The following is a 112409-nucleotide window of genomic DNA, read 5'->3' as shown; positions in this document are numbered from 1 at the left end:
ATCACCTTGCCGTAGGCGTCGAGCACGCTCTCGTGCATCATCTCGCTGAGCGTCGGGTGCGGGAACACCGTGTGCATCAGCTCCTCCTCGGTGCTCTCCAGGTTCATCGCCACCACGTAGCCCTGGATCAGCTCGGTCACCTCGGCGCCGACCATGTGGGCGCCGAGCAGCTGGCCGGTCTTGGCGTCGAACACGGTCTTGATCAGCCCGTCCGGCTCGCCGAGCGCGATCGCCTTGCCGTTGCCCGCGAAGGGGAAGCGGCCGACCTTCACCGCAAAACCCTGCTCCTTGGCCTTGGCCTCGGTCAGGCCGACGCTGGCGATCTGCGGCTGGCAATAGGTGCAGCCCGGGATCTTGGCCTTGTCCATCGGGTGGGTGTGCAGGCCCTTGATCGTCTCGATGCAGATGACGCCCTCGTGCTCCGCCTTGTGGGCGAGCATCGGCGGGCCGGCGACGTCGCCGATCGCGTAGAGACCGGGCACGTTGGTGCGGCCGAGCCCGTCCGTCACCACGATCCCGCGGTCGATCTTCACCCCGAGCTTTTCCAGGCCGATCTTCTCGATGTTGCCGACGACGCCCACCGCCGAGATCAGTTTTTCAGCCGTGATCGTTTGTGACTTCCCGTCGCCGCCCTCGATGGTCGCCGTGATGGAATCGGCGCCCTTCTCGACCTTCGTGACCTTGGCGCCGGTGAGGATCTTGATCCCCTGCTTCTCGAAGCGCTTGCGGGCGAGGCCTGCGATCTCGGCATCCTCCACGGGGAGGATCTGCGGCAGCAGCTCCACCACGGTCACCTCGGCGCCCATGGTGCGGTAGAACGAGGCGAACTCGATGCCGATGGCGCCCGAGCCCATCACCAGCAGGCTCTTGGGCATCGTCTCGGGGACCATGGCCTCATAGTAAGTCCAGATCAGCTTCTTGTCGGGCTCAATCCCGGGGATCGCCCGGGGCCGGGCGCCGGTCGCCACGATGATGTGCTTGGCTTTGTAGGTGCCGGCCCCCTTGGCGCCCTTCGGCGCCTCGGCGCGCTTGGTCTCCGTCACGGTGACCTGGCCGGGCTGGTTGCCCTGTGCGGCGCTGTCGACCGCGGCCTCGCCCCAGATCACGTCGACCTTGTTCTTCTTGAGCAGCATGCCGACGCCGCCGTTGAGCCGGCCCGAGACGCCGCGGGAGCGCTTCACGATGGCCGCGGTGTCGAACCCGACCTTTTCCGCCGTCAGCCCGTAATCACCGGCGTGCTGGAAGTAGTGGTAGATCTCGGCCGAGCGCAGCAGCGCCTTGGTGGGGATGCAGCCCCAGTTCAGGCAGATGCCGCCGAGATGCTCGCGGTCGACCACGGCGGTCTTGAACCCGAGCTGCGCCGCACGGATCGCCGTGACGTAGCCGCCGGGCCCGGCGCCGATGATGAGGACGTCGTAGGTGTCGGACATCGTGTGCTCCGGCTCAGACCAGCATGCCCATCGGGTTCTCGATCAGCCCCTTGAAGGCCGAGACCAGCTCCGCGCCGAGCGCGCCGTCGAGGACGCGGTGGTCGCAGGACAGGGTGCAGGTCATGACCTGGACCACGGCCGGCGCCCCGTCCTTCACGACGACGCGCTTCTCGCCGGCGCCCACCGCCAGGATGCTCGATTGCGGCGGGTTGATCACCGCGGTGAAGTGCTTGATGCCGAACATGCCGAGGTTCGACACCGAGGTGACGCCGCCCTGGTACTCCTCGGGCTTCAGCTTCTTGGCGCGGGCGCGGGCGGCGAAGTCCTTCATCTCGTTGGAGATGGTCGAGAGCGTCTTCTCGTCCGCCCGGCGGATCACCGGGGTGAACAGCCCGCCGTCGATGGCGACCGCGACGCCGACCTCGGCGTGCTTGAAGCGCAGGATCCGGTCCTCGGCCCAGACCGCGTTGGCGGCCGGCACGCGGGTGAGCGCGAGGCCCATCGCCTTGATGACGAAGTCGTTCACCGAGAGCTTGAAGGCGGGCTTGCCGTCCTTGTCCTTGCCGGCGGAGCCGTTCAGCGTCTCGCGCAGCTTCATCAGCGCGTCGAGCTCGCAATCCACCGTCAGGTAGAAGTGCGGGGCGACCTGCATCGCCTCGGTGAGGCGCTTGGCGATGGTCTTGCGCATGCCGTCGAGGGGCACCTCCTCGTAGGCATCCTTGGCGTAGAAGCCCTTGACCTGATCGGTCGTGAGGCCGGCCGGCGCGCCGCCCGCGGCGGCGGCCTTCGGGGCCGGGGTGGCCGCCTTCGGCGCTTCGGCGGCCTGGGGGGCGGCGGCGGGTGCCTGAGTGGCGCCGGAGGCCTTCGCGGCCTGGACGTCCCGGGCGATGATGCGGCCGTGCGGGCCGCTGCCCTGGACGGCGCCGAGATCGACACCCTCCTGCTTGGCGATCCGCCGGGCGAGCGGTGAAGCGAAGACCCGTCCGCCCGTGCTGGCCTGCGGCGCCCCGCCGGGCTGCGCGCCTTCCGGCGCCGCGTTCACCCGCTCGTACCCCATGTGGCCGCCGCCGGGCGTGGTGTTCTGGTTGGCCGCCGAGGCGTCGGCCTTCGGCTCAGGCTTGGCGTCAGGCATGGCGTCAGGCTTGGCCGCTCCGTTGGAGGCTGCCTTCGGCGCACCGCCGGCGGCGGCCGCCGACACGTCCTCGCCCTCGGCGGCGATGATGGCGATCAGGTCGTTGACCGGAACGTCCGCGGTGCCCTCGGGCACGAGGATCTTGGCGAGCACGCCCTCGTCGATGGCCTCGACCTCCATGGTGGCCTTGTCGGTCTCGATCTCGGCCAGCACGTCGCCGGACTTGACCGCGTCGCCCTCCTTCTTGAGCCACTTGGCGAGGTTGCCCTTCTCCATGGTCGGGGAGAGCGCGGGCATCAGCACGTTGATCGGCATGGCATCAGGTCTCGGGCAAGGCCGGGGCGGCCGGATCGTCGAAGGGAAAGAGGTCGTCGAGGGGGAACGGGACGGCGTCGAAGGGCGGAAGGGCCACGGCCTCGCCGCGCTGGACCGTGGCGAGGAGCACCCAGCGCCCGTCCGCGAGGGCGAAGCCTTCGAGCACGCCCGCGGCTGGATCGAGCAGCCAGAGGTGACCGATCTTGGCCTCCGCATAGATGCGGCGCTTGCGCCCGCGGTCGAGGCGGACCGTGGAGGGCGAGAGGATCTCGCAGACCCAGTCCGGCGCGATCTCGATGTGGGCCGCTTCCAAGTCGGTCGGCACCCGCTCCCGGCGCCAAGCCGCCAGATCCGGCACCACGACATGGGCACCCAGGTGGAGTTCCGGTTCAATCATGAAAATCCAGCCGCCGGGTCCGCCGCGTCCATAACGGAACGGGGTGCCCAGCAAGGTGGACAAATCGGACGCGGCCATCGCGTGCCGGGGCCGCGGCCGCGGGTGCGTCTCCAGCACACCGTCGATGATCTCGGCGACGAGATGCGCGGGGACAGCCTCCAGATCCGCGTAAGTCGCCTGCCGGACAGCCGCCTCAGCCATGGTCGGCAGCCATCGCTAGTTGAGGCCGCCGGGGTCGAGCCCCTCGGCCTCCCAGCCCGCGCGGATGCGCTCGACCGCCTCCTCCTCCGACATGTCGGTCTCCAGCGCGTAGGCGCGGGCTGCCTGCCGGGCGAGATCGGCCAGGAGCCGGCCCCAGGTGGCCGGGTCGTCGAAGGAGCGGCGGAGGGCCACGCTCACCGCGCCGTCGACCACGGCGGCGCGCAGCACCTCGATGCCGCCCTGTTCGAGGGCGTCGGGCGGGATGGCGAGTTCGGCGAAGTCGCTGCTGGAATCTTGGCTCATGGCGCGCCGGCTGTTCCCTGGGCCCCCTGCCGGGACGGAGGCGGGGACATGCGCCCCGCCCGCGCGCCCGTCACTTGTAGCAGACGCTCTTGGCGGCCTCGACCACCTCCGCCACATTCGGCAGCGCCAGCTTCTCCAGATTGGCCGCGTAGGGCATCGGCACGTCCTTGCCGGTGATGCGCAGGACCGGAGCGTCCAGGAAATCGAAGGCGTCGACCATCAGGCGCGCCACGATCTCGGCGCCGACGCCGGATTGCGGGAAGCCCTCCTCGACGGTGATGCAGCGGCCGGTCTTCTTCACCGATTCCACCACCGTCTCGGTGTCCATCGGGCGGATCGTGCGCAGGTCGATCACCTCCGCCTCGATGCCCTGCTCGGCCAGGGCCTGCGCGGCCTTGAGGGCGTAGGTCATGCCGATCGCGAAGGACACGATGGTCACGTCGCTGCCGGTCCGGTGGATCCGCGCCTTGCCGATCGGCAGCACGAAGTCGTCGAGCTGCGGCACCGGGAAGGACTGCCCGTACAGGATCTCGTTCTCGAGGAAGATCACCGGGTTCGGGTCGCGGATCGCGGCCTTGAGCAGGCCCTTGGCGTCGGAGGCCGTGTAGGGCGCGATCACCTTGAGGCCCGGCACGTTGGAGTACCACGCGGCGTAGTCGTGGCTGTGCTGGGCGGCAACGCGGGCGGCCGCGCCGTTCGGGCCGCGGAACACGATCGGGCAGCCGAGCTGGCCGCCGGACATGTACAGGGTCTTGGCCGCCGAGTTGATGATCTGGTCGATCGCCTGCATGGCGAAGTTGAAGGTCATGAACTCCACGATCGGCTTCAGCCCGGCGAGCGCCGCGCCGACGCCGATGCCGGCGAAGCCGTGCTCGGTGATCGGGGTGTCGACCACGCGCTTCGGTCCGAATTCCTGCAGCAGGTTCTGGGTGACCTTGTAGGCGCCCTGATACTCGGCGACCTCCTCGCCCATGACGAAGACGTCGCCGTCGCGGCGCATCTCCTCGGCCATGGCGTCGCGCAGGGCCTCGCGGACCGTCTGGGTGACCATCGGCGTGTCGGCCGGGAACTCCTCCATCACCGGCTCTCGGGCCTTGTTGGTGATGACGGCGGGTGCCGCCGGCGCCTTCGGGGCGTCGTCGCCGGTCTTGGCGGCGGGCGCGGGCTTGTCGGCCATGCCCTCGGCCTGCATGTCGGGCGTCGGCGCCGGATGGCCGCCGGCGCCGTTGGGCTTCGCCCCGCCGCCGGACTGGACGCTCGCCGGATCCTCGCCCTCGCCGGCGATGACGGCGATCGGCGTGTTGACCGCGACGCCCTCGGTACCCTCCGCGATCAGGATCTTGGCGAGCACGCCCTCGTCGATCGCCTCCACCTCCATGGTGGCCTTGTCGGTCTCGATCTCGGCCAGCACGTCGCCGGACTTGATCGGGTCGCCCTCCTTCTTCAGCCACTTGGCGAGCTTGCCCTCCTCCATGGTGGGCGAGAGGGCGGGCATCAGGATGTCGGTCGCCATGCTCAGCTCTGCGGTCGTCGTCTCGTTCGGGGGGCGGCCAGCGTCGGCGACGCGCTCAGGCGTGCGCGTCCAGCAGGATGTCGGTCCACAGCTCAGACGGATCCGGCTCGGGATCGTTGGTGGCGAACTCGGCCGAGGCGTTCACCGTCTCACGGACCTTGGCATCGGTGGCCTTCAGCTCGGCTTCGGGCACGCCGTGCAGCTCGAGCAGGCGCTTGCGCACCATCTCGATCGGATCGTGCTCGTCGCGCATCTTCGAGACCTCGTCCTTGGTCCGGTACTTGGCCGGATCGGACATGGAGTGGCCGCGATAGCGGTAGGTCTGCATCTCCAGGATGTACGGCCCCTGGCCGCTGCGGGCATGCTCGATCGCCCGGGTGGCGGCCTCGCGGACGGTGCGCACGTCCATGCCGTCGACCTGCTCGCCCGGGATGCCGAAGGAGAGGCCGCGCTTCGAGAAGTCGGTCTGCGCCGAGGCCCGGGCCACCGAGGTGCCCATGGCGTAGCGGTTGTTCTCGATGACGTAGACGACCGGCAGCTTCCAGAGCGCCGCCATGTTGAAGCTCTCGTAGACCTGGCCCTGGTTGGCCGCGCCGTCGCCCATATAGGTCAGGCTGACCTTGCCGTTCTCCCGGTAATGGTCGGCGAAGGCGAGGCCCGTGCCGAGGGAGACTTGTGCGCCGACGATCCCGTGACCGCCGAAGAACTGCTTCTCGCGGCTGAACATGTGCATCGAGCCGCCCTTGCCGCGGCTGTAGCCGCCGCGGCGGCCGGTCAGCTCGGCCATGACGCCCTTCGGGTCCATGCCGCAGGCCAGCATGTGGCCGTGGTCGCGGTAGCCGGTGATGACCTGGTCGCCGTCGACCGAGGCCATCTGCATGCCGATCACCACGGCCTCCTGGCCGATATAGAGGTGGCAGAAGCCGCCGATCAGACCCATGCCGTAGAGCTGGCCGGCCTTCTCCTCGAAGCGCCGGATCAGCAGCATCTCATGATAGGCGTGGAGATCCTCGTCCCGGGTGAATTGCGGCATGTTGGGCGCCGGCTTGTGCGCCTCGGCCGCCTGAGGGCTCGCGGCCTGCGATTGGGAGGACGAAGCGTCCTTGGCAGGCTCCTTGGCGGCGTCCATCGGCGCTCTCCCCGTGATTCCACGCGACGTGGTGGGGGTGTAGGACAGCAAGGATTGGAAAGCGAGGGCTGCCGCTCTGACAGGAAGCCGCTCTTGTCAGAGGACTTTCGGGGCGGACTCACGGGGCCCGGCGGCGATCAGGGCGTGATGATGACCACGTCGTTGGCGTGCACCCGGCCGAGCACGATCCGCGCCCGTTCCTCCAGGAGGTCGCGGTCGATCTGGTCGCTCTTCAGCAGCGCGACCCGGTGCTCCCAGGTGGCGCGCTCGGCCCGCACGGCGGCGAGTTCCTGATTGAGGCCGTAGGCGCGGATTTTCAGCGCCTTCTTGGCTTCGAGTCCGCGGTTGCCGCTCTCGGCCTGCCATACGAAATAGCCGACCACGAGCGCCGACAGGGTCCAGAGACCCAGCGGCAACACAACCATTCTGACTCGGCGGCGCACGACCATGGCGCGACCCTCGCGCGGAAAGGTTAATGGTTCTTTGCGATCGTGCCGCGACAGGGTCGGGGCGCGATCGGCACGGACAGGGGCGAGGCTGAGGGATGGACCTGACGCATCTGGGACGCTGGGTCGCCGCGCACGCAACGGCGACCGACGACCACGACAGCCTGCTCTCCGGTTTCTGCGAGGCGCTGGTCGGTGCGGGCATCCCCGTCTGGCGGGTCAGCGTCATGGCGCCGGCCCTCGACCCGACCCTGCGCGGCGTCAGCCTGAACTGGCACGCGGGCGAGGGGCTGTCCTTCGTGGCCAACGCCCACGGTGCCGACGAGGAGAGCGACTGGCTCCTGAGCCCCGTCTACGCGCTGGTGGAGAAGGGCGAGAGCTTCGGCCGCTGGCGCCTCGACGCGCCCGAGCTGGAAACGGACTTTCCGGTCCTGAAGGCCCTCGGGGCACAGGGCGGCGTCGATTACGTGCTGCACATCGTCGAGTTTGCGCCCGGCACCGCGCTGCGCGGCATCGCGGTCTCGTTCTGCACCCGCGGCGCCGGCGGCTTCACCGAGGCGCATCTGTCGGCCATCGCCGACGTCCTGCCGTTCCTGACGCTGGCGATCGCCAAGATGAGCTTGGCCCACACGTTCCGCGAGGTGTCGGCGACCTATCTCGGCCGTTCCACCGCCGAGCGGGTGCTCGACGGCCAGATCCGGCGGGGCGAGGGGCGGGCCATTCCGGCCGCCATCCTGCTGACGGACCTGCGCGGCTTCACGGCGCTGGCCGACCGGGTCGATCCGGCCGACATGGTCACGTGGCTCAACGAGCATTTCGACGCCCTCGGCGACCCGGTGGCGCGGCACGGCGGCGAGATCCTGAAATTCCTGGGCGACGGGTTCCTGGCCATCTTCCCGGTGCCGGACGCCGACACCCTCCCCTGCCCGGTCTGCGGCGGCGCCCTGGACGCCGCGACCGAGGGGCTCGCCGCCAACGCGGCGCTCAACGACCGCCGCCGCGCCGCGGGTCTGCCGGAGCTGCCGGCCGAGTGCGTCGTGCATTTCGGGACGGTCATCTACGGCAATGTCGGGACCGAGCGGCGCCTCGACTTCACGATCATCGGGCGGGCGGTCAACGAGGCCAGCCGGATCGAGAGCCAGTGCGCGGCCCTCGGCCATGCGCTCCTGGTCTCGGATTCCTTCGCCGAGCGGTGCGCCCGGCGGCTGGAGCCTGTCGGGACGATCGAGTTGCGGGGCCTGTCGCGGCCGATGCGGGTCTGGACCGTGCCGGCGGAGCCGTCCGATGCCGCGTCGGCCTGAGGCGGCGCAGGCTGCGGGGCCCGGAAGACCGGCCTCCCCCCGTCCTGCCGCCGCCCTCAGAACAGCGCACAGCTCCGCTGCAGCACCAGCCCGACGGCGCCCTGGGCGAAGTGCTCCCGGTACTCTTCCTTGATGCTGCGCAGGGCCGCGACCGCCTCGGGCGTCGCCCCGGTGACGATGAGGACGATGCGGGCAGCCTCATGCACGCGCCGACCGTCCTGTCCGCGCCACTGGCCCCGACCGGAGAACACCGTCAGCCCGTTCGGGAAGCGGGGGGTGATCCGCTCGGCCAGGAACCGGTCGAAGGCCCGCTGCGGGATGAGGCCGCCATCCGGCCGCGACAGGCCGAACAGCAGTTGCGCGCTGAGCGTCGGGCGTGCGCCGTCGCAGAGCGGGTCGGCACAGGCCGGGCCGGCCGCTCCGAGGGCGAGCAGGCCGGTCAGCAGGATCCGCCGGATCAGCGCCGGGCGAGCTGCTTGAGCGCCGCCGGGCCGGCATAGAGCGCCTGCGGGCCCAGGCCTTCCTCGATGCGGATCAGCTGGTTGTACTTGGCCAGTCTGTCCGAGCGGGCGAGCGAGCCGGTCTTGATCTGCCCGCAATTGGTGGCGACCGCGAGGTCGGCGATGGTCGAATCCTCGGTCTCGCCGGAACGGTGCGACATCACCGCGGTGTAGCCGGCGCGCTGGGCCATATCGACCGCCGCCAGGGTCTCGGTGAGCGAGCCGATCTGGTTGACCTTGATCAGGATCGAGTTGGCCGTGCCCTCCGCGATGCCGCGGGACAGGCGCTCGACGTTGGTGACGAACAGGTCGTCGCCCACGAGCTGGCACTGCGCGCCGATCTTGTCGGTCAGGAGCTTCCAGCCGGCCCAGTCGTCCTCCGACATGCCATCCTCGATGGAGACGATCGGATAGGTGGCGACGAGCTGCGCGAGGTAATCGACCTGCGCCTCGATGGTGCGGGTCTTCCCCTCGCCCTCGTAGGCGTAGGCGCCGTCCTTGAAGAACTCGGTGGCGGCGCAGTCGAGCGCCAGGGCCATGTCCTGGCCGGGCTTGAAGCCGGCGGCGCTGATCGCCTCCATCACGAAGTCGAGAGCGGCCTCGGCGGACGGCAGGTTCGGAGCGAAGCCGCCTTCGTCGCCGACATTGGTGTTGTGGCCGGCCTTCTTCAGCTTGCCCTTGAGGGTGTGGAACACCTCGGAGCCCATGCGCACGGCCTCGGCGAGCGAATCGGCGCCCACCGGCATGATCATGAATTCCTGGAAGTCGATCGGGTTGTCGGCATGCGCCCCGCCGTTGATGATGTTCATCATCGGCACCGGCAGCACCCGGCCCTGCACGCCGCCGACGTAGCGGTAGAGCGGCAGGCCGGACGCCTCGGCCGCGGCCTTGGCCACCGCCAGCGAGACGCCTAGGATCGCGTTGGCACCGAGCCGCGCCTTGTTGGGCGTGCCGTCGAGCTCGATCATCGCCTCGTCGACCGCGACCTGATCCTCGGCCTCCATGCCGCCGATCGCGTCGAGGATCTCGGTCTGGGCCGCCTCGACCGCCTTGAGGACGCCCTTGCCGAGGAACCGATTCTTGTCGCCGTCGCGCAGCTCCACGGCCTCGTGGGCGCCGGTGGAGGCGCCCGACGGCACCGCGGCGCGGCCGAAGGAGCCGTCCTCCAGGATGACGTCGACTTCGACCGTGGGGTTGCCGCGGCTGTCGAGAATCTCGCGGGCGCTGATATTGGTGATCGCGGTCATGGAACGTCCTCTCGCGGGGGCCGCGGGTCGGTGGCCGCGCCCAAATCAGAGGGTGCGGCGCATCGCGGCGGCTTATCCGTCAAGCGGCGGCCGGCGGCAAGCGTCGGGACGGGCGGCGCACAGCCCGGTCCACCCGGGAAAGCGTCGCGGATCAGACAGATGCGCGCGGCGCCGACAGGCTTTATATGCCCGCCATGACCTCCGCCAACGACCTCCAGCTCGGCCAGCCGACGCCCTTCCCCACCTCCCCCGAGGAGGCGCGACTCGACCGGGTCCCGAACCCGCACGCGGACACCGACTACGTCGCCCGGTTCACCGCGCCCGAATTCACCTCGATCTGCCCGGTCACCGGGCAGCCGGATTTCGCGATCCTGGTGATCGACTACGTGCCCGGCGACTGGCTCGTGGAGTCGAAGTCGCTGAAGCTCTACCTCGGCTCATTCCGCAACCACGGCGCGTTCCACGAGGATTGCACCGTGGCGATCGGCAAGCGGCTGCGCGACCTCCTGGAGCCGCGCTACCTGCGCATCGGCGGCTTCTGGTATCCCCGCGGCGGCATCCCGATCGACGTGTTCTGGCAGACGGGCGAGCTGCCGAAGAACGCGTGGCTGCCGGATCCGGGTGTGCCACCCTACCGCGGACGCTGACCGGCCAAACGAAAAGGGCGACCGGCTCGCGCCGGTCGCCCCCGATCCATCCGGATCTCAGATCTCAGTAGCCGTAGCCGTAGTAGCCGTAGCCCGGAGCCGCGTAGCCGTAGCCGCCGTAGACCGGGGCGTAGCCGTAGCCGTAGGACGGGGCGTAGCCGTAGCCACCGCCGTAGTAGCTGTCGCGGGCCGCGCCGGCGGCGATCGCACCGGCGGCGAGGCCGGCGATGCCGAGGCCGATGGCGGCACCGGTGCCGATGCCGCGGCGGCCGCGGTAGTAGCCGTGGCCGTAGCCGCCGTAACCGCCGTGGTAGCCCCACGGACGCGCCTCGGCGCCCGTCGTGGCGGCGACGCTGCCAATGGCCATGGCGGCGGCGGTGGCGATGATACCGATCTTGCGCATAGTGTTCCTTCTCGATCCTCGATCGAACATGCCCGATAACGTTGTCACCCCGATACCGTTCCAGATCTCGCCCGGAGTTTTGGTGCGTATGCGCACACAGTCGGGATCCTGAACCGTTGTTCATCGGCGCTCGCGCCGCCGTGATTGCGGTCAAGCTTGGGCGTTCGCCTGTGGAGCACGCCCGAACTCTTGCGAAGAGCCTGGCGCGGCCGCGGCCGGCGACGGTGGCGGCCGGGGCCCGCGGGCGGCGCATTGGCGATCGGCCGGGCCCGGCGGCGGAAATCCGCCCTCCTCCGGGGCGGTCGTGCTACGGCTCCGTCCGGAGGACCGACGATGGATGCCTGGACCCTGATCCGCGACAGCTTCGCGCCCCTGCCCGGCAAGCGGATCCTCGACATCGGCTGCGGGCCCGGGGCGCTCGCGCGCCGGCTGGCTGACGCCGGCGCGGCGGTCACCGGCATCGACCCCGGTGGGGCGGCGCTCGCCCGGGCGCGGGAGACCGTGCCGGAGGCGCGCTTCGAGTCCGCGACCGGCGAGGCCCTGCCCTTCCCCGATGCCGGCTTCGACGGCGCCGTGATGCTGAACGCCCTGCACCACGTGCCGGACCCGGCGGCCGCCCTCGCCGAGGCGGCGCGCGTGCTGGTCCCGGGCGGCCGGCTCGTCGTGGTGGAGCCCCTGGCGGAGGGCAGCTTCTTCGACGCCCTGCGGCCGATCGAGGACGAGACGGCGGTCCGGGCCGCGGCCCAGGCGGCCATCGCCGACGCCCTGGCCCGCCGCGCCTACGCGTGCCGCCGCGACGTGACCGTCGAGCGGCGGGAGCACTTCGACTCCCTCGACGCCTTCCTCGCCCGCGTCAGCGCCGTGGACCCGGCCCGCGCGGCGACCATCCGGGACCGGCGCCCCGTGATCGCGGAGGCTTTCCACAAGGCGGCCGCGCGCGAGGCGGACGGGCGGTTCGGCCTCGTCCAGCCCCTGCGGATCCACGTGCTGGAGCCGGAGGCCGCCTGAGCCGCTCAGGCGGTCCGGCGCTTGGCGAGGCGGTCGAAGGCGAGGAGTTCCTCGAGCAGCGCCGGCAGGTCCTTCAGCGCCACCATGTTGGGGCCGTCCGAGGGGGCCCGGTCCGGGTCGGGATGCGTCTCGATGAACACGCCCGCCACGCCCACCGCCACGGCGGCGCGGGCGAGGACGGCGACGAATTCCCGCTGGCCGCCGGAACTCGCCCCCTGGCCGCCGGGCTGCTGCACCGAGTGGGTGGCGTCGAACACCACCGGCGCGCCCTGCGTGACCTGCGCCATGATCGGCAGGCTGCGCATGTCCGAGACCAGGGTGTTGTAGCCGAAGGAGGCGCCGCGCTCGGTGACGATGACGTTGGGATTGCCGGCCTCCGTCACCTTGGCGGCGACGTGCTTCATGTCCCAGGGCGCCAGGAACTGACCCTTCTTGATGTTGACCGCCCGGCCGGTCGCGGCCGCGGCCAGCAGCAGATCGGTCTGGCGGCACAGGAAGGCGGGGATCTGGAGCACGTCCACCGCCTCGGCGGCGGGGGCGCATTGCTCGGCGGCGTGCACGTCGGTCAGCACCGGCAGCCCGAGGGTTTCGCGGATCTCGGCGAAGACCGGGAGCGCCCCGTCGAGGCCGATGCCCCGGGCGGCGCTGCCGGAGGTGCGGTTGGCCTTGTCGAAGGAGGTCTTGAACACGAGACCGACGCCGAGGCCCGCGGCCATCTCCTTGAGGGCGGCGGCGATCTCCAGGGCGTGCTGGCGCCCTTCGAGCTGGCATGGGCCGGCGATCAGCGTCAGCGGCAGGTGGTTGGCGAAGCGGACGCCGCCGACTTGGACGACGGGGCCGGGTGTCTCGATCTGCGACATGCGGGCCGGTCTAGCCCGCGCGGCGGATCCGCGAAAGCCCGGGCCTGTGGGCCAGCCGGCAGACGGTGAGGTCGTCCCGCAGGCCATCGGTCCGGGGCCCGGTCTCGCACAGCATCAGGATCGGGCCGATGCCGCCCCGGCGCGGGGCCTGCGCCAGAAGGCTGGCCTGGTGGAGGTTGAGCGCCAGAACCTCGGCCGAGGCGGCGTCAGCCCCGGCCAGCGCCCGCGCCGCGCGGCCGATCAGGATGAAGTAGCCCGGGGGCGGCTCGCGATCGAGGGACGCCACGGTGAGCCTGGCGGGGGCGCGGCAATCGAGGCTCATCCGCTCGGCATCCTGCGCCCGGAATACCGCGACGGGGCCCGTCCGACCGGCCAGGGAGGCTCCGGTCGCGCGGATCACCGTCGCGGCGAGCGCGTCGCAGGCGTCGGCGGCGCGGGCTGGTGCGGATCCGAGACCGAACACGCCGACGAGGACAGTCAGAGCGGAGAGGCGCAGCATGGGGAAATCCGCGACAGGACAGATCGGCACGCAGCAGATAGCGCGGGTTGCCCGAGCCGCGTAGCCGCGGCGCGACAAATGCCGACTGCGCATGGACAGGGCATCCCGGATGCCCGATCTGAGCGGGCGGCGCGGCGCCGCACGCCGCTCGCAGATCAGGCTCCGTCGCGGCCATGCTTCGAACCGTCCTCGCCTCCGCCCTCCTGGCCCTGGCGCTGCCCGGCGGCGTCTCCGCGGAGCCGCAACCGCAGCCGACCTACGGGCCGGAGCTCGAGGGCTTCGCCTACCCGTTCCCGGTGGAGCGGTTCCTGTTCACCTCGCAGCGCCAGCCGCTGCAGATGGCCTATCTCGACGTCCGACCGGCGACGCCGAACGGCCGGACCGCGGTGCTTTTGCACGGCAAGAACTTCTGCGCCGCCACCTGGGAGAGCCAGATCCGGGCGCTCAGCGCCGCCGGGTACCGGGTGATCGCGCCGGACCAGATCGGCTTCTGCAAGTCGAGCAAGCCGGCGGCCTACCAGTTCACCTTCCGGCAGCTCGCCGAGAACACCCACGCCCTCCTGGCCAAGCTCGGGATCGAGCGCCCGGTCCTGGTCGGCCATTCCACGGGCGGCATGCTGGCCGCCCATTACGCCCTGCTCTACCCCAAGGCGGTGGAGCAGCTCGTGCTGGTCAACCCGATCGGCCTGGAGGACTGGGCCGCCAAGGGCGTGCCGCCGACCTCGGTGGAGCACTGGTACGAGCGCGAGCTGAAGGTGACGGCGGATTCGATCCGAGCCTACGAGACGGCGACCTACTATGCCGGCCAGTGGGAGCCCCGCTACGAGCCCTGGGTGACGATGCTGGCGGGTCTCAACGGCGGCACCGGCAAGGAGGCGGTCGCCTGGGATTCGGCGCTCCTCTACGACATGATCGTCACCGAGCCGGTGGTCTACCGGTTCCCGCAGATCGCGGTGCCGACCCTGCTGATGATCGGCCAGAAGGACAACACGGCGATCGGCAAGGACCTGGCCCCGCCGGAGGTGCGGGGCCGGCTCGGGCACTACCCGGAGCTCGGCAAGGCGGCCGCCCAGGCGATCCCGGGGGCCAGGCTCGTGGAGTTCCCGGCCCTGGGCCACGCGCCGCAGATGTCCGACCCCGAGGGATTCAACACGGCGCTGATCAAGGGGATGTCCGCGCCGTGAAAGTCCGGTCGTCCGTGTGCCGGCGCGGATGCATCTGACGGCGTGCTCGACCGGCCCATCCCGTCCTCGATCTCATCCTGGGGTGCCGAGCGATCGTTGATCGCCCGCCGCCTCAGGATGCGGGGCGTGGTTCAGAGCTCCGGCGATCGCCGACGACCGGCGATGACGGTCGTCGGCGTGGACCGGTCCTAGAAGTACGACTTCAGCACGCCGCGGCGGCGGACGTCGAGGGTCGCGCAGTGGAACGAGCCGCCGAACGGGCCGTAGCTGAGGAACGGCGCCGGGATCGGGTCGAAGCCCCAATCCTTCAGAGCCTTGATCAGCGTCGGCTGGCTCTGGTCGACGACGATCTTCTTCTCGGTGATCGCCAGGACGTTGATCGAGGTCCAGGGCGAGCACATCGAGATCTTGCTCATGAAGCCCTCAACCGGGTCCGGGCGCGGGGCGATCAGCACGTCCCACTTCTTGAGCACGGCCGGCAGCTTCTCGACGTCGACGTAGTCCGGGTTCACCAGCACCTTGCCGGGGGCCAGCGGCATGAACGACGAGTCGATGTGCATCGGCTGCGGGCAGCGGCTCTCGATCTCGTGGATGCGGAAGCCCGGGCCGAGGTGGCGGCGCAGCCACTCGATGCCCATCAGGTTCGTCACGTTGGAGCGGGTGACGAACAGGTCGCGGCCGCAGCGCACGAAGTCGGCGGCGTCGAAGACCGGCTCGAACTCGTTCACCGTGAACTGCATGGGCTCGCCGGCCTTCAGGTTCGGCACCCGGTAATCGTAGTTGTAGAGGTCGTCCGTGAGCTGCGGCCGCGGGGCCGAGGTCCAGCGGGCGCCGGCGCGGAAGTATTCCTTGAACAGCGACCGGTAGGCGTCGCCCTCGAAGTAGCGCGAGCGCCAGCACATCGGGCTCTCGATGATCTCGTCGCCGATGACGAGATACGGGTCGCGCGGGCAGGCCACGCAGAAGCCCCGGGAGGACCAGCGCGGGGCCTTGAACTTCTTGGAGAAGTCCACCGCGTCCGGGCGGCGGACCTTCACGCCCTCGCCGGCCAGGATGGTGATGAAGTTGTCGAGCTCGGCCTGGGCGAGCTTCTTCATGAACTTCGGATACTTCCACCCGCTCGCCAGCCGGTAGAACGGCTGCGCGGCGCGCGGCAGGTTGAAGATCACCGTGAGGTGATGGGTCGGGATCGTGGCGCCGTCGAGGGAGCCGACGATCACCTCCTCCAGCGGATCCCACTCGTTCCAGGCCATGACCGGGGACTGGGGGGCCGGGACACCCGGTTCCATTCTGCCCGTAAGGCCGCCGGCATGCGTTTCGTCGGTCACGGCCTCGAGGGCCGTGATCGGTGATTCGCGCTCCATGACGTGTGCCCCTTCTGCGACGTGCCGCGGCCTTCTGCGTAGGCGCTCAAGCCCCGCGCCGCTTTGGCACCCGGTGTGTCAAACGGGTGATAGACACCGCTAATCCGTGCTGCAACGTGACAGAAACGTTCCCGGGCCGACGGACCTATTTCTGCCGCGACCGTGACCGATTTCCCGCATCAAGCCTTTTGCGAGCTTGAAAGACGACAATGAAGCGCCTCACGACCCTGGCCTCGATCGCCGGTCTGTGCACGGTCGTCGGCCTGTTCATGTCCTCCGGACTGGAGGATGTGTCGGCCGCCGTCGTGAGCGCCGGCTGGGGCGCCGCCCTGGTGGTGCTCGCCCGCATCGTGGCCGTCGCCTGGGCGGGGCTCGGCTGGTACGTGGTCTTTCCGCGGGCCGCGGCCAAGCTCGCCGACTGCGTGTCCCTCCGCTTCGTCCGTGAGGGCATCAACACGCTGCTGCCCGTTGCCACCGTCGGCGGCGACTTCGTCGGCGCGCGCCTCCTGTCGAAGCGCAACGTCCCCGGCGCGCTCGCGGGCGCCAGCATGTTCGTCGATCTGATGACCCAGGCGCTGACACAGCTCCTGTTCACCGTGGTCGGCCTCGCCCTGCTGGTCCTGATCTCCGGCGACGGCCCGATCGCCCACACGGTCGAGGGCGGCCTGGCCCTGGCGGTCCCGGCCCTCGGCGCCTTCTACCTGATCCAGCGGCGGGCCGGGCACCGCCTGATCCAGGGGCTGCTCAGCCGCTTCGCCTCGGGGCGCGAATGGCGCGCCTTCGGCGCGATCGACCAGCTCTACGACAGCCTGCGCCGGCTCTACGGCAACCACGGGCGTTTCGCGCTGGCTCTGGCGGTGCACCTCGCCGGCTGGGTGATCGGAACGCTGGAGGTCTACGTCTGCCTGCGCTTCATGGGCTATCCCATCGATTTCGCGCAGGCGCTGATGATCGAGAGCCTCGCCCAGGCGGTGCGCGGCGCGGCCTTCGCGGTGCCCGGTGCCCTCGGCGCGCAGGAGGGCGGCCTGATCGCCCTCTGCGGCCTGTTCGATATCCCGGCCGAGGCGGCGCTCGCCCTCTCCCTGGTCAAGCGCTTCGCCGATCTCGGCGTCGGGCTCCCGAGCCTCCTGCTCTGGCACCGGATCGAGTCCAAGCTCCGGTCCGAGGCGCCCGAGGAGGAGGAGCGCGAGCCGGTTCCGGAGGCCGGACGCAAGGCCAAGAGGATCGCGCCGCCCGCGACGCTGGGGCCGTTCTACAGCTACGCCCCGCCGCGCATGGGGTCGCGGCTCGGTGACGGCGAGGAGTTGAAGAAGTGCGCCTGACCCGCCGGCTCGCGGCCGCCCTCGTCGCCGCTCCCTTGAGCACCGTTCCCTCGATCACCGTTCCCTTGGCTCTGCCCCTGCTCGCCGCGGGTCCCGCCTGGGCTGCCGACGAGGCCGCCGTTCAGACCGTGCGCGACCTCTACGCCGCCTTCGCGGCGGCGCTGAAGGATGGCCCGAGCCCCCTGCCGGCGCGGGTCGAGGCCGTCGGGCCGGCGATCGAGAAGGCGTTCGATTTTCCCGCCATGACCCGCATCGCCGTGGGCTCGAAATGGTCGAGCTTCACCCCGGAGCAGCAGGCGGCGGTGATCGACGCCTTCAAGCGCAGCCTGACCGTCACCTACGCAAACCGGCTGGCCCGCGCCGCCGGCGGCAAGTTCGAGGTGACCCCGAAGATCGAGGAGCGCGGCGCCCAGCGCGTGGTGCCGACCCGCGTCACCGCGGCGGATGGCGACGATTCCGCCGTGGACTTCGTGGTCAACGCCGACAACCGCATCCAGGACGTGCTGCTCAACGGCGATGTCAGCGAGATCGCCGCGCAGCGCAACGCCCTGTCGGCGCCGCTGAAATCCGGGGGGGCCGACGGCGTCGTGAAGTTCCTTCGGGCGCGGGCCGACGGCATGCTCGCCGCGAAGCCGACGCCGTGAGCGTCGTCTCTGCCAGTGCCGACCTGAACCGGCCGTTCGCGGCCTTCGCCGCCTGAGGCGGCCGGACGACCGCACGGATCCGACCGGATGGATGTCTCTTCGCTGGCGCTGCTCGGCCTCTCGTGGCTTTCGCTGCTCTGCCTGATCCTGGCGGCGGCGGGCTGCGTCTACGGCTTGGCCGCCGCCGTCTGCGCCGGCCGCTACGCGGCACGCCGCCCCCCGGTGCTTGCCGGCGGCGCGGCCCGGCCTTCCGTGACCCTCCTCAAGCCGCTCTGCGGTCTCGAGCCGAACCTCTACGCGAATCTCGAGACCGTGCTGCGCCAGGACTATGCCGGGCCGGTCCAGATCCTGTTCGGCGTCCAGAGGACCACCGATCCGGCGATCGGCGTGGTGGAGCGGCTGCAGCAGGCCTATCCCAATGCCCGCATCGACCTCGTGATCGACAGTCGCCAGCACGGCTCGAACCGGAAGGTCTCGAACCTGATCAACATGGCCGAGGCCATCGCCCACGACGTGGTGGTGTTGGCCGACAGCGACATGGTGGTCGGCCCCGACTATCTGGAGCGCCTCGTGGCGGAGCTGTCGCAGGACGGCGTCACCGGCGTCACCTGCCTGTATCACGGCGTGCCCGCTTATCGTGGCCTCTACGACCAGCTCTCGACGCTCGCGATCGACACGCAGTTCCTGCCCAACGTGGTGATGGGCCTGAGCCTCGGATTGGCGAAGCCCTGCTTCGGCTCCACCGTGGCCTTCACCCGGGCGAGCCTCGAGGCGGTGGGGGGCTTCCGCACCTTCCGCAACGATCTCGCGGACGATTACGCCATCGGCGCCGCCCTGCGCGGCCTCGGCGGCCGTGTGGTGATCCCCAGCTTCACCATCGGCCATACCAGCGTCGACACCGACCTCGCCGGCCTGTGGCGGCACGAGCTGCGCTGGAACCGCACCATCCGCACCGTCGATCCGGCCGGCTATGCCGGCTCGATCGTCACCCACGCCTTCCCCCTCGCCCTGCTGGGCGCCCTCCTGCCCGGCGCCGGCACCGGCGCGCTCTGGGTCGCCGCTGCGGCGCTGGCGAGTCGGGTCCTGCTCTGTCGGCAACTGGAGCGTGCCTTCGGCTTGGCTCCGCACCCCTACGGACTGTTGCCGATCCGCGACATCCTCTCCTTCCTGAACTTCTCCTGGGCCTTCGTGTCGGGGGCGGTGACATGGAAAGGTCACGATTATCACGTGGTTGCGGATGGCACCCTGATCCCGGACGCCGAACTCGGCCGCGATGCCGGCGCGCCCACCCGCTGATCCCGGCTCTCGCTTCCTTCCCCCTCCCCCCGGCATTGCCCTGAGGCCTTGAACCCCATGCGCACGCTCTTCCTCCAGGCCCCCACCTTCGACGGTTTCGACGGCGGTGCCGGCTCCCGCTATCAAGCCAAGCGCGAGATCAAGTCGTTCTGGTACCCGACGTGGCTGGCCCAGCCGGCCGCCCTGGTGCCGAACTCGAAGCTGATCGACGCGCCGCCGCACAACATCAAGCTTCCCGAGATCGTGGCCCAGGCCAACGACTTCGACCTCGTCGTGCTCCACACCTCGGTGCCGTCGTTCAAGTCCGACGTGAAGACGATCGAGGCGCTGAAGGCCGCCAACCCGAAGCTGATCGCCGGCCTGATCGGCGCCAAGGTCGCGGTCGACGCCGCCGGCGCCATGGCCCAGGCCCCGGTGGTCGATTTCTGCGCCCGCAACGAGTTCGACTTCACCGTCAAGGAAGTCGCCGAGGGCGTCCCGATGTCGGAGATCAAGGGCCTGTCCTATCGCGACGCCAACGGTGTCGTGGTCCATAACGAGGACCGCGAGATCATGACCGACATGGACCAGCTGCCCTTCGTCACCAGCGTCTACAAGCGCGACCTGGAGATGGAGAAGTACTTCATCGGCTACCTGAAGCACCCCTACATCTCGTTCTACTCCGGCCGGGGCTGCAAGAGCCGCTGCACCTTCTGCCTCTGGCCGCAGACGGTCGGCGGCCACACCTACCGCACCCGCTCGGTCGCCCACGTGATCGAGGAGATCAAGTACTGCCTGAAGGAGTTCCCGCAGACCAAGGAGTTCTTCTTCGACGACGACACCTTCACCGACAACCTCCCGCGCGCCGAGGAGATCGCCCGCGAGCTCGGCAAGCTCGGCGTCACGTGGTCGTGCAACGCCAAGGCGAACGTGCCGCGCGAGACCCTGAAGGTGCTCAAGGAGAACGGCCTGCGCCTGCTGCTGGTCGGCTACGAGTCCGGCAACCAGACCATCCTGCACAACATCAAGAAGGGCATGCGGGTCGAGGTCGCCGAGAAGTTCACCAAGGATTGCCACGACCTGGGCATCGCCATCCACGGCACCTTCATCCTCGGCCTGCCGGGCGAGACCAAGGAGACGATCCAGGAGACGATCGCCTTCGCCAAGCGGATCAACCCGCACACGATCCAGGTCTCCCTGGCCGCGCCCTACCCGGGCACGTTCCTGTACAAGCAGGCGGTGGAGAACGGCTGGCTCGACATCGAGAACGCCGAACTCGTCGACGAGAACGGCGTGCAGGTCGCGCCGCTGCACTACCCGCACCTCTCGCACACCGAGATCTTCACCTCGGTCGAGGAGTTCTACAAGAAGTTCTACTTCCGGGCGCCGAAGATCGCCTCGATCGTGAGCGAGATGGTGCGCTCGCCCGACATGATGAAGCGCCGCCTGCGCGAGGGCGTCGAGTTCTACCGCTTCCTCAAGGAGCGTCAGGGCACCGCCAAGGCGGCGTAAGTCATGGGTCCGGGGCCTTCGGCCCCGGCGGGGAGCGGGGCAGAGCCCCGCCCCCTACCCAGGGCTCCGCCCTGGACCCGCGAGAGGGCACGCCCTCTCGACACCCGATACGAGGTTTGCGTGAAGCGTCTGGTCGTCACCGCGGACGATTTCGGGCTGAGCCCCGAGGTCAACGAGGCCGTCGAGCAGGCCCATCGCGACGGGATCCTCACGGCGGCGAGCCTGATGGTCTCGGCGCCGGCCGCCGCCGACGCGGTGGCGCGGGCCCGGCGGATGCCGTCCCTGCGGGTCGGGCTGCACCTCGTCCTCGTCGAGGCGTGGCCCACCCTCCCCGCCGCGGACCTGCCCGACCTGACCGACGCGGCCGGTCTGATGCGCGCCGACATGGGGCGCCTCGGCCTCGACTTCGCCCGCAAGCCCGCCGCCCGGCGGCAGCTCGCGGCTGAAATCCGCGCCCAGTTCGAGGCCTACCGGGCGACCGGCCTGCCGCTCGACCATGTCAACGCCCACAAGCATTTCCACGTCCATCCGCTGATCGCGGGCGCGGTGCTGCGCATCGGCCGCGACTTCGGCATGCGCGCCCTGCGAGTGCCCCGGGAGCCGCGGGAGATCCTGCGCCGCGCCGAGCCCGGAGCGCGGCCGCGGGCCGCCCTCGACATCGCCCCCTGGGCGGCGCTGCTCGCCGTGCGCGCCCGTCAGGCCGGGCTGCTGATCCCCGACCGCACCCTCGGCCTGGCCTGGTCCGGCGCTATGACACCGGTGCGCGTCGCGGCGCTGCTGGCCCAGCTCCCCGACGGCCTGACCGAACTCTACACCCATCCGGCCACCGGCGGCGGCTTCCCGGGCGAGGCGCCGGGCTACCGCTATGCCGACGAGCGCGATGCGCTGACCGCCCCCGCCTCCCGCGCGGCAGCCGAAGCCTCGGGCGCGGTTCGCGGCGGCTTCTCCGACTTCCTCAGTTGACCAGCGCCGATATCTGACTTTAGTCAGATAAAATGACGTCCGCCGAGATCGCCCGTGTCCGCCGGTTCGCCCGTGCCGTCACCGCCGAGGTCGGGGCACTCGATTCCTCGTTCCTCGGCCGGGGCCGTCCCCTGGGGGCCGCGCGCGTCCTGAACGCGATCGGGGCCGGGCGCACGGAGGTCGGCGCGATCCGCACCTATCTCGGCCTCGATTCCGGCCTGATGAGCCGTCTCCTGCGGGGCCTGGAGGAGGAGGGACTGGTCGCGACGGCGCCGCATCCCGCGGATGCCCGTCGCCGGATCGCGTCGCTGACCGAGGCCGGGCGGAGCGAGTTCGCGGCCTACGAGGCGCTGTCGGATGCCCGCGCCGTCGCCCTGCTGGAGCGCGCGCCGCAGGTGGACGCGCTCCTGCACGCCATGGACCGAGTCGCCCTGGCCCTCGGCCACGACGCCATCGCCATCACGGAGACTGATCCGACCGGCGCAGCGTCCCGCGCCTGCCTCGACGCCTACTACGCCGAGCTGGCCAGCCGATTCACCGGCGGGTTCGACGTCGCCCGGTCGTGCGACCCCGAGGCCGCCGCCATGGTGCGCCCACGCGGCGTGTTCCTGCTCGCGAGCGGCGACGGGCTGCCGGTCGGATGCGTCGGGCTCAAGGGGAACGGCGGCGCGGTCGCGGAGATCAAGCGGCTCTGGATCGATCCCGCGGCCCGCGGGCTGGGCCTTGCCAAGCGGCTGATGCAGGCGGCCGAGGTGGCCGCCCGCGACCTCGGGATCCGGACGCTGCGGCTCGACACCAACAGTGCCCTCCCCGAGGCCCTGACGCTCTACCGGCGATCGGGCTGGGTGGAGATCGACCGGTTCAACGACGACCCCTACCCGGACCATTTCTTCGAGAAGGCCCTCTGAGGCCTTCCGTAGCGCCGGCCGCGACCGGCCGGCGCGACTCGGCCCGTCCTATTTGGCCGGCACCGGATCCTGGTGCGGGGCGGTCTTGCGCAGGGCCGCGCCGGCCGCCTTCTCGGCTTCCGGACGGTCATCGTCGGGCTGCGCCGGCGGCTCACCGAGGGTTGCCGGCACGACGAAGAACGCCGCCACCAGGGTGAAGAACAGCGACAGCGCCAGCAGCTTGCCCATGCTCGCCGTGCCCGGATGGCTCGACAGGACCAGCGATCCGAAGGCGCTGCCGGTGGTCAGCGCGGAGAAGAAGATCGCCCGGGTCAGGCTGGAGGCGAGCATGTCGGTCACGCCCGCCCGCCACGCGATCACGTAGTAGATGTGGAACGCCACGCCGACCGCGAGCATCAGCGGTAGGGCGATGATGTTGGCGAAGTTCAGCGGCATGCCGACGATGCGCATCGCCATGAGCGTCCAGAGGGTCGCGATCACCAGCGGGCCGAGGGTCATCGCCACGTCCCAGGGTTTCCGCAGGGCGACCGACAGGATGACGAAGATCAGCACGAAGGCCGTCACCGCCGCCTGCACGAAGGCGCCCAGGATCGTGTAGCTCGACTGCGTCGTGGCCACGGGCGCACCGGTGGCGTGCGGGGCGACCTTCAGGACCTCGTCCGAGAAGCGGCGCAGCACCGTATCGTCGTTCGAATCACCCTTGGGGTGGACCTCGATGCGCGCGCGCCCGTCCGCCGCCACCCAGTCGGCCTTGAGCTGCGGCGGCAGGTTCTCCAGCGTGATCTTCTCGGGATGCAGCAGGTCGCGCAGGCGCGCCAGCAGCGGCACGAGGTCCTTGGTCAGCGCCACCGAAGCCGCCTCGCGCATCTGCACCGGGCCAGCGGCGAGCTTGTCGAGGGTGCCGGCGAGGCGCTTGGCCTCCTGGGCGCCCTTCGCGTCGCCCTTGGCGTCTGTCGAGAGGCCGTTGAGCGCCGCGGCGGCGTCCTTGAGCGCCTTGACGTTGTCGGCGTCGGTCGGCGGCGGCGGCCGACGGCCGGGATTGAGCACCGGGTCGAGGAGCTGGGCCGTATCGGCGACCTGGGCCAGCTTCTTGTCTTGGTCGCGCGGGACGAACGTGTCGATGCTGTTGACCGAGGCGGTGACCGGAAGGGCCAGAAGCGTCTTCGACAGCGCCGGGACTGCGTCGACGCTCGGCGCCAGCACGTCGATGAAGTTCGGGCTGGTCTCGGGATTTTTGATCAGGTCCAGATAGGTCGCGATGGACTGCGTCTTGGGGCTGCGCAGGTGCATCGGGTTCGAGTCGAACGGCAGGTGCCAGAGCAGAGGCGCCCCGGCCAGGGTCACGAGGCCGACGCCGATCAGGATCGGCTTGCGGTGCTGGATGATCCACGGATCGACGCCGACGAGCCAGTTGGTCTGCACCGCCGCCTTCTCGCCCACGGGCTTGAACACCGCGATCAGCGCTGGCAGCAGCGTCAGGGAGAACAGGAAGGCCACCACCATGCCGACGCCGGCGATCAGGCCGAGCTCCGACACGCCCCGGAAGGCCGTGGGCAGGAAGGCGAAGAAGCCCGCGACCAGCGACACCGCGGCGAGCGTCAGAGACCAGCCGACCCCGCGGGCGGCGGCGCGGATCGCGCTCTCCAAGGTCGGCTGCTCGTAGCGGTCCGCCCGGTAGCGCACCGAGAACTGGATGCCGAAGTCGATACCGAGCCCGACGAACAGGGCCGCGAAGGCCACCGAGATCGGGTTCAGCTCCTTGACCATGACGAGGCCCAGGGCGGCCGTGACCACGAGACCCGCGAAGGTGGTGATGATCACCGCGCCGACGAGCTTGCCCGAGCGCAGGGCCAGCCACAGGAACAGCACGATCGCGCCGACGATGATGCTGTTGTTGAGGCCCGCATCCTCCGACAGCGTCGCGAACTCCTCGTCCGCCACCGCCACCGTGCCGGTCAGGCGCATGCGCAGGCCGTTCTGCCCGTCGATCCCGAGATCCTTCGCGACGTTGCGGATCAGCTTGGTCGCCTGGTAGCCGGGCTCCAGGGCGTTGAAGTCGAGGACCGGCTGGATCACCACGAACTTCATCTTGTCGGTGACGCTGGTCTGGCCCCCCGACAGCAGCTCCTGCCACGACATCCGCGCCGGCTTGCCGGCCAGCACCTTCTGCAGCGTGTCGTCGATCTGCCCCATGGGCTTCTCGAGATCTTCGAGCTTGGCGTCGCCGGTCTTCACGCCGCGGGCGCCCAGCGTCAGCACCCGCATCACGCCCCGCAGGGACGGATCGGCGGCGAGCGGCCCGAGCAGGCCCTGCTGCTGGGTCAGCGCTTCGAGGGTCTTGTCGAGGTCCGCCTGCGACATCAGCAGCAGGCCGTTCTTGTTGAAGAACGGGCCGCCATCGGGCCGGTAGACCGTCTCGATCAGGTTCTTGTGGGCGGTCAGCGCCTTGGCGAGGTTGGCGGCCGCCTCCTCGGTCTCCTCGGGCGTCTCGCCGTTGATCACCGCGACGATCGTGTTGCTGCGCTGCGGGAACGCCTTCTCGAAATTGATCTCGTCCTGCCGCCACGGCTCCTTCGGGTCGATCAGCCGCTCGACATCCGTGTTGATTCGGAACAGGTGTGCCGCGACCCCGAGGCTCGCGACCGTGACGAACGCCGTGAAGGCGATCACGATCCACCGATACCGCACCGAGAACGCGACGAGACTTTCGATCACGAGCACCCTGCCTGTTCGCATCGGACGCGCCCCATGCGCGACCGGCTCCTGTCATTCGTCCGGTCCAGACCCCGCCCACCGACACGGACGGGCCCCGGGCTCCGCCGGCCGATCGCGCCGCGATCCGGTCGGGTGCGCATCGGGTTCGAGGAACGCCGCACTGCCCGTTCTGGCCACGCCGTGCGCGTCCAGGACCCGACTCCGCCCGATGATGCGGTCCGCGGTCGGGTCACCCGCCGCGGGCCGGGACTTGCATCGCGGCCACGAGGCTCAGTAAAGAGGGCGATGCCAGATTGCAACGCGGCCGCTGTGGCGCGCATCCCGCGCCTGTTCGTGTGCGCTAGCGCACGGCGATCCTGGCGCGGCCACCAGAATCTTGGGATTCCGGTCGTATTGCCGACGCAATGCACGTGCTGTCCTCAACGATCGGATGTCTCCGCCCACGGATCCCGCGGGAGCGGTGCGTGTGGCGCCGTTGCGTCAGGAGCAGGATAAGATGTCATGACCTCGCCGAAACGGGGTCGTTTCAGATTAGTTCCAAGCTAGATCGCTGGAATTCGAGATTTTTTCGCGTTAAGCACCCCAATGCCCCGGGGTCGACGAAGTAAGGAGCCGCAATCTTGGGTATCCCCCTCCGGTACGTCGCGAAGATCGGCGGCTACATCCTGAAGCAGCACCTCACGGGCCGCAAGCGCTACCCGCTTGTGATGATGATGGAACCGCTGTTCCGCTGTAACCTGGCCTGCGCCGGCTGCGGCAAGATCGACTATCCGGACGAGATCCTGAACAAGCGCCTGCCGGTCGCCGACGCCCTCGAATCGGTGCGCGAGTGTGGCGCTCCGGTGGTGGTGATCGCCGGCGGCGAGCCGCTCCTGCACAAGGATCTGCCGCAGATCGTCGAGGGCATCATCGCCCAGAAGAAGTTCGCGATCGTCTGCACGAACGCGCTGCTCCTCGAGAAGAAGATCAAGGAGTACAAGCCGAGCCCGTACTTCACGTGGTCGATCCATCTGGACGGCGACAAGGAGATGCACGACCAGTCGGTGTGCCAGCGCGGCGTCTACGACAAGGCCGTGGCGGCGATCGCGAAGGCCAAGGAGATGGGCTTCCGCGTCACCATCAACTGCACCTTCTTCAACAATTCCCAGCCGGAGAAGATCGCCGACTTCTTCGACAGCGTGACCCGGATGGGCATCGACGGCATCACCGTCTCCCCCGGCTACGCCTACGAGCGCGCCCCCGACCAGAAGCACTTCCTGAACCGCAAGGCGACGAAGGACCTGTTCCGCGGCGTGTTCCGGCACGGCAAGGAGAAGGGCCGCGAGAAGTGGACCTTCCAGCAGTCGGGCCTGTTCCTCGACTTCCTGGCCGGCAACCAGACCTACCATTGCACCCCGTGGGGCAACCCGACCCGCACCGTGTTCGGCTGGCAGAAGCCCTGCTACCTGCTCGGCGAGGGCTACGCGGCGACCTTCAAGGAGCTGATGGAGACCACCGACTGGGATTCCTACGGCACCGGCAATTACGAGAAGTGCGCCGACTGCATGGTCCACTCGGGCTACGAGGCCTCTTCGGTGGTCGATTCGGTCCGCAAGCCCTGGAAGCCGCTGGTGCACGCGATCCGCGGCATCAAGACCGACGGTGCGATGGCCCCCGAGGTCAGCCTGGAGAACCAGCGCCCGGCCGAGTTCGTGTTCTCGCGCAACGTCGCGCAGAAGCTGTCCGAGATCAAAGCGGCCGGCGTCGACACGAAGCAGGAAGCCCGCAAGCGCACCGCCGCCTGACCGGCCCGAACGATTGACGACACGAGACCCGCGGCCGCGAGGCCGCGGGTCTTTTGGTTTCCGGATCCCCGCATCGCGTCAGTCGAGCCGCGGCACGTGAGGGGCGCAGGCGCGCGGCAGGGTCCCGTCGAGCCGCGGATCGGGCGCGACCTCGACATGGACCGCGAAGGGGACGAAGCCCGAGCGCCGGTAGAAGGCGAGCGCGCCGGGATGGTCCAGGGTGCAGGTATGCACCCAGAACCGCGTGATCGGACGCGCCCAGGCCCGGCCGATCGCCGCGTTCATCAGCGTGCGGCCGATCCCGGTTCCGACCGCGTCCCCGGTCAGTCCGAGAAAGACCAGCTCGCAGGTGCCGGGTCGGCGGAAATCGAGTTCCAGCATGCCGACGTTCCGCCCCTCCCGCCGAAGCGCGAAGATCTCGACGTCCCCGTCGGCCAGGATCGCCGCCAGCGCCCCGTCCGCCAGTGTGAGCCGCGAGAACCAGAGCCAGTCGGCGCCGACCTCCCGGAACAGGGTCCGGTAGGTCTCCGGGTCGGTGCGCGCCAGGGGCTCGAGGGCGAGCCCCGGCGGGAACGGCCGTCCGGGACGCGGGGGCGGCGGGCGGAGCATCTCCAGGCTGGTGACGATGGTGGCGAGATGGCCCGGCGGCACCGCCGCGTAGCCCGGGGTGAGGGTCGGGATCCCCGTATCCGGCAGCATGAATCTCCTCCGCTGTCGCGTCGGCGCGGTTCGGTCACGCGGCCCGTGGGCGGCGCCGCGCGACGAGCCACGGCAGCACGCAGAGCGCCGAGACCGCGATGGACACGGCGTAGGCCGCGACCGGGTCGATTCGCCCGAGCAGCAGGTGCACGCAGACATAGAAGGCGAGCACGCCGAACGCGCCCTGGGCGCTGCCGCGCACCACGTCGAGGGCGGCGCCGACACCGTCCTGAACCCGGGCGAAGACGATCAGCGGCCAGGAGATGATCGGGATCGGCGCCAGGACGCCGCTCAGGCCGGAGCCGAGATGCGGCGCCAGCGTCGAGACCAGCAGGACAAGGGCCGTGGCGGCGGCGAGCCGGGCCGGCATGTCCCAGCGCGGCGGGCGCGACCGGCGGACCGGCGCCTCGGTCCCCGTGCGCGGCCGGCACAGGGCGACCACCAGCGCCATCGCCGGCAGGTCGATCGCCGTGGCGAGCCACAGGTCGGGCTGGAGGAGTCCGTGCAGCAGGGCGCCGCCGAGGATGAAGGCCGCCAGAGCGAGGAGGATGGCGGCGAGGATCCCCATCCGTGGCGCGGAGACGGCGTAGGCGAGATAGCTGACCGTGACCGCGCCCAGCCCCTCCACCGAGCCGATCGCGGCGTCCGCGGCGAAACGCTCGCCCTGCTCGGCGGCGAGGTAGATCGAGATCGGCGCCGAGGTGAGCGGTAGCCCCGAGAGCAGGCCGCCGACGAGGCTGCCCCATCGCCGCGCCGCCGCCGAGACGGCCCACATCAGCGTCGGCGTGACGATGATCTTGGCGGCGATCAGGCTCATGGCGATCCGAACGGCCCGCGGCGTCAGGCCGCCTGGGGCGGCCCGTCATCCTCCGGGTCGGCCGGCGAGTTGAGGATGTCGTCCAGCTCGTCGACCAGCCGGTCGATCTGGTCCTCGGTGGCGAGCACCTTCAGAACCTCCCCGGATTCCGTCTCCACGGCCAATTCGATATGCGGCCCCACCCGGGCCGTCAGGATCCGGGCCAGGATCTTGATTGCACTCATGCGACTGCCTCCTCCGCGGCGATGAGGCCGACCGCCACCGCCGGTCCACAGGTCGAGATCCCGTCGCGGGCACCGCCGATCCGGTCCGCAAGCAGCGCCACCAGCGGCGTCGCCGGCCGGCCGAGCCGCTCCGCGAGGCGGGCGCCCACGAAGGCGCCGGCGCCGCACAGGACGAGGGGCGCGTCCGCGCCGAGATCGGGCCGGCTGAGGAGCTCCGCCGCCGCGTCGTGGAGCAGGCGCAGCTGCGCCTCGGCGAAGTGGGCGGCGAGCGCCGTCCAGGCCGAGGCGGGCGCCTCCGCCCGGTCGCGCCCGACGATCCGGGCGAGCCGGGTCTCGCTCTCGGCGACCGTCTTGCCCTTGCGGTCGCCGCTCGGCTGCTGGTCGGCGCCTTCGGGGAGCAGGCCGAGGATGCGGTAGACGTCCGCCATGTGGGCGAAGGTCTCGGTCATCAGCCGGGTCCGGCGGCCCGCGAAGGGGGCGTGGCCGGACAGCGCGATCACCGGCGTGCGCACCGCGCCGGTATAGACGAGCTCGCCGGTCTCCAGCCGCTCGGCATCGCTGTAGCCGGTCGCGGCCGGCCGCCCGCCCACGATGGGAATCAGGTCGGCGGTGGTCGAGCCGATATCGATCAGGAGCGCGTCCGGGACGACCCGGCCGGCGAGGGCCGCGGTGGCGTGCCAGTTGGCCGAGGCCACGTCCGCCGACAGGGAGGCGGCCGCCTCCGGGGCGACGAAGCCGGATCGGCCGGCATAGATCCGCACGGTTCCGGCGAGGTGCGATTCGGCCCATCCGGACAGGGTTGCGACGCCGTCGCGCCGGTCGGCGAAGCAATCGGTCAGTTCGCCCGTCATGGTCACGGCGTGCAGGGCCGCGCCGCGGGCCCAGTCGGGGGCGGCCTCCAGCGCCCGGTCGAGGGCCGGTAGGCCCTGCCAGAGCGGGCACGGCACCTGGGCGGCGGCCACGACGCGGCCGTCCTCCACCAGGGCGACCTTGACGTGGACCCCGCCGAGGTCCCACCCGATCGTCATTGGGTTTGATGAGCGCATGGGACCGCGATGAGCGCCTCGATGGACCACAGGATCGGGCGCCCCGGCTTCGCGGTGATCCCGGTGCTCGATCTCCGGGGCGGCCGCGTGGTGCGGGCGCGCCGGGGTGAGCGCTCCTCCTATGCCCCGATCGAGACGCCCTTGGCAAAGGGCTCGGCGCCGGCCGCGGTGGCCCGCGGGCTGGTCGATGCGTGGCCCGCCGGGATCCTCTACGTCGCCGACCTCGACGCGATCATCGATCGCGCCGCGCCCGACCTCCGCGCCCTGGAGGCGATTGCCCGTGCCTGCCCGGGAATCGCCCTGTGGATCGATGCCGGCTTCGCCGAGCCTGCGGGCGTCGCGGCGTTCCTGGCCTCCGGCCTGGGCCGCCCGGTGATCGGCAGCGAGAGCCAGGCGGATGCCGACCTCGTGACGCGGCTCGGCGACCGGGCGGTGTTCTCCCTCGACACGCGCGGCGCGGAGCGGCTCGGCCCGGCGGCCCTCCACGACGATCCCGCGCTCTGGCCGCCGGAGGTGATCGCCATGACGCTGGCGCAGGTCGGCGCCGGGGCCGGCCCGGACCTCGCGGCCCTGGGAGCCCTGCGCGCGCGGGCGCCGGATCGCCGCCTCTACGCGGCGGGCGGCGTGCGCGGCCCGGACGACCTGCGGGCGCTGCGGGCGGCCGGGATCGCCGGGGCTTTGGTCGCCTCCGCCCTCCACGACGGGACCCTGTCCCGGGCGACGGCGCCCGACCTCGCCTGACGCTTCCGGCCCGGGCCGGCGGCTGCTAAACCGCCCGGCAGAGAGACCACCGACACGAGCCGTCAGACGATGGAAAAGTTCACCACCCTGGAGGGCGTCGCGGCGCCCCTGCGGACGATCAACGTCGATACCGACCGGATCATCCCGGCCAAGTACCTGAAGACGATCCGGCGGACCGGGCTCGGCAAGAGCCTGTTCGCCGAGATGCGCTACCGTGAGGACGGCTCCGAGAACCCGGACTTCATCCTCAACCAGCCCGCCTACCGGAACAGCAAGATCCTGGTGTGCGGGGACAATTTCGGCTGCGGCTCGTCCCGGGAGCACGCGCCCTGGGCGCTGGCCGATTTCGGCATCCGCTGCGTGATCTCCACGAGTTTCGCGGACATCTTCTTCAACAACTGCGCCAAGAACGGCATCCTGGCGATCGTCGTGTCCCCCGAGGACCTGGAGAAGCTGTTCGAGGATGCCGAGCGCGGCGCGAACGCCACCCTGTCGATCGATCTGGCGGCGCAGACCATCCGGGGGCCTGACGGCGGCACCCTGCATTTCGACATCGACGAGGGCCGCAAGCACAACCTGCTGAACGGCCTCGACGAGATCGGCCTGACGCTGGCGCGCGCCGCGTCGATCGATGCCTACGAGCAGAAGCTCGCCCAGCGCGAATGGGCCTGAGCGGCCCGCTGAGTGTCCCGACGGCGGTCGCGCTGAGGCGGCCGCCGGTCCGGCCCGGATACCGGGCCCTGCCTCACCCGAGTCGCATCGACAGCTCGACGTCCTTGGCGAACGGCACCGACAGGTAGCCGCGGCTCGGCGCGCGCACGCGCGCCAGGTAGTCCGGACTGTGGTCCGCGTTGTCGGCGACCACCAGGGCGCCCGGTCCGAGGCGGCTCTCCACGAGGCTGAGAACCTCCGGATAGAGCCCCTTCGCCCCGTCGAGGAGCAGCAGGTCGACCGAGTCGGGCAGGTCGAGGCCGAGGGTCTGCAGGGCATCGCCCTCGCGGAACTCCACGAGATCCGCCAGCCCGGCCTCCATCAGGTTCGCCCGCGCCCGCACCACCTTGGACGGCTCGAACTCGCAGGTGATCAGCCGGCCGCTGCCATTGTCGCGCAGGGCCGCGGCGAGGTGCAGGGTCGAGAGGCCGAAGGAGGTGCCGAACTCGACGATCGTCCGCGCGCGGCGGGTCCGGGCGAGCATGTAGAGCAGCCGGCCGGTCTCCCGTGAGACCGCGAGGGGCATGTCCTTGAGCCGGCTGTAGAAGTCTCGGTAGCCGGTTCGGCTGCCCATGAGGCGCGTCCGCTCGTCCGCCGAGAGATCGCCGATGGCGCTCACGGGTGAGGAGGCCTCTGATTGCGTGAAGAGACTGTCCAACAAGGACGCGATACGCGGCTCGGCGAGAGTAGAAGCTGAGCGTGACATGGCGATTTGCTTTCCGTCTTGCGTGCTCGACTGAACACGACGCAGAATACCGGCGCCTCCTGCCCGCGCCTATTCGCGTTCCGAGCCACACGTCATGCCCGATCGGCCAAGTCTCGGAATTTCCAAGCGAAAGCAGCCCCGGCAGGCGCGCTCCAGCGACCTCGTCGCGGCCATCCTGGAGGCGGCCACTCAGGTTCTGGCGGAGGTCGGGGCGGAGCGGTTCACGACGGCGCGGGTCGCCGAGCGCGCCGGCGTCAGCATCGGTTCGCTCTACCAGTACTTCCCCAACAAGGCGGCGATCCTGTTCCAGCTGCAGAGCGACGAATGGCGGGACACGACGGCCCTCCTCGCCGGCATCCTGCAGGATCGCACGACGATGCCGGGCGATCGGCTGCGCGCCGCGGTCCACGCCTTCGTGCGCTCGGAATGCGTAGAGGCGGCGATGCGACGGGCCCTCGACGCAGCCGCCCCGGCCTATCGCGATGCGCCCGAGGCCGCGGAGCCGCAGCTGGCCGGCACGCAGGCGTTTCGCGACTTCCTGCGCGAGGCGCTTCCGGCGGTTCCCGAGGCGGATCTGCAGGTCGCGGGCGCGATCATCGCGATGACCCTCGGCGAGGTCGGCGAGCGCATCTCGGAGGCGGCGCGGACGCAGGCCGCCATGGAAGCCTCCGCCGGCGCGCTGGCCGACATGCTGTGCGCCTACCTGGACCGCCTGCGGAGCCTGGGCCGGGCGGGCGCCTCGTCTTGAAGCCGGCACCGGGCCCGCGCGAGGGCCCGGGATCGACGCGGTTCGCCGCCTCAGCCGTTCTCGCCGGTGAAGGCCTCGAAGGCCCGGGCGGTGTAGACCAGGGCGGCACCGGCATTCAGCGCCACCGCGACGCCCAGCGCCTCCACGACCTCCTCCTTGCTCGCCCCGGCCTTGCGGGCGGCCTCGGAATGGACGGCGATACAGCCGTCGCACCGGGTCGTCACCGCCACCGCGAGGGCGATCAGCTCGCGGGTCTTCGCGTCGAGCTTGCGCTCGGTCGGCGCCGCCGCGGCGAGCTGGTCATGAGCCTTGAGCAGGTCCGGGCTCACCGCGCCGATGCGCCCGAGCGTGCTCACCAGCTCGGCGCCGTACTGATTCCAATCCTTCATCATGCGTTTCGTCTCCCGCCTTGGAGGGCCCGCCGCTCGCTGGCGGGCTCCGAGCCAACCTATCGATTGGTAGGCGCGGTGGTCAAGACGACGCGGATTTCCTCACCCTTCGTTAACCCACATGTCGCCTGAATCCGCGCCCAGACTCCGCCCCGCATCGTGAGGATCGCCAGCATGCCGAAGCACCCGACGGGACCGAGGAAAGCGCGCGCGCTCGGGCTGCTCGCCGGGATCGCGGTCGTGCCGCTGGCAGTCCTGCCCGCACGGGCCGATTTCGACAGCTGCCTTGCCGGCATCCAGGGGCAGGCCGCCGCGGCGGGCGTCTCGGCGCAGACCTTCCGGTCCGCCACGAGCGGCATCAGTTACGACGACAAGGTGATCGAGCTGTCTCAGGCGCAGCCCGAGTTCAAGACGCCGATCTGGGACTACATGGCGGCGCTGGTCGACGACGAGCGGGTCGAGGACGGGCGGGCGGCCATGCGCCAGCACGTGGCGGCCCTGGCCCAGGCCGAGGCGCGCTACGGGGTCGACCGCTATACGATCGCGGCCGTCTGGGGCGTCGAGTCGAATTTCGGCAAGAACCTCGGCAAGATGCCGCTGGTCCAGTCGCTGGCGACGCTGGCCTGCTCGAACAACCGCCGCCGGGACTTCTTCCGCGGCGAGCTGATCGCCACGCTCCGCATCATCGAGCGCGGCGACATCGCGCCGGAGCGGCTCACCGGCTCCTGGGCGGGCGCCTTCGGCCAGACCCAGTTCATGCCCACCACCTATCACCGCCTCGCCGTGGACGGCGATGGCGACGGACGGCGCGACGTGGTCGATTCGGTCGCCGACGCCGTCGGGTCCACCGCCAACTTCCTGCACGTCGCGAAGTGGCAGAACGGCCAGGTCTGGGGTTACGAGGTGAAGCTGCCCCGGGGCTTCAACGTCGGAGCCGCCGGACGCAAGAACAAGAAACCGGTCGCCCACTGGGCCTCGCTCGGCGTGACCCGCGTGGACGGGCGCCCGCTCTCGGGCGAGGGCCCGGCCGGGATCATCGCACCCGCCGGCATCGACGGCCCGGCCTTCCTGGTGACCAAGAACTTCGACGCGATCTACTCCTACAACGCCGCCGAGTCGTACGGTCTCGCCATCGCGGTCCTCTCCGACCGGCTGCGCGGTAAGCCCGGCGTCCAGGCCGCTTGGCCGACCGACGACCCGCCTCTGTCCCGGGCCGAGCGGCGCGATCTCCAGACCCGGCTGGCCGCCCGCGGCTACGATGTCGGTGAGCCGGACGGCAAGGTCGGCCAGAAGACGCGCGATGCCATCAAGGACGTGGAGCGCCGGCTCGGGATGACGCCCACGGGCCGTCCCGGCGGCAAGGTGCTGGAGGCGCTGCGCGGCGGGTGAGACGGCGGCTGATCACGTCGGGCTCCCCGTTCGAGCGGGACTACGGCTACTCCCGGGCGGTGGTCGACGGGGACACCGTCTACCTGTCCGGGACGACCGGCTACGACTACGCCACGATGACCATGCCCGAGGGGGCCGCCGCGCAGGCTGAGGCCTGCTGGCGCACGATCCGCTCGGTGCTCGCGGAGGCCGGAACAGATCTCGCCGGCATCGTGCGCGCCACCTATTACGTCATCGACCGGGACGACGCCGAGGCCGTGCTGGCGGTCTGCGGCCGGGTGCTGGCCGATGTCCGGCCGGCCGCCACGATCCTGGTCGTGGCGGGTCTTCTACGCCCCGAGATGCGCGTCGAGATCGAGGTCACCGCGCGGACCCGGTAGCGGCGCCCCGATCGCGCCGACGACGGCGAGCGGCCCCCGCATGCCGTTCCGCCGGGCCGCAGCGCCATCCGATCCTCCGACCCGATCATCTCCGCCGCGCCCGCATTGCGGCCGCGCCCGTCCCGGGTGCCGGGGGCATTCGACCCGTCCATTGCTGCGGTGCAGGTGCGGTTCGCCGGGGCGATCTCAGGTTCTGTCGTCGCTGGCGGCAGCCCATCCGTGCGGCCGGCATGCGCCATGTCAAAAGCAACGGCATCGTCGCCTCATCTGCAGATCTCGGTCGTTCAACTTGTAGGTCATGATCTTGATCTGCGCGCCTCTGTTGACATGAGCAATCGGATTTATCAGACCATACCGCGGTATCGCTTGATTTGGCGATCTGCGGGAATTTATTATGCGCATTCGATTTTTCAGCGCAAGTCTGTTTCGTCGTATGATAGCGCAAATTGTACTCACCGTATTGATCGTTTCAGCCATTGGCGCTGGCGGATTGCGATTGTATTACGAGGAAATGCTGTCCGAGCGGCTTCAATCCCTGCGCGCGATCACGGAGCTGTTCACCACCTACGCACAAAACCTTGAGTCCCGGGTCAGAAGCGGCGCCCTGACCCGCGAAGCCGCCCTGGCGGAACTTGCCGAGACGGCCATGGCCATGCGCTTCGACAACGGCACGAACTACGTCGCCATCTACGCGATGGACGGTACGGCTCTGGCGGTTCCCGACCGCAGGCTTGTCGGCAGCAACCAGCTGGACGCCCGGGTCAACGGGGTGCGCGTGGCCGGGACGCTGATCGATCTGCTGAAGACCTCCGACACGGCCCTGACGACGTATCAGTATCCGCGACCTGGCCGCGAGGGCCTGTACCTGAAGACCACACGCGCCGTCAGGTTCACGCCCTGGAACATCATGATCGCGGCCGGGACCTATACCGACGACATCAAGGACGCTTTCCTGTCGCTCGCTCTGGCGGCAAGCGGCCTGCTTCTCGGGGTCGGCGCCCTCGGCGTGCTCGGCTCGGTCCTGATCGGGCGCGGCATCACGCGTCCGCTCGACCGGCTCGGCCGCCGGATGCAGGCCCTCGCCCAGGGCGACGTGACGGGCCCGATTCCCGGGCTCGATCGGACGGATGAGATCGGGCAGATGGCCCGAACCGTGGAGGTCTTCCGCCAAGCGCTGATCGCAAAGGCCGAGATGGATCGGACGGCGGCGCAGGAAGCGGCGGCCAAGGCCCAGCACGTACAGAGGCTCGACGTGCTCACCCGGGCGTTCGAGGCCGATTCCGGGGCCCTCATGACGGGCGTCTCCGCGGCCGCTGCGCAGATGCAGGCGACCGCCGAGGCCATGGCACGGCGGGCCTCCCGCACGAGTGTCCGGGCCACGCATGTGGCGGGGGCCGCGCAGGAGACCGCCGGGAGCGTGCAGAGCGTTGCCGCCGCCACCGAGGAGATGGCGGTCACCATCCAGGACATCTCCGGACAGATGGCGCAATCCTCGGCCAAGACGGCGCAGGCCGCGACCGAGGCGCAGCGCACCGACGCCCTCGTGGGCGACCTCGCGAACGGGGCCGAGCAGATCGGTGCCGTCGCCAGCATGATTGCCGGCATCGCCCGTCAGACCAACCTCCTGGCCCTCAACGCCACGATCGAGGCGGCCCGGGCCGGCGAGGCGGGCCGGGGCTTCGCCGTCGTGGCGGCCGAGGTCAAGGCGCTGGCTGAGCAGACCGCCACCGCCACCGAGGAGATCGCCCTAAGGATCGGCGCGGTCCAGGCGTCGACCTGCCAGGCCGTGGAGGCGATCCAGGGGATCGGCCGCACCATGGGGGAGGTCAGCACCCTCGCCGCCACGGTCGCTGCGGCGATCGAGCAGCAGGGCGCGACAACCGAAGAGATCGTGCGCAGCGTCGGGCGCGCCGCGGCGGCCACCGAGGCGGTCACCGGCAACATCGCCGACGTCTCGCAGGGCGCCGAGGAGACGGGCGGGGCGGCCGAGCGCGTTCTCGACGCCGCGATCGACATGTCGCGCAGGTCCGAGCAACTCGCCGCCGAGATCCGCCGGTTCTTGGACGGGATCCGGGCCGCCTGAGCGGATCGTATCGGCGGCCGGGACGGGGCGGCCGGCCAAGAAAAAACCGGCCCGGCTGAGCCGGGCCGGTCTGAAACCGGGCGATCGCTCCGGCCTGCGGAGCGATTCGGACAGCTTACTCGGCGGCGGTGGGCGCGGCGGCCGGGGCGTCCTTGGTCTTGTAGCGGTCGGTGCGCTCGACGATGCGGGCCGACTTCCCGCGGCGGTCGCGCAGGTAGTACAGCTTGGCGCGACGCACCTTGCCGCGACGGGCCACCTTGATCGAATCGATCATCGGCGAGTGCACCGGGAAAACGCGCTCCACGCCCTCGCCGTAGGAGATCTTGCGGACCGTGAAGCTCTCGTTGAGGCCGCCGCCCGAGCGGGCGATGCAGACGCCCTCGTAGGCCTGAACGCGGGTGCGCTCGCCTTCCTTCACGCGGACGTTGACGATCAGCGTATCGCCCGGCTCGAAATCCGGGATGGTCTTGGCGAGGCGCGCGACTTCCTCGCGCTCCAGCTGCTCGATGATGTTCATGGCATAGCTCCGGCCGTCGCGCCGCTTCGCCCCTCATGGGCGATCGGCGCCAGGATTTCGGCGATCCTGTTGTGAGTTGGGCGGCTCTCTACAGGATCGTTGCCGGCTTGTCGATTGCCGTTGGACGCGGTTCAGCGACGGTCCCGGTCGACCGGCTCTCGCGCCGCCTTGGCCTCGGGCAGCACGCAGGCGGCCAGGAAGGCGGCGAGGTCGTCCGTGATGTGATCGATATGCGGCTCGCGCACGGCCTCCTGCTCGAAGGCCTCGCGGTAGGGATCGGTGACCCTCGGCACCACCAGCACGGTGGCCATGCCGAGGTCGTGCGGCACCGCGAGGTTCCGGGCGATGTCCTCGAACAGGGCCGCGCGGGTCGGCTCGACGGCGTGCTTCTCCAGGAACCGCTCGTAAGTCGTGCGTTCCGGCTTCGGAACGAAGTCGGCGGCGGCGATGTCGAACACGTCCTCGAAATGATCGAGGATGCCGAGCTTGGCGGCGACGGTCTCGGCGTGCCGGCGCGACCCGTTGGTCAGGATCAGCTTCCGCCCGGGCAGCCGCTCGATCGCGTCGCCGAGGCTCTTGTCGAGCTTGATCGACGAGTGGTCGATGTCGTGGGCGAAGTCGAGGAAATCGTGGGGATCGACGCCCGCCTCCACCATCAGCGCCGACAGCGTCGTGCCGTAGCGGTGATAGAAATGCTTCTGCAGCGCGCGCGCCGAAATCCCGTCGAGTCCGTAGAGCTGCATCACGTAAAGGGTGATGCGCTCGTCGACCTTAGGCCAGACCGCAGCATCGCTCGGGTAAAGGGTATTGTCGAGGTCGAACACCCAGGTGTCGACGTCGGCGAAGCCGCGCGCCGCGGGGGTGGTGAACTGGGCCTTGCCGGGGTGGTGCACCGGAACCCCTCAGGTTGCTGATACCCACGGAATCTGTGGACCGGAACGGTCAAGCTCGCAAGTTTGATGCTTGTCCGGGGCTGGTCTGGTGGGCGGGGTACGACAATGCGCGGCGGGCGCAGATGTTGCCGCCACCGATGCGGGCGGCACCGCGCCGGGAGGCGGCGCGGTGCGGGTCGGTCCGATTCTCAGCCCCGACGGATCAGGGTGCCGGCGCCGTAATCGGTGAACAGCTCGAGGAGCACCGCATGGTTGACCTTGCCGTCGAGGATGACCACCGCCTCGACACCGCGCTCGAGCGCATACATGCAGGTCTCGATCTTCGGGATCATCCCGCCCGTGATGGTGCCGTCCGCGATCAGGCGCCGGCAATCCTCGACGGTGAGTTCCGGGATCAGCTTCTTGTCCTTGTCGAGCACGCCCGGCACGTCCGTGAGCAGCAGCAGGCGCTTGGCCCGCAGCGCCCCGGCGATCGCCCCCGCGAAGGTGTCGGCGTTGACGTTGTAGGTCTGGCCGTCAGCGCCGTAGGCGACGGGCGCCAGGACCGGGATCAGCTCGGCCTTCAGCACCGCGTCGAGGACGCCGCGCTCGACGTGATCCGGCTCGCCGACGAGGCCTAGATCGACGGTCTGCTCCACGTGGCTCTCGGGATCGACGACGGTCTTCATGGCCCGCTTGGCCCGGACCATGTTGCCGTCCTTGCCGCACAGGCCGACCGCCCGGCCGCCCTCGGCGGAGATCCAGCCGACGATCTGCTTGTTGATCAGGCCCGCCAGGACCATCTCGACCACCTCGACGGTGGCCTCGTCGGTGACGCGCAGGCCGCCGCGGAACTCCGACTGGATGCCGAGCCGGTCGAGCATCTTGCCGATCTGCGGCCCGCCGCCGTGCACGACGATCGGCTTCAGCCCGGACTGTTCCAGGAGGACGATGTCCTCGGCGAAATCCTCGGCCGCGGCCCGGTCGCCCATGGCGTGGCCGCCGTACTTGATGACCACGATCTCCTGGTCGTAGCGCTGCATGTGGGGCAGCGCCTGAGCCAGGACCTCGGCACGCACGTGCACGTTGGGCAATTCGGTCATCGCGGTCCTTCGCCGATCCTTGGGTCGGGTCCTCGGGGGCGGATCTGCGGCCTCCCCTTCGGGCGGTGGCGCTTCTACAGGAAGCCGTCCGCGCTGCGAAGCCGCCCCGCCTCCATTCGCGGATCGGCGGCGCGCGGCCCGGCCGCCGGCGCACGGCGCCCCGGTGGCTGTCAAACTACAGTCATCCTTCGCGGGTGTTGCATTCCCGTGACAGACTGGACCGGATCCAGGCTGGCCCGGCTTGCATCGTCTGGCGGCCGGGATCATGTTGCATCGCAGCAAGCCGCTGGGCGAGCTGCCGGGAGGGCCCGATGCGGATTGCGATGATTGGGGCCGGGTATGTCGGCCTGGTCTCCGGAGCATGCCTTGCCGATTTCGGCCACGCGGTCGTCTGCATCGACCGGGATCCCGACAAGATCGCGAGCCTGAATGCCGGCCGCATGCCGATCTACGAGCCCGGCCTCGACGCGCTGGTGACCGAGAATGTCCGCCAGGGCCGGCTCGCATTCAGCACATCGATGCGGGAGGCCGTGGCCGAGGCCGACGCGGTGTTCATCGCGGTGGGCACGCCGTCCCGCCGCGGCGACGGTTTCGCCGACCTGAGCTTCGTGTTCGATGCCGCCCGGGAGATCGCCGGGGCGCTGTCGGGCTTCACCGTGGTGGTGACGAAGTCGACCGTGCCGGTGGGCACCGGCGACGAGGTCGAGCGCATCATCCGCGAGACCAATGCCGACGCGGACGTCGCGGTGGTGTCCAATCCCGAGTTCCTGCGCGAGGGCGCGGCCATCGCCGACTTCAAGCGTCCCGACCGCATCGTGGTCGGCGCCGAGGAGGCGCGGGCCGAGGCCGTGATGCGCGAGGTCTACCGGCCGCTCTATCTCAATCAGGCCCCGATCATGGTCACCGCGCGGCGCACCGCCGAATTGACCAAATACGCGGCGAACGCGTTCCTGGCGGCCAAGATCACCTTCATCAACGAGATCGCGGATCTGTGCGAGGCGGTCGGCGCCGACGTTCAGGCGGTGGCCCGCGGCATCGGGTTGGACAACCGGATCGGGTCGAAGTTCCTGCATGCCGGGCCGGGCTACGGCGGCTCGTGCTTTCCCAAGGACACGCTGGCGCTGGTCAAGACCGCCCAGGATGCCGGCACGCCGCTGCGGATGGTCGAGACGGTTGTGGCGGTCAACGACCAGCGCAAGCGCGCCATGGCCCGCAAGGTGATCAAGGCCTGCGGCGGCAGCGTGCGGGGCAAGACGGTTGCGCTGCTCGGCCTGACCTTCAAGCCGAACACCGACGATATGCGCGATGCGCCATCGCTGGCGATCGTCGCCGGGCTTCAGGATGCGGGGGCGAAGGTGCGCGCCTACGATCCGGAGGGCATGGAGCAGGCCCGGATGCTGATGCCGGCTGTGGATTACGCCGAGAACGCCTATGCCTGCGCGGAGGGTGCGGACGCCCTGGTGATCGTCACCGAGTGGAACGCGTTCCGGGCGCTGGACCTCGACCGGCTGCGTCAGATCATGTCCTCCGACGGATCGGCCCCCGTGCTGATCGACCTGCGCAACATCTACGACCCCGCGAGCGCGGCGCGACACGGTTTCACCTATTGCGGCGTCGGACGAACCAAGGAGAGCGTCGCGCGGAACGGGTCTTGATCATCGCGGTGGAGACCGACGGGCCTGAATTCCTGTGCGGGATCTGCGCCGGCGCGCGAAGATTTCTTCCGGAATCAGGTCCGATGCCGCTAGACGGGCTGCCGCCCCCGAGGGGCAACTGTGGCTTTCTCGTGGTCGAGTTCGCGTCTCGACAGGCGGTCCAGCGGTTCAATCTTGGCGTTTTGGCCGCAGGGATTGGATAAGCCGCTGATGAATACATGTCACAGCCTCTGGCAATTTCGCCGCAGAGGGATGACCTCGCGTTGGGGCTGGTTGGACACCGCAATGGTGCCACAGTAAGGGGTGAGAGGGTACTCACTCGTCGAGAGCCGAGCCGACTTCCGATAACGAGCGTGTGCGAACCGAACGTGACACAACGTACAGACATTGCGATCGTCGGACGCGCATGCCGACTGCCCGGAGCCCCCAGCGTCGACGGGCTGTGGTCACTCCTGTCCGAGGGGCGCTGCGCCGTCAGCAAGGTGCCGGCCGACCGGTTCTCCCTGGAGCGGTTCGCGCACCCGCGCGCCCATGAACGCGGCAAGAGCTACACCTGGGCCGCCGGTGTCATCGACGACGTGTGGTCGTTCGACCCTGCGGTATTCGGGATCTCGCCCCGCGAGGCAGAGCAGATGGATCCGCAGCAGCGGATGCTGCTGGAACTGACCTGGGAGGCTCTTGAGGATGCGGGCCTGCGCCCGTCCAGCGTGGCCGGCAGCAATATCGGCGTGTTCGTCGGCGCCTCGTCGCTCGATTACGGCAACCTGCGCATCCTCGACGCGCCGTCGGGCGACGCCTATGCGGCCACCGGCAACACGCTCTCGATCATCTCGAACCGCATCTCCTACATCTTCGACCTGAAGGGCCCGAGCTTCACGGTCGACACGGCCTGCTCGTCCTCCCTCGTCGCCTTCGACAACGCCGTCCAGGCGATCCGGTCGGGCCGCGTCGACACCGCCGTCGTCGCGGGCGTCAACGTGCTGGCGAGCCCGTTCAACTTCATCTGCTTCTCCACCGCGCAGATGCTCTCGCGCACCGGCCTGTGCCAGGCGTTCTCGAAGAACGCCGACGGCTACGTGCGCTCGGAGGGCGGCGTGGTGTTCGTGCTGCAATCGGCCGAGGCCGCGCGGCGCAACGGCGCCACGGTCCGCGCCGTGGTGGCGGCCTCGGGCATCAATTCCGACGGGCGCACCACCGGCATCTCGCTGCCCTCGGGCTACGCCCAGGGCGCCCTCTTGGAGAAGGTCTACCGCGAGGCCGAGATCGGTCTCGACGACCTCGCCTTCATGGAGGCGCACGGCACCGGCACGCCGGTGGGCGATCCGATCGAGGCCTCGGCCATCGGCTCGAAGCTCGGCCGCGGCCGGCAGGCGCCGCTGCCGATCGGCTCGATCAAGACCAATATCGGCCACACCGAGCCTGTCTCGGGCCTTGCCGGCCTGATGAAGGCGACGCTGGCCCTGGAGCACGACCTCGTGCCGCCGTCGCTGCATGCGGCTGAACTGAATCCCGAGATCCCCTTCGACGACCTCAACCTGCACGTGGTGCGGAAGGCCCTGCCGATCACCCGCGGCGCGCGCGAGCGTTTCGCGGGCGTGAACTCCTTCGGGTTCGGCGGCACCAACGCCCATGTCGTCATCACCGACGCCCCGGCCTGGTCCAGGGCCGCCGAGTCGGCCCCGGCGCCGGAGGCCCAGGTGCTGCTGCTCTCGGCCCAGAGCCGGGCCGCACTGAACGAGTTGGCCCTCGATTACGCCGAGCGCCTGGAGGCCGAGCCCGCCCAGGTTCCGACCATCGCGGCCGCCGTCGCCCACCGCCGCGAGCGCATGTCGGCCCGCCTCGCCATCGCCCTCGACGGCAAGGCCGACGTGGTTGCCGCCCTGCGCGCCGTCGGCGAAGGCGAGGACACGCAGGACGCCTTCACCGGCACCGCCGTCGACCGCGTCGCCGAGGTGGCCTTCGTCTATTCGGGCAACGGCAGCCAATGGGCCGGCATGGGCCGCGAGGCCTACGAGGAGAACCCCGCCTTCCGCGCCGCCTTCGACCGGATCGACACCCTGTTCCAGGGCTACTCCGACTGGTCGCTCAAGGACGCCCTCTACGCCGACGACCTGGACGAGCGCCTCGTGCTCACCAGCGTCTCGCAGCCGCTGATCTTCGCCATCGAGAGCGCCTCCACGGCCGCCCTCAAGGCCAAGGGTCTGATCCCGTCCTATGTCCTCGGCCACAGCGTGGGCGAGATCGCGGCCGCCGAGGCCGCCGGCATCCTGAGCCTGGAGGACGCGGTCCGGGTCATCTACTATCGCAGCCACCATCAGGAGACGACGCACGGCCAGGGCACCATGGCGGTGCTGCTGATGCCGTCCGAGGAGGTCGAGGCCTTCCTGAAGGACTACCCGTCCCTCGACATCGCCGCCTACAACAGCCCGAAGGCCGTCACGGTCGCCGGGCCGGTGGCCGATATCGACGCCGCCCTCAAGGCGCTGTCGCGCAAGCGCCGCCGCGGCCGCAAGCTCGACCTCGCCTACGCCTTCCATGGCCGGCTGATGGACCCGACCGAGAAGCCGCTCCTGCGCGATCTCGCCGGGCTGAAGGCCAAGGCCGGCACCACCGCGATGGTCTCCACCGTCACCGGCAGCGTGCTGGACGGCAGCCATTTCGGTGCCGGCTACTGGTGGCGCAACATCCGCGAGCCGGTGCGCTTCTGCGAAGCCGTGCAGGACGCGACCCGCCGCGGCGCCCGCGTCTTCGTCGAAGTCGGCCCGCGCGCGACCCTCATGTCCCATGTCGGCGACGCGGTCGAGCCGCTGGGCATCGAGACCGCCACGGTCGGCGTGATGCACCGCAAGGCCTCCGGTGGCGATCCGATCGCCAAGGCGGTCAGCGCCGCGCTGGTCCAGGGCGCGCAGGTCGACGAGACCCTGCTGTTCGGCGACGCGCCCAAGGGCGATGTCCGCCTGCCGACCTATCCGTGGCAGCGCCGGCCGTTCCGTCTCGCCGACACCACCGAAGGCGTCGGCGCGATGAGCCCCCGCCCCTACCATCCGCTGATCGGGTCGCGCACGACCTTCGACGGACTGGAATGGAACGGCTTCGTCGATCCGGTCACCGTGCCGGAGCTGGAGGACCACAAGGTCGATGGCCAGGTGATCATGCCCGGCGCCGGCTTCGTCGAGATGGCGCTGGCCTGCGTCCGCGAGGCCCTGCGCGACGACGAGGTCGTGCTGGCTGATTTCGAGATCGTGGCGCCGATGGTGTTCGCCGAGGAGGCCCTGCGCGAGGTCGCGGTGCGCCTCTCGGGCTCCGGCAACGGCATCCAGGTGCTGAGCCGTCCGCGCCTGACGCAGACGCCCTGGCAGCTCCACGCCCAGGCGAAGATCGTCGAGGGCACCTTCTCGTCGCCGAAGGCCCCCGACCTGAACGGCTTCAGCTTCGAGACCGCCGGCGAGCACGTGCTCACCGGCGACGCGCTCTACGCCAAGGCCCTCGCCTCGGGTCTGGCCTTCGGCCCGAGCTTCCAGCAGGTGGCGATGAGCGCCCGGCTGGACGACGCCACCATCGTGTCCGACCTGCTGCCGGCCGAGCCCGACAGCCGCTACGCCCTGGTGCCGAACCGGCTCGATGCCTGTTTTCACGGGTTGATCCTGCTCTTCGCCGATCTCCTCGGCGAGAATGGCGGCAAGGCCTACATCCCGGTCCGCTTCGGAGAGGTACGACTGCTGCGCCCCGGCGCGGTGATCGCCCGTTCGATCATCCGGACACGCCGCTGCAACGAGCGTTCGATCCTGGCGGATTTCACCCTCCTCGATGCCGAGGGGGCGGTGGTCGCCACGATCCGCGAGGGCCGATTCCAGGCCCTGCGGGCCAAGAGCGGCGGTGACCTCGCGGCCTTCGCGATCTCGCAGGTGCCGGAACTCGCCACCGAGCCGACCGCGATCCCCATGGAACGCCGTCCGAGCGTGGCCGCGCGGCTGCGCCCGCTGGCCGCCGAGGCGAAGGGGCCGGCCGACGCCGCCCTGTCTCCGGGGCACCTCCTGCTGGAAGGCTGGGCGACCTCGCTCGCCTACCGCCTCGCCTCCGGGCTGGCCCAGGGTGCGACCGTCTCTGTCACCGACAGCCGCGTGCCCGAGGCCCTGCGCCCCTGGCTGCTGAACGCCCTCTACGCCCTGGAAAGCAGCGGCCTCGCCGAGCGTGCGGGCCAGAACTGGACGCTGGGCGACGGCTCCGCGTTGCCTGCGCCCGACGAGATCATGCGCTGGATCGCCGGTGACCATCCGGATCTCTCGGCCGAACTGGTGCTGATCGCCGATGTCGGCGCCCTGGTCGACCGGCTGCTCGCCGGGAAGCTGACCGACGCGCCCGCCCTGCCGCAGGGGGCGATCGACGCCTTCGTGCTGCGCTCGGCCACCGCGCGCCACGGCGCCGACGTGGTCGCCAGCCTGATCGAGCGGAGCCGAGCCCAGCTCCCGAAGGAGCGGGCGCTGCGAGTCCTCCAGATCGGCTTCGGCCCGCTCTCGGCGCAAACCGCGACCTTCGCGGCCGCCGCCGAGGCCCGGCTCACCGTCTTCGAGACCGATCGCCGGCTCGCCGAGCGCGCCCGCCTGTCCCTGGGACGCACCGCCGCCGTGGTCGAGACCGCCGAGGAGCTCGCTCCCGGCAGCTTCGACCTGATCCTGGCGGCCGGCAGCCTCCACCGGGGCGACCGGTCCCTTCCGGGCCAGCTCGCCGGGGCGCTCGCCACCGGCGGCCTGCTGGTGGCGGTCGAGCCGGGAGCGTCCCTGTTCCGCGACCTCGTGTTCGGTCTCACGGCCGGCTGGTTCGAGGAGGCCGTGGGCGGCATGCCCGTGGGCCGGCTCGAGGACATCGAGGGCTGGCAGCGCACGCTGAGCGCCCACGGCCTCGTCAAGGTCGAGGTCGAGCGGGCGGCCTCCGCCAACGGCGATGACCTCCTGCTGACGGCCGAGGCGCCGGTGCGTCCGGGCCCGGCTCCGGCACAGAGCTTCGCCTTCATCATCGGCTCCGACGACGAGTTCGCGGCCGAGACCGCCTCCTCCCTGGCGACGCTGCTGGTCGCGGGCGGCGTGCATGTCTCGATCATCCTCGACTCCGAGACCTCCCTGATGGAGCTGGAGAAGGAGACCCCCGACACGGTGGTGTTCCTGGCCGGCGCCTTCACCCGCGGCGGCGAGGCGGCCGAGCGGCTGCGCGACCGCTGCCTCAGCCTGAAGCGCTGCACGGAGCATCTCGGCGCCCGCCAGACCCGGCTGTGGGTCGTGGCGCCGGGGGCCACCCGCGACCGCGGCGGCCAGACCACCAACATCGAGGCCGGCGTGTGGGCCTTCTCCCGCACCCTCGCCAACGAGGCCCCGAACCTCGACGTCCGCCGCATCGACCTCTCCCCCGAGATGTCGTCGAAGCGCGCCTCGGAGCGCCTGCGCGACCTGATCCTCTCCGGCACGCCGGAGACCGAGATCGTGCTGGACGACGAGCGGACGCAGGTCGTGCGCTTCCATGCCGGCCGGCCGCAGCACCGGGATCCGGCCGATACCGTCCCGGCCGAGGCCGCGCGGCTCGAGCGCAGCAACACCGGCGGCCTCAGCGAGATGGTCTGGGGTCCGGCCGAGCGCCGCGCCCCCGGCAAGGGCGAGATGGAGATCGCGGTCGAGGCCACCGGCCTCAACTTCCGCGACGTGCTCTGGGCGCTCTCGATGCTCCCCGAGGAGATCCTTGAGGACGGCTTCGCCGGCCCGCGCCTCGGCCTCGAATGCGCCGGCCGCGTCACGGCCGTCGGCCCGGGCGTGAAGGGCTTCAAGGTCGGCGATCCGGTCGTCGCCTTCGCCCAGTCGGGCTTCGCCACGCATATCGTGGTGCCCGACCTCGTCGTCGCGCCGATGCCGCAGGGCCTCGACCCGATGGCGGCCGCCACCGTGCCGGTGGCCTTCCTCACCGCCTATTACGGCCTCGTTTCCTGCGCCCGGATGCGGCGCGGCGAGTGGGTGCTGGTCCATGGCGGCGCGGGTGGCGTCGGCCTCGCGGCCCTGCAGATCGCCAAGCTGAAGGGTGCGCGGGTCATCGCCACCGCCGGCTCCCGCGAGAAGCGGGCCCTCGTGAAGGCGCTGGGCGCCGAGCATGTGCTCGATTCCCGCTCGCTCGCCTTCGTGGACGAGGTCCGGGCGATCACCGGCGACGGCGTCGACATCGTGCTGAACAGCCTGTTCGGCGAGGCGATGGAGCGTTCGCTCAACGCGCTGCGGCCCTTCGGCCGCTTCGTCGAGCTGGGCAAGCGCGACTACGTCGCTAACACCCATATCGGCCTGCGCCCATTCCGGCGGAACCTCAGCTACTTCGGCGTCGACCTTGATCAGGTGATCCAGCACCAGGGCGACGACGGCGCGCGGATGTTCCGCGAGGTGATGGCGCTGTTCAACGACGGCGGCCTGAAGCCCCTGCCCTACCAGCCCTTCACGGCGGCCGAGACCTCGGACGCGTTCCGGCTGATGCAGCAGTCGGGTCATATCGGGAAGATCGTGATCAGCCCGCCCAAGGCCGGCACGATCATGAAGGACACGGCGAAGCCGTTCACGGTCTCGGAGACGGGCGTCCACCTGCTGACCGGCGGCCTCGGCGGCTTCGGCCTCGAGGCGGCGCGGTGGCTGATCGACCGGGGTGCCAAGCACCTCGTGCTGGCCGGCCGCAAGGGGGCGGCCACCGATGAGGCCAAGGCGATCGTCGCCGAGCTGTCGGCCCAGGGTGTGACCGTCGAGGCGAAGGCCGTCGACATCACCAGCCGCGCCTCGGTGGACCGTCTGCTCGCCGAGATCGAGCAGAAGGGCAAGAAGCTCGCGGGCGTCCTCCACGCCGCGGCGGTGCTCCAGGACGGCCTGATCTCCAACATCGACGCGGCTGCGCTCGACGCGGTGATCGGACCGAAGGTGATCGGCGCCCAGCACCTGGACGCCGCGACCCGCGACCGGAGCCTCGACTACTTCGTCCTGTTCTCCTCGGCGACGACCTTCATCGGCAATCCCGGTCAGGGCTCCTACGTGGCCGCCAACGGCTTCATGGAGGGCTTGGCGCGCCAGCGCCGCCGCCGCGGTCTGCCCGCCCTGGCGGTGGCCTGGGGGGCCATCGGCGATGTCGGCATGCTCGCCCGCAACAGGGCGGTCATGGAAGGTCTGGCCGGTCGCGTCGGCGTCACGCCGATGGAGGCCCGCCGCTGCCTCGACCTGATGGCCGAGGCGCTGGAATGCCAGGGGACGTCCCCCGACGAGGCGGTGATCGCCATCGCGGCGATGCATTGGGGCAAGGCGCGCGAGCGGCTCGCCACCATGCGCTCGCCGAGCTACGCGGAACTCGGGTCGGACCAGCAGGTCGAGGCCGGCGGCGTCCAGGCGATCAACATCGGGGCGCTCCTCAAGGGGGGCGACCTCGACGCGGTCCGCAAGACCGTGTCGGATGCGATCGTCGAGGACATCGCCCGGATCCTGCGCCTGCCGAAGGACGACATCAGCCGCGTCCGCCAGCTCTCGGAGATCGGCCTCGACTCGCTGATGGGCGTCGAACTCGGCGCCAGCCTGCAGGAGCGCTTCGCCCTCGACGCGCCGCCCGCGGGCCTGTCCTCGGGCATGACCGTCACCGAACTGTCGGAGTCCTTAATTCAGGCGGTTTCCGCGCCCATGGATGAGACCGCCGGCGTCGCGATGAGCCTCGTGGCGAAGCATGTCGGCGGTGAGGTGGATGCGCAGATGATCGCGCCTCTCAAGGAACTCATCGAGCAGACGTCCAGCGGGATCAAAGAGACCAACTCATGACCGACACGGCACGGCCGGACGGCGGGCGGGCGGCGCTCGCCGGCTTCGTGACCAACCGGCTCGGGCGCGCCACGCCGCGCCCGGCCCCCGTCAAAGCGGCCTCGCCGGCCGGGAAGTCGGCGGCGCAGAACTTCGAGAACCTGCCGGGCTACCGGGAGCTGAAGCTTCAGCGGCAGGCGGCGGAGCTGATCGGCCTGGGCAACCCGTTCTTCCGCGTCCACGACGCCAAGGCCGGAGCAACCACCCGGATCGACCAGAAGGCCTTCACCAACTTCTCGTCGTATGACTATCTCGGCCTGAACGGACATCCGCGGGTGAGCAACGCCGCCCGCGAGGCGATCGATGCCTACGGCACCTCCTCGTCGGCGAGCCGTGTCGTGGCGGGGGAGCGTCCGGGCCATATCAGCCTCGAACAGGCTTTGGCCAAGCACTATCAGTCCGAGGGCTGCGTCGTGATGGTGAGCGGGCACGCCACCAACGTCACGACGATCGGCGCCCTGCTGGAATCCGGCGACGTCATCTTCCACGACGCCCTCTCCCACAACAGCATCGTCACGGGCGCGCAACTCTCGGGGGCGCAGCGGCGCTCCTTCGCGCATAACGACCTCGATGCCCTGGAGACCCTGCTCCAGTCGACCCGCCACGAGCACCGCCGGGCGCTGATCGTGGTCGAGGGCCTCTACAGCATGGACGGCGATGCGCCGGACCTCGCCGGGCTCGTGGCCCTCAAGAAGCGCTACGACGCCTGGCTGATGGTCGACGAGGCCCATGGTCTCGGCGTCACCGGCCGCACCGGCGCGGGCCTGTTCGAACATTGCGGTGTCGACCCGAAGGAGGTCGACATCTGGATGGGCACGCTGTCGAAGACCCTGTCCACCTGCGGCGGCTACATCTGCGGGCCGATTGCCCTGATCGAGTATCTCAAGCACACGGCGGGCGGATTCGTGTACAGCGTCGGCATGTCGCCGCCGCTCGCCGCCGCTGCCGAGGTGGCCCTCGCGGTGATGCATGCCGAGCCGGAGCGGGTCGAGCGCCTGCGCCAGAACGGCACCCTGTTCCTGGCGACCGCCAAGAAGCTGGGCCTCGACACCGGCTTCAGCCTGGGCCTCGCGGTCGTGCCGATCATCGTCGGTGACTCGCTGAAAGCCGTCACCCTGTCGGACCGGCTGTTCCGCCGGGGCATCAACGTCCAGCCGATCATCCACCCGGCGGTGCCGGAGCGGGCCTCGCGCCTGCGTTTCTTCCTGACCTCCGAGCACACCCCCGACCAGATCCGCGACACCGTGAACGCGGTGGCCGAGGAACTGGCGGCCATCGACAAGGGCGGCTCGCTGATCGAGCAGCTGCTGGCCAAGCGGGTCTGAGCCCGTCCGGGGCCGTGGGCCCCGGATCCACGACGAGCGTTATGACGGGAAACGGGGCGCGGATGACATCCGCGCCCCGTTTCGCTTTGAATCCAGGGTGTCCGCAGGCTCGATAAGGAAGGGCCGGGATCCAGGATCGCGCGCACAGGCGGCGCCGCGATCCCGATCGTCCCGTATGCGGGCCGCTCCCTACTTGGCGTAGGAGTAGGCCAAGGCGGCGGAGGAGACCGGTCCGGTGACGCCGCTGAAGGCGGTGAGCACCTTCTGGACCTCGGTGAACGGCGCGTTCGACACGTAGATCAGATCGCGGTTGCGCATGCGGAACGCCTGGGAGACGAACAGGCTGTTGGGATCGCGCATGTCGATCCGGTAGACCACCGGCACCAGCGGCGTGCCGAGCAGCCGCGAGCTGGGGCTGAGGCGCCGCACGACGCTGGCCGGCTCGAACCGGAAGATGAATGTCCCGGCCGGGTCGGCGGCGAAGTCCGACAGGCCGCGCGCCTTGGCCAGCGCCTGGGCCAGGGTGATGCCGTCGGCCTGGAACGGCAGCTCGGTGCTGTTGCCCAGCGCGCCCACCGCGATGAAGGTCTGCGGGTCGCGCACCAGAGTGAGCACGTCGTTGGGCCGCAGGTAGATGTTCTCCTTGGGGTTCGACACCACCGTGGTCAGCGGCACGGTCGCGGTCACCGGGCCGCGCGAGAGCCGCACGAAGGTCTCGTTGACCGGCGCGCGGTTGCCGCCGGCGGCGGCGATGACGTCGAGGATGCGGTCGCCGTGGCCCGAGAGCGGCAGGCGGGCGCCGGCGGCGCCCTCGCCGGTGACGGTCACCGCCTGGCTGATCGGCCGGGTGACCGAGACCAGCACCTGCGGCTGGATGGCCTTGCCGGCGAGTTCGTTCTCGATGAGCGCCTGGACGTCCTGGGTGCGGCGGCCGGCGACCTTGATGCGGCCGGCATAGGGGACCGAGATGGCGCCGTCGCGCCCGACGGGCTGCTCGGGGATGAGGGCGGACTTGGAGCCCGCCGAGAAGCGGTCGGCCACCAGCGGCCCGGAGAACAGGCCGCCCGACCCGGCTTCCCAGATCGAGACCGAGACCATGTCGCCGACGCCGATCACCGGCTCCGAGGAGGGACGATGGTCGCCGAAGGAGGCGAGCAGGCTGTCCAGCGGCCGGCCGCGCAGGGCTTCGACCACCGAGGGCGTGACGTCGATGATCTCGTAGCGGGCGATCAGGCCGCCGTCGGCGGTGGCCACCTCCGCCCCCGCCTGGATCGCGCCCGCCGTCGGACCCGCCGCAGGCAGGTAGGTGCAACCCCCTGCAGATCCCGCCGCCAGAGCGGCCATCAGGGCGGTGCGCGCCGTCTTACGCAGCATCACAGAGACTTCTCCTCGCCGACCCCGCGCCATCGCTGGCCCGGGCCGGGACATCCAGTTTGACCGCCAAACGCTGCGATCGCTTTAACGGCCGCGCCGAACCGGCGGCCGCCTCGCGGACGGTCGCGCTATCCGTGGGCAATGCGTCACCAGCGTGGCACAGCCACGCTTATGGCGCGCAAGCTTAACCTTATCATGTCCCGGCAGCCATGTCCGCCGGTGCGCTCGCGAGAATCCCCCGCAGCGCCCGCCCGAGCTCGTCGGCGGCGATGTCGACCTGAGCCGGAGTGCCCTGCGGTTGGCCGAAGCGGAACAGGGCGTAGTCGGTGGTCCGGCCTCCAAAGCCCGGCTTGCAACTCGGCAGCGACGGTGCGTGGTCACCAAACACGCAGAGCGTGATGGTCTGGTGGCGCTCGCGGGCGATGACGTCGAGGCCCGCCACGATGTCCTCCACCATCTGTCCGGTATTGGCGACGTGGTGGAGATACTGGGCCTGCGGGTCGTCGATGCCCGGCAGCCGCCCCGGCTTCCAGGGGCCGTGGTTCTCCATGGTCACGCAGAACAGGAACAGCGGCGTCTGCCGGGCCCGGACCTCCGCGAGGAGGCGGTCGCCGAGGGCGATGTCTCCGACATAGGGGCCGACGCGCGGCGTCTCCGTGAAGGCTTCGCCCATCACGAGGTCGGCGAAGCCGAAGGCCTCCATCACCCGTGCCCGGCGGAAGAAGTCCCTGTGGAACGGGTGCAGGAACAGCGTGCCGTAGCCCCGTCCGCGGGCGAGCCGCGCGAGACTCGTCGGCTCGTCCCCGCTCCGGGACGTGTAGGGGTCGTACCGGCCGAAGCCGAGGCTGTCGGAGGGCCGGCCGGTGAGCACCGCGTGCTCGCTGCGCATCGTGTAGGCACCGTGCGCCGGGACCCGAAGGCGCCCGTACTGCGCGGCCCGGGTGCGGAACAGGTCCATCACCGGCAGCTTCGCGCCGCCCAGCCGCTCCGGATCGACGAAGGATTCCAGCTGGATCACCACCACGACGTCGTCGCCCGGCCCGTTCGGCAGCGCCGGCGCCTCGGGCACGGGCTCGCCGCCCGCCATCGCCCGGGCGGTGTAGCCCAGAAGGCTCGCCGGCAGGCCGACCCGGGTCACGTCCGCCTCCAGGTCGGGCTGGGGGAACCAGCGGGCGATCAGCCCTGCGAGCGGCGGGCGCGGCGCGGCCTTGACCAGCAGCCAGAGCGCGAGCGGCAGGCCGAGCAGGGCCAGGGCGCGCGGCAGCGTGGCGGCGGGCAGCACGCTCGGCTCGGTCCGGTACCACAACACGGTCACCGCCAGGGTAAGCAGGACCGGACCCGCGATGCGCGGATCCCACAGGGGCGGGATGTAGTAGAGCTGCGGATGCCGCGGCACCTGGGGCAGCAGGGCGAAATCGCTGAACAGCAGCGGCTCGCCGATCACCGAGCGCTTGGCGCGGCTGACGACGATGAGGATCGCCACCGTGATCACGCAGGTCAGCCCGGCGAGCCAGGGGCGCCAGGAGAATGCGAACCAGAACAGCAGGATCAGCAGGTAGCCGAGCAGCCGCAGGCCGAGATCCTGCGGCGCGAGGCTCGCCCGGCTGAGCGAGTCGCCCGCCAAAACCTCCAGGGCGAGGCAGACGGCGAGCGCGAGACCGGTGGCGATGAGGAACGTCGTCAAGACTCGGACACTCGGCGTGGGGCGGGCCTGCTCTCCGCCGGAATCCGGTCCGGCGGGAAACAGCGCGCGGGAGCAAGGAGTTGCGAGCCGTTCCTGATCCGGAATGATCGGGACCGGCCCCGGGGCGGGCTGCTGAGGTCTGACTCTAGCAGCGCGCGCTATCGCTTTGGTGTCACATCAGAGTCTCGTGAAACCGGATTCCGCGCGACGGCCCCGGTCTAGCGCGGGCCGCCTCCGGCCTCGCGGCCGACGCCGCGCCGGAGGCGCAGGGCCCGGACCACGGGATTGAGGAGGCCGTAGCGCGCGCGCATCACCAAATGGGCCGTCCGGCCGAGGGAGAGGGCGTTGCGCGGCGCCGCCGCCCGGGCCGCGCTCAAGCGGTCGAGGAGCTGCTCCGGACTGCACGGCTTCATCGCCACGGGGTCGAGGTAGCGCGAATAGAGGATCATGGCGCCCGCCACCAACTCGTCGAGGCTCAGCCGGCGGCCGCGATCGGCGCCCGGCGCGAGATCCTCCGACAGGCCCCAGCCCGAGTAGAACGGCCGGCCGTGCGTCGCCACACTGAGTCCGCGGATCAGGGCCTCGAATCCGGCCAATGACGTCATGGTCTCGACGTGATGCACCCGGTCGAGGAGGTCGACGATGCTGATGCCCGCGACGATCCGGTCGGCCAGGGTCAGGGCCTCCGCCTCCGGGATGATGCCGGGACGGAACCCGGCCTCCACGTCGGGATGCGGTTTGTAGAGCAGGAAAGCGTCCGGATTCCGCCGCCGCGCCGCCTCCAGCAAGGCCCGGTTCGAGCGGACCAGCGGCGAACCGTGACGCACTGAGGCGTCGTCCTCCACCTGTCCCGGCACCAGCACGATCCGCCGTCCGGCGGGCCAGTCGAGGGCCGCGGCGTCGAGGCCGACATTGTACTTGCTGAGCCGGCGCGACACGACCTCCTCGCGCAGGCGCCGCGCCCGGGCGACGAGGTCCGGGGTGAAGTCGGCCTCGGCCAGCAGGCGCTGCAGGCGGCTCTCCCGGCGCGGGTCGTAGTAGATGCCGAGGTCGTCCACCACCACGGAGGCGCCGGGCTGAAGGCTGGCGCCGAGGCCCACCGAGCGCAGGAACCCGTCCTCCACCCGGGCGAGGGGCAGGCCAGCCCGCGCGCAGGCCTCCTCGAGCTGGCCCGGGGCCCGCGTCGCCCAGGCGAGGAGGCGGCCGTCATGGCGCCGCCCCGCCGCGATCGCGGCCTCGGTGGTCATGGTGTGGATCGGCCGGCCGGCGGGCCCGGCGCCGAGGACGTCCAAGGCGGGCCGCTTCCAGCGAGACATCCCGACATAGACCACCCGCCGGTCGTTCTCGGCGAAGCGCGCGGCGAGCCATGCCACCCGCTCGGCGCACGCCGCGCGGTCGATCGGCAGCCGGGTCCAGGGGTCGAGGTAGTGGACGCCCCCCTCCCCGCCGACCGGCGCCCCGTCGAGGCTGATCCGCAGGGATGCGAAGCCGGTCTCCGGCGAGTCGTACGGGCTCAGGAGCGGCCCGGGGGCGACCACGAGGCGGCGCCGGCCCGTCAGCGCCAGAATCCGCGCGGCCAAGCTTCCCGCGCCCCAGACCGCGCCGATCGCGCCCGGACGCGCCGCCCCGAAGGCGAGGCCCGTCGCGGCCTCGATTTCCGCCCGCAGGCGGCGGATCGTGCGGCCGGTCGCGTAGAGCGACGAGGTCGGGTCAGGGGGCATGGTCGGTGCGTCCGGCTCCGGTCGGGTGAGGTGCTGGGCCCGCCTGTAGCGCATTTTCGTCGGCCTGGGATGTGGTGCAAGGCGGGGACAACCTGAGCGCGCGTCGCCGTCGCCACGTCCTGGAAAGGATTTGGACATATCGTCGCCGCGATTGCCCGCCTAATCCGAAGGCCGAGCCGCAGGCGTGCGACCGTTGCAGACGGGCCACGCAGGCGCAGAAATGCCATGCCGCGGCATGGCTTCGGATTGCGGGCCCGCCGGGCGCCGTGCCACCTCAAGAGTCTCTCGTCGGTTCGGTTCATCCGGCCCTGGGTCAAGGACAGAAGCGCCGCGGAATGCAACAGCCCGCCCTCGACGTCCCTCGCGACCGCCCCGCGACCTTCCTCTTCCTGCAGGGCATCGCGACGCCGTTCTTCTCCGACCTCGGAAAGGCGCTGCGCGCACGGGGACACACTGTCCGGCGCATCAATCTCTGCCCCGGCGACTGGCTGTTCTGGAGCGGCGACGCCGACAATTACCGGGGTCGCCGCGAGGCCTGGGGCGAGTATCTCGAGGCCTATCTCGACCGCGAAACCGTGACCGACATCGTTCTGTTCGGCGATTGCCGGCCGTTCCACAAGGCCGCCCGCATGATCGCCGAGTATCGCGGCCTGCGGGTGCATGTGTTCGAGGAAGGCTATATCCGGCCGAACTGGATCACCTGCGAACTCGGCGGCGTGAACGGCTTCTCGTCCCTCCCCCGGACGGCCGCCGAGATCCGGGCTCTGGCGCGGCGCCTGCCGCAGCCCGGCCGGGCGATGCCCTCGACCGGCGACATGGCCCGCCGCAGCGTCTGGGACGTCGGTTACAACCTCGCCAACGTCCTGTTCCCGTACCTCTTCCCGCATTTCCGCAGCCACCGGCCGACCCATATCGCCGCCGAGTATGCCGGCTGGGTCAAGAAGTTCGCCCGCCGCGCCCATACCCGCCGCGAGGCGGCGCGCTGCGACGAGATCTACCGCGCGGTCGGCTGCGACTACTTCCTGCTGCCGCTCCAGCTCGACAGCGACTACCAGATCCGGGTCCACTCGCCGTTCCTCGGCGTCGAGGGCTTCATGGACCGGGTGATCAAGTCTTTCGCGGACGGCTCCTCGGCGCCGACCCGGCTCCTGGTGAAGCTGCACCCGCTCGACAGCGGCCTGATCAACTGGCGCAAGTTCGCCCGCGCTTCGGCCCGCCGCCACGGCGTCAGCGATCGGCTGGACTTCATCGACGGCGGCGACCTCCCGGCCCTGATCAAGAGCGCCCGCGGCGTGGTCATCGTCAATTCGACGGTGGGGATGCTGTCCCTGGAGATGGGCTGTCCGACCCACGCGGTCGGCACCGCGATCTACAACATGGCCGGCCTGACCCATCAGGGCGATCTCGACAGCTTCTGGAAGAGCCCGACGCCGCCGGAAATGGACCTGATGGCGGATTTCCGCCGCGTCGTCCTGCACCGGACCCAGGTCAATGGCGGCTTCTTTTCCAAGGAAGCGATCGACCGGGCCGTGGCCGGCTCGGTGCCGCGGATGGAATCGGCCCTGCCCGATTCGATGCTGGCGGCGGCGCGGGCGGTCGTCGAGGCGGCCGAGCGGGACGGCGAACTCGCGCCGGTCTACTGACCGGCCGGCCGCCGACCCGTCTTCATTCGGCGGCCTTTGATGCGGCTTTCGCCGCCGGTGAGTCTTTCACGACCTTGATCTTTCCATGCGCGGCGGCGTAACCCGCCCCATGCCCCGCATTCTGATCACCGGCGCGTCGAGCGGCATCGGCGCCGCGCTGGCGCGCCACTACGCGCAACCCGGCGTGAGCCTCGTCCTCGTCGGACGCAACGCCGAACGCCTGGAGGCGGTCGCCCGCGACTGCCGTGCCAGCGGCGCCACCGCCGAGACCGCCCGCCTCGACACCCGCGACCGGGCCGCCACGGTGGCGCTCGTGCGGCAGTCGGACACGGAGGCGCCCCTCGACCTCGTCATCGCCAATGCGGCGGTGAACGGCGGCAATCAAGAGGGCCAGGTGGAGGCCGAGGACGTCGCCTTCGAGACCGCGGACATCAACTACACCGGCTCGCTCAACGTGATGCTGCCCGCCCTGACGCGGATGCTGGAGCGCGGGCGCGGTCAGATCGTGCTGCTGTCGTCGCTGGCGGCCTACGCGCCGCTTCAGGACGCGCCGGCCTATAGCGGCGCCAAGGCGGCGCTCGTCGCCCACGGCCTCGCCCTGCGCCAGAAGGTCGCGCCCCGGGGCGTGAAGGTCAACGTCGTCACGCCCGGCTACGTGAAGACGCCGATGGGCGGCGAGTTGAAGGGCTGGCGCCCCCTCGAGATCAGTGCCGAGGCGGCCGCCGTGCGCATCGCCAAGGGCATCGCGGCCAACCGCGACGTGATCGCCTTCCCCTTCATCCTCACGGCGCTCGCCCGCACCGTGCTGCTCCTGCCGGAGAACGTCCGCAAGGCCGGTCTCTACGCCTTCCGATTCCAGCGCCGGAAGCGGCGCTGATGGCGCGGCCCCGGATCGCGCTGTTCGTCCTGGAGGCGCTGCCGAACGCCCGCGTGGTGCGCCGGCTCGTCGCCGATTACCGGGCCGACATCGCGTTCGTGGGCCTCTCCAATGCCGAGCGGCCCTCGAGCGGCGGCCTCACGGGCCAGATCCGGCGACACCTCGCGCGCTCGGGCACCGGGATCCTGCCGTATCTGGCGGTCAATTTCGGCCTGCCGGACCTGCTGCGCCCCCTGGCGCCCCTGACCCAGGCGGCGTCCGGAAGCGGCGATGCGCCGGAGGCGACACCGCTCAAGACCCTGTGCCGCCGCATGGGCATCCCGACCGTGACGGTCGACGAAGTCAACGGTCCCGAGGTCGCGCGGACCCTGCGGGACACGGCGCCGGACCTGATCCTCACCTACCATTTCGACCAGATCCTCAAGCCCGAGACGATCGGGCTGGCGCGGCTCGGCGGCATCAACGGACATCCCGGCCTGCTGCCGCGCCACCGCGGTCCGGTGCCGACGATCCACGCCCTCGCCGAGGGCCCCGGCAGCTTCGGCATGACCCTGCACCGGCTGGCGGCCGCGATCGATACCGGGGCGATCCTCGCCCAGGAAGCCGTGCCGCTGCCTGCCGGCACCACCGCCACCCGGGCCGCCGTGGCGCTGCATGCCCACGGGCGCGGCATGCTGGACGGGCTGCTCGACACGATCGACCGGACCGGTAGCCTGCCCGAGGGGCGGACCGAGCCGGTGCTGCCCTACTGCCCATTCCCGGACCGCGCGATGCTGGCCTCCCTGCGCCGCCGCGGGCTGCGTCTGACGGATGGGCAGGATCTCCGCGAGGCGCTGAGCCTCTCCGCCCGGGCGTCTTAACCGCGGGTTAAGGCTGTTCGGCAAGGTTTCGGTCAGATCCTCGCCGTCGACAGGGCCCGCGCATGCCGGATTCCAGCGCCCTCCACTCGGCCTCCAGCGCGCTGGCCGCCGGCCGGCAGGTGCAGAGCGGGCGGATCCGCGCGATCTCCGAGAACCTCGCCAACGCCGATTCGGTCCCGACCACCCCCGGCGGCGCCCCCTATGCGCGCAAGATCGCGGTGTTCGCCCCCGTGGTCGCCGACGCCCCCGGAGACCCGGTCGGCCGGATCGTCCGCGACACCACCGGCTTCCGCAGCCGCTACGACCCGACCAATCCCGGTGCCGACCTCCAGGGCTATGTCCGCCTGCCGAACGTGAACATCGCGGTGGAATCGGCCGACCTGCAGCGGGTGATCCGGAACTACGAGCTCAGCCTCAACGCCTCGTCGTCGATCAAAACGCTCACGCAGGCCACGATCAACCTGATCGGCTGAACCGGGCGTGCCGCCGGCCGTAGCCGGCGTAGATCGCGAGGCCGATCGCCAGCCAGATCGCGAGGCGGATCCAGGTGTCGGCCGGAAGGGCGGCCATCAGCGTCACGCAGGACAGGATCCCGAGCCCCGCCGTGAGCGTCACCGCCGGCACGCGGAACGGACGCGCCCGGTCCGGGGCGGTGCGGCGCAGGATCAGCACCGTGGCGCAGACGAGGCAGAAGGCCAGGAGCGTGCCGATGCTGACGATCTCGCCGAGCACGTCGATGGGCACGAGCCCCGCGACACCAGCGGTGAACACGCCGATGACGAGCTGGCTCGCCACGGGCACCCGCGTGACCGGATGGACCCGGCAGAAGATCTCCGGGAGGAGTCCGTCCCGGGCGATGGCGAAGAAGATCCGGCTCTGTCCGTAGAGGGCGGTCAGCGCCGAGGTCGTCAGGCCGATCAGGGCGCCGACCTTGATCACGGTCGAGAACCCCGACAGGCCGATCACGTCCACCGCCTTCGCCACCGGGTCGGCAACGTTCAGATCGCGATAGGGCACGAGGCCGGTTAGGACGGCCGCCATGGCCACGTACAGGATCGTGGTGATCAGGAGCGATCCGATCAGGCCGACCGGCGCGTCGCGCTGCGGCGCCCGGCACTCGCCCGCGGCCGTCGCCACGGTCTCGAAGCCCACGAAGGCGAAGAACACCACCGCGGCGCCGCGGAACACGCCGCTCCAGCCATAGGCGCCGAAGGCGCCGGTATTCTCGGGCACGAAGGGGTGCCAGAGTTCGGGCCGGAGATGGGCGGCGCCGACGCCCACGAAGGCCAGGATGATCGCGACCTTGCAGGCGACCAGCAGCCCGTTGACCAGGGAAGCCTGCTTCGTCGCGCGCATCAGGAGCGCGCTGAGCAGCAGCACGATGCCGACGGCCGGCAGGTTGACGAGCCCGCCATCGCCGGGGGCCCTGGCCAAAGCCGGCGGCAGATGCAGGCCGAACTCCGCCGCGAGGGATTGCGCGTAGCCGGACCAGCCGACCGCCACGGTCGCCGCCGCCACGGCGAATTCGAGGACGAGGTCCCAGCCGATGATCCAGGCGGGGAGGCGGCCGAGGCTGGCGCGGGTGTAGGTGTAGGTGGATCCCGCCTCCGGGATCATGGCGGCCAATTCGGCGTAGCACAGGCCGACCAAGCCGCAGGCGATGCCGCCGATCACGAAGGAGAGGCTGAGCGCGGGACCCGCATACTGCGCCGCCGCCGTTCCGGTCAGCACGAAGATGCCGGCGCCGATCGTGGCGCCGAGGCCGATGGCGACGAGGCCCGGAGCGGTGAGGCTCCGGGCGAGCTCACGCCCCTCCCCGGCATCCGCACGCTCATTCCTGGTCATCGCGGGATCCGCCATCGCGTCCCTTCTCCCTCGCCCGGATGGTCATCTGGCACAGTCCATGCCGGGATGCCGGCCTCCCCGGAGGCGTGACCAAATCCGGTCCGGTCCAAGTCCTGTCGTTGGCGGACCAGCCTATCGCGGTACCACGCCCGCGGACCCGTCGGGCGCTGCCGGATCGCGGGCGGCAGACGGGGCGGACGCTGCGGCATCGATCATCCGGGTGTCGGTCCGGAATGCCCGGGCCACGAGGCCGCAGAAGCGGATGAAGGCGCGGCCCTGGGGGGTGATGACGTAGCCGTCGGCCGTCTGCGCGACGTTGCCCGAGGCCTGCTGCTCGGACAGGCGCCGCTCCATCTGCCGGAAGGCGCCGAGATAGACCGTCTCGAACACCGTCCGCGCCCGCTCCGGGGTGAAGCGCTCCTCGGGATGGGCCGCCATCTGGCCGAGCAAGAACACGCTGATCGAGCGGTCGACCGTCACCGGCAGGATCACGAAGGCGCTCAGGTTGAGGGCCAGCGACAGGACGCAGGCGCCGAGGGCGTCCCGGCGGCGCAGCCCCCAGGCCCGGCCGAGGCCGGCCAGCGCCGCCGTCGCCGCCAGGGTCAGCAGGAAGGCCACGCCCAGCAGGATCAGGCCGCGGTAGAACAGGATGGTCACGCCGGACCAGAGATCCGTCTGGAACAGCAGCACGAAGCAGCCGAGGCCGAGGGCGACGGCGCCAGCCTGAAGCAGCGCCTGGGCGCAGAGCCAGCGCACGACCTGTCCGGCGCGCCGGCCTGCGGGGGGCCTGGAGCCGGCGTCAGTCATGAAGATCCTCGACCCGCAGGATCCGGACGAGTGGATCGGCATAGACCGCTTGGTGCCGCCAGACCCAGGAATCCGGGCTGCTCCAGGGGGTATCCTGCGCGGTGACGACCAGGGCGCCGATCCCGGCCGTTTCGGCCCGGCGGCGCACCTCGCGACCGTCCAGGCGGTCGCGGAAGATCGGCGCGACATCGGCGAGCCGGGACGCTACGGCCTCGGGCGGGGCGCCGAACAGCCGCGCCTCTGCGTCGGCCACTCCCGTCGGCTGGAGCCCGTAGAGGCCGAAATCGAACACCCGCCGCGGCACCGGTGATTGCTGCAGCACCAGATCCCGAGGCAGGTGCAGGCCGGCCCAGGCATAGGCCGCGCGCAGCGCCCGGTCGATGTCGGGACGGCCGGCCAAGCGGGCGAAGGCGGGCCGGTCGGAGGCGGAATAGGCGCGCATCCCGACGAAGCCGTAGAGGGTCGTCGCGTATCCGAGGATCAACAGCGTGGCGAGCAGGCCGGGGAACCGGAGTCGCCGCGCCTCGACCAGGCGGCTCAGGGCCACGACGGTCCAGACGAGGGCCGCGACCTGCGCCAGCAGGACCACGCGGGCACCGAGGTCGTTGTTGAGGATCGCCGAGCGGAGGAAGCCGCCGAGGAGCAGGCTGGCCGCTGCGCAGAGGGTGAGCAACCGTCCCGCCTCCCGGGCATGCGCTTCACGGCGCGGGACGAGCCGCCAGAACAGCAGCGTCCCGGCGGCGAAGACGCCCAGCGCCACGTAGTAGTTCAGCGGCAGCAGGACGATTCCGAGCGCGCTCAGGGCCGGCTCGTCGACGAGCCCGTCGAGGGGCCCGAATCGCCGGATCGCGAATCGGATCGGCGAGCCACCATCGGTCCGGTTGGCCAGGATGCTCAGCAGGCAGGGCGCGGCCAGCGCGGCGCTGAGCAGGCCGGCGACCGCCAACCGGGCCGCGGCGCGCCAGCGGCGCTCCAGGCCCAGCAGCACCAGCCAGATCCCCGCGGCGGTCGCCGTGCCGAGACAGACCCAGACCGACAGGCCCGCGCAGGCCGCGAAGGCCAGGCCCGCGACACCGATCGCCACGGCTTCCGTATGCCGACTCGGCTGCGTGCGGTCGGCCACCTCGGCCAGCGCCAGGAGGCCGAGCCATCCGGCCAGGGCGCCGGCCACGTGGTGCGGCACCCAGACCAGGGAGGCGGGCCAGTTGAGGACCTGCTCGTTCACCCATTCGGGAATCGGCAGCCAGGTCCCGGACGCGGCCCGATCGGCGAGGACCAGCAGGATGTCGAGGCCGCCCGCCGGCAGCAACAACAGCACCGCGCGGCGGACGAGCCGGGGCGCGGCGTCTCCCAGGAGGCCGGTCGCGGCCAGGAGCCGGTCCAGCAGGCCGAGGAGCGCGAGACCGGTCCAGAAGGCCAGCCCCGCGAAGGCGGTGCGCCCGTCGACGAGGCGCCCTCCGACCCCGTCGACCAGCGCGGTCAGCGTATAGAACTCATAGTAGTAGCCCGCCCGATCGGGCCGGGCGAAGAAGGGATCCACGGGCGGAAGCCCATGCGTGACGATCGCCCGTGTGAGGGCCGCGTGCTTGACGAGGTCGATGACCGTCACGGGCTGATAGAGGGCGGTGCCGGTGTCGATGTCGATCAGCGCATAGGCCACGACGCCGAGCCAGAGTGCGGCGAGCGCCAGGACCGCCCGGTTGAGGGACGTCCGCAGGCTTCGCAGGGCCGGAAGCAGCGCGGCGAGTCCCAACACGCCATTCGCCAGTGCCGCAGCCGGGACGCCCGCTGCCTGGATCACCAGGCTGTCGAGGGCGGGCAGGAGCCCGATCCCGAGGAGCGCCCCGCACAGCAGGCGGTCGCCGGCCGCGAGCGCACGGAAGCCGAGGATGCCGGTCAGCCTGCCCAGGGCGTAGCCCGGCAGGAGGACGAGGGGGATGCCGAGCAGCGTCGCCACCACGACGCCGCACGCATCCGAGAGGGTGCCGTTCATCGCCGGGCCGCGTTTCGTGCTCCGGCTCGGCTACCATGCACGCGTTAACCGTTCCCTTGGAAAATCCGGGGCCCCTTGGTGCGGCGGCTTCGCGCCCTGTCCTTGCGCAGGATCGGGGCCGTTTCCACGAGCGTTCCGCCTGTCGGGGCCAGGGCCGCGGGGGCGTCGCGAGCCCGATGCCCGTTCCCGGACGGGTGCTGCGCCAGGGGGCCGCGGCTTTGCACGACCCGGCCCGGCCCGGCGGGGCCGGCAAGCGGGTCGCCGCGAGTACGGTCCAGTCGCGACCGCTTCGCCGAGGGCTGGCATAATTGCCGATTTCGTGTATGGATCGCGCGGCCTCGACCCGGGTTACCGGGCGGGGCTTGAGCCGCTTGGCGCTGTGACCGTGCTGGACGACATCCCGGCACCGGCCGAACGCCGAGCCCGCGCGCGCCCGAACGGGGCGCCGCATCCGACCAGCACAACCCGAAAGGCATGCGATGTCGATCACGGCAGAGCGCAAGACCGCGCTCATCAAGGAACACCGCAAGGACGCCAAGGACACCGGGTCCCCCGAGGTCCAGGTGGCGATCCTCACCGAGCGGATCACCAACCTGACCGGCCACTTCAAGACCCACGGCAAGGACAACCATTCCCGCCGCGGCCTCCTGAAGCTGGTCTCGCAGCGCCGCTCGCTGCTCGACTACGTCAAGCGCAAGGACGAGGCCCGCTACCGCGCCCTCATCGAGCGTCTCGGCATCCGCCGCTAAGGCGCGTTTCGCGCGGTTCCGGGCCCGGCCCGGGGCCGCGTTTCACCATCGCGGGCTGCCGGAATGGGTCCGGCCTCCCGACAAACGGGCCGCTTCGAGGCGCCGGCATCGGGGCAGGATCGCACGACACTTCAGCGGGAAGTGTCGCGCCGTCTTGCCCCCGGGCGGCGCCGGGCCAGGCCCGTCGCAGGCAAGGAAGAGATCAAGAATGTTCGACGTTCAACGCGAAGAGCTGATGTGGGGCGACCGCAAGCTCGTCCTCGAGACCGGCAAGGTCGCCCGTCAGGCCGACGGCGCCGTGGTCGCCACCTACGGCGAGACCTCGGTGCTCGCCACCGTGGTCGCCACGAAGGAGCCCAAGCCCGGCATCGACTTCATGCCGCTCACCGTGAACTACCAGGAGCGGGCCTACGCGGCCGGCCGCATCCCCGGCGGCTACTTTAAGCGCGAGGGCCGTCCCTCCGAGAAGGAGACCCTGGTCTCCCGCCTGATCGACCGCCCGATCCGTCCGCTCTTCGTCGAGGGCTGGCGCAACGACACGCAGGTCGTCGTCACCGTCCTGACCCACGACCTCGAGAACGATCCCGATATCGTCGCCATGGTGGCGGCTTCCGCGGCCCTGACCCTGTCGGGCGTCCCGTTCATGGGCCCGATCGGCGGCGCCCGCGTCGGCTACATCAACGGCGGCTACCGGCTGAACCCGCTGGTCACCGAGACCAAGGAGGAATCCAGCCTCGATCTCGTCGTCGCCGGCACGCAGGACGCGGTGCTGATGGTCGAGTCGGAGGCCAAGGAACTCTCCGAGGACGTGATGCTCGGCGCCGTGATGTTCGGCCACAAGCATTTCCAGCCGGTGATCGAGGCGATCATCCGCCTGGCCGAGAAGGCCGCCAAGGAGCCGCGCGACTTCAAGGCCCCCGAGAACGCCGACGTCGAGAAGGCGGTCCTGGAGATCTGCGAGACGGAGCTGCGCGCCGCCTACACCAAGACCGTCAAGCAGGAGCGCTACGCCGCCGTCGACGCCGTGAAGGCGAAGGTGATGGCCGCCCTCTGCCCCGAGGGTGCCGAGAAGTTCCCGGCCGAGAAGGTCAAGGCCGCCTTCAAGGAAGCCCAGTCGAAGGTCGTGCGCTGGAACGTGCTCGACACCGGCTCGCGCATCGACGGCCGTGACCTGAAGACGGTCCGCCCGATCGTCTCCGAAGTCGGCGTCCTGCCCCGCGCCCACGGCTCGTCGCTGTTCACCCGCGGCGAGACCCAGGCCCTCGTGGTCGCCACGCTCGGCACCGGTGAGGACGAGCAGTTCATCGACTCGCTGGAAGGCACCTACAAGGAGCGCTTCCTGCTTCACTACAACTTCCCTCCCTATTCCGTCGGCGAGACCGGCCGGATGGGTTCCCCCGGCCGTCGCGAGATCGGCCACGGCAAGCTGGCGTGGCGGGCGATCCGCCCGGTCCTGCCGCCGGCCCACGAGTTCCCCTACACGATCCGCGTCGTGTCGGAGATCACCGAGTCGAACGGCTCGTCCTCGATGGCCTCGGTCTGCGGCGGCTCGCTGTCGCTGATGGACGCGGGCGTGCCCCTGCGCCGTCCCGTGGCCGGCATCGCCATGGGCCTCATCCTCGAGGGTGAGCGCTTCGCGGTCCTGTCCGACATCCTCGGCGACGAGGATCACCTCGGCGACATGGACTTCAAGGTGGCCGGCACGGACGAGGGCGTGACCTCGCTCCAGATGGACATCAAGATCGCCGGCATCACCGAGGAGATCATGCGGGTCGCCCTCGACCAGGCGAAGGACGGGCGCGCCCACATCCTGGCCGAGATGGCCAAGGCGTTGACCGCTGCCCGTCCGGAGCTCGGCGAGTACGCGCCGCGCATCGAGACGATGCAGATCCCGACCGACAAGATCCGCGACGTGATCGGCACCGGCGGCAAGGTGATCCGCGAGATCGTCGAGAAGACCGGCGCCAAGATCAACATCGAGGATACCGGCATCGTCAAGATCGCCTCGGCCGACGGCAAGGCGATCAAGGCGGCCTACAACTGGATCCGCTCGATCGTGGCGGAGCCGGAGGTCGGCGTGATCTACGACGGCACGATCGTGAAGTGCATGGAGTTCGGTGCCTTCGTGAACTTCTTCGGCGCCAAGGACGGCCTCGTCCACATCTCGGAACTCGCCGCCCAGCGGGTCGCCAAGGTGCAGGACGTCGTCAAGGAGGGCGACAAGGTCAAGGTGAAGTTCCTCGGTCAGGACGACCGCGGCAAGATCCGCCTGTCCATGAAGGTCGTCGATCAGCAGACCGGCGAGGACATCACCGAGAAGGTGAAGGCCGAGCGCGATTCCAGCCGCGGCGAGCGGGACGGCGAGTCCCGCGAGCCCCGCGAGGGCGGCCGCCACCGCGGCGAGCGCCGCCGCGAGGCGGGCGAGTAAGCGCGGGGACGCACCCCGTGCGGGCTTCGGCCGGCGCGGGATGGTTCAGATGGGCGCGGTCCTTCGGGGCCGCGCCCTTTTTCATGGCGCATCGCCCCGCCTCCGCCCGGAGCGGTGCCCCCTCCCTCATCGCGGGCGCGGCGACGCGCACTTGAATGGAGCCTGCCCGGTTCGACCGCATGGGGGCTGCGATGGGTGGCTTCGCGACGGTTCACGTCCCGGCTGTACACGCACCGAAGCGGACGTCGCTGCCACGCCTGCGCATGGCCCGTCTTGGCGATCAGCGCCCGTCGCTCGTCATCTCGCGAGTGGGGCGACGGCCCAAGCCGTTCCGGGTTTCAGGACATCGCGCGTCTGCGCGATCCACGCGGACAAGGGCGCCAGCCGAAGGCCAAACGGCGGATACAGGCCCTGCGCCTTCGATATGTAAGAGGCCTGATCGACGGCGACCGGTGCTCCGCGAGGGCGATCACCCAGTCCGGAGGACACGCATGCGCGGCCTCCGCGAGGCGCCGCAGCACGGCCCGCGGAGTCTCCGGCCCGGCGGGCGGTCCACGGCGTCGTCGAGCACCCGCAGCCTCGCCGCGGCCGGTCACGGGCCGGCGTAGCGCTAGGGCGCCGCGCTGGAACACCGGGAGCGTAAGCGAGGACCAGGATCGCCGCCGCGTCCGACACCCTGCGCGACGGGTCCGGCGGCATCCGCGGTCGCCCCGTCCAACGGCGAAGGGAACGCAGCCGGCGCGCCCGCGTTCGACCGGCGACCTTCACAACAGGGATCCGTCCATGGCCAACGACATGATGCACGACATCTTCAGCGGGGAGCCGAACATCTCCACCACCGAGCGCGCTGTCTCGGTGGCTCTCGGGCTCGGGATCGCGGCCGTGGCCGCGCAGCCGCGGCCCAACAAGCTTCTGAGCCTGCTGGCGCTCGTCGTCGGCGTCGGCCTGGCGGTGCGTGGCGCGACCGGCCACTGCGCCGTGAAGGCCGCCTCCGAGCATTTCTGAGCGCGCAGGCCGATCGGACGACAAAAAAAGGGGCGCCCCGCGGGGCGCCCCTCATCGTTTCCGGGTCGGCCGGAAGGATCAGTAGGTGGTGGTGCGGCGGCCGGCGATCATGCCGTAGATGAACAGAACCACCACGGCGCCCACGATGGCGCCGATGAAGCCCGCTCCCTGGTTCGGCCCGTACCAGCCCACGGCCTGGCCGAGGAACGTCGCCACGAAGGCGCCGACGATGCCGAGGATCGTCGTCAGGATGAAGCCCGCCGGCTCATTCGGTCCCGGCATGAGAAACTTGGCGATGACGCCCGCGAGGAAACCGATGATGATGGTCCAGAGGATACCCATGACAAACCCCAAAGCATGACTGTCGATGGCGGCAGAACGCTTCGAGACCCGCGACGGTTGCCCGCACCCTGCCCCGCGGTGACGATTTTCCGCGTGTTCCAGCGGTGCGTGCGTGTGTGGCCCTTTACGGCCAGGTGGGTGCGACGGCAGATACGCCGGTTCTCAAGGTTGTGGAGGCGGGTATGGACATTCAGCGGATCGAGCCGGGCAAGCGGATGTCGCAGGCCGTCGTCTTCGGCGACATGGTCTATCTCGCCGGTCAGGTCGCGTCCGACACGGTCGGCACCGGGGTGACGATCCAGACCCAGCAGATCCTGTCGGAGATCGACCGTCTCCTGGCCGCTGCCGGCAGCGACAAGGCGCGCATCCTCGCGGCCACGATCTACCTCGCCGACATCGCCACCTTCGCGGAGATGAACGCCGCGTGGGATGCCTGGGTCTCCCCGGAGAACCCGCCGGCGCGCGCCACCGTCGAGGCCAAGCTCGCGGCGCCCGAGTACCTCGTGGAGATCGTGATCGTGGCCGCGAAGAGCCGATGAGCGGCCGCCGTCGCTCGGTGCTGGCGGCCGCCGCGGCCGCCCTGCTGGGAGGCGTCCTGGCGGCCCTGCCCCTCGTGCGGCCCGCCCCGGCCGCCGAGGAGCGGGTCGTCAACATCTACAATTGGTCGGATTACATCGACCCGAAGGTGCTTGAGGCCTTCACCCGCGAGACCGGCATCAAGGTCGTCTACGACACCTACGACAACAACGAGATCCTGGAGACCAAGCTGCTCGCCGGCCGGTCCGGCTACGACATCGTCGTGCCGTCGGGGCCCTACCTGCAGCGGCTGATCCGGGCCGGCGCCTTCCTGCCGCTGGACAAGTCCAAGCTCAAGAACCTCGGCAATCTCTGGCCGGAGGTCACCAGCCGGCTGGCGGCCTACGACCCCGGCAACACCTATGCCGTCGACTACATGTGGGGCACGACCGGTATCGGCTACAACGTCGCCGCCGTCCGCGAGCGGCTGGGTCCCAATGCGTCGCTGAACTCTTGGAGCGTCGTCCTCAATCCCGCTTCGGCGAACAAGCTGAAGGAGTGCGGGATCATGATGCTCGACAGCCCCGAGGATCTGATCCCCAGCCTGCTCCCGGTCTTCGGCGCCAAGGCGGATTCGAAGCGCTGGGACGACCTGACCCTGGTGACCGACGCCCTCTACAAGGTGCGCGGCGCCGTGCGGAAGTTCCACTCGTCGGAATACATCCAGGCGCTGGCCAACGGCGATATCTGCCTGGCGGTGGGCTATTCCGGCGACATCATGCAGGCCAAGCGCCGGGCCGAGGAGGCCAAGAACGGGATCGACATCGCCTACGTGGTGCCGAAAGAGGGTGCGCTGATGTGGTTCGACACCTTCGCGATCCCAAAGGATGCCGCCCACCCGGCCGAGGCCCTGGCCTTCATCGACTACATGATGCGGCCCGATGTGGCGGCGGCCAACACCAACTTCGTGTCCTATGCCAGCGGCAACCTCGCGGCGAAGAAATTCGTGAAGCCCGAGATCCTGAACAATACCGGAATCTACCCGGACGAGGCGACGATGCAGCGCCTGTCGATCAACACCGCCTGGGACGACCGCACCCAGCGCTTCGTCACCCGGCTCTGGACTCGGGTCCGCACCGGGCGCTGACGGGCGAGAGCCGGGGGGAGGCGTGTGCCTCTCGGCCCCCCGCCGATGCGAAGTGCCGCGGGGGCTTCGCGGCGGATCGGACGGATGGGGCGTGGCCGGCCCGGGCATGCCTTGGCCGCGCTGTCGCATCGGACCCTGTGGAGGTTCCGTCAGCGCGCCTCGTCCAGCGGGATGTCGTGATTGATCAGCCAAGTGCGGACGGCGGAGCGGGTCTGCCGCGCGGCATCGTTCAGCAGATGATCGGGCGTCGTGAAGAAATACGGCTGGAATGTCTTCTGCTGTGCATTGCGCAGCGTCGGGTCGAGGCCGGCCTGAAGCAGCCTCAGCACCCACGGGTTGGCCGCACCGACCTGCGCTGCCAGATGGAGCAGGGAATTGCCGGTGTCATCGACCCGGTTCGGGTCCGCGCCGGCCTGAAGCAGCGACGCAATCTGTGCCTGCCGGCGATTCTGGACTGCACGGAACAGGGGCGTCCAGTGACGGGGCACGCTCACGGGATCGACCGGCGCGCCGTGCCGCAGCAGGATCTCCAGATAGTGCGGATCCTCGACCATCGCCGCCATGTGCATGACGGTCTCTTGGTCGAGGCCCGGTTCGGACGGGTCGGCGCCGGCCTCGAGAAGCGCGGACAATGCGCGCGGCTGCCCGTTCCAGATCGCCCATTCGAGGAGGGTCATGTTCTGGTCGCCGCGGTCGGACAGGTTCACGCCCGGGGCCAGCGCGGCGATGCCGGCGAGATCGCCGCGGGCGACGGCGGCGGCGATGGGTGCGAGGTGCAGCCCTCGGAATGGGTCCCTGTGATGCCCCATCGGTATGGACATGACCGATCGCTCCCCGGCGCCCCGTGATTCGGCGCTGTGTGATGCGATCCATGTGATCGGAAAGGACAGGGCCGCTGCAAGGCCCGCTGCCGGGGACAAGCGCAGGCGCTTGGCAGCCTCGCTTCTCCCGCTCGCATCGTCCGGGACAGTGCCGCGGGCTGCCGTCACAGGCTGCCCGCGGCGATGCTCAGGTAAGATGAAACGGGCGATCTAGTGCTTCAGATCGTCCGGAACCTTGCCGCCGTTCTCGGCGAGCTTCTGCATGACCTGCTTGTGCAGCCAGATGTTCATGCTGGCCGAATCGTCCTTGTCGCCGGTGTAGTGCAGCTCGTCGGCAAGCTGCTTGCGCGAGGCGAGACCGGAATCGAGGCCCAGCAGCTTCATCAGGTCGACGATCGAGTGGCGCCAGTCGAGCTTCTGCGGGTTCTTCTCGGCGAGGCCGGTGAGGACCGCCGCGACGTCCACGGGTTCGCCGCCGGCGGTGCCGGGGGCCGACGGGGTGGACGGGGCGCTCGTGCCGGTCGTACCGCCGGAGGGGGCGGGGGCCGCGTCCGCGCTACCCCCGCCGAACGGATGGAGGATTTTGCTGACGATGCTGCCGAGAAGGCTCATGGATCCGCTCCGATGATCGAGGCCCGATCTCCGCACCGGGCGGCCATTCAACTGGCTGTGAGGCCGGGCGTTCCGAGACTCGGCGGGGGCCGGGCGATCAGATCGGCTTAAAGAGGGCGCCGACGAGCGCGGCCCGCTCCTGCGCGAGCGTGCCGTGCGGGCCCGGCTGGCCGGCGCGGCCGTACCAGTAGCGCGCATTGCCGTCATCGCCCTCGATCCTGTGGAGATGGGCGTGCACCCAGGCGGCATCGGGCCCGGCGGCGTCCTGAACGAGGCGGTGGGCCCGGTCCCAGGCGGCGGAGGCGGGTCCGGACGGATCGTGGGCGAGCCACCAGAGCGCGGCGAGCGGTGCGGGCCAGCCGGGCGGCGGCTCGGGCGCCGAGAGTGTCGCGGTGAAGGCGGCGGGCAGGCTCTCGGTCACGGCTCTCTCCCTCCCGCGCCGGTTCAGCGGCCGGCGGCGCGCTCCGGCTGCCAGCGGCCGCGGCGCTGGCGGGCGGACCACGCGTAGCGGGCATCGCCGTCGAGGCAGTCGAGATGGTCGGCGAGGCGGTTGCGTTCAAGCCAGGACAAGGCCGCCTCCAGCTCGGGCAGGGTCATGGTCGCACGCCCCTTGCCGAGGACGCGCTTGAGCACGGCGTTGTACCGGTGGGCGAGGTTGCCGCCGCGGGGCACCCGCAGGGACGTCTCGTCCTCGACCGCCTGGGCCGCCACCGCGGCGGCGAGCCGCTGGCGCAGGGTCCGCTCGGTGATCGACGGCGGTTCGGGCGCGGGTGTCGTGGGGACAGGCTCGGGCAGGCGGGGGCGCAGCAGGGCGTAGCGCAGCCCGATCGCGTTGCTCTCCAGGGGCGTGATCCCGGCCGGCTCGTCGTCGCGCCAGCGGGTCCGCTCGGGCACGATGGCGCTCGCCGGCCGCTCGCGGGGCGGCCGCACGCTGCTGCCCTGCTCGGTCTCCAGTTCCAGGCGGAACCGGGCGAAGAGCGGGTCGTCGGGGTGGAAGATCAGGGCCTGCTGCCCGTCGTAGGGGCCCGCATGCGGATCGACCCGGGTGGCCCGGGCGAGCATTTGCTCCAGCCAGGGCCGCGAGCGGATATGGGTCAGCGCTGCGACCACCGCGACCTCGGGGGCGTCGAGGCCCTCATACGCCATGGCCACCGTCACCAGCACGGCCGGTTCCGGCGTGAGCCGGAACGCGGCGAGCGCCGCGTGGGCGTCGCCCTGGCCGGAGGTCGCGAGCCGGACGTCGCGCTCGCCCTGCCCGGCCGGCATCCAGTCCCGCAGGGTGGCGAGGTAGGCCCGCGCGCTCGCCTGATCGGGCGCCACCACGAGGAGCTTGCCGAGCCCCCGGGCCGGCTCGCCGGGCGGGAGATCCCGCTCGGCCCGGCGCCGGGCACGCAGGCGCTTCGTGGCGAAGAAGGCCTCGCTCAGCAGGTCGCGGGCGAAGCCGGTCCGCAGGGCGGTGAACAGGGCCGGCCGGGTGGTGATCCGGACCGAGCCCGCACCCAGCCGGTGCGGGCCGACCCGCGGACTGTCGCCGGCGATCCGGCCGCCCTCCAGCCAGCTGGCCTCGCCGTCGATGGCGCCGAAGGTCACCGGCAGCACCGCCCGCTCGGCCAGCGCCTGGGCCCGCGAATAGCCGATCACCGCGAGGCCGGGCGCGTCGAGGTCGAGATCCGGCCCGCGGCCGGGCGCGGCGGGCTGATAGGGCAGGCCGAGGATGCGTCGCCCGTCCGCGCGCTCCAGCGTCCCGGACAGGTAGAGGCGAACGGTCGCTGCCTCCATGACGGGCAGCATCGCGCGGGACCACGCCCCCGCTTCCGCGTCCTCGGCGGCGTTCTCGTCGGCGCCGGGCCGTCCGGGCACCGGCAGGTGATGGACCTCATCGACGACCAGCAGGGTCCGGTGCGCCCGGGCTTCCGCGAGGTGGAGCGCCGGGGCGGCGGCGACCGCCTGATAGGTGGTGACGTAGCCGGCCAGACCCCGCGCCGGGTCGCGCTCGTTGTCCGCCGCCCGCACGCTGAGAGCGTGCCCGAACGCGGCGCGCCAGAGTGGGTCGGCGAAAGCCTCCTCCGCCTGCAATCGCAGGGAATCCCGCGGCACCACCCAGACCACGCGTTCGACGAGCCCGGCGGCGATCAGCCCGTGCGCGGCGATCACCGGCAGCAGCGACTTGCCGCCGCCCGGCGTCACCGCGGCCAGGATCTTCCGGACATGGGCCGCCTCGCCGCGCGCCATGGCCGCGACCAGGGCCATCAGCGTGCGCTGGTGGGACCGCAGAGACGGGGCGGGGCGGGTCAAGGACTGGCGAAGCAGGATGACATCCGCGCACCGTGGCCGATCCGGATTCCTTTGTGAATCCCTGGAGTCGCGGAACGTTCGCGTTTTCGTCCCCGTCCCGGAGGGGCGGACAGGGAGGCGCTCGCGCGGTGCGATCGATCGAAACCGCACCGCTCTCCACGGTTGCCGCACGCGCCAACGCGGATCAGCTCACCATAAGCGTTGACACCCGGCCGCCCCCTCACCATAAGGGCGCCGCGGGTGAGAAACCTGCCTTGGGGGAATGTCCCGAGCGGCAAAGGGGGCGGACTGTAAATCCGCTGCGTAAGCTTCGTAGGTTCGAGTCCTACTTCCCCCACCAAGTTCTTCCCGATCCCGTCAGCCCTGTTTCGCCAATGCGGCCTCGATGCGCGCGGCTGCGGCGGCGGAGAATCCCTTCCCTTCGAGCCCCTGTCCCGCGGCCGCCTGGCCGGTGAGCGTGCGGCGCTTGCCCTTCGGCAGATGCGCCTGCCGAAGGGCGTGGGCGTCCCGATGGCTGGCATGGGTGATCGCGATGGCCAGCGCGTCGGCGGCGTCCGCCACGCGGAACTCGGCCTTCGGCAGGAGGAAGCGCACCATCGCCTGGATCTGTACCTTCTCGGCGTGACCGGAGCCCGCCACGGTCTTCTTGATCAGGTTCGCGGCGTATTCGAACACGGGCAGGCCGGCGAGGGCCGGCACCACCAGCGCCATCGCCCGGGCGTGACCCAGCTTGAGCGTCGCCTGCGCGTCCTTGTTGACGAAGGTCTCCTCCACGGCGACCTCGTCGGGCCGCACGGTCTCGACGATGCGGCTGATCCCCTCGAACAGCTCGCGCAGGCGCAGGGCCAGCGGCAGGTCGCCGTCCGAGGTCACGACGCCGCAATCGCCGTAGGTGAGCTTCGTGCCCTGCGCGGTGATCAGGCCCCAGCCGGTGCGGCGCAGGCCGGGATCGATGCCGAGGATGCGGATGGGGGTTGTCATGGGGCTCCACGGCTCGGTGAACGGCCCGAGGCTGCCGTACGTATCGTGAACACCCGGTTTCACCAAGGCAGGGTCTTAAGCTCCCAGCAAGGATGATCCGGTCGAGTGGCACCATGAGCGCGCACGAAACCGAAGGCGATCGGCTGCTGTTTCCGGGCGATGCCCGCCTCCGCGCGGCCGTCCAGGCCTGGATCGAGGGGCTGGCCCGCGAGCGGCGAATGTCGCCCAACACCGTCGAGGCTTACGGGCGTGACCTCCGTCAGTTTCTCCACCACCTCGCGTCGCGGCAGAGCACGCCGACCATCCCGATGCTCGTCGGCTTGAAGGTGCGGGACATCCGCGCCTTCATGGCGGCGCGCCGGGCCGAGGAGGTCTCCGGGCGCTCGCTGATGCGCATGCTCGCGGGCCTGCGCTCCTTCGCACGCTTCCTCGAACGCGAGGGCTTCGGCACCGTCTCGGCCCTGGGCGGCGTGCGCTCGCCCAAGGTTCCGCGGCGGCTTCCGCGACCCCTGCCCGTCAGCGCCGCCGTGGCGTTGACCGACACGGCGATTCGCGCCGGCGAGGAACGCGCGCCCTGGGTTCTCGCCCGGGATGCCGCCGTGCTGGCGCTGCTCTACGGCGCAGGCCTGCGCATCTCCGAGGCCCTCGGACTGACTCGCCGCGACGCGCCCCTGCCCGGGGTCGACCAGGTCACCGTGCTCGGCAAGGGCGGCAAGCAGCGCATGGTGCCGATCCTGCCCGTGGTGGCGCAGGCCGTGGCCGACTACCTCGCCGCCTGCCCGCTGCCGCTGCCGCCGGAGGGGCCGCTCTTCGTCGGCGCGCGCGGGGGGGCCCTGTCGCCGCGGATCATCCAGTATACGGTGGCCCGCGCGCGGGGAGCCCTCGGCCTGCCCGACAGCGCCACGCCGCACGCCCTGCGGCACTCCTTCGCCACCCATCTGCTGGCCCGCCAGGGTGAATTGCGCGCGATCCAGGAACTCCTCGGCCACGCCTCCCTGTCCACCACTCAGCTCTACACCCAGGTCGATGCCGCCCGTCTCATGAGCGCCTACGCGGCGGCCCATCCCCGGGCGGGTCGCTGATCAAGAGTGCTGGAAGTTTCGACTTCGGGGCTGTTCAACATCATCTATAGACGCGTCATCCGATCGGCTCATTGCACAACCGCACTTTTTAAGAGCTTCGTCACGATCTTCAGCCACTATGAGCATGAACATTCGGATCGGCTTGGGCGGGCGTCATGGAGCTTGAGGACGGAGGGGCGCCGGCACGTGTCGTGATCGCGGATTGCGATCCGGGCCGGCGCCTCTCCCTGCGAGAGATCGTCCTGCGCTTCGATCCACGCGCCGTGATCGACGAGGCGACCTCCGGTCAGGCGCTCTGCGACATCCTGCTGCGTCACCGCCCGACTCTGGCCTTCGTCGGGCTTCAGCTTGACGACCTGAGCGGGCCCGAAGCCGTCGCCGTGGCGCGTCGCGCGGGTGCGGAGCCGCCCTGTCTGGTTCTGGTCGCCACCCGCGTCCTGCCGCACTGGCAGGAGATCGCCACCAGCCTCGGGGCCTACGAGGTCCTGAAGACCCCCCTCGATCCAGGCCATATCGAGCAGCTGCTCCACGCCGATGCCCGGCGCCGCGCCCCGACCCGGGCTCTGCTCGCCTGCTCGACCCCGGCGGGGCGCTCGGCCATCAGCCGCGTCGTGGCGCGCAGCGGCTTCGCCATCGACCTCGACGAGACGGATGACGGACGCCACGCCCTCAGGCAGCTGAAGTTTGCCGCCTACGACTTCGCCTTCATCGACGTGAAGCTCGGTGGCATCGACGGGCTCGAACTGGCCTGCCAGATCCAGCCCCTCAGCCTTCCGACCCGGATCACACTGTTGACGACGTCCGAGCTGGAGCCCGTCGCCCAGGCCGGCCGCTACTTCGGCGTCGATGCGGTCCTGCGAATGCCGTTCTACGCCCGCGACATCGACCTCGCCTTGCACAACGCCCTGGGCCTGCGCAGGCCCTACCTGCTCAACGCCCTGACGGCGCCGCCCGCACCGAGCGCCCTCCTGCGGATCGCCGACCTGCCGAACTCCCGGCGCAAGATCGCCTGATCCCGCCGCCGGCAGGCGGCCGCGATCTCCCAGTCTCATCCTGAGGTGCCCGCGAAGCGGTCCTCGAAGGGGGCTTTGGGGAGCGGGACGGTCTCCGGCGCCCTGCCTCATGGTCTGCGCTGCGCTCCGGCGACTCAGGACAAGGGGCAGTTCGGAGAGCCGCCCCTTGTGCCAGCGCCCCTGCGGATGGACGCTCGTGCGTCCGCCCGCCACTCAGACGTGGATCGCGCGCTTGCTCACCGCCAGGGCGGCTTCCTTGACGGCCTCGGTCAGCGTCGGATGCGCGTGGCAGGTCCGGGCGATGTCCTCCGAGGAGGCACCGAACTCCATCGCCACCGCCGCCTCGGCGATCAGGTTGCCGGCATCCGCGCCGACGATGTGCACGCCCAGCACCCGGTCGGTCTGGGCGTCGGCCAGCACCTTCACGAAGCCGTCCGTGGTGCCGTTCGCCTTGGCCCGGCCGTTGGCCGTGAAGGGGAACTTGCCGGCATTGTAGGCGACGCCGTCCTTCTTCAACTCCTCCTCGGTCTTGCCCACCGAGGCGACCTCCGGGAACGTGTAGACCACGTTCGGGATCACGCCGTAATTCACGTGGCCGGACTGGCCGGCCAGCATCTCGGCCACCGCGACGCCCTCGTCCTCGGCCTTGTGGGCCAGCATCGGGCCGGCAATCACGTCACCGATGGCGTAGATGCCGGTGACGTTGGTGGCGTAGTGCGAGTCCGTGAGGATCCGGCCCTTGTCGTCCCGCTGGACGCCCACCGTGTCGAGGCCCAGGCCCTCCGTGTAGGGGACCCGGCCGATGCAGACGAGGACCGCGTCCGCCTGGAGCGTTTCCGCCGCGCCGCCCGCGGCCGGCTCCACGGTGACGGTCGCGCCGCCCTTCTTGCCGACCTCGACGCCGGTCACCTTGGTGGACAACTTGAAGGCGATGCCCTGCTTGGTCAGGATCCGCTGGAACTGCTTGCCGACCTCTCCGTCCATGCCGGGCAGCACCCGGTCGAGATACTCGACCACGGTGACCTCGGAGCCGAGCCGGCGCCAGACGGAGCCCAGCTCCAGCCCGATCACGCCGGCGCCGATGACCAGGAGCTTCTTCGGCACCCGGTCGAGCTCCAGGGCGCCGGTCGAGGAGACCACCACCTTCTCGTCGATGGTGACGCCGGGCAGCCGCGCCACGTCCGAGCCGGTGGCGATGACGATGCTCTTGGTCTCGAGCATCTGGTTGCCGCCATCCTCGGACACGACCTCGACCCGGCCGGCACCCGCGATCCGACCGGTGCCGTGGAAGGTCTCGACCTTGTTCTTCTTGAGCAGGAACTCGACGCCCTTTGTGTTGCCCGCCACGCCCTCGGCCTTGAAGGCCATCATCTTCTTCAGGTCGAGCTTCGGCGTGCCGACATCGATGCCGAGATCGGCGAAATGCGTGTTGGCCTCCTCGAACGCCTCGGAGGCGTGCAGCAGGGCCTTGGACGGGATGCAGCCGACATTGAGGCAGGTGCCGCCATGGGTCGCGCGCTTCTCGACCACGGCGGTCCGCAGGCCGAGCTGCGCCGCGCGGATGGCGCACACGTAGCCGCCAGGACCGGTGCCGATGACGACGAGATCGTAGGACATGAGGCTTCGCTTCCGCTCGGTCGTGCCGCGTGTGAGACGGGCAGGGAATGTCAGGTCGGGCTGAGGCTCAGCGGCCGCCGCCGACGTCGAGGATGGCGCCCGTGGTGTAGGAGGCCTCCTCCGAGAGCAGCCACACGATCGGTGCGGCCACCTCCTCGGCGGTGCCGGCCCGCTTCATCGGGACGCCCGGGCCGAGGCGCTCCACCCGGTCCGGCTCGCCGCCGCTGGCATGGATCTCGGTGGCGATGATGCCGGGCGCCACCGCGTTGACCCGGATGCCTTCGGCGGCCACCTCCCGGGCGAGCCCGATCGTCAGCGCGTCGATGGCCCCCTTCGAGGCGGCGTAATCCACGAACTGACCGGGGCCGCCCAGCCGCGCCGCCACCGAGGACAGGTTGACGATGGCGCCCCCTGCCCCGCCGCGCTTGGTCGACATCCGCCGGACCGCCTCGCGGGCGCACAGGAAGCTGCCGACCACGTTGGTTGTCATCATCCGCTGGAGCCGGCCCTCGGTCATGTCGGCGACGTCGGACTTCACGTCGACGACGCCGGCATTGTTGACCAAAGCCGCGAGGCGCCCGAGCCCGTCGGCCGCCCTGAACAGCGCGATGACGTCGGCCTCGCTGCCGACATCGCCCTTCACGGCGCGCGCCTTGCCGCCCTTGGCGGTGATCGCGTCCACCACGGTCTTGGCTGCGGCGGCGTCCGACACGTAGCTCAGGCAGACCGCGTAGCCGCGCTCCGCGAGAAGCAGCGACACGGCCCGGCCGATGCCGCGGCTGCCGCCGGTGACGATCGCAACCCTGTTCTCAGCGCCCGACATGACGACCTCAGAGGTCCAGCACGAGCCGCGCCGGATCCTCCAGCGCCTCCTTCACCCGCACCAGGAAGGTCACGGCCTCCTTACCGTCGACGATGCGATGATCGTACGACAGCGCGAGGTACATCATCGGCCGGGCCTCGATCTTGCCGGCCCGGACCACCGGGCGCTCCTCGATGCGGTGCATGCCGAGGATGCCCGATTGCGGCGCGTTGAGGATCGGCGTCGACATCAGCGAGCCGTAGATGCCGCCGTTGGTGATCGTGAAGGTGCCGCCCTGCATCTCCTCGATGGAGAGCTTGCCGTCGCGGGCCTTCTTGCCGAAGCCCGCGATCTTCTTCTCGATGCCGGCGATCGACAGGTCGTCGGCGTCGCGCACCACCGGCACGACGAGCCCCTTATCGGTCCCGACCGCGATGCCGATGTGGTAGTAGTTCTTGTAGACGAGGTCCTGCCCGTCGATCTCGGCGTTGACCGCCGGCACGTCCTTGAGGGCGCCGATCACCGCCTTGGTGAAGAAGCCCATGAAGCCGAGCTTCGTGCCGTGCTTCTTCTCGAAGATATCCTTGTACTGGCTGCGCATCGCCATCACGGCCGACATGTCGACGTCGTTGAACGTCGTCAGCATCGCCGCCGTGTCCTGCGCGTCCTTGAGGCGGCGCGCGATGGTCTGGCGCAGCTTCGTCATCCGCACGCGTTCCTCGCGCGCGGCGTCGTCCGGCGCCGAGGGCGCGCGCGGCAGGGTCGGTCGGGCCTCCTTGGCGGGCGCGGCCGACGGACCCTTGGCGATGGCGCCGAGCATGTCGCCCTTGGTGACGCGGCCGTCCTTGCCGGAGCCACTGACCGCCGACGGGTCGACGCCGGATTCCCGGGCGAGCTTCGCCACCGCCGGGCCGTTGTCGCCCACCGGGCGCTGCTGGGCTGCCGCCGGAGCGGCGGCGTCGCCGTGGTTGCCGTAGCCGGCAGAGGATTCCTGGGCGGGCGCTTCGGCCTTCGCGGGGGCGGCGGCCTTCGGGGTCTCGCTCCGGCTCTCGGCTTTGATCTCGGCGGCCTCCTTCGGGGCCTCCTTGGGGGCGGCCTTCTTGCCGCTGCCGGCCGCGCCGGCCTCGACGATCGAGCCGAGCAGGGCGCCGGGCTCCACGGTCTCCCCATCCTTGACCAGGATCTCGCCGAGCTCGCCGGCCGCCGGGGCGTTGACCTCCAGGGTGACCTTGTCGGTCTCGAGCTCGACGATCGGCTCGTCGGCCGCGACCGTGTCGCCGGGCTTCTTGAACCAGCGGCCGATCGTGGCCTCGCTCACGGATTCGCCGAGGGTCGGGACGAGGATGTCGGTTGCCATGCTCTCTTCTGCCCCGCGGGGGGCCTCCTCTGGATGTCGGGCCGCGACGTCAGCGCCGCAGGATCAGGGATGGAACGGGCGAGACGGTGTACCGGAAGCCTGCCTGCGCCATCAGGACGGGATCTGCTTCGCCGAGCGCCTCGGCCTGGGCCGCGTCGTCGGCCTCGACCAGGGCCAGGCCCCAGGTGCCGCCGGACTCGAAGACGGGCCCGACCGCGATGGCGGCCCCTGCGGCCGCCTGCTCCATCCAGTAGCCGGAATGAGCCGAGAACAGCGCCTTCTCGGCCTCCGTCGCGTCGAACGGGAAGCTCGGGCGGGGCGGTTCCAGACGGAGCAGGAAATAGGCCATGGCCGGATGATCAGACCGCCAGGGCCTCGTTGAGGAAGGCCTGGAGCTGCGCTTGGTGCTTCGACATCTGGCCGACCGCCGTGGAGGCGGAGGCCGGACGGCCGACGTACCGAGCGCGCTTCACCGCGGAGCCGGCCTGGCCGAGCACCCACTCGAGGTAGGGCTCGACGAAGGACCAGGCGCCCATGTTCTTGGGCTCCTCCTGGCACCAGATCACGTCGGCGTTGCGGAAGCGGGCCATCTCGTTGGCCAGGGCCTTGAGCGGGAACGGGTAGAGCTGCTCGACGCGCATCAGGTAGATGTCGTTGAGCCCGCGCTTCTCCCGCTCCTCCAGCAGGTCGTAATAGACCTTGCCGGAACACAGCACGACGCGGCGGATCTTGTCGTCGCGCACGAGCTTGTTCGGCGCGCCCTCCTCCTCGGCGTCGTCCCAGAGGACGCGGTGGAAGGTCGAGCCCTCGGCCAGCGCGTCGAGGCTGGAGACGGCGCGCTTGTGGCGCAGCAGCGACTTCGGCGTCATCAGCACCAGCGGCTTGCGGAAGTCGCGCTTCAGCTGCCGGCGCAGGATGTGGAAGTAGTTCGCCGGCGTCGTGACGTTGGCGACCTGCATGTTGTCCTCGGCGCAGGCCTGGAGGTAGCGCTCCAGCCGGGCGGAGGAGTGCTCCGGCCCCTGCCCCTCGTAGCCGTGCGGCAGCAGCAGCACGAGGCCGGACATGCGCAGCCACTTGCGCTCGCCGGACGCGATGAACTGGTCGATCACCACCTGGGCGCCGTTGGCGAAATCGCCGAACTGCGCCTCCCAGAGGACCAGGGCGTTCGGCTCGGCCAGGGAGTAGCCGTACTCGAAGCCGAGCACCGCCTCCTCGGAGAGCATCGAGTTGATGATCTCGATGGAGGCCTGGCCCTCACGGATGGCGTTGAGCGGCGTGTAGCGCTGCTCGTTCTCCTGATCGATCACCACCGCGTGGCGCTGCGAGAAGGTGCCGCGCTCGACATCCTGGCCGGAGAGACGGACCCGGTTGCCGTCGAGCAGGGTCGCCCCGAAGGCCAGGGCCTCGGCGGTCGCCCAGTCGATGCCGACACCCGTCTCCACCGCCTTGGCGCGGTTGTCCATGAACCGCTGGATCGTGCGGTGCAGGTGGAAGCCGGGCGGCGCCTGGGTGATCTTGCGCCCGATCTCCTGCAGGGTCTCGGCCGGCACGGCGGTGCGACCCCGGCGCGGATCGTCCACGTCCTCGTGGACCGCCTTCACGCCGGACCAGCGGCCGTCGAGCCAGTCGGCCTTGTTGGCCTTGTAGGTGTTGGCGACGTCGAGCTCGGTGTCGAGCATCCCGCGGAACTCGGCCTTTCGGGCGTCGAGCGCCTCCTGGGTCACGGAGCTGTTCTCGACGAGCTTGCGGCCGTAATTCTCCAGCACCGAGGGATGCTTGCGGATCCGCTGGTACATCTTCGGCTGGGTGAAGGCCGGCTCATCGCCCTCGTTGTGGCCGAAGCGGCGGTAGCAGAGCATGTCGATCACGACCGGCTTGCCGAACTTCTGCCGGTACTCGACCGCCACCTTGGCCGCGAAGGTGACGGCTTCCGGATCGTCGCCGTTGCAGTGGAAGATCGGCGCCTCGACCATCTTGGCGACGTCGGACGGGTAGGGCGAGGAGCGCGAGAAGCGCGGATCGGTGGTGAAGCCGATCTGGTTGTTGATGATGAAGTGGATCGAGCCGCCGGTGCGGTGGCCCTTCAGGCCCGACAGGCCGAAGCACTCGGCCACCACGCCCTGGCCCGCGAAGGCGGCGTCGCCGTGAATCAGCAGCGGCAGCACCGTGCGACGCTCGATGTTGGGTTTGGCCCACTGGTCCTGCTTGGCGCGGACCTTCCCGAGCACCACCGGATCGACGATCTCGAGATGCGAGGGGTTGGCGGTGAGCGACAGGTGGACGTTGTTGCCGTCGAAGGCGCGGTCCGAGGACGCGCCCAGATGGTACTTCACGTCGCCCGAGCCCTCGACCTCGGCCGGGGAAGCCGAGCCGCCCTTGAACTCGTGGAACACCGCCCGGAAGGGCTTCGCCATCACGTTGGTGAGCACGTTGAGCCGGCCGCGATGGGCCATGCCCAGCACGATCTCGCGGACGCCGAGCGCGCCGCCGCGCTTGATGATCTGCTCCAGCGCCGGGATCATCGACTCGCCGCCATCGAGGCCGAAGCGCTTCGTGCCGGTGTACTTCAGGTCCAGGAACTTCTCGAAGCCCTCGGCCTCGATCAGCTTGTTGAGGATCGCGCGGCGGCCCTCGGGCGTGAAGGAGATCTCCTTGTCCTTGCCCTCGATGCGCTCCTGGATCCACGCCTTCTCGGCGGGGTCGGAGATGTGCATGAACTCGACGCCGAGCGTCTGGCAGTAGGTCCGCTCCAGGATGTCGACGATCTCGCGGATCGTGCCGAACTGGAGGCCGAGCACGTTGTCGAGGAAGATCGGGCGGTCCCAGTCGGATTCCTCGGTGAAGCCGTAATGCTGCGGGTGCAGCTCCTCGTGGTCACCGCGGGGGGCGAGCCCGAGCGGGTCGAGCTTGGCGTGCAGGTGGCCGCGCATGCGGTAGGAGCGGATCAGCATGATCGCCCGCACCGAATCCTTCGTCGCCTGCTCCACAGACACGCCGGTGGTTGCGGTGACGCTATCCTGCGGCTTGCCGGGCTTCGCGTCCTTGGCGTCCTTGCCGTCCCGGGCGACGATGCGGTCGCCGACCGCCTTCTCCAGGGCACCCCAATTGCCGTCGAGCGCCGAGACCAGCTCGCCGTTTAGCGGCACCGGCCAGTTGGGCTTCTCCCAGGAGGCGCCGGCGGCGTTCTTCTCGACCAGGGTCTCGTCTTCGCCGAGCCCCTTGAAGAAGGTCTGCCACTCCGGATCCACCGAGGACGGGTTGCGGGCGTAGGCCGCCTGCAATTCCTCGATGTAGGCGGCGTTGGCGCCGTAGAGGAACGAGGTTTCGAGGAGCGCTTCGTTCACGTCCTGGCGTGCCATGGTGCGTCCATCCTGTCGCGCGGGCAGGCTCCCCTGCCCTTCGGGCTCCCCGTCAGCGCGGCGGATCGCCCTCAAACCGAAACGGGGCGGGTGACCGCCCCGCTGAAATCGTCTGCACGCCCGATATGGGCGTTGCGGCCCTGCGATGGCCGCAACGCAGGCGCGCTTGCCCTCAGCCCTTCAGGACCTCGACGAGCGTCGAGCCCAGCCGGGCCGGCGACGGCGACACGCGGATGCCCGCGGCCTCCATGGCGGCGATCTTGTCCTCGGCGCCGCCCTTGCCGCCCGAGATGATCGCGCCGGCATGGCCCATGCGGCGGCCGGGAGGCGCCGTGCGGCCGGCGATGAAGCCGACCATCGGCTTCTTGCGCCCGCGTTTGGCCTCGTCCTTCAGGAACTGCGCAGCCTCCTCCTCGGCCGAGCCGCCGATCTCGCCGATCATCACGATCGACTCGGTCTTCGGATCGGCGAGGAACAGCTCCAGCACGTCGATGAACTCGGTGCCCTTCACCGGATCACCGCCGATGCCCACCGCGGTGGTCTGGCCGAGGCCGGCATTGGAGGTCTGGAACACCGCCTCGTAGGTCAGCGTGCCGGAGCGCGAGACGATACCGACCGAGCCTTGCCGGAAGATGTTGGCCGGCATGATGCCGATCTTCGATTCGCCCGCCGTGACGATGCCCGGGCAGTTCGGCCCGACCAGACGCGACTTCGAGCCGGTGAGCGCCCGCTTCACCTTGACCATGTCGAGCACCGGAATGCCCTCGGTGATGCAGACGATCAGCGGGATCTCGGCGGCGATCGCCTCGCAGATCGCGTCGGCTGCGCCGGGTGGGGGCACGTAGACCACCGAGGCATCGGCGCCCGTGGCCTCGCGGGCCTCGGCCACCGTGTCGAACACCGGCAGGCCGAGATGCGTCGAGCCGCCCTTACCGGGGCTCGTGCCGCCGACCATCTTGGTGCCGTAGGCGATGGCCTGCTCGGAGTGGAAGGTCCCGTTCTTGCCGGTGAAACCCTGGCAGATGACCTTGGTGTTGGCGTCGATCATCACCGACATGATCAGGCTCCCTTCACGGCGGCGACGATCTTCTGGGCGGCGTCGTCGAGGTCGTCCGCCGGGATCACGTTGAGACCGGAATTCCGGATGATCGCCTTCCCCTCCTCGACGTTCGTGCCCTCGAGGCGCACAACCAGCGGCACCTGCAGGCCCACCGCTTTCACGGCCGCGATGACGCCGTTGGCGATCACGTCGCACTTCATGATCCCGCCGAAGATGTTGACGAGGATCCCCTTCACGTTCGGATCGGCGGTGATGATCTTGAACGCCGCCGTGACCTTCTCCTCCGAGGCGCCGCCGCCGACATCGAGGAAGTTCGCCGGCTCCTCGCCGTAGAGCTTGATGATGTCGAGGGTCGCCATGGCGAGGCCGGCGCCGTTGACCATGCAGCCGATCGTGCCGTCGAGCGCGATGTAGGCGAGGTCGTACTTGGACGCCTCGATCTCCTTGGCGTCCTCCTCGGTCTCGTCGCGGAGCGCCACGATGTCCGGGTGCCGGTAGAGGGCGTTCGAATCGAAGGCCATCTTGGCGTCGAGGCACTTGAGATGCCCGTCCGCGGTGAGCACCAGCGGGTTGATCTCGAGGAGGCTCATGTCCTTGGCGACGAAGGCCGCGTAGAGCTTCTCGGTGAGCGCGCCGGCTTCCTTGGCCTGGGCGCCGGACAGCCCGAGCGCCTTGGCGACGGCGCGGCCGTGATGGGGCATGACGCCCGTGGCCGGATCGACCGCGATCGTGTGGATCTTCTCGGGCGTGTCGTGGGCCACCGCCTCGATGTCCATCCCGCCCTCGGTGGAGACCACGAAGGCGACGCCGCCCGTGGCGCGGTCCACCAGCATCGAGAGGTAGAATTCCTCGGCGATCTGCGCGCCTTCCTCGATGTAAAGGCGGTTGACCTGCTTGCCGGCCGGGCCGGTCTGGATCGTCACCAGCGTCTGGCCGAGCATCTCGCCCGCATACTGCTTCACCTCGTCGATCGACTTGGTGACGCGCACGCCGCCCTTAGCGCCCTCGGGTGCACCCTTGAAGGTGCCCTTGCCGCGGCCGCCCGCGTGGATCTGGCTCTTCACGACCCAGACCGGGCCGCCGAGCTCCTTGGCGGCGGCCTCAGCCTCCGACGGGTTGAAGATGGCCACGCCGCGGGAGACGGGCAGGCCGAACTCCTTCAGCACGGCCTTGGCCTGGTATTCGTGGATGTTCATCGGAGCCTCGTAGGGAGGAGCGAATAGGTGGCAACGAACAGCGCGGAGCGACTGGGATTCGAATCCCCGAACGCTTCGCGCGGCCCGGTATCCGCTTACCGGTCAGGCGAGGTTGCTGTCGACGCCCTTGCAGGCCTCGATCAGGCCCGCCACCGAGGCGACCGACTTGTCGAACATCGTCTTCTCGGCCGCGTCGAAGGTCACCTCGAGCACGCGCTCCACGCCGTTCGCGCCGATCACGATCGGCACGCCGATGAACATGCCGGAGACGCCGTACTGGCCGTCGAGATAGGCGGCGCAGGGCAGGACCCGCTTCTTGTCGCGCAGATAGCTCTCGGCCATGGCGATGGCGGAGGCGGCGGGCGCGTAGAAGGCCGAGCCGGTCTTAAGCAGGTTGACGATCTCGCCGCCGCCCTTGCGGGTGCGCTCGACCATGGCGTCGAGCTTCTCCTGGGTGGTCCAGCCGAGCTTGACGAGGTCGGTCAGCGGCACGCCCGCCACCGTCGAGTAGCGGGTCAGCGGCACCATGTCGTCGCCGTGGCCGCCGAGGACGAAGGCGGTGACGTCCTCGACCGAGACCTTGAACTCCTCGGCCAGGAAGTGGCGGAAGCGGGCCGAGTCGAGAACGCCGGCCATGCCGACGATCTTGTTGGTGGGCAGACCGGAGAACTTCTGGAGCGCCCAGACCATCGCGTCGAGCGGGTTGGTGATGCAGATCACGAAGGCGTCCGGCGCGTGGGTCTTGATGCCCTCGCCCACCGCCTGCATCACCTTGAGATTGATGCCGATCAGGTCGTCGCGGCTCATGCCGGGCTTGCGCGGCACGCCGGCGGTGACGATCACGACGTCGGCCCCCTTGATGGCGGCGTAGTCGCTCGCGCCCGCGTAGGTCGCGTCGAAGCCCTCCACCGGGGCGGCCTCGGCGATGTCGAGCGCCTTGCCCTGCGGCACGCCGTCGACGATGTCGAACAGCACCACGTCCCCGAGATCCTTGAGGCCAGCGAGAAGTGCCAGGGTGCCGCCGATCTGGCCGGCACCGATGAGCGCGATCTTGTTGCGAGCCATGTCGGATTCGTCTCCGCTGCGTTCGACTTCGGTGATGCGGTGCGCGAGGCCGGCTGTGCTCGGCCGCCAGGGTCCGAGACCGGATTCGTCACTCTGAAATCTGCGCGGCTGTGTGGCCGAAAAGCACCGTGGCTTCAACCCGATGCAGGGTGCGTGGCCGGCGCGTCCGAGACATCCGGCGGCCTCTCAACGAGCCGAGGGGTGTGCCGAAACGTCAACGTCGCGAAGGTTTTAGGTGCAGTGCACCCGGCTCCGCACGCGCTCCGAAGTCTCGATGACAGATTCTGAGACCTGTCATTTCGGTCGGGGGCGGCGCTCGGATCGGCCCGCAGCGCGGAAACGACAAGGGCCCGGACAGGGGAGTCCGGGCCCGGCGAGCGGCGTTCGCGAAAGCGGTGGATCAGAGGATGCCGGAGCGGAGCACCCGCTGGATCGCGTGGATGACGGCTCCGAAACGGGCCTCGATCAGGTCGCGGGGCACTTCGGCATCGTGCTGGATCGCCAGGGGATGCGTGAAGCGGTAGCTCGCGTCGAAGATGTAGGCGATCGCCCGCTCCCGATCGCGAGCCGAGAAGATCCCGGACGTGATCCCCTCTTCGACCACCCGCTCCACGAGACTGCGCAGGCGGACGCGATGCCGCCGGGCGATCGGCCGGGCCGACACGGTGGCGTCGAGATGGACCGCGAACAGGTTCGGTTCGTCGAACAGGGCGTCCCGCTGGACCGTCGCGAGGGCTGTCAGCAGGCGCTCGATCTTGTCGTCGGCGGGATCGGGCGCGTCGGCGATGCCGGCGAGCCGGGCTTCGACCTCGCGCAGCCAGCGTCCCGCCACCGCGTCGAGGAGCGCGTCCTTCGACGGGAAGTAGCGGTACACGTTGGCGTGCGTCATGCCGGCCTCGGCGGCAACGGCCACGACCGTCACGCGCTTGGGGCCGAGCCGCGACAGATGCTCGGTGGCGATGCCGAGCAGCCGGACGTCGGCCGCAACCGGCGCCCGCGGGCGCGCAGGACTGGCCGCGTCACCATTTTCGCGGAGTGCGTCGGCGACGGAAATCTTGGGCTTGGCGCTGAGCGCCTCCTCCTTGGACCCGTCGGACTCTGGCTTGAGGAAAGGCAGCGGCAGGCGGGAAGTGGACAGGTGGTAGGGCGAGACGGACCCCCATCATACCGGCTGAAGCGTCCCGGCGCTTCGCGTTGACGTTACGGCTTCCCCCCGGGAGCCCGGTTACCTGAGCGGATTAGGACCGCTTAAACATCCCTATGTGTCAGTTTGCCTTGAGAAGGCAACAAATTTTTCTCGTTATCACCTGCGTTAAAAGCGGTTCTTCCACGCTCGCAAGGCGACGAACACCGCCTCGGGATCGCTTTCCGGCGGTAGGTCGACGGACCGGGCCAGGGCCGGCTGTCCACTGCGCAGGAACGGGTTGGTTGCCCGTTCCGCGCCCATGGTCGAGGGGATCAGGAAGCGGCCTTCCGCCTTGGCGCGCTCGGCCTCGGCGAAGCGCGCCTTCAGGTCCGGATTGTCCGGATCGGCCGCCAGAGCGAAGCGTGCGTTGGAGAGTACGTAGTCGTGGCCGCTGAACACCTGCGTCGCGTCGGGCAGATCGTCGAAGCGCCGCAGGGAGCGGTACAGGGTCTCGGGCGGGCTCTCCATCACCCGCCCGCAGCCGAGGGTGAACAGGGTGTCCCCGGCGCAGACGAGGCCGGCCTGGGCGAACCAGTAGGTCACGTGGTCGGCGCAGTGGCCCGGCGTCTCCCAGACCTGGGCTTCCAGGCGGCCGATCGCGACGGTGTCGCCCTCTCGCACCGTCACGTCCACCTGCGGGACCGCGTCGCCGGCCTTGGCGGGGGCGACCACCCGGGCTCCGGTCGCCTGCTTCACCGCCGGGATGCCCTCGACATGGTCGCCGTGCCGGTGCGTGACGAGGACGTCGGTCAAGCGCCAGCCGGTCTCGTCGAGGGCCTTCAGGACCGGCCCGGCCTCCGGGGCGTCGATCGCCGCGCAGGCGCCGGTCGCCGGATCGCGGATGAGCACGCCGATATTGTCGCTGCGGCAGAGGAAGGTGCGAATCTCGGTCTCGGCGGCCATCGGACGGGGTCTCCCAGGAACGCGAAGGGGCGCGAAATCTGTTGCCGTGAACAGGTGATGGTCCCGCCGGGTTCCTCGGACGCTTGCCGCGCGGCGCGCGGCTCACCATTGAGTACAACGACCGTTCCGATCGCGATCTTCTGTTCCCATGCGTCTCGACGTCAACGGCTTGCGGGCCTTCTACGCCAGCCCTCTGGGCCGCACGACGCATCGTGTGGTCGGCCGCGCGCTCCACGATTTCCTCGGCTCGGTCTCGGGGCTGCGCGTCCTCGGGATCGGCTACGCGACGCCCTATCTCGGGCCGGTCCACTATATCGCCGAGCGCACGCTCGCCTTCATGCCGGCCACGCAGGGCGTGGTGAACTGGCCGAGCACCGGGCGTTCCTGCGCGGCTTTGGCCGATCCCACCATGATGCCGCTGCCCGAGGCCGCCATCGACCGGGTCATCCTGGTCCACGCCCTCGAATCGGTGGAGAGCCCGACAGAGCTGCTGCAGGAGGTCTGGCGGACCCTCACCCCGGGCGGTCGCATGATCCTGGTGGTGCCCAACCGCCGGGGCGTCTGGGCCCGCCGGGAGGCGACGCCCTTCGGTCACGGCCAGCCCTACAGCCGCTCGCAGCTCGGACGGCTGATGCGGGATACGCTGTTCTCGCCGGTGAGCTGGGCCGAGACCCTGTACATGCCGCCGGCACGCTCGCGCCTGATGCTGCGCACCGGACCGGCCTGGGAGTGGCTCGGCACCAGCCTGTCCCTGCCCTTCGCGGGCCTGCACGTGGTCGACGCGACGAAGCAGCTGTACCGGCCCGTCGCCGTGCAGCAGGTGCGGCGCGCCCGCCGTCTCGCGCCGGCCCGTGTGCTGGTGCCGGCCCCCTCCCCGGGCTGATCCGGATGCGCGATCCCCATCCACGGCGGTCGATGGTCCAGGACAGCGTGCGATCCGGTTGGACCTGATGAGCCTCGACCTCACCACCCAGCAGTTCCTGCTCGCCCTGTCGGCCCTGTTCTCGATCGTGAACCCGATCGGGGGTGCGTTCATCTTCGCGCAGGTGACGAGCGCCTTCAGCCACGCCGAGCGCGTTCTGCTGTCGCGGCGGATCGGCGGTTACGCCGCCCTGGTGATGCTCGGCGCCCTCTGGGCGGGTACGCCGATCCTCAATTTCTTCGGCGTCACGCTGGGGGCGCTGCGCATCGCCGGCGGACTCGTGGTCATGTCGTCGGCCTGGACGCAGCTGAACCGGCCGGAGGCGCGGGAGGCGCGCAAGCAGGCCGAGGCCTCGGGCTCGGCGGGCCGCGGCGCGGTCTCGACAGAGCCACAGGGCGATCCGGCACCGGGCCCCCTCTCCGACATCGCCTTTTTCCCCCTGACGCTGCCGTTCACCACGGGACCGGGGACGATCGCGGTTGCCATCACCCTGGGGGCGAACCGGCCGACGGCTTATGCGGAGCGGTTCAGCTTCTACATCGGCGTCACGCTGGCAGCCCTCGCGGTCGCCGCCACGGTCGCCGTGCTCTACGCCTCCGCCGACCGGGTGGTGGCGTTCATAGGCCCGGCCCGCGCCCGGGTGATGGGCCGCCTCTTCGCCTTCCTGCTGCTGTGCGTCGGCACGCAGATTATGGTGAACGGCCTCCTGGACGTGTTCGCCCCCCTCGCTGCGGCCCGCTGACGTCCGCGCGCGCACCCGTCATTCGCGAAGTGCTGAGGGCCGCTCCGGATCGGATCGTTTCGACGGGCCTTTCCCGTCACATGCCGGATATGCGGAGGGGCTCGCTATCCGTCCGGACGAATCTGCCGAATTGACGATTATGACTGCCGTATATCGATAAGTGTAGGATAATAACTCATATAATCGACGATTATTGCGTTGTAATAAAGTATAAACCTTTTTTAATGATCGAACGTTAGACGGAGATTTGAGAGGAAAACTGATCAGACATGGCTTGCGTCGTTTCCTGTGTCACGCCAGATCTTCCCAGAACTCGGCTGCAGCGAAGCGAAAGCTTCTGGGTCCAACCGTCGAAGAAAGAGATCCAGGAACGGAGTGCCTACCGTGGCGACGGACGCCAATCCGAGACGCCTATCGCCGGGGGGACGCGAAGGGTCGGCGCACGCGACCGCGCTCGGCCCAGGCCAGCGTCACCGGTGGGTCTCTCCGCCCCGTCGGCACCGGCATGATCGGATCCTTCCCTCGCGAAGGCCCGAGAGCCCTTTGCGCGATCGCGCCGTCGGGAGCCCGCACCGCGTCCCCGGAGCGCCCGTGCGGGCTGGTCCCGTGACCCCCGAATGCCCGCAGGCCCGGTGCCGCGCGTGCCGAGGCCGTCCTGCATGAATCAGCAAGGAGACAGCGCATGACCGACACGTCCCAGAGTAAAATTCCGGCTTGGTACAGCCCGGACGAGATCCAGGACATCCAGCGCGATCTTCTGGGCTCTGCCGCGAAGGTTCTCGTCCTCTGCCTCGGCGGCAAGGGCGGCGTCGGCAAGACCACCATCGCCCTTCAGGTGGCCGATCTCTGTGCGGAGGCGGGTCCGGTGCTGGCGATCGACACCGATCCGGCCAACCGGCATTTCCACACCGCGCTCATGCAGGAGACCAATCCCGGCAGCGACAATTTCGTGGCGCGCAGGTCCGGAATCACCGGCTTCCGGCAGCGCCTGCGTGCCGAAGACAGCACGGGGCGCGTCGACCCGACCCTGTGCCAAGACCTGATCGAACGGGTCATCGAGACCCCCGAACGCTTCATCGTGGTCGACTTCCCGGCCGGCGATACCGAGACGACGCGCCGCTGTGCCGAGATCATCGTGGAGAGCTGCCGGGAGGCGAATATCCGCCTCGCCGTGGTCGTCGCGGCCGGCGCGGTCGATCCCACCGCCCTGGAGGTCCTCAGGGAACTCCGGCCCATGCTGATCGAGTGCGATCGGGCGATCCTGGCCAAGAACACCGCCCAGGCGACGAATTTCGATTATCTCGAATCGTCCGATCTCGTGCGCTCCCTGCGCAAGCAGTCGAACTTCCGCGTCATCGAGGTGGAGCGGATCGGCGAGCGGCTGATCGAGGCCCTGCGGGTCCAGCACATGACCTGGCAGGCCCTGGCGAACAGCGCGCCGATGCGCCTTCGGGTCGAGGGCCGCCGCCTGCGGCGCAACTTCCACACGGCGTGGCGGGATGCCCTTCGGCCGTGACCAACCTCGAGCGGTTCTACCGGTCGGTCCATGGCCGCGATCTGCAGCCCTGGGAGCGCCAGCTCGCCGTGCGGATCGCTGCCGCCCTCAACACCACGACGGACGACGACTTCGTCGTCCACCTGCTGCTCGTGTACATGTCCACCAACGCCATCACCAACATGTACAACGAGCTGGTGGCGGCGCGGAATCGTCTGGCCGAAGACAACCAGGATCTGATCCGGGCGCTGACGGCCGACCTGCGCCGCAACAGATTGATGAGCTACATGCTGCTCGGTGTGGCAGCCCTCGGCGTCCTCGTGAGCGCCGGGATCCTCGGCACCGTCCTCAGCCTGTCGCACGGGTCCGCGGCCAGCGCGACGCGGATCGCCGCCGCGCTGGAGGCCTGCGGGCAGCGCGGCGCCGCCGACACACCGCGCGGGTTCGGGATCGGCCGCTGATCCAGGCGCATCCGGATTCCACTGCGGCGCCCCGTGCTGCGCCGGCAGCCAGGAATGCGTAGGCCTATTCGAGCCGGACAGACACGCTGTCGCTGGCGCCGGTCGCATCCAGGACGGAGATCCGGGCGAAGCCTGCGCCCCCCGGCACCCATTCTGCCCGCCGTCGCGGCGTCTGAATGACCGGCTGACCATCGACCAACCAAGTGAGCGGCGGCACCCCGCCCAGGGCCTTCAAGGCGAGGCCCGGACCGCCATCCGCCGCGCCGTGGGCGTCCGCGCCGAGGCCGAGATCGATCCGTGCCCCGTCCGGCGGATACGCGATCCGCAGCGCCGGGCCCGCCGTCTCGGCCGCCTCGCGGCGCAGGTGCTGCAGCGGCGGCGGCAGGCGCCCCGTCCCCACGACCAGCGCATCCCGCGGCTGCGGGACCGGCTCGGGCTCGATCCCGAGGCGCGCGAAGGCGTCGAACAGGAGCGGCGCCGCGACCGTCCGGCCCACGAGCCCCGGCACCGCGGCGCCGTCCGGCCGACCGGCCCAGACGACGACCGTGACGTGACGGTCGAAGCCCGCCGCCCAGGCGTCGCGGTACCCGTAGGAGGTGCCGGTCTTGTAGGCGATGCGATTGGGCAGGGCGTTCTCCGGCGGCGGTGTCCCGCGCAGGATGTCGGCGACGTACCAGGCGGCCACGGGCTCCGCGACGCGGTGCCGGGATTCGGCCGCGACCCCGTCGGCGCGGCGCAGCAGGTCTGGAACGGCGCCGCCGCGGGCGAGGCCGGCATAGAGACGGGCGAGATCGGTGAGCGTGATGCCGAGCCCGCCCAGTGCGACCGGCAACCCCGGCGCGGCCTCTCGGGGGAGCTGGATCCCGGCCCCGGCGGCGCGCAGCCGGGCGATGAAGCGGGCGGGCCCCACCGCGTCCATCAATTCGACCGCCGGCACGTTGAGCGAGAGCTGCAGGGCCCGGCGGGCCGTCACCGTGCCCTGGAAGGTCAGGTCGAAATTCTCCGGGGCGTAGCTTGCCGAGAAGCGGGCGGGCCGGTCTTCCAGCAGCGTCTCGGGATGCGCGAGGCCGTCCGCGAAGGCCATGGCGTAGACGAACGGCTTCAGCGCCGAGCCGGGGGAGCGCACCGCCAGGGTCATATCGATGGCGCCGCGCCGGGACGGGTCGAGGTAGCCGGCGCTGCCCACCTGGGCGAGCACCCGCCCGTCACGATTGTCGAGGACGAGGATCGCGGCCGAGAGGTCCGGCCCGGCGGCGGTTGCGCGCTCGGCCGCCAGCGCTTCCAGTCTCTCCTGCAGACGGCCGTCGATGGCAAGGCGGATCGTTGCAGCCTCCGGGTCGGCCGCGACCGCCTCCTCGGCGGCATGCGCCGCGAGCATCGGGAACGGCCGGCGCGCCGTCGGCACCGGCTCGGCCCGGGCGGCCTCGGCCTCGGCCGCGGTGAGGATGCCGCGGGCCTGCGCGACGGCTAGGACCCGATCGCGGGCGGCGCGGGCGCGCTCCGCGAACCGGTCCGGGCGGCGGGTCTCGGGCGATTGCGGCAGGGCGACGAGGAGAGCCGCCTGCGCCGCGGTCAGCCGCACCGGCTCCCGCCCGAAATACGCGATGCTCGCCGCCCGGACGCCCTCCAGCGGACCGCCATAGGGGGCCAGCGCCAGATAGAGATCGAGGAGCCCGGACTTCCCGAGACGTCGCTCCAGCGCGACCGCGCGCACCATCTGGCGGAGCTTGGCCGCGAGGGAGCGCTCCCGCCGCGGCTCGACCAGGCGGGCCACCTGCATCGACAGGGTCGAGGCACCCGACACGATGTGGCCCCGGACAAGCCACTGGAGGGCGGCGCGCAACACCGCGGCCGGATCGATGCCGGGATGATCGGCGAACCGGCGATCTTCGAAAGCGAGCAGCATGGCCCGATAGCGTGGATCGACCGTCTCCGCGGTGACCGGCAGGCGCCAGCGCCCGTCCGCCGTCGCGAAAGGGCGCAGCAGCGTGCCGGCCCGGTCCAGCACCACCGTCGAGCGCGCCTCTGCGGGGCTGAGGTCGAGGGGGGGAAGCGCGTCGGCGAAACGCCAGAGCGCGCCGACGCCGGCCACAAGGAGGCTCAGACCGAGCGCGGCGGCTCCGAAAGCCAGCCGCGAACCGATGCGCCGCGCCCGCGGGGGCGCCGGCCTGCTCGGATCGGACCCGTCGTGCGGCACGCATCCCCCCGGTTCCGGCTCCGACGGCGCAGGATTTACCGTTCCGGCGCGGCCGACAAGTCCTCCGGCGATCCCGGGCGCCGACCGCGCGCGACCGTCCGGTCCGGGTGAGGCCCGACCCTACGCCGTGCCGACCACGCGCAGGTCCTCGAGGACGGGGCGATCCGGGCGGTTCATCCGCACCGGGAAGGGCACGACGTTGGAGGGCATCGGGGCCGCCACCGGCCCGGAGGGCGGCGGCGCCGCCTTGCCGGGCTTCGTCCAGCGCCCGATCCGCTTGAAATAGGTCCGCCTCGCCAGCCAAGCGGGAATAGGCCTGCCCTTCTGCATGATCTGCCCCTCGTCGAACCGACCCGCGTCCCCCTCAGACACGCAACCCGTACGCGCCGAGCGTCTCGAATCGCGGCTGTATGCGCGATACCATCGGATCCCGGGGCACCCCGCATCCCCCGTTTGGGTGACGCGGGGCGTGGGGGCCTCCGGTCAGGCGGCCGCCGTCTCTTTCGCGCGCTCCAGGGCCAGCTTGGTGACGGCCACTTGGTCGATCTTGCCGGTGCCGAGCATCGGGATCGCTTCCAGCACCACGACCTCGGCCGGGATCGCCACGTCCGAGGCGCCACGGCTCTTGGCGAAGCTCTGATAGGCCGCCCGGGTCGCGCCCGTCTCCTGCGTGAACAGGACCAACCGCTCGCCCTTGCGCGGGTCCGGCAGCGCCGCCACGGCGCTCGGACGATCGGGCCAGAGTTCGGCGGCCAACGCCTCGACGCCGGCGAGCGAGACCATCTCCCCCGCGACCTTGGCGAAGCGCTTCGCCCGGCCCTTGATCGTCACGAAGCCCATCGGGTCGATCGCTACGATGTCACCGGTGTCGTGCCAGCCCCCCGGAGGCGGCTCCAGGACGCCCGGCTTCTCGGCGCGCAGATAGCCCAGCATGATGTTGGGGCCGCGTAGCGACAGGCGGCCGCCCTCGTCGATCCCCGGCACCGGGTCCAGGCGGGTCTCGATACCGGGCAGGATCCGCCCGACCGTGCCGAAGCGGTTGAACATCGGCGTGTTGAGCGCCACGACCGGTCCGCATTCGGTGACGCCGTAGCCCTCCAGGATGCGCAGCCCGAACTTCTCCGCATAGGTCCTCCGGGTCGTCTCCTTCACGGCCTCGGCGCCGGCGACGACGTAGCGCAGCGAGCGCAGGTCGTAGGAATGGGCGGCCCGGGCATAGCCCGTGAGGAACGTGTCGGTCCCGAACAGAACGGTGCTGTTCGAGCCGTAGATCAGCTCCGGGACGATCCGGTAGTGCAGCGGCGACGGGTAGAGGTAGACCGGCACGCCCGAGACCAAGGGCAGGATCAGCCCGGCCGTCAGGCCGAAGGCGTGGAACACGGGCAGGACGTTGAACACCTTGTCCATCGGCCCGAAATCGATCCGGGCCGCCACCTGCGCCACGTTGGCGAGCATGCAGCGGTTGGCGAGCACCACACCCTTCGGCGTGCCCTCGCTGCCCGAGGTGAACAGCACCGCTCCCGGATCCTCGCCGCGGCGGGCCACGAGGGGGCGTCGGGGCGCGAGAAAGCCCCGGATCTTGTCCCCGGTGGTGATGCCGGCCCGCACGTCCTCCAGGTAGACGAGCTCCACCGAGTCGCGGATCGCCTCCACGAGCGGTCCGAGCCGCCCCTTCTCGATGAAGGCCCGGGAGGTGAGGATCCTGCTCACCTCGGCCGCCCGGCAGGCGGAGAGGACGTTGGCGGGGCCGGCCGAGAAATTGATCATCGCCGGGACCCGGCCCGCGGAAGCCAGCGCGAACAGCGTCACGGCGGCGCCGTTGGCGTTCGGCAGCATGACGCCGATCCGCCCGCCGAGGGGCGCGAGCGGCATCAGCTTGCGGCCGAGGATATTGGCGCCCATCACGAGCCGGCCGTAACTGAGCTTTCCGCCGACCGGGTCCTCCAGGGCGTTGCGGCGCCAGCCGTGAAGCTCGCCCGCCTCGATCAAAGCCGCCATCAATCCGCGGTCGATGTCGGTGGTGCGGAAGACGAGGTCCGACATGATGCCGTAGAGGGCCGCACCGGCCGCCTGCCGCCGCGCCTTGCCCTTGAGGGCCGGGTCCACCGTCAGGCGCACCGGCGGCATCACCGTCACGACGACTTTGGGCCACCAGCGGCGGCTGACCTGCCGGCGGGAGAGGCGCGAGAAGGCGGTGCGCTCCAGCCCGTCGATCTTCACGGGGACCACCATCGCGTCGGACTTGTCGGCGATGAGCCCGGCGCCGTCATAGACCTTCATCAGGCTGCCGGTGACGGTGAGCCGACCCTCGGGGAAGATGATCAGGGTCTCGCCGCCCTTGACCGCATTGATCAGCGTCCGGGTGGCCAGCGGCCGGGTCGGGTCCAGGGGCATCGCCTTGGTGACGCGCAGGAACGGCCGCACCCACCAGCGCTGCGCGATCCCGCTGTCGATGGCGAAGACCGGCTCCTGCTCGAGGAGCGACAGGGCCAGCGGCGCGTCGAGAAACGAGACGTGGTTGAGCGCCACGATGGCGTTCGGCCCGGCCGCCGCGAGGTTGTCGAAGCCCCGGACTTCCAGGCGATAGAAGGCCCGGAACAGGATCGACAGGGCGTCGCGGAACGGGCTGGTCGGCAGGGTCGCGAACACGATCGCGCCGACGAGGACGTTCAGCACCGCCACCACGGCGAGAAGGCTCGCGATCGACAGGCCCGCGCCCTGCAGACCCGCGAGCGCCAGGGTGCCGGCCACCATGAAGGCCGCCGTCATGACGTTGACCGCGCCGATGATTCGCGCCCGCATCGCCTTCTCGGCCCAGGCCTGCACGGCCGCGAAGGACGGGACGATGTAGAGGCCGCCCGAGACCGCGAGTCCGAGGAAGTCGATCCCGGCGCGCAGGCCGTGGCCGGTCTGCAGGAACGCGAGGGGCCCGATCGGCTCCGCGGGGGGCGCCGGGAGATGGCCGACCGTCCAGGCGAGATCGAGGCCGAACAGCCCCATCAGAACCGCGCCCACCGGCGTCGGCAGCAGCACGATCCGGCCGCTGGCGAGCCACGAGGCGAGGCCGGAGCCCAATGCGATGCCGATGGAGAAGAGCGCCAGGAGCAGCGTGATCACCGTCTCGGTGCCGTTGAAGGCGCCGCGGACCAGGACGGGCAGCAGCGACAGCACCACCACGCCGACGAGCCAGAACCAGCTCACGGTGAGCGAGCCGCGCCACAGGCGCGTGTCGGCCCAGAGGTCGCGCAGCAGCGCGTAGGTGGAGCGGGCGACGTTCGGGTCGACGCGCAGGTCCGGTGCCCCCTCCCCGGTCGCCGGGATCATCCGGGCCGAGAGCCAGCACAGGACGGCGAAGCCCATCACCAGGGCCCCGAACACGATTCCGGACCCGCCCATCGCCGAGGCCGCGCCCGCCGCGATCGTCCCCAGCAGAATCGCCAGGAAGGTCGCCGCCTCCACCAGGGCGTTGCCGGCGGGCAGCTCCTCGCGCCGGAGATGGTCCGGAAGGATCCCGTACTTGATCGGGCCGAACAGGGCCGCGATCGTTCCGAACAGGCCGAGCGCGACGAACAGGATCGGCACGGAATGCAGCAGGAAGCCGAGCACGGCGGCGCCGGCCGCGAAGATCTCGGCGAACTTGAGCCGCCGGGCCATCAGGGCCTTGTCGTACCGGTCGGCCCATTGGCCGCCGAGTCCTGACAGGATGAAAAACGGCCCGATGAAGACGGCGCTCGCCAGGGTCACCAGGACGCCGGCATGGGCATCCGCCTGGCCGCCGATGCCGAACAGGATCAGGAAGGCCAGCGCGTTCTTGAGAAAATTGTCGTTGAACGCCGAGAAGAACTGGCACCAGAACAGCGGCGCGAACCGCCGCGCAGTCATCAGGGTACGGAACATGGCATTCTCTCGGTTCCGACCCTGACTGGCCTACGAGAGACGGTCAGGTCAAATCGGACCGATGCGAACGCACAGGGATCACGGCCGTCGCGGTGTCGGACCGTGTGAACCGGCACCGCCCGTGGCGGATCGGCCGGCAGGCCGCGTCAGGTCTTCGGGGCCAGGCGCTCCTTCCGCCCGACGTGCCGGGCGATGAGGGCGTGCAGCGAGGCGCCGAGGTCGTAGGACCAGTACATGTGGGCCGCGAGCGTCGTGATCACGAAGAGCGCGGCCCCGGCCGCACAGGCCGGCAGCAGCAGCAGGAACGTCAGCACCATCCCGACGGCGGTCCGCTCGGCCAGAGAGGCCTGCGGCCAGGGATCGATCGGCAGGGAGAAGCGTCGTCCGGTGCGCATGGCTGCGACCCTCGATGGTTCGGCATGACGCGGTACAGGCAGTCAACAGCTGTGGCCGTCGGACGTTGCGTCGCCGGAACGGAATTCGGCCGCCCCGTGACGATGCGGCCCGGTCCGACGACGCAACCGAGGGCGCCGATCCGTGTTGCCGGTTCGATCAGTCGACGGTGAGGTGGGTATGGCACGGGTTGCGGTCGTCACTGGGGGCACGGCCGGGATCGGGCTCGCCACGGCCCATGAATTCGCTGCGCGCGGCTGGTCGGTGGCGGTGATCGCACGGGATCCGGGTCGTCTCGCCGCGGTGGAGCGGGCGCTGGCCGCCTACGGCCAGCCGGTCCTGGCGATCGGGGCCGACGTGGCCGATTCGCAGGCCGTGGACGAGGCCGCGGAACGGGTGGAGCGCGAACTCGGCCCGATCCGCGCCTGGGTCAATAACGCCATGTCGACCGTGGTGAGCCCGGCCGATCGGATCACGCCGGACGAATACCGGCGGGTCACCGAGACGACCTATCTCAGCCAGGTCTACGGGACGCTCGCCGCCCTGCGCTTCATGAAGCGGCGCGATCGCGGCGCGATCATCCAGGTCTCGTCCGGTCTGGCGATCCGGGCGGCGCCGCTGCAGGCGCCCTATTGCGCGGCGAAGTTCGCGGTCTCGGGCTTCACCGACGCCCTGCGCTGCGAGCTGCTGCACGACCGGGTCAATGTCAGCCTCAGCGTGATCTACCTGCCGGCGGTCAACACGCCCCAGTTCAACTGGGCGCGCAACCGCACCGGGCACCGCCAATTCGCGCCGGATCCGGTCTTCGACCCGCGGCTCTGCGCCGAGGCGATCCTGTACGCGGTCGAGCATCCGCGCCGGGAGGTCTGGGTCGGGCGCTCGTCGATGGTGATGGCCGCAGCGCAGGCGCTGGCGCCGGCGCTCGCCGACCGCAAGGCTGCATCCATGTGGTCGGCGCAGCTCTCCGACGAGACCATCCCCGCCATGGCGGGCAACCTCTACGAGCCCGTGCCCGGTTCCGTCGGGATCGACGGCCGATTCTCCGACAGGACCAAGGCGAGCCGGACCGAGTTCGCCACGAGCCGCACCCGCGATCTCCTGGTCGCCGGCCTCGCCGGGCTGGCGCTCGTCGGGCTCGCCGGCACCGTCCATGCCGCCCGTTCGGCGCGCCGGCTGCCTCAGAGGACCTGACGGCTGCGTCCGAGCGCGCCGCCTGTTACACGATCCGCCTCGAGGAAGGTCCACCACGATGCCCGGCTACCTGCCCTTCGCGGGCGCCCTGAAGCTGCCCGCCTATACCTGCGACAATTGCGGCTTCTGGCAGCGGCACTTCGAGACGCCGGCCGCCTGCCCGATGTGCCTCGACGCCCGCCACGTGGTGCCGCAGGATGGCTGGCGCTTCCGCACCGCCCGCGAGGCGCAGGAGGCCTTCCCCTGTCACTGGCAGGAGCTGGAGTCGGGCGTCTGGCGCTTCTGGAACGAGCCGGTCTCCGGCATCGGGCCCTCCGCCTACCTGATCCAGACCGAGCACGGGAATATGGGCTTCGAGGGCTGCCCGGTCTTCAGCGAGGCCGCCCTCGACCAGATCGCCCGGCTCGGCGGCATGGCGGTCCTCTCGGCCTCGCACCCGCATTCCTACGGGGCGCTGCCGCAGCTCCAGGACCGGTTCGACCCGGAGCTATGCCTGCCGGCGGCCGACTTCACCTGGAGCGCCGCGCTTCAGGTGAGCTGGCCCTACGACGATTTCCTCGAGCCCCTGCCCGGCCTGGAACTGCACCGGACCGCCGGCCATTTCGACGGCCACGCGGTCCTGTACGACCGGTCGCGGAAGATCTGCTTCTGCGGCGACGCGCTGAAATTCGAACTCGACCCAGACGATTTTCGCCGCGCCACGACGATCTCGGCCCACAAGGCCTTCGTCCGCGGGGTACCGCTCACGCCGAGCGAATTGCGCCGGTACCGCGACGTGTTCGAGCGCCTCGACTTCGTCCAGACCTGGACGCCGTTCGAGCCCGCGCGCAATTGCGGGCGGCCCGAGGTCCTGGCCTTGCTCGACCAGCTGATGAGCGGCCGGTCTCACGCGGCTCCGGTGCCGCTCGACGGGCTCCGGCCTCAGGGCCGGTAGAGCGGATCGTTCTCCAGGCGGATCGGCTGGCCGTGGGGCGTGGCCTCCGCGGCCCGCAGGAAGGCCGCGGTCCGCGCCGCGACGGTCTCGGGTCCGGCCACGCCGCGCTCGGCCAGGAGCGCCTCCAGCGTCGCGAGCCACGCGCCGTAATCGGCCGCCTGCTCCGGCGCGCCCGCCGGGCGGATCTCCCGCCCGAGGCGCGCGGCCCATTCCGACCACGTGAACACTCCGGCTTCCCGCAGGGCGACCACCAGGGCGAAGACCTGCGCCTCCCAGGGCGCCGCGAAGGCGTTCGGCGACGGATCGGTCACGCGGGCTCCAGATAGGGTTCGAAGGCCGCCACCGTGACGATGCCGCCCGGATCGCCGCTCTCGCCCCACAACTCCTGCGCGGTGAAGGCCACCGTGTAGAGCCATGTCGGGTTCTCGCCCGCCCCGTAGGCGTTGGTGTCGGGGAAGACGAAGACACCGTCGACGCGCACGATCCGGCCGTGCCTGCCCCGGACGTAGCGCGGCAGCCGCGTATGGCCGGTTGGGTGATCATTGCGCGCCCGGATCACGTCGCCCACCGCGAAGCGGGCCGCGGCAGCGGCGGTGCGGCTGCTCGGGAAGCCGGCCCGGAAGCGCTCTTCCAGTCCCTCGCGGTGCAGGACGCGCGCGACAGGCTCGGCCGGGGCCGCGGACTTGCCGGCCTCGATCTCCGCCTGCGTCGCCAATCCGGTGGCGGCGACCTGCTTCTCCAGGGCCTTCAGCCAGATCTCGTAGTAGCTCGCCGCAAGGTACTCCGCGGGCGGCAAGGATTCCCGATTGGCGCGGCTGCCGTCGAGGTTCCACGCACCCGTGTAGCCCATGGCCATCGCCATCGCGAAGACGCGGCGCTCCCAAGGGGCGTGGAAGACCGGCTCGTCCGGCTCCGGCGTCACCGGCCCGAAGCCGTGGCAGCCGCCGAGATCCTGGGCGCCGTTCATACCGGCATCTCCACGGGCGAGGCCGGTATGCCCTTGGGCAGGCCCGTGCCGATCATGGAATCGCGGGTCACGAGGGCGGCCAGCGACTCCTCGGAAAAGCCCTCCGTCTCGGCAGGCCGCATGGGCAGGACCATGTAGCGGGTCTCGGCCGTCGAGTCCCAGACGGTGATGCGGGTGGTTTCCGGCAGCGTCACCCCGAACTCGGCGAGAACGCCGCGCGGGTCGATCACCGCCCGGGCCCGATAGGGCGGCGCCTTGTACCAGACCGGGGGCAGGCCGAGCACCGGCCACGGGTAGCAGGAGCACAGGGTGCAGACGACGAGGTTGTGCGTCTCCGGCGTGTTCTCGACCACCACCATGTGTTCGCCGCCGCGGCCGCCGATCCCCAGTTCGGCGATGGCCGGCGTGGCGTCGGCCAGGAGCCGCGCCCGGTATGCGGGATCGGTCCAGGCCCGTGCCACGACCCGGGCGCCCGCATGCGGGCCGACCTTGGTCTCGTAGAGTTCGACCAGGGCATCGAGGGCCGCCGGATCGACATAGCCCTTCTCGGTGAGCAGGGATTCGAGGGCGCGCACCCGGGCCTCCACCGGCGACAAGGCGCTGCCATGGTGATGATCGTGCTGATGATCGTGGTGATCATGCTCATGATCGGCGTGATCGTGGCTCATCCCGCTCTCCTGGCTGCGCGCAGTGTGCATCCCCCGAGGGGGCGGCGCCAGTCCGGCTGCGCGGATCCGATTCGTCCGTCTTGCCGGGCGCTCTGCCTAAATTCCCTGTCACGTTCGGGAGCGTTTGGCATAGGTTCAGAATTTTACCGCTACCGACGTTAGAGCGATTCCAGTAAAGCGGTGTTGGAGGCGGAAAGATTCATGACTGATGCTGCTGCGGACCTGCCCGACGCCGTCGTACGTGCCCGGGATGACAGCTACGCCGCAGCCATCGGCCAGCACCTCGTCCTGCCGATCCGCGAGTATTTCCGGGTCGTCGAGCAGGAGCCGCTGCCGGCGCAGCTCGCCGCCTTGGTCACCCGGTTCGAGGTAGCGATCAAGGCGCATGGCGACACGGTGCCCTTCGACTTCCGCGGCGACATCATCAAGGCCTTGCCGGCTCTGCGCACCTTCGCGCTGTCGCTCGTCGGCGATGTGAGCCGCGCCGACGATCTGGTGCAGGAGACCTTCGTGAAGGCCTGGGCGAACCAGCAGAAGTTCCGGCCGGGCACGAACTTCACCGCTTGGCTGTTCACCATCCTGCGCAACCAGTTCTACACGGACCTGCGCAAGACGCGGCGGGAGGTGGAGGATGTGGACGGGACGCATGCGGGTCAGATGAGCAGCCCCTCCGACCAGGAAGATGCCAGCACCCTCAAGGTCGTCTGGGAGCGTCTCGGCGACCTGCCCTCGGCGCAGCGGCAGGCGCTGCTGCTGGTGGGGGCGGAGGGCCACACCTACGAGGAAGCCGCCCTGAAGCTCGGCTGTCAGGTCGGGACCGTCAAGAGCCGGGTGAGCCGGGCCCGGTCGTCGCTGCTCGATACCCTCGGCGTCGTGGTCTCGGGCCAGGCACCGGCTGTCTGAGCCGGCGGCTCGGCGGCAGGCCGGTCCGGCTGATTGGTCTTCGGCGCTAAGGCGATCGTAAGCCGTGGCCGCGTAGGCTCCTGGCGATCTCCGCGACGGGCCGCGCGCATGGACGCTTCGTCTCAAGACGGCGGAAGCGCCGCGCACCGGGGGCTGGCGCACCCGGTGGTCATCGCCTTCGGTCTTTGCCTCCTCGGACTCGCTTGCTCCTGGGCCATCTGGCGGCTCGGTCTCGTCACCGAGGATTCCGCCTGGATGAGCGCGTTCCTCTGTGCCGTCGTCTTTCTCAGCTTTCTGTCGGTCTGGTTCAGAGCGCTGATCTTGAACCTGAAGGCGTTCTGGGCGCTCGTCGTCTGGATCTGGACTCTCTTCGCCCGCTGATGCCCGGTGCAGGGCGGCGCGGCGGACGTGTTCCTTTCGCCGCGCCGTCCCGTGAGCCGGTAATGGAGCCGGCGGCACGCGTCCGAACGCCCCTCACATCGGCGGCCGGCGCAGGTGCCAGTCGGTCGCCCGCTGGTAGGCCTGTCCGATCCGCAGAGCCGTTGCCTCTTCGTATCCCCGGCAGACGATCTGCAGCGAGAGCGGCAGGCCGGAGCCGGTGAAGCCGTTCGGCAGAGCCAGGGCACAGAGGTCGAGCAGGTTGCCGAAGCGGGTGAAGCGCGACGGCAGGTGCGCCTCGTCGACGGCGGCGAGGGCCACGGCCGCGCTCTCGGTTGTCGGCGTCAGCAGGGCGTCGATCCCCTCGAGGGCGGCAGCGTATTGCTCTTTCATGGCGGCCCGCCGGTGAAGCGTGCCGAGGTACGCCTGGGCCGAGACCGTCGCGCCGGCCAGGATCCGCCCCCGCACGGCGTCGCCGAGTTGCGTGGACGGGTCCTCCGCCAGGCTCCCATTGACGAAGTAGGCCTCCGCGTTGGTGATCTCGGTCAGCGCCATGCAGTCGCTGAACCGGAACGGCAGTTCGACATCCACGATCTCCGCCCCCTGCCCGGCCAGGAGGTCCAGGGCCGCGTCGTAGGCGGCCAGCATGTCGGGGGCGACCCCGTCCCGTTCCGAGGCCGGCATCCGGCCGAGGCGCAGACCGCGGACGCCGCGGTTGAGCGTGGACCAGGGGGCCTCCGGCTGGATCCCGCGGGTGGTCGGATCGCGGGGATCGGGGCCGGAGATCGCCTCGTAGAGAAGCGCGGCATCCTCCACGGTGCGGGCCAGCGGTCCGGGCGTATCGAGGGTCATAGACAGCGGCACGATCCCCCAGGTCGAGACGCGCCCGACCGTCACCTTGAGCCCCGTCAGCCCGCAGAAGGCGGCCGGCAGGCGCACCGATCCGCCGGTGTCGGTGCCGATGCCCCAGGGGGCCATCCGGGCCGCCACCGAAACGCCGGTGCCGCTGCTCGAGCCGCCGGGGGTGCGCGGCGTCTCGGTGTCCCAGGGATTCCACGGTGTGCCGAGATGCTGGTTCGTGCCCCAGCCGCCATAGGCGAACTCCACCGTGTGGGTCTTGCCGAGCACGATCATGCCCTGGCCGATGAGGCGCTTGGCGATCGTCGCGGTGCGCTCCGCCCGCCGGGCCCGGTGGGCGGCCGAGCCGCCCATGGTGATCCGGCCCTCCAGGTCGATCAGGTCCTTGAGCACGACGGGGACGCCATGGAGCGGCCCCACGGCATGGCCCGACCGGATCGCCCGGTCGGCGCCCTCGGCGGCGAGTCGGGCTTCGGCGGCGAAGACCTCCGTAAAGGCCTGGAGCTTGGGCTCCAGCCGGTCGATCCGCCCGAGAAGGGCATCGACGGCCTCGACCGGCGAGAGCGTCCGCCCCTGGATCGCCCGGGCGAGTTCGGCCGCGGAGGCGTGTACGGGATCGATGTCGGACATGGGTTCTACTGCACGCTGACGAGGGTGAGATCGACGAACCAGGATTGCGGCGAGACGAAACCGTGGATCTTCTTGGACATCCCGCGGGGATTGAGGTCGTGGACGACGAACAGCCAGGGCGGGTTGTCCACCAGGCGCTCGTGGGCGGTCTTGGTCTGCGCGTCGATCACCTTGGCGTCGGTGGTCTCGGCAAGCGCCTTCAGGGCCGTGTCGAACGGGTCATCCTTCCAGTTGGGGAAGTTGAAGCCGTTGGGCGGGAACCGGTCGCCCGCGAAGTAGCGGGCCATGACGGCGGGATCCGACGAGGGCGAGGAGACATTGAGCGCCATCGCCCCCTGAAGGTTCGGCGCGTCGGGGAGCGCCCGGGCGGCGTTCAGCAGAACCTGCCATTCGACGACGTTGAAGGTCAGATCGACGTTGCAGGCCTGCTTCAGGTTCTCCTGCAGGTACTCGTTCATCGGCATCGGCAGCATCTGGCCCGAGCCGGAGGAGGAGATCATCACCTTGAGGCTGAGCGGCTTCTTGTCGGTGAAGCCGGCCTCGGCCAGCAGCGCCTTCCCCTTGGCGGCGTCGAAGGTGTAGCGGTTCTTCGGGTTGCCGAAATTCGGATCCTTGTCGTTCAGCCACCCAGTCGCCGGCTCGGCGGTCCCGTTGAGGAGTTCGACGATGCCCGCCCGGTCGATGCAGTAGTTCAGGCCCTGCCGGACGCGCACATCCTTCAGCGGGCTGTCCTTGGCGCCGATGTTGAAGAGGTAGGGCCAGACATGCGGGTATGAGCCCGTGGTGATCGTGAAGCCCGCCTGTTTCAGCGACGGGATCGCGTCGGGCGCCGGTACCTCGATCCAGTCGACCTGGCCGGCCCGCAGGGCCGCGACCCGGGCATTCGCCTCCGGGATCGGCAGCAGCCGGACCTTGTCGACCTTGGCCATCCGGTCCGGGTCCCAGTAGCCGTCGAACTTGGCGAGATCGACCGCCTCCCGCGGGGCCACGCGGGTGATCCTGAACGGGCCCGTGCCGGCTGCCGGCAGCGCCGCGACCTTGCTCCAGTCGCGCCCCGCCTTCTCGAAGGAGGCGGGCGAGGTGAAGAGCACGTAGACCACCATGTAGGGGAAGTACGAGGCGACCTGCGTGGTGGTGATCTGCACGGTCGAATCGTCGATCTTCCTGTAGCTCCCGACGAGCGGCGCCCGCGCCCGTGTGATGCCGGCGCCCTGGGCCTCGAATTGCGGGCTGTCGTTCTTGAAATAGCGGTCGAGATTCCAGATCACCGCGTCGGCGTTGAACGGCGTCCCGTCATGGAACTTCACGCCCTGGCGCAGGTGGAAGGTCCAGACCGCCTTGTCGTTCGGATCCTGCTCCCAGCGCTCGGCCAAAGCCGGGATGAGCCCGGCGAGCTTGGTGGTGCTCTTGAGATCCCACTGCACCAGCCCCTCGAAGATCGGGTAGCCGAGGAAGCGCATCCCCTCGAAGCCGTTGTTGGGCATGCCCGTCGTGGTGGGGATGTCGCTCGCCGTCATGGCGATGCGCAGGACGCTCTCGGCGCTGGCCGATCCCGTCAGGGCCACGGAACCCGCCAGGGCGGCGGCAATCAGGCGGCGAAATGTCATCCGGATCCCAATCGTCGTAGTTGCGGCGCGCCAAGCGCAATTCCCGCGCCACGCTCAAGTTTAGGTCCTGCGTTCGGCGAACAGAAGATGCCGGACTTCGCCTCTTGCGCGTGGCGTCAGCCGCGTCACGATAATAAAAAATGCGATTCGCCGGCCAACTCGGCGGCACCGCGAGGGAGATACCCGTGACCGACGAGACGCCGCGCGCCATCAACGGGGCCGAGAGCTTGGTCCGGACCCTTGTCGAGGGCGGGGTCGAGGTGTGCTTCACCAATCCCGGCACGTCCGAGATGCATTTCGTCGCCGCCCTCGACCGGGTCGAGGGGATGCGCTGCGTCCTGTTCCTGTTCGAGGGCGGGGCGACGGGTGCCGCCGACGGCTACGCCCGCATGGCCGACAAGCCGGCCTCGACCCTGCTCCATCTCGGGCCGGGCCTCGCCAACGGATTGGCCAACCTCCACAACGCCAAGAAGGCACGCACCCCCGTCGTCAACATCGTCGGCGAGCACGCGACCTACCACCGGGAATACAACGCGCCGCTCACCTCCGACATCGAGGGGCTGGCCCATCCGATGTCGTCCTGGGTGCGGACCGGGATGAGCGCGACCGAGATCGGCTCCGACGGCGCCGCCGCCATCGCGGCCGCCCGTACCGCCCCGGGTCAGGTCGCGACGCTGATCCTCCCGGCCAACACCGCCTGGGATCCCGGCACCGGACCCGCACCCGTGCCGCCGATCCCCGAGCGTGCGCGGGCGAGCGACGACGCGATCGCGGCGGCCGTGGAGGCGCTCAAAAGCGGCGAGCCGGTGCTCCTGCATCTCGGCGACCGGGCAGTCCGGAACGAGGGCCGGGTGATCGCCGACCGGATCGCCCGCAAGACCGGCGCGCAGCTGATGGCCATGACGTCGAATGCCCGGATCGACCGCGGCGCCGGCACCGTGCCGATCGAGCGCCTGCCCTACCCGATCGACCAGGGCATCGCGGCCCTGAAGGACTTCCGCCACATCATCCTGATCGGCGCGACCCCGCCGGTGGGCTTCTTCGCCTACCCGGGCAAGCCGAGCCTGCTGGCGCCGGAGGGCAGCACCACGATCACGCTGGCGACGCCCGAGGAGGACCAGATCGACGCCCTCGAGCGGCTCGCCGAGGCCGTCGCGGCCCCGCCCGCCGAACCGGTCGCCGTCGGCCCGCGGCCGAAGCTCCCGACCTCAGGTCCGCTGGACCAGGACACGATCGGGCAGGTGCTCGGCGCGCTGATCCCCGAGGGCGCGGTGATCTGCGACGAGTCGATCACGACGGGGCGCAACTTCTTCGCCCTGACCCGGGATGCCGCGCCCCATACCTGGCTCCAGCTCAGCGGCGGGTCGATCGGCCTCGGCATCCCGATGGCGACCGGCGCCGCCGTGGCCTGCCCCGACCGCAAGGTCATCAACCTGCAGGCGGACGGCAGCGGTCTCTACACGGTGCAGGCGCTCTGGACCCAGGCCCGCGAGCGCCTCGACGTGGTGACGCTCGTCTGGTCGAACCGCTCCTACGCGATCCTGCGGGCGGAGCTCGCCAATGTCGGCGCGCTCAATCCCGGCCCGAAGGCGCTCGGCATGCTGAGCCTCGACGATCCGGCGGTGGATTGGGTGAGCCTCGCCCGAGGATTCGGGGTCGCGGGGCGGCGGGTCGAGACCCTGCCCGACTTCATCGCGGCGTTCGAGCACGCGCTGGCCAATGCAGGTCCGCACCTCATCGAAGTGGCTCTGTGAGCGGCGCGACCTATCCCCTCCCCGGCCTCGACGCGCCGGTGGAGATCCGCCTCGACCGCTGGGGGCTGGCGCATATCCGCGCCGGCACGGCGCTCGACGCCTTCCGGGCGCAGGGGTTCAACGCGGCCCGGGACCGGCTCTGGCAGCTCGACCTCTGGCGCAAGCGCGGCCTCGGCCTTCTGGCGGCGGATTTCGGGCCCGGCTACCTCGCCCAGGATCGCGCGGCCCGGCTGTTCCTCTACCGCGGCGACATGGCGGCCGAGTGGGCGGCCTACGGGCCGCAGGACACGCGGGCCATCGTCACGGCGTTCGTGGCGGGGATCAACGCCTACGTGACCCTGACCGAGGCGCGTCCCGAGCTGCGCCCGCCGGAATTCGCCGTGACGGACACGCGCCCGGCCCTGTGGCAGCCGGAGGACGTGGTGCGCATCCGCAGCCATGGGCTGATCCGCAACGTCCTGTCCGAGGTCGCCCGCGCACGGGTCCTCGCCCGTGCGGAGAGCCGGGCGGACGGGCTCGACGCGGACGACCTGCGCAAGCGGATCAGCCCGCCCCACGAACCCATCGTCCCGGACGGTTTCGACGCCGTCGACTGGCCGGACGATCTCCTCGACGACTTCCGACTGGCCACGGCGACGGTGGGGTTCAGCCCGGACCGGATGGCGGCGTCCCGCGCGGAGGCCTGGGACTGGTCCAAGGTCGACGCGCACGGAGCCGTCACGCGCGGCCCCCGCAGCGCGCCGAAGGAGCCGGCCGAGGGCTCGAACAACTGGGCGGTGGCGCCGTCCCGCACCGCCACCGGACGGCCGATCCTGGCGAGCGATCCGCACCGGGTCTACCTGCAGCCTTCGCTGCGCTACGCCGTGCACCTGACCGCCCCGGGGCTCGACGTGATCGGGGCCGGCGAGCCGGCCCTGCCCGGCATCTCCATCGGCCATAACGGCCATGCCGCCTTCAGCCTCACCATCGCGCCGATGGACCAGGAGGATCTCTTCGTCTGCGAGACCGACCCGGCCGATCCCGATCGCTACCGCTCCGGCGACGGTTGGGCGCCGATCATGCGCATCACGGAGCGGATCCCGGTGCGCGGCGGACCGGACGAGACCGTCATCCTCGGCTTCACCCGGCACGGGCCGGTGCTTCGCGAGGACCAGGGCCGCGCCTTCGCGCTGCGGACCGTCTGGTCGGAGCCCGGCGCTGCCGCCTATCTCGGCAGCCTCGCCTATCTCGGCGCCACGACGCCCGAGGCCTTCGGCGAGGCCCTGCGCCATTGGTCGGCGCCCTCGGTGAACCAGCTCTACGCCGACACCGCGGGGCACATCGCGTGGTTCATGGCCGGCAAGGCGCCGGTTCGCCCCGGCCATGACGGATTGCTGCCGGTGCCGGGCGATGGTCGCTACGATTGGGCCGGCTTCCACGATCCCGGCGCCCTGCCCCGCAGCGTCGATCCGGCCTCGGGCTGGCTCGCCACCGCCAACGAGATGAACCTGCCGCCGGACTACCCCGCGGAGGATCGGAAGGTCGGGTTCGAATGGGCCGAGCCCTGGCGCGCCGGCCGTATCCGGGCGGTGCTCGGCGGGCCGGACCGGCACAGCCTCGCCGACTCGCAGGCGCTCCAGGGGGATGTCGTCTCCGAGCCGGCCCGGCGGCTGGCCGATCTGATGCGGGCCCTGCCGGCGGCGGGCGATCCCGATGCCGCCGCGGCCCAGGCTCTGCTGGCGTCGTTCCACGGCGCCCTGCACCACGGCTCCGCGGCGGCGGCCCTCATCGAGGTGGTCTGGGTCCGGCACCTCCGCCCGGCCCTGCTCGCGGCGCTGGTGCCCGATGCCGGGACGCGGCGCCTGCTGCCGCCCGGCGACACGCAGAGCCTGATCGAGCGGCTGGAGACCGGTCTCGACCCGGCGGTGTGCGCGGCGCTGCTCACCGACGCCCTCGCCGCCGCCTACCGCACCTGCCGGGAGCGGATGGGCGCCGACCCCGCGGGCTGGTCCTGGGGCCGCCTGCACCACGCGCTGTTCGCGCATCCGCTGACCGCCCTGAGGCCCGATTCCCGCTGGGATATCGGTCCGCTGCCCGTGGGCGGAGCCGCGGCATCGGTCATGCACGCGGAGTACCGGACCGACACGTTCCGGCTCACCCACGGCGCCTCGTTCCGCATGGTCGTGGATGTGGGGGACTGGGACCGTTCGGTCTTCATCAACGTGCCGGGCCAGTCGGGGGACCCGGCAAGCCCGCACTACGCCGATCTGGCCCCGGTCTGGGGGCGCCAGGACTATGTGCCGATGCTCTACGGCCGCGCGGCCGTGGACGCGGCCACCGAGACGGTGATCACGCTGACCCCGAGCCCCGCCTGACCCGGCGGCCGGGACGGATTGGGACAGGACCTTGAAGATCTTCATCGCGGGTCTCGCCACAGAGACCAACACCTTCGCGCCCTTGCCCACCGGACAAGCGGCGTTTCACGCCGACTACGCCCGCCGCGACGGCAGCCGGAACCCGCCGAGCCTGAGCAATATCGGCCTCAAGGCCTGGCGCGCGATGGCCGAGGCGGACGGGCATGCGGTGGTCGAGAGCCTCTCGACCTTCGCGCAGCCCGGCGGCATCACCCTGCGGGCCGTCTACGAGGCGCTGCGCGACACCCTGCTGGAGGATCTGAAGGCGGCGATGCCGGTGGACGCGGTGCTGCTGTTCATGCACGGCGCCATGGTGGCGGAGGGCTATGACGACTGCGAGGGCGACATCCTGGAGCGGGTCCGCGCCATCGTCGGGCCGGACGCCACGATCGGCGTCGAGCTCGACCTCCACTGCCATCTCACAGAGACGATGCGGACCAACGCCGACGTCATCGTGATCTACAAGGAATACCCGCACACCGACATCGTCGACCGCGCCCGCGACCTGTATCCGTTGGTCGTCAAGACGGTGTCGAAGGACATCCGGCCGGTGATGGCGTACGCCGACTGCCGGATCGTCAACATGTGGCGCACCAGCCGCGAGCCGGTCGCGGGCTTCGTGCGCCGGATGGAGTCCCTGGAGGGGCGCGACGGCATCCTGTCGGTCTCCTTCGGGCACGGCTTCCCCTGGGGCGACGTGGCGGATGTCGGTGCCAAGATGCTGGTCGTCGCCGACGGTGATGCCGGCAAGGCGCAGGCGCTGGCCGATGAGCTGGCCGGCGCGGTCTGGGCGATGCGGGAAGAGGCCGCGAGCCGCTGCGATACGATCGACGCGGCCATCGATTTCGCCCTCGCCTCCGCCGACCCGCGCCCGATGGTCCTCGCCGACTTCGCCGACAATGCCGGCGCGGGCGCGCCTTCGGACAACACCGCGATCCTCGCCCGCCTCGCAGAGCGGGGCGTCAAGGACGTGGCCCTCGGCCTGATCTGGGATCCCGGGGCAGTCGGCATCTGCCACGAGGCCGGGCTCGGGGCGTCTTTCACGCTGCGGATCGGCGGCAAGTGCGGCGTGACCTCCGGGAACCCGGTGGACCTGCGCGTCACGGTGCGCGGCCTGTCGGACAACCACAGCCAGACCGGCCTCAGCGGCGGCCACGCCCATCTCGGCCCCGCGGCCTGGGTCGAGGCGGACGGGATCCACGTGGTGCTGACCCACAAGCGCCAGCAGGCCTTCGCGCCCGACGCGTTCACGGGTCTCGGCCTCACCCTCGACGACAAGCGGATGGTCGTGGTGAAGTCGATGCAGCATTTCTACGCCGCCTTCGCGCCGATCGCGAGCGAGGTCCGCTACGTCGCGGCCCCCGGCGCCGTTCCGCCGGATTACGGCGCGATCCCCTACACCAAGCGGTCGGGCCTCTACTG

Annotated in this window: 96 protein-coding genes and 1 tRNA gene (2 of these 97 running past the window's edge); 43 read left to right on the top strand and 54 right to left on the bottom strand. The window is 70.5% G+C overall.

From position 1 onward, the window contains the following. The 7 genes from lpdA (ABIC70_RS17740) to ABIC70_RS17710 all read right to left on the bottom strand — a co-directional run. A protein-coding gene (gene lpdA, locus ABIC70_RS17740; protein ID WP_043756104.1) for a dihydrolipoyl dehydrogenase crosses the window boundary here: on the bottom strand, positions 1-1430 show its 5' portion. Its footprint begins 10 nt before the window's first position; the window shows 1430 of its 1440 coding nt (coding positions 1-1430); the start codon lies at positions 1428-1430; its stop codon lies beyond the left edge, outside the window. 13 nt (positions 1431-1443) lie between these two features. After that, on the bottom strand, positions 1444-2877 hold the full coding sequence (locus ABIC70_RS17735; RefSeq protein WP_354440361.1) for a pyruvate dehydrogenase complex dihydrolipoamide acetyltransferase: 1434 nt from the start codon (positions 2875-2877) through the stop codon (positions 1444-1446). A 4-nt stretch (positions 2878-2881) separates the two neighbouring features. Further along, positions 2882-3475, bottom strand: a complete 594-nt coding sequence (locus ABIC70_RS17730; protein WP_287091350.1) for a Uma2 family endonuclease — start codon at positions 3473-3475, stop codon at positions 2882-2884. 15 nt (positions 3476-3490) lie between these two features. Beyond that, the gene (locus ABIC70_RS17725; RefSeq protein WP_043356258.1) at positions 3491-3778 is read right to left on the bottom strand and encodes a DUF5076 domain-containing protein; all 288 of its coding nucleotides are present in this window, start codon (positions 3776-3778) and stop codon (positions 3491-3493) included. A gap of 70 nt (positions 3779-3848) precedes the next feature. Continuing rightward, the gene (locus tag ABIC70_RS17720; RefSeq protein ID WP_043356260.1) at positions 3849-5291 is read right to left on the bottom strand and encodes a pyruvate dehydrogenase complex E1 component subunit beta; all 1443 of its coding nucleotides are present in this window, start codon (positions 5289-5291) and stop codon (positions 3849-3851) included. Between the two features lie 55 nt (positions 5292-5346). After that, positions 5347-6420: a pyruvate dehydrogenase (acetyl-transferring) E1 component subunit alpha gene (pdhA, locus tag ABIC70_RS17715; protein WP_043386314.1), complete on the bottom strand. Its 1074-nt coding sequence runs from the start codon at positions 6418-6420 to the stop codon at positions 5347-5349. Positions 6421-6557: 137 nt separating this feature from the next. Further along, entirely contained in the window at positions 6558-6869 is a 312-nt protein-coding gene (locus ABIC70_RS17710) for an FtsB family cell division protein (protein WP_043356265.1), read from the bottom strand. Between the two features lie 95 nt (positions 6870-6964). Here ABIC70_RS17710 and ABIC70_RS17705 point away from each other — a divergent pair, with 95 nt between their 5' ends. Beyond that, complete coding sequence (locus ABIC70_RS17705) at positions 6965-8167, top strand: adenylate/guanylate cyclase domain-containing protein (protein WP_279901147.1); 1203 nt, start codon at positions 6965-6967, stop codon at positions 8165-8167. A 56-nt stretch (positions 8168-8223) separates the two neighbouring features. Here the strand turns inward: ABIC70_RS17705 and ABIC70_RS17700 are convergent, their stop codons facing one another. Together ABIC70_RS17700 and eno are read right to left on the bottom strand one after the other, a co-directional pair. Then, complete coding sequence (locus tag ABIC70_RS17700; protein ID WP_354440396.1) at positions 8224-8520, bottom strand: DUF3574 domain-containing protein; 297 nt, start codon at positions 8518-8520, stop codon at positions 8224-8226. A 104-nt stretch (positions 8521-8624) separates the two neighbouring features. Beyond that, positions 8625-9914, bottom strand: a complete 1290-nt coding sequence (eno, locus tag ABIC70_RS17695) for a phosphopyruvate hydratase (RefSeq protein ID WP_043356273.1) — start codon at positions 9912-9914, stop codon at positions 8625-8627. Between the two features lie 194 nt (positions 9915-10108). On the opposite strand from eno, the gene queF reads away from it, so the two are divergent. After that, positions 10109-10561, top strand: coding sequence for a preQ(1) synthase (queF, locus tag ABIC70_RS17690; protein ID WP_043386379.1), 453 nt, complete (start codon positions 10109-10111; stop codon positions 10559-10561). A 64-nt stretch (positions 10562-10625) separates the two neighbouring features. Here queF and ABIC70_RS17685 read toward each other — a convergent pair whose 3' ends face one another. Then, the gene (locus ABIC70_RS17685) at positions 10626-10964 is read right to left on the bottom strand and encodes a hypothetical protein (protein ID WP_043756095.1); all 339 of its coding nucleotides are present in this window, start codon (positions 10962-10964) and stop codon (positions 10626-10628) included. A 333-nt stretch (positions 10965-11297) separates the two neighbouring features. Between ABIC70_RS17685 and ABIC70_RS17680 the strand changes: the two genes are divergently transcribed. Then, on the top strand, positions 11298-11972 hold the full coding sequence (locus ABIC70_RS17680) for a class I SAM-dependent methyltransferase (protein WP_053610580.1): 675 nt from the start codon (positions 11298-11300) through the stop codon (positions 11970-11972). 5 nt (positions 11973-11977) lie between these two features. On the opposite strand, the gene kdsA is transcribed toward ABIC70_RS17680, so the two are convergent. Both kdsA and ABIC70_RS17670 read right to left on the bottom strand, forming a co-directional pair. Further along, positions 11978-12832, bottom strand: a complete 855-nt coding sequence (gene kdsA, locus ABIC70_RS17675; RefSeq protein ID WP_043756093.1) for a 3-deoxy-8-phosphooctulonate synthase — start codon at positions 12830-12832, stop codon at positions 11978-11980. Between the two features lie 10 nt (positions 12833-12842). Continuing rightward, the gene (locus ABIC70_RS17670) at positions 12843-13331 is read right to left on the bottom strand and encodes a hypothetical protein (protein ID WP_354440356.1); all 489 of its coding nucleotides are present in this window, start codon (positions 13329-13331) and stop codon (positions 12843-12845) included. Positions 13332-13504: 173 nt separating this feature from the next. Between ABIC70_RS17670 and ABIC70_RS17665 the strand changes: the two genes are divergently transcribed. Beyond that, positions 13505-14515, top strand: coding sequence for an alpha/beta fold hydrolase (locus ABIC70_RS17665; RefSeq protein ID WP_053610579.1), 1011 nt, complete (start codon positions 13505-13507; stop codon positions 14513-14515). A gap of 188 nt (positions 14516-14703) precedes the next feature. Here ABIC70_RS17665 and ABIC70_RS17660 read toward each other — a convergent pair whose 3' ends face one another. Beyond that, entirely contained in the window at positions 14704-15879 is a 1176-nt protein-coding gene (locus ABIC70_RS17660) for an amidinotransferase (protein ID WP_043350578.1), read from the bottom strand. A gap of 209 nt (positions 15880-16088) precedes the next feature. Here ABIC70_RS17660 and ABIC70_RS17655 point away from each other — a divergent pair, with 209 nt between their 5' ends. The 6 genes from ABIC70_RS17655 to ABIC70_RS17630 all read left to right on the top strand — a co-directional run bounded on the left by ABIC70_RS17655 (position 16089) and on the right by ABIC70_RS17630 (position 22503). Next, positions 16089-17201, top strand: coding sequence for a flippase-like domain-containing protein (locus ABIC70_RS17655; RefSeq protein ID WP_043350577.1), 1113 nt, complete (start codon positions 16089-16091; stop codon positions 17199-17201). Then, positions 17192-17845 (top strand): MlaC/ttg2D family ABC transporter substrate-binding protein, encoded by a 654-nt coding sequence (locus ABIC70_RS17650; RefSeq protein WP_043350575.1) that lies wholly within the window; start codon positions 17192-17194, stop codon positions 17843-17845. Before ABIC70_RS17655 ends, ABIC70_RS17650 begins: the two co-directional genes overlap by 10 nt. An 87-nt stretch (positions 17846-17932) precedes the next feature. Then, positions 17933-19141, top strand: coding sequence for a bacteriohopanetetrol glucosamine biosynthesis glycosyltransferase HpnI (gene hpnI, locus ABIC70_RS17645; protein WP_354440353.1), 1209 nt, complete (start codon positions 17933-17935; stop codon positions 19139-19141). A gap of 57 nt (positions 19142-19198) precedes the next feature. Continuing rightward, the gene (hpnJ, locus tag ABIC70_RS17640; protein ID WP_043386333.1) at positions 19199-20632 is read left to right on the top strand and encodes a hopanoid biosynthesis associated radical SAM protein HpnJ; all 1434 of its coding nucleotides are present in this window, start codon (positions 19199-19201) and stop codon (positions 20630-20632) included. Between the two features lie 120 nt (positions 20633-20752). Beyond that, positions 20753-21595: a hopanoid biosynthesis-associated protein HpnK gene (gene hpnK, locus ABIC70_RS17635; RefSeq protein ID WP_354440351.1), complete on the top strand. Its 843-nt coding sequence runs from the start codon at positions 20753-20755 to the stop codon at positions 21593-21595. 32 nt (positions 21596-21627) lie between these two features. Next, complete coding sequence (locus tag ABIC70_RS17630) at positions 21628-22503, top strand: bifunctional helix-turn-helix transcriptional regulator/GNAT family N-acetyltransferase (protein WP_354440349.1); 876 nt, start codon at positions 21628-21630, stop codon at positions 22501-22503. A 48-nt stretch (positions 22504-22551) separates the two neighbouring features. Here the strand turns inward: ABIC70_RS17630 and ABIC70_RS17625 are convergent, their stop codons facing one another. Further along, entirely contained in the window at positions 22552-25218 is a 2667-nt protein-coding gene (locus ABIC70_RS17625; protein WP_043386381.1) for an MMPL family transporter, read from the bottom strand. Positions 25219-25838: 620 nt separating this feature from the next. On the opposite strand from ABIC70_RS17625, the gene hpnH reads away from it, so the two are divergent. Then, entirely contained in the window at positions 25839-27002 is a 1164-nt protein-coding gene (gene hpnH / locus ABIC70_RS17620) for an adenosyl-hopene transferase HpnH (protein ID WP_043386340.1), read from the top strand. Between the two features lie 78 nt (positions 27003-27080). On the opposite strand, the gene ABIC70_RS17615 is transcribed toward hpnH, so the two are convergent. Genes ABIC70_RS17615 through ABIC70_RS17600 form a run of 4 tightly spaced genes read right to left on the bottom strand, consistent with a single transcriptional unit; the run spans position 27081 to position 29788 of the window. Beyond that, entirely contained in the window at positions 27081-27701 is a 621-nt protein-coding gene (locus tag ABIC70_RS17615; RefSeq protein WP_287089792.1) for a GNAT family N-acetyltransferase, read from the bottom strand. A 34-nt stretch (positions 27702-27735) separates the two neighbouring features. Next, positions 27736-28518, bottom strand: a complete 783-nt coding sequence (locus ABIC70_RS17610) for a hypothetical protein (RefSeq protein WP_287089793.1) — start codon at positions 28516-28518, stop codon at positions 27736-27738. A 23-nt stretch (positions 28519-28541) separates the two neighbouring features. After that, positions 28542-28742 carry a hypothetical protein gene (locus tag ABIC70_RS17605; protein WP_043350558.1) on the bottom strand — a complete coding sequence of 67 codons (201 nt, stop codon included), beginning with the start codon at positions 28740-28742 and terminating at the stop codon, positions 28542-28544. Further along, entirely contained in the window at positions 28739-29788 is a 1050-nt protein-coding gene (locus ABIC70_RS17600) for a hydantoinase/oxoprolinase family protein (RefSeq protein WP_354440346.1), read from the bottom strand. Before ABIC70_RS17600 ends, ABIC70_RS17605 begins: the two co-directional genes overlap by 4 nt. 9 nt (positions 29789-29797) lie before the next feature. Between ABIC70_RS17600 and ABIC70_RS17595 the strand changes: the two genes are divergently transcribed. Next, positions 29798-30529, top strand: a complete 732-nt coding sequence (locus tag ABIC70_RS17595; protein ID WP_354440344.1) for a HisA/HisF-related TIM barrel protein — start codon at positions 29798-29800, stop codon at positions 30527-30529. A 69-nt stretch (positions 30530-30598) separates the two neighbouring features. Then, positions 30599-31201: a 3-isopropylmalate dehydratase small subunit gene (gene leuD / locus ABIC70_RS17590; RefSeq protein ID WP_043350546.1), complete on the top strand. Its 603-nt coding sequence runs from the start codon at positions 30599-30601 to the stop codon at positions 31199-31201. 73 nt (positions 31202-31274) lie between these two features. On the opposite strand, the gene ABIC70_RS17585 is transcribed toward leuD, so the two are convergent. After that, on the bottom strand, positions 31275-31946 hold the full coding sequence (locus ABIC70_RS17585) for an O-methyltransferase (protein WP_354440342.1): 672 nt from the start codon (positions 31944-31946) through the stop codon (positions 31275-31277). Positions 31947-32040: 94 nt separating this feature from the next. Here ABIC70_RS17585 and ABIC70_RS17580 point away from each other — a divergent pair, with 94 nt between their 5' ends. Continuing rightward, positions 32041-32694 (top strand): TetR/AcrR family transcriptional regulator, encoded by a 654-nt coding sequence (locus tag ABIC70_RS17580; protein ID WP_179698365.1) that lies wholly within the window; start codon positions 32041-32043, stop codon positions 32692-32694. A 50-nt stretch (positions 32695-32744) separates the two neighbouring features. On the opposite strand, the gene ABIC70_RS17575 is transcribed toward ABIC70_RS17580, so the two are convergent. Next, positions 32745-33086, bottom strand: a complete 342-nt coding sequence (locus ABIC70_RS17575) for a carboxymuconolactone decarboxylase family protein (RefSeq protein WP_078947260.1) — start codon at positions 33084-33086, stop codon at positions 32745-32747. Between the two features lie 171 nt (positions 33087-33257). On the opposite strand from ABIC70_RS17575, the gene ABIC70_RS17570 reads away from it, so the two are divergent. From ABIC70_RS17570 to ABIC70_RS17560, 3 genes are all read left to right on the top strand, one after another. Then, positions 33258-34472: a lytic murein transglycosylase gene (locus tag ABIC70_RS17570; RefSeq protein ID WP_287090859.1), complete on the top strand. Its 1215-nt coding sequence runs from the start codon at positions 33258-33260 to the stop codon at positions 34470-34472. After that, on the top strand, positions 34469-34852 hold the full coding sequence (locus ABIC70_RS17565; RefSeq protein ID WP_043353789.1) for a RidA family protein: 384 nt from the start codon (positions 34469-34471) through the stop codon (positions 34850-34852). The genes ABIC70_RS17570 and ABIC70_RS17565 overlap by 4 nt, the downstream gene beginning before the upstream one ends. A 496-nt stretch (positions 34853-35348) precedes the next feature. Continuing rightward, on the top strand, positions 35349-36935 hold the full coding sequence (locus ABIC70_RS17560; protein WP_354440339.1) for a methyl-accepting chemotaxis protein: 1587 nt from the start codon (positions 35349-35351) through the stop codon (positions 36933-36935). 115 nt (positions 36936-37050) lie between these two features. Here the strand turns inward: ABIC70_RS17560 and rplS are convergent, their stop codons facing one another. The 3 genes from rplS to argB form a co-directional block, all read right to left on the bottom strand. Next, positions 37051-37452 carry a 50S ribosomal protein L19 gene (gene rplS, locus ABIC70_RS17555; RefSeq protein WP_043351057.1) on the bottom strand — a complete coding sequence of 134 codons (402 nt, stop codon included), beginning with the start codon at positions 37450-37452 and terminating at the stop codon, positions 37051-37053. A 131-nt stretch (positions 37453-37583) separates the two neighbouring features. Further along, a complete protein-coding gene (locus ABIC70_RS17550) occupies positions 37584-38345 on the bottom strand; it encodes a pyrimidine 5'-nucleotidase (RefSeq protein ID WP_354440336.1) in 762 nt (253 codons plus the stop codon). A 188-nt stretch (positions 38346-38533) separates the two neighbouring features. Next, on the bottom strand, positions 38534-39427 hold the full coding sequence (gene argB, locus ABIC70_RS17545; protein ID WP_043351054.1) for an acetylglutamate kinase: 894 nt from the start codon (positions 39425-39427) through the stop codon (positions 38534-38536). 311 nt (positions 39428-39738) lie between these two features. Here argB and ABIC70_RS17540 point away from each other — a divergent pair, with 311 nt between their 5' ends. The 3 genes from ABIC70_RS17540 to ABIC70_RS17530 all read left to right on the top strand — a co-directional run bounded on the left by ABIC70_RS17540 (position 39739) and on the right by ABIC70_RS17530 (position 50257). After that, a complete protein-coding gene (locus ABIC70_RS17540) occupies positions 39739-41082 on the top strand; it encodes a UDP-glucose dehydrogenase family protein (protein WP_354440334.1) in 1344 nt (447 codons plus the stop codon). A gap of 368 nt (positions 41083-41450) precedes the next feature. Beyond that, positions 41451-48893, top strand: coding sequence for an SDR family NAD(P)-dependent oxidoreductase (locus ABIC70_RS17535; protein ID WP_354440332.1), 7443 nt, complete (start codon positions 41451-41453; stop codon positions 48891-48893). Then, positions 48890-50257 carry an aminotransferase class I/II-fold pyridoxal phosphate-dependent enzyme gene (locus tag ABIC70_RS17530; RefSeq protein WP_043351049.1) on the top strand — a complete coding sequence of 456 codons (1368 nt, stop codon included), beginning with the start codon at positions 48890-48892 and terminating at the stop codon, positions 50255-50257. The genes ABIC70_RS17535 and ABIC70_RS17530 overlap by 4 nt, the downstream gene beginning before the upstream one ends. A 189-nt stretch (positions 50258-50446) precedes the next feature. On the opposite strand, the gene ABIC70_RS17525 is transcribed toward ABIC70_RS17530, so the two are convergent. The 3 genes from ABIC70_RS17525 to ABIC70_RS17515 all read right to left on the bottom strand — a co-directional run bounded on the left by ABIC70_RS17525 (position 50447) and on the right by ABIC70_RS17515 (position 55036). Beyond that, on the bottom strand, positions 50447-51631 hold the full coding sequence (locus ABIC70_RS17525) for a polysaccharide biosynthesis/export family protein (RefSeq protein ID WP_083936041.1): 1185 nt from the start codon (positions 51629-51631) through the stop codon (positions 50447-50449). 193 nt (positions 51632-51824) lie between these two features. Then, positions 51825-53315, bottom strand: coding sequence for an LTA synthase family protein (locus ABIC70_RS17520; protein WP_354440330.1), 1491 nt, complete (start codon positions 53313-53315; stop codon positions 51825-51827). Between the two features lie 218 nt (positions 53316-53533). After that, positions 53534-55036: a capsular polysaccharide export protein, LipB/KpsS family gene (locus ABIC70_RS17515; RefSeq protein WP_354440328.1), complete on the bottom strand. Its 1503-nt coding sequence runs from the start codon at positions 55034-55036 to the stop codon at positions 53534-53536. A 335-nt stretch (positions 55037-55371) separates the two neighbouring features. Between ABIC70_RS17515 and ABIC70_RS17510 the strand changes: the two genes are divergently transcribed. The 4 genes from ABIC70_RS17510 (at position 55372) to ABIC70_RS17495 (ending at position 58889) form a co-directional block, all read left to right on the top strand. Beyond that, on the top strand, positions 55372-56679 hold the full coding sequence (locus ABIC70_RS17510) for a capsule polysaccharide biogenesis protein (RefSeq protein ID WP_043348864.1): 1308 nt from the start codon (positions 55372-55374) through the stop codon (positions 56677-56679). 109 nt (positions 56680-56788) lie between these two features. Then, complete coding sequence (locus ABIC70_RS17505; RefSeq protein WP_043348866.1) at positions 56789-57556, top strand: SDR family NAD(P)-dependent oxidoreductase; 768 nt, start codon at positions 56789-56791, stop codon at positions 57554-57556. Further along, the gene (locus tag ABIC70_RS17500; protein ID WP_354440326.1) at positions 57556-58416 is read left to right on the top strand and encodes a formyltransferase family protein; all 861 of its coding nucleotides are present in this window, start codon (positions 57556-57558) and stop codon (positions 58414-58416) included. The genes ABIC70_RS17505 and ABIC70_RS17500 overlap by 1 nt, the downstream gene beginning before the upstream one ends. A 62-nt stretch (positions 58417-58478) precedes the next feature. Beyond that, positions 58479-58889, top strand: coding sequence for a flagellar basal body rod protein FlgC (locus tag ABIC70_RS17495; protein WP_043348870.1), 411 nt, complete (start codon positions 58479-58481; stop codon positions 58887-58889). Here ABIC70_RS17495 and ABIC70_RS17490 read toward each other — a convergent pair. The 3 genes from ABIC70_RS17490 to ABIC70_RS17480 form a co-directional block, all read right to left on the bottom strand. After that, a complete protein-coding gene (locus ABIC70_RS17490) occupies positions 58873-60261 on the bottom strand; it encodes an amino acid permease (protein ID WP_436265850.1) in 1389 nt (462 codons plus the stop codon). The two genes, ABIC70_RS17495 and ABIC70_RS17490, sit on opposite strands and share 17 nt — an antisense overlap. A gap of 132 nt (positions 60262-60393) precedes the next feature. After that, positions 60394-61068, bottom strand: a complete 675-nt coding sequence (locus ABIC70_RS17485; RefSeq protein WP_051044722.1) for a hypothetical protein — start codon at positions 61066-61068, stop codon at positions 60394-60396. Next, on the bottom strand, positions 61061-63061 hold the full coding sequence (locus tag ABIC70_RS17480) for a hypothetical protein (protein ID WP_354440323.1): 2001 nt from the start codon (positions 63059-63061) through the stop codon (positions 61061-61063). The genes ABIC70_RS17485 and ABIC70_RS17480 overlap by 8 nt, the downstream gene beginning before the upstream one ends. A 479-nt stretch (positions 63062-63540) precedes the next feature. On the opposite strand from ABIC70_RS17480, the gene rpsO reads away from it, so the two are divergent. From rpsO to ABIC70_RS17465, 3 genes are all read left to right on the top strand, one after another. Beyond that, the gene (rpsO, locus tag ABIC70_RS17475) at positions 63541-63810 is read left to right on the top strand and encodes a 30S ribosomal protein S15 (protein ID WP_012317943.1); all 270 of its coding nucleotides are present in this window, start codon (positions 63541-63543) and stop codon (positions 63808-63810) included. Between the two features lie 208 nt (positions 63811-64018). Further along, the gene (pnp, locus tag ABIC70_RS17470; protein ID WP_043388877.1) at positions 64019-66238 is read left to right on the top strand and encodes a polyribonucleotide nucleotidyltransferase; all 2220 of its coding nucleotides are present in this window, start codon (positions 64019-64021) and stop codon (positions 66236-66238) included. A gap of 783 nt (positions 66239-67021) precedes the next feature. After that, complete coding sequence (locus tag ABIC70_RS17465; RefSeq protein WP_043354986.1) at positions 67022-67243, top strand: YgaP family membrane protein; 222 nt, start codon at positions 67022-67024, stop codon at positions 67241-67243. A 78-nt stretch (positions 67244-67321) separates the two neighbouring features. On the opposite strand, the gene ABIC70_RS17460 is transcribed toward ABIC70_RS17465, so the two are convergent. After that, positions 67322-67585: a GlsB/YeaQ/YmgE family stress response membrane protein gene (locus tag ABIC70_RS17460; RefSeq protein WP_043354988.1), complete on the bottom strand. Its 264-nt coding sequence runs from the start codon at positions 67583-67585 to the stop codon at positions 67322-67324. Positions 67586-67767: 182 nt separating this feature from the next. Between ABIC70_RS17460 and ABIC70_RS17455 the strand changes: the two genes are divergently transcribed. Then, entirely contained in the window at positions 67768-68124 is a 357-nt protein-coding gene (locus ABIC70_RS17455; RefSeq protein ID WP_043354990.1) for a RidA family protein, read from the top strand. Further along, complete coding sequence (locus ABIC70_RS17450; RefSeq protein ID WP_278306671.1) at positions 68121-69248, top strand: polyamine ABC transporter substrate-binding protein; 1128 nt, start codon at positions 68121-68123, stop codon at positions 69246-69248. The genes ABIC70_RS17455 and ABIC70_RS17450 overlap by 4 nt, the downstream gene beginning before the upstream one ends. Before the next feature lie 149 nt (positions 69249-69397). On the opposite strand, the gene ABIC70_RS17445 is transcribed toward ABIC70_RS17450, so the two are convergent. From ABIC70_RS17445 to ABIC70_RS17430, 4 genes are all read right to left on the bottom strand, one after another. Next, complete coding sequence (locus ABIC70_RS17445) at positions 69398-70069, bottom strand: ankyrin repeat domain-containing protein (RefSeq protein WP_279899660.1); 672 nt, start codon at positions 70067-70069, stop codon at positions 69398-69400. 210 nt (positions 70070-70279) lie between these two features. Beyond that, positions 70280-70681, bottom strand: coding sequence for a DUF3597 domain-containing protein (locus tag ABIC70_RS17440; RefSeq protein ID WP_043388871.1), 402 nt, complete (start codon positions 70679-70681; stop codon positions 70280-70282). 97 nt (positions 70682-70778) lie between these two features. After that, positions 70779-71102, bottom strand: coding sequence for a hypothetical protein (locus ABIC70_RS17435; protein ID WP_043388869.1), 324 nt, complete (start codon positions 71100-71102; stop codon positions 70779-70781). 23 nt (positions 71103-71125) lie between these two features. Continuing rightward, the gene (locus ABIC70_RS17430) at positions 71126-72976 is read right to left on the bottom strand and encodes a DEAD/DEAH box helicase (protein ID WP_075379769.1); all 1851 of its coding nucleotides are present in this window, start codon (positions 72974-72976) and stop codon (positions 71126-71128) included. A 256-nt stretch (positions 72977-73232) separates the two neighbouring features. Between ABIC70_RS17430 and ABIC70_RS17425 the strand changes: the two genes are divergently transcribed. Further along, positions 73233-73316: transfer RNA gene (locus tag ABIC70_RS17425), tRNA-Tyr, on the top strand. Positions 73317-73333: 17 nt separating this feature from the next. Here ABIC70_RS17425 and ruvC read toward each other — a convergent pair. Next, complete coding sequence (ruvC, locus tag ABIC70_RS17420; protein ID WP_043388865.1) at positions 73334-73957, bottom strand: crossover junction endodeoxyribonuclease RuvC; 624 nt, start codon at positions 73955-73957, stop codon at positions 73334-73336. A 113-nt stretch (positions 73958-74070) separates the two neighbouring features. On the opposite strand from ruvC, the gene ABIC70_RS17415 reads away from it, so the two are divergent. Further along, positions 74071-75039, top strand: a complete 969-nt coding sequence (locus ABIC70_RS17415) for a tyrosine recombinase XerC (protein ID WP_043388863.1) — start codon at positions 74071-74073, stop codon at positions 75037-75039. A 155-nt stretch (positions 75040-75194) separates the two neighbouring features. Next, complete coding sequence (locus ABIC70_RS17410) at positions 75195-76052, top strand: response regulator (protein ID WP_043354938.1); 858 nt, start codon at positions 75195-75197, stop codon at positions 76050-76052. A 213-nt stretch (positions 76053-76265) separates the two neighbouring features. Here ABIC70_RS17410 and lpdA (ABIC70_RS17405) read toward each other — a convergent pair whose 3' ends face one another. The 10 genes from lpdA (ABIC70_RS17405) to gloB form a co-directional block, all read right to left on the bottom strand. After that, positions 76266-77669 carry a dihydrolipoyl dehydrogenase gene (lpdA, locus tag ABIC70_RS17405; RefSeq protein WP_043756043.1) on the bottom strand — a complete coding sequence of 468 codons (1404 nt, stop codon included), beginning with the start codon at positions 77667-77669 and terminating at the stop codon, positions 76266-76268. A gap of 67 nt (positions 77670-77736) precedes the next feature. After that, complete coding sequence (locus tag ABIC70_RS17400; protein WP_354440318.1) at positions 77737-78492, bottom strand: SDR family oxidoreductase; 756 nt, start codon at positions 78490-78492, stop codon at positions 77737-77739. A gap of 7 nt (positions 78493-78499) precedes the next feature. Continuing rightward, positions 78500-79828 carry a 2-oxoglutarate dehydrogenase complex dihydrolipoyllysine-residue succinyltransferase gene (gene odhB / locus ABIC70_RS17395; protein ID WP_075379766.1) on the bottom strand — a complete coding sequence of 443 codons (1329 nt, stop codon included), beginning with the start codon at positions 79826-79828 and terminating at the stop codon, positions 78500-78502. 49 nt (positions 79829-79877) lie between these two features. Then, entirely contained in the window at positions 79878-80177 is a 300-nt protein-coding gene (locus tag ABIC70_RS17390; protein WP_043388853.1) for a YciI family protein, read from the bottom strand. A 10-nt stretch (positions 80178-80187) separates the two neighbouring features. Next, on the bottom strand, positions 80188-83187 hold the full coding sequence (locus ABIC70_RS17385) for a 2-oxoglutarate dehydrogenase E1 component (protein WP_043388850.1): 3000 nt from the start codon (positions 83185-83187) through the stop codon (positions 80188-80190). A gap of 172 nt (positions 83188-83359) precedes the next feature. Continuing rightward, positions 83360-84244 carry a succinate--CoA ligase subunit alpha gene (gene sucD, locus ABIC70_RS17380; RefSeq protein WP_043354951.1) on the bottom strand — a complete coding sequence of 295 codons (885 nt, stop codon included), beginning with the start codon at positions 84242-84244 and terminating at the stop codon, positions 83360-83362. A 2-nt stretch (positions 84245-84246) separates the two neighbouring features. Further along, positions 84247-85443: an ADP-forming succinate--CoA ligase subunit beta gene (gene sucC, locus ABIC70_RS17375; protein WP_043354953.1), complete on the bottom strand. Its 1197-nt coding sequence runs from the start codon at positions 85441-85443 to the stop codon at positions 84247-84249. Positions 85444-85545: 102 nt separating this feature from the next. Next, on the bottom strand, positions 85546-86508 hold the full coding sequence (mdh, locus tag ABIC70_RS17370; protein WP_043354955.1) for a malate dehydrogenase: 963 nt from the start codon (positions 86506-86508) through the stop codon (positions 85546-85548). 400 nt (positions 86509-86908) lie between these two features. Then, entirely contained in the window at positions 86909-87478 is a 570-nt protein-coding gene (locus ABIC70_RS17365; RefSeq protein ID WP_007560094.1) for a TetR family transcriptional regulator, read from the bottom strand. A gap of 342 nt (positions 87479-87820) precedes the next feature. Continuing rightward, positions 87821-88597, bottom strand: a complete 777-nt coding sequence (gene gloB / locus ABIC70_RS17360) for a hydroxyacylglutathione hydrolase (protein WP_354440314.1) — start codon at positions 88595-88597, stop codon at positions 87821-87823. 148 nt (positions 88598-88745) lie between these two features. On the opposite strand from gloB, the gene ABIC70_RS17355 reads away from it, so the two are divergent. The 4 genes from ABIC70_RS17355 (at position 88746) to ABIC70_RS17340 (ending at position 92217) form a co-directional block, all read left to right on the top strand. Beyond that, positions 88746-89480 carry a methyltransferase domain-containing protein gene (locus tag ABIC70_RS17355; RefSeq protein ID WP_043354966.1) on the top strand — a complete coding sequence of 245 codons (735 nt, stop codon included), beginning with the start codon at positions 88746-88748 and terminating at the stop codon, positions 89478-89480. A 67-nt stretch (positions 89481-89547) separates the two neighbouring features. Beyond that, a complete protein-coding gene (locus ABIC70_RS17350; RefSeq protein WP_354440312.1) occupies positions 89548-90261 on the top strand; it encodes a MarC family protein in 714 nt (237 codons plus the stop codon). 682 nt (positions 90262-90943) lie between these two features. Next, positions 90944-91777 carry a nucleotide-binding protein gene (locus tag ABIC70_RS17345; RefSeq protein ID WP_354440310.1) on the top strand — a complete coding sequence of 278 codons (834 nt, stop codon included), beginning with the start codon at positions 90944-90946 and terminating at the stop codon, positions 91775-91777. Beyond that, positions 91774-92217, top strand: a complete 444-nt coding sequence (locus tag ABIC70_RS17340) for a hypothetical protein (protein ID WP_354440308.1) — start codon at positions 91774-91776, stop codon at positions 92215-92217. Before ABIC70_RS17345 ends, ABIC70_RS17340 begins: the two co-directional genes overlap by 4 nt. Before the next feature lie 64 nt (positions 92218-92281). On the opposite strand, the gene pbpC is transcribed toward ABIC70_RS17340, so the two are convergent. From pbpC to ABIC70_RS17320, 4 genes are all read right to left on the bottom strand, one after another. After that, positions 92282-94414 carry a penicillin-binding protein 1C gene (pbpC, locus tag ABIC70_RS17335; RefSeq protein ID WP_502916025.1) on the bottom strand — a complete coding sequence of 711 codons (2133 nt, stop codon included), beginning with the start codon at positions 94412-94414 and terminating at the stop codon, positions 92282-92284. A 120-nt stretch (positions 94415-94534) separates the two neighbouring features. Continuing rightward, positions 94535-94744 (bottom strand): hypothetical protein, encoded by a 210-nt coding sequence (locus ABIC70_RS17330; protein ID WP_043756028.1) that lies wholly within the window; start codon positions 94742-94744, stop codon positions 94535-94537. 153 nt (positions 94745-94897) lie between these two features. Next, positions 94898-98311, bottom strand: a complete 3414-nt coding sequence (locus ABIC70_RS17325) for an acyl-[ACP]--phospholipid O-acyltransferase (RefSeq protein ID WP_043388838.1) — start codon at positions 98309-98311, stop codon at positions 94898-94900. Positions 98312-98457: 146 nt separating this feature from the next. After that, positions 98458-98706 carry a hypothetical protein gene (locus ABIC70_RS17320; RefSeq protein WP_043354976.1) on the bottom strand — a complete coding sequence of 83 codons (249 nt, stop codon included), beginning with the start codon at positions 98704-98706 and terminating at the stop codon, positions 98458-98460. Positions 98707-98884: 178 nt separating this feature from the next. Between ABIC70_RS17320 and ABIC70_RS17315 the strand changes: the two genes are divergently transcribed. Then, entirely contained in the window at positions 98885-99895 is a 1011-nt protein-coding gene (locus ABIC70_RS17315) for an SDR family oxidoreductase (RefSeq protein WP_274929063.1), read from the top strand. A gap of 58 nt (positions 99896-99953) precedes the next feature. Beyond that, complete coding sequence (locus ABIC70_RS17310) at positions 99954-100829, top strand: MBL fold metallo-hydrolase (protein WP_274929064.1); 876 nt, start codon at positions 99954-99956, stop codon at positions 100827-100829. Here the strand turns inward: ABIC70_RS17310 and ABIC70_RS17305 are convergent. The 3 genes from ABIC70_RS17305 to nthA are packed head-to-tail and all read right to left on the bottom strand — an operon-like array spanning position 100817 to position 102464. Further along, entirely contained in the window at positions 100817-101140 is a 324-nt protein-coding gene (locus tag ABIC70_RS17305; RefSeq protein ID WP_043388833.1) for a nitrile hydratase accessory protein, read from the bottom strand. The two genes, ABIC70_RS17310 and ABIC70_RS17305, sit on opposite strands and share 13 nt — an antisense overlap. Next, positions 101137-101796, bottom strand: a complete 660-nt coding sequence (nthB, locus tag ABIC70_RS17300) for a nitrile hydratase subunit beta (protein WP_278306663.1) — start codon at positions 101794-101796, stop codon at positions 101137-101139. Before nthB ends, ABIC70_RS17305 begins: the two co-directional genes overlap by 4 nt. Then, the gene (gene nthA / locus ABIC70_RS17295) at positions 101793-102464 is read right to left on the bottom strand and encodes a nitrile hydratase subunit alpha (RefSeq protein WP_043388828.1); all 672 of its coding nucleotides are present in this window, start codon (positions 102462-102464) and stop codon (positions 101793-101795) included. Before nthA ends, nthB begins: the two co-directional genes overlap by 4 nt. Positions 102465-102665: 201 nt before the next feature. Here nthA and ABIC70_RS17290 point away from each other — a divergent pair, with 201 nt between their 5' ends. Then, the gene (locus ABIC70_RS17290; RefSeq protein ID WP_043358038.1) at positions 102666-103367 is read left to right on the top strand and encodes a sigma-70 family RNA polymerase sigma factor; all 702 of its coding nucleotides are present in this window, start codon (positions 102666-102668) and stop codon (positions 103365-103367) included. 255 nt (positions 103368-103622) lie between these two features. After that, the gene (locus tag ABIC70_RS17285) at positions 103623-103748 is read left to right on the top strand and encodes a hypothetical protein (RefSeq protein WP_278306661.1); all 126 of its coding nucleotides are present in this window, start codon (positions 103623-103625) and stop codon (positions 103746-103748) included. Positions 103749-103841: 93 nt separating this feature from the next. Here the strand turns inward: ABIC70_RS17285 and ABIC70_RS17280 are convergent, their stop codons facing one another. Both ABIC70_RS17280 and ABIC70_RS17275 read right to left on the bottom strand, forming a co-directional pair. Then, on the bottom strand, positions 103842-105233 hold the full coding sequence (locus tag ABIC70_RS17280) for an amidase (protein WP_354440301.1): 1392 nt from the start codon (positions 105231-105233) through the stop codon (positions 103842-103844). A gap of 5 nt (positions 105234-105238) precedes the next feature. After that, positions 105239-106840 (bottom strand): ABC transporter substrate-binding protein, encoded by a 1602-nt coding sequence (locus ABIC70_RS17275; protein WP_278306659.1) that lies wholly within the window; start codon positions 106838-106840, stop codon positions 105239-105241. A 209-nt stretch (positions 106841-107049) separates the two neighbouring features. Between ABIC70_RS17275 and ABIC70_RS17270 the strand changes: the two genes are divergently transcribed. The 3 genes in view from ABIC70_RS17270 to ABIC70_RS17260 are tightly spaced (at most 31 nt apart) and all read left to right on the top strand, a layout consistent with a single transcriptional unit that may run on beyond the window. Beyond that, entirely contained in the window at positions 107050-108594 is a 1545-nt protein-coding gene (locus ABIC70_RS17270; protein WP_354440393.1) for an acetolactate synthase large subunit, read from the top strand. Continuing rightward, positions 108591-110948, top strand: a complete 2358-nt coding sequence (locus tag ABIC70_RS17265; RefSeq protein ID WP_354440299.1) for a penicillin acylase family protein — start codon at positions 108591-108593, stop codon at positions 110946-110948. The genes ABIC70_RS17270 and ABIC70_RS17265 overlap by 4 nt, the downstream gene beginning before the upstream one ends. 31 nt (positions 110949-110979) lie before the next feature. After that, on the top strand, positions 110980-112409 hold the 5' portion of the coding sequence (locus tag ABIC70_RS17260; protein ID WP_354440297.1) for a M81 family metallopeptidase. The gene runs 43 nt beyond the window's last position; the window shows 1430 of its 1473 coding nt (coding positions 1-1430); the start codon lies at positions 110980-110982; its stop codon lies off the right edge, out of view.

This window comes from Methylobacterium sp. 1973 (assembly GCF_040545035.1).
Lineage (GTDB): Bacteria > Pseudomonadota > Alphaproteobacteria > Rhizobiales > Beijerinckiaceae > Methylobacterium > Methylobacterium fujisawaense.
This window is presented reverse-complemented; position numbering and strand designations above follow the sequence as displayed.

What these genes read in the sequence shown, in the direction of transcription:
- ABIC70_RS17530 (WP_043351049.1), top strand. Translation starts at nt 48,890, where the DNA reads ATGACCGACACGGCACGGCCGGACGGCGGGCGGGCGGCGCTCGCCGGC.
- ruvC (WP_043388865.1), bottom strand. Translation starts at nt 73,957, where the DNA reads ATGACAACCCCCATCCGCATCCTCGGCATCGATCCCGGCCTGCGCCGC.
- ABIC70_RS17275 (WP_278306659.1), bottom strand. Translation starts at nt 106,840, where the DNA reads ATGACATTTCGCCGCCTGATTGCCGCCGCCCTGGCGGGTTCCGTGGCC.
- ABIC70_RS17735 (WP_354440361.1), bottom strand. Translation starts at nt 2,877, where the DNA reads ATGCCGATCAACGTGCTGATGCCCGCGCTCTCCCCGACCATGGAGAAG.
- ABIC70_RS17500 (WP_354440326.1), top strand. Translation starts at nt 57,556, where the DNA reads ATGGCGCGGCCCCGGATCGCGCTGTTCGTCCTGGAGGCGCTGCCGAAC.
- gloB (WP_354440314.1), bottom strand. Translation starts at nt 88,597, where the DNA reads ATGGCCGCCGAGACCGAGATTCGCACCTTCCTCTGCCGCAGCGACAAT.
- ABIC70_RS17630 (WP_354440349.1), top strand. Translation starts at nt 21,628, where the DNA reads ATGACGTCCGCCGAGATCGCCCGTGTCCGCCGGTTCGCCCGTGCCGTC.
- ABIC70_RS17540 (WP_354440334.1), top strand. Translation starts at nt 39,739, where the DNA reads ATGCGGATTGCGATGATTGGGGCCGGGTATGTCGGCCTGGTCTCCGGA.
- ABIC70_RS17415 (WP_043388863.1), top strand. Translation starts at nt 74,071, where the DNA reads ATGAGCGCGCACGAAACCGAAGGCGATCGGCTGCTGTTTCCGGGCGAT.
- argB (WP_043351054.1), bottom strand. Translation starts at nt 39,427, where the DNA reads ATGACCGAATTGCCCAACGTGCACGTGCGTGCCGAGGTCCTGGCTCAG.
- ABIC70_RS17385 (WP_043388850.1), bottom strand. Translation starts at nt 83,187, where the DNA reads ATGGCACGCCAGGACGTGAACGAAGCGCTCCTCGAAACCTCGTTCCTC.
- ABIC70_RS17285 (WP_278306661.1), top strand. Translation starts at nt 103,623, where the DNA reads ATGAGCGCGTTCCTCTGTGCCGTCGTCTTTCTCAGCTTTCTGTCGGTC.
- lpdA (WP_043756043.1), bottom strand. Translation starts at nt 77,669, where the DNA reads ATGTCCTACGATCTCGTCGTCATCGGCACCGGTCCTGGCGGCTACGTG.
- ABIC70_RS17440 (WP_043388871.1), bottom strand. Translation starts at nt 70,681, where the DNA reads ATGAGCCTTCTCGGCAGCATCGTCAGCAAAATCCTCCATCCGTTCGGC.
- ABIC70_RS17505 (WP_043348866.1), top strand. Translation starts at nt 56,789, where the DNA reads ATGCCCCGCATTCTGATCACCGGCGCGTCGAGCGGCATCGGCGCCGCG.
- ABIC70_RS17580 (WP_179698365.1), top strand. Translation starts at nt 32,041, where the DNA reads ATGCCCGATCGGCCAAGTCTCGGAATTTCCAAGCGAAAGCAGCCCCGG.
- sucC (WP_043354953.1), bottom strand. Translation starts at nt 85,443, where the DNA reads ATGAACATCCACGAATACCAGGCCAAGGCCGTGCTGAAGGAGTTCGGC.
- ABIC70_RS17280 (WP_354440301.1), bottom strand. Translation starts at nt 105,233, where the DNA reads ATGTCCGACATCGATCCCGTACACGCCTCCGCGGCCGAACTCGCCCGG.
- leuD (WP_043350546.1), top strand. Translation starts at nt 30,599, where the DNA reads ATGGAAAAGTTCACCACCCTGGAGGGCGTCGCGGCGCCCCTGCGGACG.
- ABIC70_RS17670 (WP_354440356.1), bottom strand. Translation starts at nt 13,331, where the DNA reads ATGCTGCGCCTCTCCGCTCTGACTGTCCTCGTCGGCGTGTTCGGTCTC.
- hpnJ (WP_043386333.1), top strand. Translation starts at nt 19,199, where the DNA reads ATGCGCACGCTCTTCCTCCAGGCCCCCACCTTCGACGGTTTCGACGGC.
- ABIC70_RS17310 (WP_274929064.1), top strand. Translation starts at nt 99,954, where the DNA reads ATGCCCGGCTACCTGCCCTTCGCGGGCGCCCTGAAGCTGCCCGCCTAT.
- mdh (WP_043354955.1), bottom strand. Translation starts at nt 86,508, where the DNA reads ATGGCTCGCAACAAGATCGCGCTCATCGGTGCCGGCCAGATCGGCGGC.
- rpsO (WP_012317943.1), top strand. Translation starts at nt 63,541, where the DNA reads ATGTCGATCACGGCAGAGCGCAAGACCGCGCTCATCAAGGAACACCGC.
- queF (WP_043386379.1), top strand. Translation starts at nt 10,109, where the DNA reads ATGACCTCCGCCAACGACCTCCAGCTCGGCCAGCCGACGCCCTTCCCC.
- ABIC70_RS17575 (WP_078947260.1), bottom strand. Translation starts at nt 33,086, where the DNA reads ATGATGAAGGATTGGAATCAGTACGGCGCCGAGCTGGTGAGCACGCTC.
- kdsA (WP_043756093.1), bottom strand. Translation starts at nt 12,832, where the DNA reads ATGTCGCAGATCGAGACACCCGGCCCCGTCGTCCAAGTCGGCGGCGTC.
- ABIC70_RS17585 (WP_354440342.1), bottom strand. Translation starts at nt 31,946, where the DNA reads ATGTCACGCTCAGCTTCTACTCTCGCCGAGCCGCGTATCGCGTCCTTG.
- ABIC70_RS17600 (WP_354440346.1), bottom strand. Translation starts at nt 29,788, where the DNA reads ATGCGCTCATCAAACCCAATGACGATCGGGTGGGACCTCGGCGGGGTC.
- ABIC70_RS17445 (WP_279899660.1), bottom strand. Translation starts at nt 70,069, where the DNA reads ATGTCCATACCGATGGGGCATCACAGGGACCCATTCCGAGGGCTGCAC.
- ABIC70_RS17725 (WP_043356258.1), bottom strand. Translation starts at nt 3,778, where the DNA reads ATGAGCCAAGATTCCAGCAGCGACTTCGCCGAACTCGCCATCCCGCCC.
- ABIC70_RS17610 (WP_287089793.1), bottom strand. Translation starts at nt 28,518, where the DNA reads ATGAGCCTGATCGCCGCCAAGATCATCGTCACGCCGACGCTGATGTGG.
- ABIC70_RS17450 (WP_278306671.1), top strand. Translation starts at nt 68,121, where the DNA reads ATGAGCGGCCGCCGTCGCTCGGTGCTGGCGGCCGCCGCGGCCGCCCTG.
- ABIC70_RS17320 (WP_043354976.1), bottom strand. Translation starts at nt 98,706, where the DNA reads ATGCGCACCGGACGACGCTTCTCCCTGCCGATCGATCCCTGGCCGCAG.
- ABIC70_RS17290 (WP_043358038.1), top strand. Translation starts at nt 102,666, where the DNA reads ATGACTGATGCTGCTGCGGACCTGCCCGACGCCGTCGTACGTGCCCGG.
- rplS (WP_043351057.1), bottom strand. Translation starts at nt 37,452, where the DNA reads ATGAACATCATCGAGCAGCTGGAGCGCGAGGAAGTCGCGCGCCTCGCC.
- hpnI (WP_354440353.1), top strand. Translation starts at nt 17,933, where the DNA reads ATGGATGTCTCTTCGCTGGCGCTGCTCGGCCTCTCGTGGCTTTCGCTG.
- ABIC70_RS17720 (WP_043356260.1), bottom strand. Translation starts at nt 5,291, where the DNA reads ATGGCGACCGACATCCTGATGCCCGCCCTCTCGCCCACCATGGAGGAG.
- ABIC70_RS17460 (WP_043354988.1), bottom strand. Translation starts at nt 67,585, where the DNA reads ATGGGTATCCTCTGGACCATCATCATCGGTTTCCTCGCGGGCGTCATC.
- ABIC70_RS17680 (WP_053610580.1), top strand. Translation starts at nt 11,298, where the DNA reads ATGGATGCCTGGACCCTGATCCGCGACAGCTTCGCGCCCCTGCCCGGC.
- ABIC70_RS17685 (WP_043756095.1), bottom strand. Translation starts at nt 10,964, where the DNA reads ATGCGCAAGATCGGTATCATCGCCACCGCCGCCGCCATGGCCATTGGC.
- ABIC70_RS17315 (WP_274929063.1), top strand. Translation starts at nt 98,885, where the DNA reads ATGGCACGGGTTGCGGTCGTCACTGGGGGCACGGCCGGGATCGGGCTC.
- pnp (WP_043388877.1), top strand. Translation starts at nt 64,019, where the DNA reads ATGTTCGACGTTCAACGCGAAGAGCTGATGTGGGGCGACCGCAAGCTC.
- ABIC70_RS17510 (WP_043348864.1), top strand. Translation starts at nt 55,372, where the DNA reads ATGCAACAGCCCGCCCTCGACGTCCCTCGCGACCGCCCCGCGACCTTC.
- ABIC70_RS17355 (WP_043354966.1), top strand. Translation starts at nt 88,746, where the DNA reads ATGCGTCTCGACGTCAACGGCTTGCGGGCCTTCTACGCCAGCCCTCTG.
- pdhA (WP_043386314.1), bottom strand. Translation starts at nt 6,420, where the DNA reads ATGGACGCCGCCAAGGAGCCTGCCAAGGACGCTTCGTCCTCCCAATCG.
- ABIC70_RS17525 (WP_083936041.1), bottom strand. Translation starts at nt 51,631, where the DNA reads ATGCTGCGTAAGACGGCGCGCACCGCCCTGATGGCCGCTCTGGCGGCG.
- ABIC70_RS17455 (WP_043354990.1), top strand. Translation starts at nt 67,768, where the DNA reads ATGGACATTCAGCGGATCGAGCCGGGCAAGCGGATGTCGCAGGCCGTC.
- ABIC70_RS17595 (WP_354440344.1), top strand. Translation starts at nt 29,798, where the DNA reads ATGAGCGCCTCGATGGACCACAGGATCGGGCGCCCCGGCTTCGCGGTG.
- ABIC70_RS17730 (WP_287091350.1), bottom strand. Translation starts at nt 3,475, where the DNA reads ATGGCTGAGGCGGCTGTCCGGCAGGCGACTTACGCGGATCTGGAGGCT.
- ABIC70_RS17705 (WP_279901147.1), top strand. Translation starts at nt 6,965, where the DNA reads ATGGACCTGACGCATCTGGGACGCTGGGTCGCCGCGCACGCAACGGCG.
- ABIC70_RS17655 (WP_043350577.1), top strand. Translation starts at nt 16,089, where the DNA reads ATGAAGCGCCTCACGACCCTGGCCTCGATCGCCGGTCTGTGCACGGTC.
- ABIC70_RS17400 (WP_354440318.1), bottom strand. Translation starts at nt 78,492, where the DNA reads ATGTCGGGCGCTGAGAACAGGGTTGCGATCGTCACCGGCGGCAGCCGC.
- ABIC70_RS17490 (WP_436265850.1), bottom strand. Translation starts at nt 60,261, where the DNA reads ATGACCAGGAATGAGCGTGCGGATGCCGGGGAGGGGCGTGAGCTCGCC.
- ABIC70_RS17660 (WP_043350578.1), bottom strand. Translation starts at nt 15,879, where the DNA reads ATGGAGCGCGAATCACCGATCACGGCCCTCGAGGCCGTGACCGACGAA.
- eno (WP_043356273.1), bottom strand. Translation starts at nt 9,914, where the DNA reads ATGACCGCGATCACCAATATCAGCGCCCGCGAGATTCTCGACAGCCGC.
- nthB (WP_278306663.1), bottom strand. Translation starts at nt 101,796, where the DNA reads ATGAACGGCGCCCAGGATCTCGGCGGCTGCCACGGCTTCGGGCCGGTG.
- ABIC70_RS17605 (WP_043350558.1), bottom strand. Translation starts at nt 28,742, where the DNA reads ATGAGTGCAATCAAGATCCTGGCCCGGATCCTGACGGCCCGGGTGGGG.
- ABIC70_RS17495 (WP_043348870.1), top strand. Translation starts at nt 58,479, where the DNA reads ATGCCGGATTCCAGCGCCCTCCACTCGGCCTCCAGCGCGCTGGCCGCC.
- nthA (WP_043388828.1), bottom strand. Translation starts at nt 102,464, where the DNA reads ATGAGCCACGATCACGCCGATCATGAGCATGATCACCACGATCATCAG.
- ABIC70_RS17325 (WP_043388838.1), bottom strand. Translation starts at nt 98,311, where the DNA reads ATGTTCCGTACCCTGATGACTGCGCGGCGGTTCGCGCCGCTGTTCTGG.
- ABIC70_RS17615 (WP_287089792.1), bottom strand. Translation starts at nt 27,701, where the DNA reads ATGCTGCCGGATACGGGGATCCCGACCCTCACCCCGGGCTACGCGGCG.
- ABIC70_RS17480 (WP_354440323.1), bottom strand. Translation starts at nt 63,061, where the DNA reads ATGAACGGCACCCTCTCGGATGCGTGCGGCGTCGTGGTGGCGACGCTG.
- ABIC70_RS17465 (WP_043354986.1), top strand. Translation starts at nt 67,022, where the DNA reads ATGGCCAACGACATGATGCACGACATCTTCAGCGGGGAGCCGAACATC.
- ABIC70_RS17665 (WP_053610579.1), top strand. Translation starts at nt 13,505, where the DNA reads ATGCTTCGAACCGTCCTCGCCTCCGCCCTCCTGGCCCTGGCGCTGCCC.
- ABIC70_RS17570 (WP_287090859.1), top strand. Translation starts at nt 33,258, where the DNA reads ATGCCGAAGCACCCGACGGGACCGAGGAAAGCGCGCGCGCTCGGGCTG.
- ABIC70_RS17345 (WP_354440310.1), top strand. Translation starts at nt 90,944, where the DNA reads ATGACCGACACGTCCCAGAGTAAAATTCCGGCTTGGTACAGCCCGGAC.
- ABIC70_RS17515 (WP_354440328.1), bottom strand. Translation starts at nt 55,036, where the DNA reads ATGCCCCCTGACCCGACCTCGTCGCTCTACGCGACCGGCCGCACGATC.
- ABIC70_RS17485 (WP_051044722.1), bottom strand. Translation starts at nt 61,068, where the DNA reads ATGACTGACGCCGGCTCCAGGCCCCCCGCAGGCCGGCGCGCCGGACAG.
- ABIC70_RS17350 (WP_354440312.1), top strand. Translation starts at nt 89,548, where the DNA reads ATGAGCCTCGACCTCACCACCCAGCAGTTCCTGCTCGCCCTGTCGGCC.
- ABIC70_RS17390 (WP_043388853.1), bottom strand. Translation starts at nt 80,177, where the DNA reads ATGGCCTATTTCCTGCTCCGTCTGGAACCGCCCCGCCCGAGCTTCCCG.
- ABIC70_RS17410 (WP_043354938.1), top strand. Translation starts at nt 75,195, where the DNA reads ATGGAGCTTGAGGACGGAGGGGCGCCGGCACGTGTCGTGATCGCGGAT.
- ABIC70_RS17710 (WP_043356265.1), bottom strand. Translation starts at nt 6,869, where the DNA reads ATGGTCGTGCGCCGCCGAGTCAGAATGGTTGTGTTGCCGCTGGGTCTC.
- odhB (WP_075379766.1), bottom strand. Translation starts at nt 79,828, where the DNA reads ATGGCAACCGACATCCTCGTCCCGACCCTCGGCGAATCCGTGAGCGAG.
- ABIC70_RS17330 (WP_043756028.1), bottom strand. Translation starts at nt 94,744, where the DNA reads ATGCAGAAGGGCAGGCCTATTCCCGCTTGGCTGGCGAGGCGGACCTAT.
- sucD (WP_043354951.1), bottom strand. Translation starts at nt 84,244, where the DNA reads ATGTCGGTGATGATCGACGCCAACACCAAGGTCATCTGCCAGGGTTTC.